At 61.2% G+C, this 115,343-nt stretch carries 104 protein-coding genes (1 of these 104 running past the window's edge); 55 read left to right on the forward strand and 49 right to left on the reverse strand.

Translation table 11 applies throughout. The annotated features are described in order from the left end of the window. Nucleotides 1-69: 69 nt before the first annotated feature. On the reverse strand, nt 70-507 hold the full coding sequence (locus NZ746_11690) for a metalloregulator ArsR/SmtB family transcription factor (GenBank protein ID MCS6818016.1): 438 nt from the start codon (nt 505-507) through the stop codon (nt 70-72). Between the two features lie 464 nt (nt 508-971). On the opposite strand from NZ746_11690, the gene NZ746_11695 reads away from it, so the two are divergent. From NZ746_11695 to NZ746_11705, 3 genes are all read left to right on the forward strand, one after another. Then, on the forward strand, nt 972-1,322 hold the full coding sequence (locus NZ746_11695; GenBank protein ID MCS6818017.1) for a protein tyrosine phosphatase: 351 nt from the start codon (nt 972-974) through the stop codon (nt 1,320-1,322). Next, entirely contained in the window at nt 1,315-2,340 is a 1,026-nt protein-coding gene (locus NZ746_11700) for a glycosyltransferase family 2 protein (GenBank protein MCS6818018.1), read from the forward strand. The genes NZ746_11695 and NZ746_11700 overlap by 8 nt, the downstream gene beginning before the upstream one ends. Nucleotides 2,341-2,444: 104 nt before the next feature. Further along, nucleotides 2,445-3,437 (forward strand): acetyl-CoA carboxylase carboxyltransferase subunit alpha, encoded by a 993-nt coding sequence (locus NZ746_11705; protein MCS6818019.1) that lies wholly within the window; start codon nt 2,445-2,447, stop codon nt 3,435-3,437. A gap of 4 nt (nt 3,438-3,441) precedes the next feature. On the opposite strand, the gene NZ746_11710 is transcribed toward NZ746_11705, so the two are convergent. The 3 genes from NZ746_11710 to NZ746_11720 form a co-directional block, all read right to left on the reverse strand. After that, on the reverse strand, nt 3,442-4,791 hold the full coding sequence (locus NZ746_11710) for a nicotinate phosphoribosyltransferase (protein ID MCS6818020.1): 1,350 nt from the start codon (nt 4,789-4,791) through the stop codon (nt 3,442-3,444). A gap of 430 nt (nt 4,792-5,221) precedes the next feature. Further along, complete coding sequence (locus tag NZ746_11715) at nt 5,222-6,781, reverse strand: M64 family metallo-endopeptidase (protein MCS6818021.1); 1,560 nt, start codon at nt 6,779-6,781, stop codon at nt 5,222-5,224. A 270-nt stretch (nt 6,782-7,051) separates the two neighbouring features. Further along, nucleotides 7,052-8,437: a sigma-54 dependent transcriptional regulator gene (locus tag NZ746_11720; protein MCS6818022.1), complete on the reverse strand. Its 1,386-nt coding sequence runs from the start codon at nt 8,435-8,437 to the stop codon at nt 7,052-7,054. A gap of 158 nt (nt 8,438-8,595) precedes the next feature. On the opposite strand from NZ746_11720, the gene uvrB reads away from it, so the two are divergent. The 10 genes from uvrB to NZ746_11770 all read left to right on the forward strand — a co-directional run bounded on the left by uvrB (nt 8,596) and on the right by NZ746_11770 (nt 22,162). Next, complete coding sequence (uvrB, locus tag NZ746_11725; GenBank protein ID MCS6818023.1) at nt 8,596-10,584, forward strand: excinuclease ABC subunit UvrB; 1,989 nt, start codon at nt 8,596-8,598, stop codon at nt 10,582-10,584. 31 nt (nt 10,585-10,615) lie between these two features. Then, on the forward strand, nt 10,616-11,788 hold the full coding sequence (gene aroC, locus NZ746_11730; GenBank protein ID MCS6818024.1) for a chorismate synthase: 1,173 nt from the start codon (nt 10,616-10,618) through the stop codon (nt 11,786-11,788). A 28-nt stretch (nt 11,789-11,816) separates the two neighbouring features. After that, a complete protein-coding gene (locus NZ746_11735; protein MCS6818025.1) occupies nt 11,817-13,625 on the forward strand; it encodes an ABC transporter ATP-binding protein/permease in 1,809 nt (602 codons plus the stop codon). Next, the gene (locus tag NZ746_11740) at nt 13,622-14,221 is read left to right on the forward strand and encodes a mitochondrial K+-H+ exchange-related family protein (protein ID MCS6818026.1); all 600 of its coding nucleotides are present in this window, start codon (nt 13,622-13,624) and stop codon (nt 14,219-14,221) included. Before NZ746_11735 ends, NZ746_11740 begins: the two co-directional genes overlap by 4 nt. Before the next feature lie 13 nt (nt 14,222-14,234). Beyond that, the gene (gene thiE / locus NZ746_11745; GenBank protein ID MCS6818027.1) at nt 14,235-14,855 is read left to right on the forward strand and encodes a thiamine phosphate synthase; all 621 of its coding nucleotides are present in this window, start codon (nt 14,235-14,237) and stop codon (nt 14,853-14,855) included. An 88-nt stretch (nt 14,856-14,943) separates the two neighbouring features. Continuing rightward, entirely contained in the window at nt 14,944-15,711 is a 768-nt protein-coding gene (locus NZ746_11750) for a LecA/PA-IL family lectin (GenBank protein MCS6818028.1), read from the forward strand. Between the two features lie 72 nt (nt 15,712-15,783). Then, complete coding sequence (gene selA / locus NZ746_11755; GenBank protein ID MCS6818029.1) at nt 15,784-17,199, forward strand: L-seryl-tRNA(Sec) selenium transferase; 1,416 nt, start codon at nt 15,784-15,786, stop codon at nt 17,197-17,199. A 142-nt stretch (nt 17,200-17,341) separates the two neighbouring features. Continuing rightward, nucleotides 17,342-20,206: a TonB-dependent receptor gene (locus tag NZ746_11760; protein ID MCS6818030.1), complete on the forward strand. Its 2,865-nt coding sequence runs from the start codon at nt 17,342-17,344 to the stop codon at nt 20,204-20,206. 25 nt (nt 20,207-20,231) lie between these two features. Beyond that, nucleotides 20,232-21,512: a hypothetical protein gene (locus NZ746_11765; protein ID MCS6818031.1), complete on the forward strand. Its 1,281-nt coding sequence runs from the start codon at nt 20,232-20,234 to the stop codon at nt 21,510-21,512. 23 nt (nt 21,513-21,535) lie between these two features. After that, complete coding sequence (locus NZ746_11770; GenBank protein MCS6818032.1) at nt 21,536-22,162, forward strand: hypothetical protein; 627 nt, start codon at nt 21,536-21,538, stop codon at nt 22,160-22,162. A 151-nt stretch (nt 22,163-22,313) separates the two neighbouring features. On the opposite strand, the gene NZ746_11775 is transcribed toward NZ746_11770, so the two are convergent. From NZ746_11775 to serS, 9 genes are all read right to left on the reverse strand, one after another. Then, nucleotides 22,314-22,727 (reverse strand): hypothetical protein, encoded by a 414-nt coding sequence (locus NZ746_11775; protein ID MCS6818033.1) that lies wholly within the window; start codon nt 22,725-22,727, stop codon nt 22,314-22,316. 144 nt (nt 22,728-22,871) lie between these two features. Beyond that, nucleotides 22,872-23,036 carry a hypothetical protein gene (locus tag NZ746_11780; GenBank protein ID MCS6818034.1) on the reverse strand — a complete coding sequence of 55 codons (165 nt, stop codon included), beginning with the start codon at nt 23,034-23,036 and terminating at the stop codon, nt 22,872-22,874. Then, nucleotides 23,037-23,597, reverse strand: a complete 561-nt coding sequence (locus NZ746_11785; protein MCS6818035.1) for a hypothetical protein — start codon at nt 23,595-23,597, stop codon at nt 23,037-23,039. Between the two features lie 66 nt (nt 23,598-23,663). Further along, the gene (locus tag NZ746_11790; protein ID MCS6818036.1) at nt 23,664-24,593 is read right to left on the reverse strand and encodes a dihydroorotate dehydrogenase; all 930 of its coding nucleotides are present in this window, start codon (nt 24,591-24,593) and stop codon (nt 23,664-23,666) included. Then, nucleotides 24,583-25,407: a dihydroorotate dehydrogenase electron transfer subunit gene (locus NZ746_11795; protein MCS6818037.1), complete on the reverse strand. Its 825-nt coding sequence runs from the start codon at nt 25,405-25,407 to the stop codon at nt 24,583-24,585. The genes NZ746_11790 and NZ746_11795 overlap by 11 nt, the downstream gene beginning before the upstream one ends. Nucleotides 25,408-25,450: 43 nt before the next feature. Then, nucleotides 25,451-26,500 carry a peptidyl-prolyl cis-trans isomerase gene (locus tag NZ746_11800; protein ID MCS6818038.1) on the reverse strand — a complete coding sequence of 350 codons (1,050 nt, stop codon included), beginning with the start codon at nt 26,498-26,500 and terminating at the stop codon, nt 25,451-25,453. 14 nt (nt 26,501-26,514) lie between these two features. After that, nucleotides 26,515-30,135, reverse strand: a complete 3,621-nt coding sequence (gene mfd, locus NZ746_11805) for a transcription-repair coupling factor (GenBank protein MCS6818039.1) — start codon at nt 30,133-30,135, stop codon at nt 26,515-26,517. Nucleotides 30,136-30,141: 6 nt separating this feature from the next. Then, complete coding sequence (gene rfaE2, locus NZ746_11810; protein ID MCS6818040.1) at nt 30,142-30,618, reverse strand: D-glycero-beta-D-manno-heptose 1-phosphate adenylyltransferase; 477 nt, start codon at nt 30,616-30,618, stop codon at nt 30,142-30,144. Between the two features lie 18 nt (nt 30,619-30,636). After that, on the reverse strand, nt 30,637-32,007 hold the full coding sequence (serS, locus tag NZ746_11815) for a serine--tRNA ligase (GenBank protein MCS6818041.1): 1,371 nt from the start codon (nt 32,005-32,007) through the stop codon (nt 30,637-30,639). Nucleotides 32,008-32,136: 129 nt separating this feature from the next. On the opposite strand from serS, the gene galU reads away from it, so the two are divergent. From galU to NZ746_11910, 19 genes are all read left to right on the forward strand, one after another. Then, nucleotides 32,137-33,012, forward strand: coding sequence for a UTP--glucose-1-phosphate uridylyltransferase GalU (gene galU, locus NZ746_11820; protein MCS6818042.1), 876 nt, complete (start codon nt 32,137-32,139; stop codon nt 33,010-33,012). Further along, entirely contained in the window at nt 33,012-33,791 is a 780-nt protein-coding gene (locus NZ746_11825) for a Fic family protein (protein MCS6818043.1), read from the forward strand. Before galU ends, NZ746_11825 begins: the two co-directional genes overlap by 1 nt. A gap of 3 nt (nt 33,792-33,794) precedes the next feature. Next, nucleotides 33,795-35,804, forward strand: a complete 2,010-nt coding sequence (locus NZ746_11830; protein MCS6818044.1) for a ribonuclease catalytic domain-containing protein — start codon at nt 33,795-33,797, stop codon at nt 35,802-35,804. Between the two features lie 21 nt (nt 35,805-35,825). Further along, nucleotides 35,826-36,257 (forward strand): heme-binding protein, encoded by a 432-nt coding sequence (locus tag NZ746_11835; GenBank protein ID MCS6818045.1) that lies wholly within the window; start codon nt 35,826-35,828, stop codon nt 36,255-36,257. A gap of 103 nt (nt 36,258-36,360) precedes the next feature. After that, nucleotides 36,361-37,056, forward strand: coding sequence for a YggS family pyridoxal phosphate-dependent enzyme (locus tag NZ746_11840; GenBank protein MCS6818046.1), 696 nt, complete (start codon nt 36,361-36,363; stop codon nt 37,054-37,056). Beyond that, the gene (locus tag NZ746_11845) at nt 37,053-37,658 is read left to right on the forward strand and encodes a YggT family protein (GenBank protein MCS6818047.1); all 606 of its coding nucleotides are present in this window, start codon (nt 37,053-37,055) and stop codon (nt 37,656-37,658) included. The genes NZ746_11840 and NZ746_11845 overlap by 4 nt, the downstream gene beginning before the upstream one ends. 44 nt (nt 37,659-37,702) lie before the next feature. After that, nucleotides 37,703-37,948, forward strand: a complete 246-nt coding sequence (locus NZ746_11850) for a hypothetical protein (GenBank protein ID MCS6818048.1) — start codon at nt 37,703-37,705, stop codon at nt 37,946-37,948. A 118-nt stretch (nt 37,949-38,066) separates the two neighbouring features. Next, nucleotides 38,067-38,894 (forward strand): menaquinone biosynthesis protein, encoded by an 828-nt coding sequence (locus tag NZ746_11855; protein ID MCS6818049.1) that lies wholly within the window; start codon nt 38,067-38,069, stop codon nt 38,892-38,894. Nucleotides 38,895-38,905: 11 nt separating this feature from the next. Continuing rightward, complete coding sequence (locus NZ746_11860; GenBank protein MCS6818050.1) at nt 38,906-41,089, forward strand: OmpA family protein; 2,184 nt, start codon at nt 38,906-38,908, stop codon at nt 41,087-41,089. Between the two features lie 135 nt (nt 41,090-41,224). Then, nucleotides 41,225-41,830, forward strand: coding sequence for a hypothetical protein (locus NZ746_11865; protein MCS6818051.1), 606 nt, complete (start codon nt 41,225-41,227; stop codon nt 41,828-41,830). Then, a complete protein-coding gene (locus NZ746_11870; GenBank protein MCS6818052.1) occupies nt 41,827-42,516 on the forward strand; it encodes a type II secretion system protein M in 690 nt (229 codons plus the stop codon). Before NZ746_11865 ends, NZ746_11870 begins: the two co-directional genes overlap by 4 nt. Further along, on the forward strand, nt 42,513-43,589 hold the full coding sequence (locus NZ746_11875) for a hypothetical protein (protein MCS6818053.1): 1,077 nt from the start codon (nt 42,513-42,515) through the stop codon (nt 43,587-43,589). The genes NZ746_11870 and NZ746_11875 overlap by 4 nt, the downstream gene beginning before the upstream one ends. Nucleotides 43,590-43,632: 43 nt before the next feature. Next, nucleotides 43,633-44,487 (forward strand): type II secretion system GspH family protein, encoded by an 855-nt coding sequence (locus tag NZ746_11880; protein MCS6818054.1) that lies wholly within the window; start codon nt 43,633-43,635, stop codon nt 44,485-44,487. Between the two features lie 7 nt (nt 44,488-44,494). After that, nucleotides 44,495-45,706, forward strand: a complete 1,212-nt coding sequence (locus NZ746_11885) for a type II secretion system F family protein (GenBank protein MCS6818055.1) — start codon at nt 44,495-44,497, stop codon at nt 45,704-45,706. A 17-nt stretch (nt 45,707-45,723) separates the two neighbouring features. Beyond that, nucleotides 45,724-47,385, forward strand: a complete 1,662-nt coding sequence (locus NZ746_11890) for a GspE/PulE family protein (GenBank protein MCS6818056.1) — start codon at nt 45,724-45,726, stop codon at nt 47,383-47,385. An 82-nt stretch (nt 47,386-47,467) separates the two neighbouring features. Beyond that, a complete protein-coding gene (locus NZ746_11895) occupies nt 47,468-49,837 on the forward strand; it encodes a hypothetical protein (GenBank protein ID MCS6818057.1) in 2,370 nt (789 codons plus the stop codon). Nucleotides 49,838-49,854: 17 nt separating this feature from the next. Further along, nucleotides 49,855-50,334 carry a prepilin-type N-terminal cleavage/methylation domain-containing protein gene (locus tag NZ746_11900; protein ID MCS6818058.1) on the forward strand — a complete coding sequence of 160 codons (480 nt, stop codon included), beginning with the start codon at nt 49,855-49,857 and terminating at the stop codon, nt 50,332-50,334. Beyond that, nucleotides 50,309-50,722 carry a prepilin-type N-terminal cleavage/methylation domain-containing protein gene (locus tag NZ746_11905; protein ID MCS6818059.1) on the forward strand — a complete coding sequence of 138 codons (414 nt, stop codon included), beginning with the start codon at nt 50,309-50,311 and terminating at the stop codon, nt 50,720-50,722. The genes NZ746_11900 and NZ746_11905 overlap by 26 nt, the downstream gene beginning before the upstream one ends. A 9-nt stretch (nt 50,723-50,731) precedes the next feature. After that, nucleotides 50,732-51,847 carry a hypothetical protein gene (locus tag NZ746_11910; protein ID MCS6818060.1) on the forward strand — a complete coding sequence of 372 codons (1,116 nt, stop codon included), beginning with the start codon at nt 50,732-50,734 and terminating at the stop codon, nt 51,845-51,847. On the opposite strand, the gene NZ746_11915 is transcribed toward NZ746_11910, so the two are convergent. Next, a complete protein-coding gene (locus NZ746_11915) occupies nt 51,844-52,842 on the reverse strand; it encodes a hypothetical protein (GenBank protein ID MCS6818061.1) in 999 nt (332 codons plus the stop codon). The two genes, NZ746_11910 and NZ746_11915, sit on opposite strands and share 4 nt — an antisense overlap. A 207-nt stretch (nt 52,843-53,049) precedes the next feature. Between NZ746_11915 and NZ746_11920 the strand changes: the two genes are divergently transcribed. The 6 genes from NZ746_11920 to NZ746_11945 all read left to right on the forward strand — a co-directional run bounded on the left by NZ746_11920 (nt 53,050) and on the right by NZ746_11945 (nt 59,300). Further along, nucleotides 53,050-54,444 (forward strand): UDP-glucose/GDP-mannose dehydrogenase family protein, encoded by a 1,395-nt coding sequence (locus NZ746_11920; GenBank protein MCS6818062.1) that lies wholly within the window; start codon nt 53,050-53,052, stop codon nt 54,442-54,444. Nucleotides 54,445-54,463: 19 nt separating this feature from the next. Then, a complete protein-coding gene (locus NZ746_11925) occupies nt 54,464-55,264 on the forward strand; it encodes a cyclase family protein (GenBank protein ID MCS6818063.1) in 801 nt (266 codons plus the stop codon). 2 nt (nt 55,265-55,266) lie between these two features. After that, a complete protein-coding gene (locus tag NZ746_11930) occupies nt 55,267-56,463 on the forward strand; it encodes a glycosyltransferase (GenBank protein MCS6818064.1) in 1,197 nt (398 codons plus the stop codon). A gap of 91 nt (nt 56,464-56,554) precedes the next feature. Then, nucleotides 56,555-57,148 (forward strand): tyrosine-protein phosphatase, encoded by a 594-nt coding sequence (locus tag NZ746_11935; GenBank protein MCS6818065.1) that lies wholly within the window; start codon nt 56,555-56,557, stop codon nt 57,146-57,148. Further along, on the forward strand, nt 57,145-57,975 hold the full coding sequence (locus NZ746_11940; GenBank protein ID MCS6818066.1) for a hypothetical protein: 831 nt from the start codon (nt 57,145-57,147) through the stop codon (nt 57,973-57,975). The genes NZ746_11935 and NZ746_11940 overlap by 4 nt, the downstream gene beginning before the upstream one ends. A 20-nt stretch (nt 57,976-57,995) precedes the next feature. Further along, nucleotides 57,996-59,300, forward strand: coding sequence for a hypothetical protein (locus tag NZ746_11945; GenBank protein MCS6818067.1), 1,305 nt, complete (start codon nt 57,996-57,998; stop codon nt 59,298-59,300). Between the two features lie 79 nt (nt 59,301-59,379). Here the strand turns inward: NZ746_11945 and NZ746_11950 are convergent, their stop codons facing one another. The 12 genes from NZ746_11950 to rpsO form a co-directional block, all read right to left on the reverse strand. Then, nucleotides 59,380-59,730 carry a DUF1992 domain-containing protein gene (locus tag NZ746_11950; protein MCS6818068.1) on the reverse strand — a complete coding sequence of 117 codons (351 nt, stop codon included), beginning with the start codon at nt 59,728-59,730 and terminating at the stop codon, nt 59,380-59,382. Nucleotides 59,731-59,735: 5 nt separating this feature from the next. Then, nucleotides 59,736-61,046: a hypothetical protein gene (locus tag NZ746_11955; GenBank protein ID MCS6818069.1), complete on the reverse strand. Its 1,311-nt coding sequence runs from the start codon at nt 61,044-61,046 to the stop codon at nt 59,736-59,738. A 238-nt stretch (nt 61,047-61,284) separates the two neighbouring features. After that, entirely contained in the window at nt 61,285-62,655 is a 1,371-nt protein-coding gene (locus NZ746_11960; protein MCS6818070.1) for an FAD-dependent oxidoreductase, read from the reverse strand. Between the two features lie 146 nt (nt 62,656-62,801). Beyond that, entirely contained in the window at nt 62,802-63,770 is a 969-nt protein-coding gene (locus NZ746_11965) for an MBL fold metallo-hydrolase (protein ID MCS6818071.1), read from the reverse strand. Nucleotides 63,771-63,797: 27 nt separating this feature from the next. Beyond that, complete coding sequence (locus NZ746_11970) at nt 63,798-65,090, reverse strand: heterodisulfide reductase-related iron-sulfur binding cluster (protein MCS6818072.1); 1,293 nt, start codon at nt 65,088-65,090, stop codon at nt 63,798-63,800. A gap of 7 nt (nt 65,091-65,097) precedes the next feature. Next, nucleotides 65,098-66,429 (reverse strand): FAD-binding oxidoreductase, encoded by a 1,332-nt coding sequence (locus NZ746_11975; GenBank protein ID MCS6818073.1) that lies wholly within the window; start codon nt 66,427-66,429, stop codon nt 65,098-65,100. Between the two features lie 6 nt (nt 66,430-66,435). Next, complete coding sequence (locus NZ746_11980) at nt 66,436-67,830, reverse strand: FAD-binding protein (GenBank protein ID MCS6818074.1); 1,395 nt, start codon at nt 67,828-67,830, stop codon at nt 66,436-66,438. A gap of 103 nt (nt 67,831-67,933) precedes the next feature. Continuing rightward, the gene (locus NZ746_11985; protein MCS6818075.1) at nt 67,934-68,953 is read right to left on the reverse strand and encodes an aspartate carbamoyltransferase catalytic subunit; all 1,020 of its coding nucleotides are present in this window, start codon (nt 68,951-68,953) and stop codon (nt 67,934-67,936) included. Beyond that, nucleotides 68,943-69,503 (reverse strand): bifunctional pyr operon transcriptional regulator/uracil phosphoribosyltransferase PyrR, encoded by a 561-nt coding sequence (pyrR, locus tag NZ746_11990; GenBank protein MCS6818076.1) that lies wholly within the window; start codon nt 69,501-69,503, stop codon nt 68,943-68,945. The genes NZ746_11985 and pyrR overlap by 11 nt, the downstream gene beginning before the upstream one ends. 5 nt (nt 69,504-69,508) lie before the next feature. Then, nucleotides 69,509-70,345, reverse strand: a complete 837-nt coding sequence (locus tag NZ746_11995; GenBank protein MCS6818077.1) for a DUF3108 domain-containing protein — start codon at nt 70,343-70,345, stop codon at nt 69,509-69,511. A gap of 27 nt (nt 70,346-70,372) precedes the next feature. Beyond that, nucleotides 70,373-72,532 (reverse strand): polyribonucleotide nucleotidyltransferase, encoded by a 2,160-nt coding sequence (gene pnp / locus NZ746_12000; GenBank protein ID MCS6818078.1) that lies wholly within the window; start codon nt 72,530-72,532, stop codon nt 70,373-70,375. Nucleotides 72,533-72,762: 230 nt separating this feature from the next. After that, the gene (gene rpsO / locus NZ746_12005; GenBank protein MCS6818079.1) at nt 72,763-73,032 is read right to left on the reverse strand and encodes a 30S ribosomal protein S15; all 270 of its coding nucleotides are present in this window, start codon (nt 73,030-73,032) and stop codon (nt 72,763-72,765) included. A 161-nt stretch (nt 73,033-73,193) separates the two neighbouring features. On the opposite strand from rpsO, the gene NZ746_12010 reads away from it, so the two are divergent. The 5 genes from NZ746_12010 to selB all read left to right on the forward strand — a co-directional run bounded on the left by NZ746_12010 (nt 73,194) and on the right by selB (nt 79,831). After that, on the forward strand, nt 73,194-74,990 hold the full coding sequence (locus NZ746_12010) for a peptide ABC transporter substrate-binding protein (GenBank protein ID MCS6818080.1): 1,797 nt from the start codon (nt 73,194-73,196) through the stop codon (nt 74,988-74,990). 4 nt (nt 74,991-74,994) lie between these two features. After that, on the forward strand, nt 74,995-75,927 hold the full coding sequence (locus NZ746_12015) for an ABC transporter permease (protein MCS6818081.1): 933 nt from the start codon (nt 74,995-74,997) through the stop codon (nt 75,925-75,927). Next, nucleotides 75,924-76,874, forward strand: a complete 951-nt coding sequence (locus NZ746_12020) for an ABC transporter permease (GenBank protein MCS6818082.1) — start codon at nt 75,924-75,926, stop codon at nt 76,872-76,874. The genes NZ746_12015 and NZ746_12020 overlap by 4 nt, the downstream gene beginning before the upstream one ends. Nucleotides 76,875-77,001: 127 nt before the next feature. Further along, a complete protein-coding gene (locus NZ746_12025; GenBank protein MCS6818083.1) occupies nt 77,002-77,865 on the forward strand; it encodes a hypothetical protein in 864 nt (287 codons plus the stop codon). 49 nt (nt 77,866-77,914) lie between these two features. After that, a complete protein-coding gene (gene selB / locus NZ746_12030) occupies nt 77,915-79,831 on the forward strand; it encodes a selenocysteine-specific translation elongation factor (protein ID MCS6818084.1) in 1,917 nt (638 codons plus the stop codon). Nucleotides 79,832-79,837: 6 nt separating this feature from the next. On the opposite strand, the gene NZ746_12035 is transcribed toward selB, so the two are convergent. The 12 genes from NZ746_12035 to NZ746_12090 all read right to left on the reverse strand — a co-directional run bounded on the left by NZ746_12035 (nt 79,838) and on the right by NZ746_12090 (nt 89,095). Then, nucleotides 79,838-80,596: a lysophospholipid acyltransferase family protein gene (locus NZ746_12035; GenBank protein MCS6818085.1), complete on the reverse strand. Its 759-nt coding sequence runs from the start codon at nt 80,594-80,596 to the stop codon at nt 79,838-79,840. A gap of 24 nt (nt 80,597-80,620) precedes the next feature. Beyond that, a complete protein-coding gene (locus NZ746_12040) occupies nt 80,621-80,836 on the reverse strand; it encodes a hypothetical protein (protein ID MCS6818086.1) in 216 nt (71 codons plus the stop codon). Nucleotides 80,837-81,168: 332 nt separating this feature from the next. Next, nucleotides 81,169-82,167: an electron transfer flavoprotein subunit alpha/FixB family protein gene (locus NZ746_12045; protein ID MCS6818087.1), complete on the reverse strand. Its 999-nt coding sequence runs from the start codon at nt 82,165-82,167 to the stop codon at nt 81,169-81,171. 22 nt (nt 82,168-82,189) lie between these two features. Beyond that, nucleotides 82,190-82,969: an electron transfer flavoprotein subunit beta/FixA family protein gene (locus NZ746_12050; GenBank protein ID MCS6818088.1), complete on the reverse strand. Its 780-nt coding sequence runs from the start codon at nt 82,967-82,969 to the stop codon at nt 82,190-82,192. Between the two features lie 4 nt (nt 82,970-82,973). Continuing rightward, nucleotides 82,974-84,215, reverse strand: coding sequence for a beta-ketoacyl-ACP synthase II (fabF, locus tag NZ746_12055; GenBank protein ID MCS6818089.1), 1,242 nt, complete (start codon nt 84,213-84,215; stop codon nt 82,974-82,976). Between the two features lie 57 nt (nt 84,216-84,272). Then, nucleotides 84,273-84,515 (reverse strand): acyl carrier protein, encoded by a 243-nt coding sequence (locus tag NZ746_12060; protein ID MCS6818090.1) that lies wholly within the window; start codon nt 84,513-84,515, stop codon nt 84,273-84,275. 73 nt (nt 84,516-84,588) lie between these two features. After that, nucleotides 84,589-85,332 carry a 3-oxoacyl-[acyl-carrier-protein] reductase gene (fabG, locus tag NZ746_12065; GenBank protein MCS6818091.1) on the reverse strand — a complete coding sequence of 248 codons (744 nt, stop codon included), beginning with the start codon at nt 85,330-85,332 and terminating at the stop codon, nt 84,589-84,591. Continuing rightward, nucleotides 85,329-86,264 carry an ACP S-malonyltransferase gene (fabD, locus tag NZ746_12070; protein ID MCS6818092.1) on the reverse strand — a complete coding sequence of 312 codons (936 nt, stop codon included), beginning with the start codon at nt 86,262-86,264 and terminating at the stop codon, nt 85,329-85,331. The genes fabG and fabD overlap by 4 nt, the downstream gene beginning before the upstream one ends. 12 nt (nt 86,265-86,276) lie before the next feature. Beyond that, entirely contained in the window at nt 86,277-87,254 is a 978-nt protein-coding gene (locus NZ746_12075; GenBank protein ID MCS6818093.1) for a ketoacyl-ACP synthase III, read from the reverse strand. Between the two features lie 61 nt (nt 87,255-87,315). Continuing rightward, nucleotides 87,316-88,344, reverse strand: coding sequence for a phosphate acyltransferase PlsX (plsX, locus tag NZ746_12080; GenBank protein MCS6818094.1), 1,029 nt, complete (start codon nt 88,342-88,344; stop codon nt 87,316-87,318). A 1-nt stretch (nt 88,345) separates the two neighbouring features. Next, nucleotides 88,346-88,525, reverse strand: coding sequence for a 50S ribosomal protein L32 (gene rpmF, locus NZ746_12085; protein MCS6818095.1), 180 nt, complete (start codon nt 88,523-88,525; stop codon nt 88,346-88,348). 42 nt (nt 88,526-88,567) lie between these two features. Beyond that, nucleotides 88,568-89,095 (reverse strand): DUF177 domain-containing protein, encoded by a 528-nt coding sequence (locus NZ746_12090; protein MCS6818096.1) that lies wholly within the window; start codon nt 89,093-89,095, stop codon nt 88,568-88,570. Between the two features lie 187 nt (nt 89,096-89,282). Between NZ746_12090 and NZ746_12095 the strand changes: the two genes are divergently transcribed. Further along, nucleotides 89,283-90,566, forward strand: a complete 1,284-nt coding sequence (locus tag NZ746_12095; GenBank protein MCS6818097.1) for a dihydroorotase — start codon at nt 89,283-89,285, stop codon at nt 90,564-90,566. Nucleotides 90,567-90,579: 13 nt separating this feature from the next. Here the strand turns inward: NZ746_12095 and NZ746_12100 are convergent, their stop codons facing one another. Continuing rightward, nucleotides 90,580-91,140 (reverse strand): sigma-70 family RNA polymerase sigma factor, encoded by a 561-nt coding sequence (locus NZ746_12100; protein ID MCS6818098.1) that lies wholly within the window; start codon nt 91,138-91,140, stop codon nt 90,580-90,582. Between the two features lie 631 nt (nt 91,141-91,771). Here NZ746_12100 and groES point away from each other — a divergent pair. Together groES and groL are read left to right on the forward strand one after the other, a co-directional pair. Continuing rightward, nucleotides 91,772-92,095 carry a co-chaperone GroES gene (gene groES / locus NZ746_12105; protein MCS6818099.1) on the forward strand — a complete coding sequence of 108 codons (324 nt, stop codon included), beginning with the start codon at nt 91,772-91,774 and terminating at the stop codon, nt 92,093-92,095. A gap of 29 nt (nt 92,096-92,124) precedes the next feature. Continuing rightward, nucleotides 92,125-93,747 carry a chaperonin GroEL gene (gene groL, locus NZ746_12110; GenBank protein MCS6818100.1) on the forward strand — a complete coding sequence of 541 codons (1,623 nt, stop codon included), beginning with the start codon at nt 92,125-92,127 and terminating at the stop codon, nt 93,745-93,747. 74 nt (nt 93,748-93,821) lie between these two features. Here the strand turns inward: groL and NZ746_12115 are convergent, their stop codons facing one another. Beyond that, complete coding sequence (locus NZ746_12115) at nt 93,822-95,936, reverse strand: acetate--CoA ligase family protein (protein ID MCS6818101.1); 2,115 nt, start codon at nt 95,934-95,936, stop codon at nt 93,822-93,824. Between the two features lie 52 nt (nt 95,937-95,988). Between NZ746_12115 and NZ746_12120 the strand changes: the two genes are divergently transcribed. From NZ746_12120 to NZ746_12145, 6 genes are read left to right on the forward strand one after another with little or no spacing between them, the layout of a single operon-like run. After that, entirely contained in the window at nt 95,989-98,574 is a 2,586-nt protein-coding gene (locus NZ746_12120; GenBank protein MCS6818102.1) for a response regulator, read from the forward strand. A 3-nt stretch (nt 98,575-98,577) separates the two neighbouring features. Further along, a complete protein-coding gene (locus tag NZ746_12125; protein MCS6818103.1) occupies nt 98,578-99,753 on the forward strand; it encodes a hypothetical protein in 1,176 nt (391 codons plus the stop codon). A 25-nt stretch (nt 99,754-99,778) separates the two neighbouring features. After that, nucleotides 99,779-100,891: an o-succinylbenzoate synthase gene (menC, locus tag NZ746_12130; protein ID MCS6818104.1), complete on the forward strand. Its 1,113-nt coding sequence runs from the start codon at nt 99,779-99,781 to the stop codon at nt 100,889-100,891. Continuing rightward, nucleotides 100,888-103,518: a hypothetical protein gene (locus tag NZ746_12135; GenBank protein ID MCS6818105.1), complete on the forward strand. Its 2,631-nt coding sequence runs from the start codon at nt 100,888-100,890 to the stop codon at nt 103,516-103,518. Before menC ends, NZ746_12135 begins: the two co-directional genes overlap by 4 nt. 9 nt (nt 103,519-103,527) lie before the next feature. Then, on the forward strand, nt 103,528-103,989 hold the full coding sequence (locus NZ746_12140; GenBank protein ID MCS6818106.1) for an NUDIX hydrolase: 462 nt from the start codon (nt 103,528-103,530) through the stop codon (nt 103,987-103,989). A 25-nt stretch (nt 103,990-104,014) separates the two neighbouring features. Beyond that, a complete protein-coding gene (locus NZ746_12145; GenBank protein ID MCS6818107.1) occupies nt 104,015-104,953 on the forward strand; it encodes an ABC transporter ATP-binding protein in 939 nt (312 codons plus the stop codon). A 3-nt stretch (nt 104,954-104,956) separates the two neighbouring features. On the opposite strand, the gene NZ746_12150 is transcribed toward NZ746_12145, so the two are convergent. The 8 genes from NZ746_12150 to NZ746_12185 all read right to left on the reverse strand — a co-directional run bounded on the left by NZ746_12150 (nt 104,957) and on the right by NZ746_12185 (nt 112,119). Beyond that, nucleotides 104,957-105,211: a hypothetical protein gene (locus NZ746_12150; protein ID MCS6818108.1), complete on the reverse strand. Its 255-nt coding sequence runs from the start codon at nt 105,209-105,211 to the stop codon at nt 104,957-104,959. 88 nt (nt 105,212-105,299) lie between these two features. Continuing rightward, the gene (gene rimI / locus NZ746_12155; protein MCS6818109.1) at nt 105,300-105,782 is read right to left on the reverse strand and encodes a ribosomal protein S18-alanine N-acetyltransferase; all 483 of its coding nucleotides are present in this window, start codon (nt 105,780-105,782) and stop codon (nt 105,300-105,302) included. A 106-nt stretch (nt 105,783-105,888) separates the two neighbouring features. Next, nucleotides 105,889-106,932 (reverse strand): tRNA preQ1(34) S-adenosylmethionine ribosyltransferase-isomerase QueA, encoded by a 1,044-nt coding sequence (queA, locus tag NZ746_12160; GenBank protein ID MCS6818110.1) that lies wholly within the window; start codon nt 106,930-106,932, stop codon nt 105,889-105,891. Nucleotides 106,933-106,978: 46 nt separating this feature from the next. Next, nucleotides 106,979-107,797: a class I SAM-dependent methyltransferase gene (locus NZ746_12165; protein ID MCS6818111.1), complete on the reverse strand. Its 819-nt coding sequence runs from the start codon at nt 107,795-107,797 to the stop codon at nt 106,979-106,981. A gap of 24 nt (nt 107,798-107,821) precedes the next feature. Continuing rightward, on the reverse strand, nt 107,822-109,006 hold the full coding sequence (locus NZ746_12170; GenBank protein MCS6818112.1) for a hypothetical protein: 1,185 nt from the start codon (nt 109,004-109,006) through the stop codon (nt 107,822-107,824). 79 nt (nt 109,007-109,085) lie between these two features. Then, a complete protein-coding gene (locus NZ746_12175; protein ID MCS6818113.1) occupies nt 109,086-109,922 on the reverse strand; it encodes a CPBP family intramembrane metalloprotease in 837 nt (278 codons plus the stop codon). A gap of 116 nt (nt 109,923-110,038) precedes the next feature. Further along, nucleotides 110,039-110,698 carry an isoprenylcysteine carboxylmethyltransferase family protein gene (locus NZ746_12180; GenBank protein MCS6818114.1) on the reverse strand — a complete coding sequence of 220 codons (660 nt, stop codon included), beginning with the start codon at nt 110,696-110,698 and terminating at the stop codon, nt 110,039-110,041. A gap of 62 nt (nt 110,699-110,760) precedes the next feature. Further along, nucleotides 110,761-112,119 carry an ATP-binding protein gene (locus tag NZ746_12185; protein MCS6818115.1) on the reverse strand — a complete coding sequence of 453 codons (1,359 nt, stop codon included), beginning with the start codon at nt 112,117-112,119 and terminating at the stop codon, nt 110,761-110,763. Between the two features lie 275 nt (nt 112,120-112,394). Between NZ746_12185 and NZ746_12190 the strand changes: the two genes are divergently transcribed. The 3 genes from NZ746_12190 (at nt 112,395) to NZ746_12200 (ending at nt 115,190) form a co-directional block, all read left to right on the forward strand. Continuing rightward, the gene (locus NZ746_12190) at nt 112,395-113,582 is read left to right on the forward strand and encodes an acetyl-CoA C-acetyltransferase (GenBank protein ID MCS6818116.1); all 1,188 of its coding nucleotides are present in this window, start codon (nt 112,395-112,397) and stop codon (nt 113,580-113,582) included. Nucleotides 113,583-113,625: 43 nt separating this feature from the next. Beyond that, complete coding sequence (locus NZ746_12195) at nt 113,626-114,627, forward strand: L-threonylcarbamoyladenylate synthase (protein ID MCS6818117.1); 1,002 nt, start codon at nt 113,626-113,628, stop codon at nt 114,625-114,627. 113 nt (nt 114,628-114,740) lie between these two features. Continuing rightward, on the forward strand, nt 114,741-115,190 hold the full coding sequence (locus NZ746_12200; protein ID MCS6818118.1) for a DUF2062 domain-containing protein: 450 nt from the start codon (nt 114,741-114,743) through the stop codon (nt 115,188-115,190). Nucleotides 115,191-115,251: 61 nt separating this feature from the next. Here the strand turns inward: NZ746_12200 and NZ746_12205 are convergent, their stop codons facing one another. Then, a protein-coding gene (locus NZ746_12205) for an aminotransferase class V-fold PLP-dependent enzyme (protein MCS6818119.1) crosses the window boundary here: on the reverse strand, nt 115,252-115,343 show its 3' portion. 1,177 nt of this gene lie beyond the right edge of the window; the window shows 92 of its 1,269 coding nt (coding positions 1,178-1,269); the start codon falls outside the window, past its right edge — the gene reads right to left on this strand; the stop codon is at nt 115,252-115,254.

Below are 115,343 nucleotides of genomic sequence, written 5' to 3' on the forward strand. Positions count from 1 at the left end.
CAAGTCCATGCCCACGCGTAATTCAGCTCGGATTTTCTCAATCGGCTCTTGACCAGTCATAGCGTTTGCTCATCGGCTCACCGATGCCACTTCGGCCTTCGCCTTCTGGCGCACTCTCTTGGCCGCCCTGCCCGGCAACAATCTCTCCTTTTGTATCCCGACGAGGCATTTGCCACGGATGCGAAGGCGCAGGCGCTTCTTCAGCTCCCTTTCATCCCTTGCCGAAAGGCCTCTTGGAATTGAGGCGACGGCGTCAAAGAGAGCGCGCGTGAACGGCTCATCGGCGTCGGGCAGCGAGTAATAGACCCATCGGCCCTCCCTCCGCTCGGTGAGCAGTCCCGCCTGCTTCAATACCCTCAAATGCTTGGAGACGTTGTACTGGGGGATCTCCAGGGAATCGACCAATTCGCAGACGCAGAGACCGCTCTTGGCAATCATCAGTAGGTGCATGATACGGAGCCGCGTCTCATCGCCCAGAGCTTTAAGGATTTCGGCGTACTCCTTCATCGCTCGGATGTTCATATGCGCTGTGAAGCATATATTTCGCCTTCCGCGCTGTCAATGACTTCAACGGCTCGTTCGGCGAGGTCGGCTCGGAGCATCGGGACCCTCGCGCGCGCATCCCAGAATCCCGACTTGTTTTGAATGATGCGCTTCGGATCAGCGGGAGTGGCACGGTCATCCTTTGGGGCCGCGGTCCGGTTCAGTTGAACCTCGAAGAAGAGGCATCGCTTCTCATGACGTTGGATGGCGCGGTTCGCCGATGTGTAGTGGTCAATGAGCGATCTCAAATCTCGCGGTACGCCATGATGTCGGCATCGAGCGCGCGCCGCGCGACCTCGTATCGTTCGTATACGAGCAGTTTCTCGCGCTGTCCCATTAGTGTTGCGCACGGGCGCATGAGGATATCGCATCCTGGGATGTGCGTTGGCGGTCGTCGTGGGGTTGGATATAATCGAGTCTTCAAAGCCATGAAGCGGCGGGTGCTCTTCATCTGCACGGCGAATCAACATCGCTCGCCGACAGCCGAAGCGCTATTGGCGCGGAGTCAACGATATGAAGCGCGTTCGGCGGGAGTGTCGCCGCTGGCCACGCGTCCGGTGACGCGCGATCTCGTGGAGTGGGCCGATCTCATCTTCGTGATGGATGAGCGATATGATCGTCATCGGACGCAACTGCTCGAACTCTTCCCCGATGTCGAGGGGCTCGCCGAGAAAATCATCGTGCTGAACATTCCGGACATTTACGAGCGGGATTCGCCGGAGCTGATCGCCCTTCTGCGGCAAAGACTGCAGCACTGGTTGCCGGATTTAGATGTCTGATCGCCCTTATCCCGATGTGAGCATTGTTATCCCGACGTGGAACGGGCGCCATTTGCTCGAACAGTTTCTTCCTTCGGTTGTGGAGGCGGCATACGCCTATCAGCGAGAGATGGAGGCGCGCGTCGAAATCGTGATCGTTGATGATGGGAGCGAGGATGGGACGCCGGAATGGGTGAAGGCGAATGCCCCACCGTGTGTCGAAGTCCTCGTGAAGTGCGGGCCGGAGGGATTTGCACCGACGGCGAATGTGGGATTTCGTCGGGCGCGGTTCCCGGTGATTTTTCTTCTCAACAATGATGTGGCCGTAGAGCGGGATGTGCTCTTTTACCTCGTGCCACATTTCTCTGATCCCGACGTCTTCGCGGTGACGTGTCGAGCGTTGGATCCGCGCACGCGAAGGCTCGCGAGCGGGGGGAAGCTCGGCCGCTTTCGTCGGGGATTCTGGCGGGTTCATGAGGATTACGATGTCACGCCGGAAGGCGAGCGTGGGGCTGCCGGTTGTTCGGCGGAACCGTTCGAGACGTGGCTTTCGCTTTTGGCGAGCGGCGGATTCTCGGCCTTCGATGCGGAGAAAGTGCATGAGCTTGGGGGATTCGATGAGCGGTTGCGGCCGTTCTACTGGGAGGACGTGGATTTGAGCCTGCGGGCATGGCGGCGCGGGTGGCAGATCAGATATGAACCGCGCGCCGTTGTATATCATGAAGCGAGTCGAACGATCGGGCCGCGCTTCTCGCGGTCTTTCATTCGACGGGCGAGCGAGCGGAATCGGTTGCTCGTCCATTGGAAGAACTTGGATGAGTGGGATTGGTGGTTGGAGCATGCGATGGTCGTCACCTTGCTCACGCTGACGATCCCGCTGCGATGGGATTGGGCTTTTGGAGCGGCGCTCGTGGGGGCGCTTCGGGAATTGCCAGGGGTATGGCGAGATCGGCGTCGGGAGCAGAGCGCGCGGCGATGGCGCGGGCGGGAGCTAGAGCGCCTCTTTCGCATGTTCGATCGCTCGATCCGCAGCAGCTAGGCATTTGTGGGATTCTTACAGTACAATACATGACCGCTGATTGAAAGCTCGCATCCCGCGGTAGGGAGGTGGCTCGGGCACCGCCGTTACTTTGGAGGGGCGAGATGGAGGAGAGGGAGCAACTCAAGCAGGAATTGGCCGAGCTGGAGAGCCGATTGGAGGAACTATCGCAGCGGGCGACGACACGAGGAGAGCAAGAGGAGCTGGTGGCGCTCAAGCAACGAGTCGAACGATTGCGCGAGCAGTTCGCGCGCCCGGTGACGGCGATGGATCGGGTGAAACTGGCGCGCCATCCCGATCGTCCATACACACTCGATTTCGTCTCATGGATCTTTGAGGACTTCATCGAGATTCACGGTGATCGGCGTTTCGCCGATGATCCGGCGATCGTTTGCGGCTTGGCGCGATTTCACGGGGAGCCGGTGCTGGTGGTCGGCCATCAGAAAGGGCATGATTTCAAGCAACGGCAGCTTCGCAACTTTGGGATGCCGAAGCCGGAGGGGTATCGCAAGGCCCTTCGAGCGATGAAGCTGGCTGAGAAGTTCCATCGTCCGATCTTCTCCTTCGTAGATACGCCGGGCGCGTATCCTGGAGTGGACGCCGAGGAGCGCGGGCAAGCCGAAGCGATCGCGTACAATCTTCGCGAGATGGCGCGCCTGCGCGTTCCGATTATTGTGACGATCACGGGGGAGGGGGGATCGGGCGGTGCTCTGGCCATCGCCGTTGGAGACGTCATTCTCATGCTGGAGAACGCGATCTACTCGGTGATCTCCCCCGAAGGATGCGCCGCCATCCTTTGGAAGGATGCGAGCAAGGCCGATCGCGCGGCCGAAGCGCTCAAGCTCACCGCGCCGGACCTGCTTGAGCTTGGAGTCATTGATCGGATCGTGCCCGAGCCGCCCGGGGGCGCGCACACGGATCCGCGTCAGATGGCGGAGATCCTCGATCGGTTTCTCATGGAAGCATTGGCCGAGGTGCGAGATCTGCCCATCGAGGAACTTGTGGCCCGTCGGTATCAGAAATTCCGCGTCATGGGGCAGTACATGGAGGCGAGCGAGGAGCAACTGCGTGCTCTGCTCAGCGGAAGTTCGGGATGAAAGCTCACACGCCCTGAAGCTCCGCGATGACCTGCTGTCGCAAGTCTTCGAGGCGTTCGCTCCAAGAGACTGGATATTCCGCCGCTTCTCTCAAACGGCGGTACGCTTCCGGCAATCGGCGCACATTTTCCAGCGTACGCTCTCGGATCTCCGAGAGGGAAGGCAAAGACGCGACAAGGCGACCTCCGCGCATGACCTCCTCAAGCAGCGGAAAAGCGTCGGGAGGCGGAGGTTCATCGGCCAAAGCGATCACGTCGGAGAGGAAACGGCCCTCAGCGTCCGTTCTCCTCCATACCTGTTTACGGCCCGGATAGGTCGCTTTCTCCGTGCTCAGTTTGATCTTGTAGATGATGCGTCCATCTACCTCTTCTTCCACCAGCTTGTAGACACCGCCCAGAGTCGGGGCATCGTAGGAAGTGGAGAGCTGCGTGCCAACGCCGAAGATGTCGATGGGCGCTTCCTGCTCAAGGAGATCGGCGATTTTGTACTCGTCGAGATCGCCGCTAGCGATGATCTTAGTCTCGGTCATCCCGGCCTCATCTAGGATAGCGCGCACCTGCTTGCTGAGCGTCGCCAGATCTCCACTATCCAATCGCACGCCGCGGACGACCGAGCCAAGGGCGGTCGCCTTACGCGCTCCCTGAAGCGTATCGTAGGTGTCAATGAGGAGAATCGTCGTCTCTGGAAAGACGCGGAGATAAGCGCGAAATGCGTCCAGTTCGTCCGGAAAGGCCATGTTCCAGGAATGAGCGGCGGTCCCGTAAATGGGAATTCCAAAGAGATAGCCGGCCTCCACATTAGAAGTTCCGATGCAACCCCCGATGTAGGCCGCGCGCGCCGCATAGAGCGCAGCCTCCATGCCGTGCGCGCGGCGCGCGCCGAACTCAATGATGGCCCGCCCTTGGGCGGCGTCCACGATGCGGGCCGCTTTGCTCGCGATGGCGCTCTCGAAGTTGAGGTAGGCGAGCACGTAAGTCTCCAAGATCTGGGCCTCGATGATCGGCGCTGTGATTCGCAAGATCGGTTCGTTCGGGAAGAAGATGGTCCCTTCAGGCATGGCCCAGACATCGCCACGAAATCGAAATTCGCTCAGGTAATCGAAGAAGGCATCCGAGACCCGCCGGAAGACCGGCAAGCGGCGGAGGAATTCGAGCTCGCGGGGGGAGAACCGCAGCTCCAGCAAATACTCGATGACCTGCGCGAGTCCCGCAGCGACCAAATAACTCCGATTCGGCGGCATCCATCGCACGAACACCTCGAACGTGGCGGGATGGTTCATCTGATTCTCGAAATAGGCCGCCGCCATCGTCAGCTCATACAGGTCGGTCGCCAGCGCGTAGGATCGTTCTCGCATTCGGAATCCCTCACCGGAGTTTCGCCAGAGAAATGTAGCCCAGCCCCTTAATCACGTCAATTCGAGCGCGCCATCTACCCCCCGTCCGTGTCATGCACGAGGGATCGAAAATCGAACGTTAACGCGACGCCGGTAGATGCGACCGATGGTTTCATCGCGCGGCGGGGGACCGTAGGCCATACCCTCCGATGGGGGGGAACTATTCGGTGGTGATTTTTCGACGATTTCGAAGTGTATCGCCCGATGGTCGCTCTCTGGATTCGGCTGAAGGATCATTTTGGCCTCTTGCATCCGTCTTTCGTTCGTCTGCTCAGTCATGAATTGGCACATCACGGCGGGGCAGAAGAGGCATCTTCTCCGACGCAGGTCAGATGAAGAGGGGCGATGGGGAGGATGGCTTCCATCGCCCCGGGGGATGGGGGCTGCATAGTCAGCGCGTGAGCGTCCAACTCACGCGGGAAGAGAGAAGCCCTAGTGGATCTCGACGGACGAAGGGGGTCCGATCGGTGACAACCACCGTGATCGTATGCTGACCCGGAGAGAGGGTTGCCGTGGGAAGGGAGAAGCTCGCTTCGTGGTGGTCGAGCGGGAGGCCATCCATGAACCATTCGATATGCAGCGTCCCTGGCGAAGGTTCCGGGGGAACCACGCGAAAGAGCAGCGTATCGGCCATGGTCTCGTGAATTGAAAGCAAAGAGCCGGGCGGAGGGAGGGCGGCTTCGATCGGACGAATGTAGAAGTAGAGACGTCGGACATGCTGTTCCATGCAAATGGGGCAGAACGGTTGACCAAGCGTCCGCATCTTGCAGGTCGGGGATGGGCGAAAGACTCCGCGCGAGGCACCCAGTCCTCCTTCAAAGAGTCCAACGTTCATGCTCGATTCGGACGAGGATCGCGCATCCTCGATCCAGTAATCCCATTTCCCGACTCGCCGAAGGCCCTCACGGGTGTGTTCAAGCGTGACGTTCACTTTCGTCGGTTCGCGCAAAGGCGGAGCCGAAGGACCGTCGTTCTCATCAGCGAGGAAGGCGAAGCTATGTCCCAGTTCGTGCACTAGCAGCTCCGGTCCCAGTGCGTGCGTCGTGACGACCGAGATGTTCTTCAAGGGCCCAGAGGAGCCACCGAAATCTCGTTCGTTCACGAGGACGACAATGAGATCGGCTTCGGGCACCAAAGCGGCCGCGCGATAGATCTTGTACTCGCTTTCTACGGGAGCATAAACGGCACTCGGCACGCCCCCGAAGTCGAACGTCATATCCAGGGCTGTATCGCGATAGAGTCCGAGGCTCGGCCGATCGATGCCGGAGTCTCGGGAGATCACATTGACCTTGTGAATGTTGATGGCGTGGCGATAGGCCGCATACGGTTGAGTCTCGAGCAGATGGGCAGCGAATGCGCGAACGTCTCGGTCGAACTTCTCCATCTCCGTCGCTTGGTAGCCATCGCCCAAAAACACGATGTCCAGACGATTGCTCGAGGGCCCCGTGCGAATCACCGTCTGCGCCGTATAATTCGGTCGCGCGCTGGTCGCTTCAAGTGCTTCTGTAGAAACCTCCAGAGGGAGAACGATCGTCGGCAAGTCGTCTCCCGAGATGCGAAGTCGAGTAGCCTTTTCCGCATACGGCACCCGGAGTGGGAAGATCGTCTCCGGCAGGAGAAGCGTCTGCCCGTCAATATTTCCTTCTTCGCTGAGGCGATCCACATGGATGGGGCGCGGATCGTCAAATTCGCTGACGAAAAGGACTTGTCCGTCTTCAGCTTCCACAGTGAACCGGAAAGTTCCCGGCAAGTGAGATGGGGACGCCTGCGGGAGAGCCGATGCGGGGTGAATCTGGCTCTCGATGAGTTGAAATCGTGTGCCGTCATAATGCACCCAAAGGGTTTGCATCATTGGCCTGGGCGATGGCGGATGGGGATTCGCGGTTTCCGGAATGGGCCACAAGATGCACTTGAGACCGATGGCGAGCATCGCGATCTTTTTCACTGCCATCTCGCATCCTCCGCCGAGGGGAGAAAAGCAATCGACGTGCCAAGACGCTTCGTCTGAAGCGACGAGCGCTTTATTTCATCGCAGCGGGATCAACTCTTCCCTCACCAAAGGATTCCTCAAAAGGTGGGCCTGAACACAAGGGCGGGCTTCATGATGGACGCTCGATCCCAAACGTTTCACGCCTCCTCGGATGGTTTCATGGATGAAACGCTTCGTTCATTGCGGGGCGTCGCGGGGAAGGAGATGACCCATTGTGCACGAAGTCGTCCATTACGGGGAAGTGTCCTCGGGCGAATTCGACGAAGAGACGAATCGTTTCGCGAGCCCGTATTTCTTCATCTTCCGCCAAAGAGTGACGCGGCTGATACCGAGATCGCGAGCCGTGCGTTCGAGGTGGCCTTCGTTGCGCTCGATCGCCTGAAGGATGAGATCGCGCTCGACCTGATGGAGGATGGTCTCGGCTTCTCGCTCTTCTGAGGGCGCGGTGGAGATCCGCACATGGGCAGGGAGATCAGCGATGGTAATCCACTGACCGGTGGTGAGGGCGACGGCTTGTTCGATGATATGACGCAGTTCGCGTACATTGCCAGGGAAGGCGTAGTGCATCAGTGCGGACATGGCCGCTTCGCTGAAGCCCAGGATGACCTTTTGCTCTCGTTGGCAGAATTGGCGGAGGAAGTGATGCGCCAGTAAGGGGATGTCCTCGCGTCGGGCGCGCAGCGGTGGGAGGTGGATGGTGACGACGTTAAGCCGGTAGTAGAGGTCTTCGCGGAATTCGCCGCGCCGGAGGGCATCGTGTAAGTCTCGATTGGTCGCCGCGATGATCCGCACGTCCACGGGGATCTCGCGATTCTCCCCGAGACGGCGGATGGTCTTGTTTTCGAGCACGCGCAGGAGCTTGGCTTGGATCGAGAGCGGGACCGAGCCAATCTCATCGAGGAAGAACGTCCCTCCGGAAGCCTCTTCGATCAAGCCCCTCCGATTCGCAACGGCTCCGGTGAACGCGCCTTTGACATGTCCGAAGAGTTCGCTCTCCAAGAGTTGTTCCGGCAGGGCTGCGCAGTTGACCGAGATGAATGGGCGCGAGGCACGTCGGCTCAAGAGGTGGATCGCGCGAGCGATCACGTCCTTGCCCGTTCCGGTCTCACCGGTGAGCAAAACGGTGGCGTCGCTTGGAGCGACGCGCCGCACTTTCTCCAGAACCTGAAGGAACGGCGAACTTTGACCGACGAGATTCTCGATCCCGAAGTGGTGGAGCAACTCTTCTCGCAGCCATCGGTTCTCGCGTTGCAAGCGCTTTCGCTCCAGGATGTGCGCGACGCGCAGGCGGAGCTCATCTATGGGGAATGGCTTGGTGATATAATCGCAAGCGCCGAGCTTCATGGCTTGCACGGCCGTCTCAATCGTCCCGTAGGCGGTCATCATAAGGACTTCCGTGTCCGGGGAGATCTCCTTGATGGCGCGCAGCAGGTCCATGCCCGAGAGGGGGGTCATCATGAGGTCGGTGATGACCAGATCGAAGACCTCCTCGCGCGCTCGTTCTAAAGCTTCCGAGACGTTAGCGGCCGTTTGGATCTCGTACTCCTCATCAGCAAGCGCCTGCTGGACGAACGTTCGCACAGTCGCTTCGTCGTCCACAATCAGGATCTTGAACATCGCTCTTGCCACTCCTTGAGGCGCCGCGCATGACGCCCACGAAGGGTGGAATTATAGAGGAGCGCGAGCGGGAGAGGAAAGGGCAAGAGGGTGAACGCGCGAGGTCTTTTCCCGCTAGAGGGATCGGACTATAATTCAGCTTTTGGTGAGGGCGCGTTATGAAGTTCACGTTGGTCTCCGACTATCAACCGCGCGGCGATCAACCCGAGGCGATCGAAGCCCTGGTGAGAGGGGTGCGCGAGGGGAAGCGATTTCAAGTCCTCATGGGCATCACGGGCTCGGGCAAGACCTTCTCGATCTCCAAGGTCATCGAGCGCGTGAATCGGCCTGTGCTCGTGATGGCGCACAATAAGACGCTTGCCGCGCAGCTCTATCAAGAGTTCAAGAAGTTCTTCCCCCACAATGCCGTGGAGTACTTCGTGAGCTATTACGACTACTATCAGCCGGAGGCGTACATCCCAGCGACCGACACGTACATCGAGAAGGAAGCCATCATCAACGAGGACATTGATCGGTTGCGGATGTCGGCCACGCGCGCGCTCTTCGAGCGGCGGGACGTCATCATCGTGGCGAGCGTCTCGTGCATCTACGGTCTCGGGGATCCGAACGAGTACTACGGGATGCTGTTCTGGGTGCATCGGGGACAGATGCTCTCGCGTGCGGAGTTGCTGCGGCGATTGGTCGAGTTGCAGTACGAGCGGACTGAGGACGAGCTGCGACGGGGCATGTTTCGGGTGCGAGGGGATATCGTGGAGGTCTATCCGGTGGATCGCGATCTGGCCCTTCGGATCGAGTTGTGGGGGGACGAAGTGGAGGCGATCGCGACGATTGATCCTCTCTTCGGGGAGGTGATCGAGCGCGTGGATCGCGTGGCGCTGTATCCGAAGACGCACTTCGTCACGCGCCAGGAGGTGTTGCGTCGAGCCATTCGCTCGATTCGGGAGGAATTGGAGTGGTGGTGGCCGCAACTGGAAGCCAAGGGGAAGCGGCTCGAGGCGCAGCGAATTCGGGAGCGAACGCTCTACGATCTGGAGATGTTGGAGCAGTTCGGATATTGCCGCGGGATTGAGAATTATTCCCGGCATCTGACGGGACGGCGACCGGGCGAACCTCCACCGACGTTGCTCGATTATCTCCCCAAGGACGCGCTCGTCATCGTGGACGAGAGCCATCAGACGATCCCGCAGATTCGTGGCATGTACCATGGGGATCGTTCTCGGAAGGAGACGCTGGTCGAATATGGGTTTCGATTGCCGAGCGCGCTCGACAATCGGCCCCTGATGTTCGAGGAATGGGAGGCGCGCGTTGGACAGGTTATCTTCGTCTCGGCGACGCCGGGCGATTACGAGCTGGAGAAAGCGGGTGGGGAAGTCGTGGAGCAGGTCGTGCGTCCGACGGGCTTGCTCGATCCGGAAGTGGAGGTGCGCCCGGTGCGCGGACAGGTGGATGATCTGCTTGACGAGATTCGGCAGCGAGTGGCGCGGGGCGAGCGCGTGCTGGTGACGACACTCACCAAACGGATGGCGGAGGACCTGTGCGCGTATTATGCGGAGTTAGGCGTGCGCGTCCGGTATCTCCACTCGGAGATCGACACGCTGGAGCGGGTTAAGATCCTGCGCGATCTCCGGCGTGGGGATTTCGATGTGCTGATCGGCGTGAATCTCCTGCGCGAGGGGCTCGATTTGCCAGAGGTCTCACTGGTCGCCATCCTCGATGCCGACAAGGAGGGATTCTTACGTTCGACGCGCGCGCTCATCCAAACCATGGGGCGATGCGCGCGGCACGTCAATGCGAAAGCGATTCTCTACGCCGATCGCATCACTGAGTCCATGGCGCAGGCGATCCGCGAGACGGAGCGACGTCGGGCGAAGCAGCAGGAGTACAATCGGCGGCACGGGATCACGCCGCAATCGGTCGTTAAGCCCATCGAGGAGACCCTCGTTAACATCATTGAGGCCGATTACGTGACCGTTCCGTTGGACGAGGACGACGAGGAGGTGATGACGGAGGAGGCTGTGGAGGAGCGCATCCGGCAGTTGGAAGCCGAGATGCGGGAAGCGGCGCGGCAACTGCAGTTCGAGCGAGCGGCCGCGTTGCGCGATCGGATCAAGGCGTTGAAGCGCAAGTTGTTGGAGGTCCCCAGTTGAGCAACTCATCCAGGAGGGGAGGGCGATGGCAATTCGTTTCCTCACGGCGGGGGAGTCGCATGGTCGAGCGCTGGTGGCCATCGTGGAGGGGTTTCCGGCCGGATTGTCTGTGGATGTGGAATTCATCGCGCGGGAGCTGAGGCGGCGACAGGGCGGTTTCGGGCGCGGCGCTCGGCAAAAGATCGAACGAGATCGTGCCGAGATCTTGAGCGGGGTGCGGCATGGACGCACACTCGGGTCGCCCATTGCGCTTTTGATCGAGAATCGGGATTTCGCGAATTGGCAAGAGGTGATGGCGCTCGAACCGCGCGCGTTCGAGGACGAACGGAAGGCACGGAGAGTCGTGCGTCCCCGACCCGGGCACGCGGATTTGGCCGGAGGCTTGAAATACAACACGCACGATTTGCGCGACATCTTAGAGCGGGCGAGCGCCCGCGAAACGGCGGCGCGCGTGGCCGTTGGCGCCTTGGCGAAATTGCTTTTGCGCGAGTTCGGCCTTGAGGTGAGCAGTCACGTCTTGATGGTCGGGGGGGTGCCCGAGCAACCGCGTGAGGACGTTTCGTGGGAAGAGATCCAAGCCATCCCCGAGGATTCGCCCCTGCGATGTGCGGATCCCGAGTTGGAGGCGCACATGATCGCGCGGATCGAAGAAGCGATGCGCGCTGGCGATACGGTGGGCGGCCTCTTCGAGGTCGTCGCTCATGGCGTACCTCCGGGCTTGGGCACGCATACGCAATGGGATCTGCGATTAGATGGGCGCTTGGCGCAAGCCATCATGTCAATTCAGGGGGTGAAGGCCGTCGAGATCGGCCTTGGGGTGATGGCCGCCCGATGGCCCGGCTCGCGCGTCCACGATGAGATCTTCTACGATGCCACCGAACGCCGATTCTACCGGAAGACGAACCGCGCCGGCGGCATCGAGGGGGGGATTAGCAACGGCGAGGAGATCCGCGTGCGCGGTTATTTGAAACCGCTCTCGACCTTGCGGCGGCCGCTCAATAGCGTCAACGTTGTCACGAAAGAGCCAGCCGAGGCCACCTTCGAGCGCTCGGACGTAACGGCCATCACGGCGGCGGGGGTGATCGGAGAAGCGATGGTCGCCATCGTGCTCGCGCAAGCGATGCGCGAGAAGTTCGGCGGCGATTCGCTCGAGGAGATGAAGCAGCAATTCCTCGCGTATCAGGAACAGTTGCGGGCCTATTGAAGTGTTGCGGCAATGGGGGGTATGACGAATGGCTGGCGTGCTTTCCGAGAGCAGGCGTGGGGATTCGGAGAACGTTCGACGGCGGGCGTGGAGGCGTATCCTGGCCGCTTGGAAACGGCATCGGCGGGGGCTCGTCCTGGGCCTCGGATGCATTCTCGTAGGAAACGCCATTGGCATCACGGCCCCGACCGTCGTGCGCCAAGCTGTAGATGATCTGGTGCGGGCGACGACGGCGGAGAAATTCTTTCGCTATGGGCTCCTGGTGATCGCCATTGCATTGGGGCAGGGACTCTTCCTCTTTTGGCAGCGACGGTTGCTCGTCGGAATGTCGCGGGACATCGAGTATGAGCTGCGCAACGAGTTCTTCGCACACTTGGAGCAGATGGGGCCGAAATTCTTCCACGAATACCGGACGGGCGATCTCATGTCGCGAGCGACCAATGATCTGAACGCCGTGCGGATGCTCGTCGGGCCGGCGCTCATGTACTTGGTGAACGCGCTCGTCGTGTTCGCGCTCGCGCTGCCATTGATGATTCGGGTGAGCGGACGGCTGACGGCGCTGGCCTTGCTCTCCCTGCCGTTGGTCTCGATCGCGACGAAACTTTTCGGAGCGCGCATTCACGCCCATTTCGAACGGGTGCAGGAGCAACTGGGGCGCTTGAGCACGCGCGCGCAGGAGAATTTCGCGGGCGTGCGCGTCGTGCGCGCTTATGGACAGGAGGAGGCAGAGCGCCGCGCCTTTCGGGCCCTCAATCGGGAATACGTGCGGCGCAACCTGCGCCTCATTCGGTTGACCGCGCTCTTCTCTCCCACGCTCGCGGCTCTCATCGGGCTCGGATCGGTGGCCGTACTCTGGTATGGCGGCCGGCTCGCCCTCGCGGGAGCGATCAGTGTCGGTCAGTTCGTGGAGTTCAATCTCTATCTGGCGCGGCTCGTTTGGCCGGTGATCGCCATGGGCTGGGTCGTGAACCTCGTCGAACGCGGACTGGCCAGCATGGGCCGCATCGTGGAGGTCTTGGAGCGGGAGCCCGAGAGTCGGGAGGTCGCCGCGCCTCTTCTTCCGAAGGCTGACGACGGATGGATCCCGCAAGGGAAGATCGAGATTCGTCGTCTGACCTTCAGCTATGATGATCAAGCGCCGGTCTTGCGCGATGTCTCGCTGGTGATCGAACCCGGAGAGATGGTGGCCATCGTCGGACGAACGGGATCGGGGAAGACGACCTTGGTGAATGTGCTCACGCGACTCTATGAGCCGCCGCCCGGAACCGTCTTCATTGATGGGCGAGATATCCGGGAGATCCCCCGAGCGCAATTGCGCGCCGCGCTTGGCGTGGTGCCGCAGGAACCGTTCCTCTTCAGCATGAGCGTCGCTGAAAATATCGCGTTCGGCGTCGACTCGGTCAGTGAGTCGGAGATTGCGGAAGCCGCGCGGTGGGCCGGACTTGATGAAGAGATTCGGGGATTTCCCGAGGGATTTCGCACGATCGTGGGCGAGCGCGGGATCATGCTTTCCGGAGGACAACGGCAGCGCGTGGCGATCGCGCGCGCACTCCTTCGGCGGCCGCGCATTCTCATCTTGGACGATGCCCTCTCGGCTGTGGATGCGCATACGGAAGAGCACATCCTCGCGCAGATTCGAGCGCTCATGTCCGGGCGCACGGTGCTCTTCATCTCGCATCGGTTATGGACGGTGCGCGAGGCGGATCGAATCATCGTCCTGGACCGCGGGCGCGTGGTCGAGCAAGGGATGCACGAGGAATTACTCGCCCGGGGTGGCGTCTATGCCGAGTTGTATGAGGAGCAACTTCTGGAGGAGGAACTGGCGGCGAGCGAATGAGGATCCGGCTCGTGATCGGTCCGGGGAATCGGTGGACCTTCCAGGCCGAACCGGAAGGTGAGAGGGAGGCTCGCGCGGAATTCTCCGCTGGCCCCGAGGGAGTCATCACTCGGCTCTGGCAACGGCTCTTGGCCGAGTATCGCCATGCGCGGCGCGCGATCGAGACATCTGAACGGATGGGGTGGATTCAGCGTTGGCTTCGACGACTGGAAGCGCGCATTGATCCGAATGAATCGCTCCTGCGACACATGCGCACGGCAGCGGAAATCGTGCTCCTATATCCGGCATCGCTCTCGGCGACGCTCGTGCAGCGCCGATTCCTGCGCTTCCTTCGGCGTCAATCCCGCGCGCATACGCGGGGGATCGTCCTCAATGCCCTCCTGCTTCCGGTGACGGCGGCGCTGGCGGTCTTGCCGGGACCGAATGTCTTCTTCGCGTGGAATGCCTATCGGCTCATCGCGCATCTGTTGGCGCGACAGGGCGCGCGACGCATCTTGCGCGGAGCTTGCCCGGTGCGCTTGCATTCTGTGGCGGGGGGTGATACCGTCGTAGGCGTGAGTCCGGGCTCGCCGCGAGATCTTCGAGAGCGAAGCTGATGAGGGGGATGTGATGGGGCTTCCGCGCGTATACGCTATCACGGATCGTCGGTTGAGCGGACTCTCGCACGCTGAGCAAGTGCGGCGACTAGCGGCTGGCGGGATTCGTCTCATCCAGTTGCGGGAGAAGGAGGCGTCGCCTCGGGATTTCTATCGCGAGGCGCAGGAGGCCGTCGCCGTCGCCCGAGAGCTTGGCGTCATGCTGCTCATCAATGATCGCGTGGATATTGCCCTGGCCGTTGGGGCTGACGGCGTCCATCTCGGACAAGAGGACCTTCCGCCGGAGAAAGCGCGGAAACTCCTCGGTCCGGATCGCCTCATCGGCTATTCGACGCATTCGTTGGAGCAGGCGCTTCAGGCGGACGCGCTTCCGGTGGATTACATCGCCATCGGTCCGATTTTCCCCACGCGGACGAAGGAGAAGCCGGATCCGGTCGTGGGCGTGGAAATGGTCCGAGCTGTTCGGGCGCGGATTCGGAAACCGCTGGTGGCCATTGGAGGGATCTCACTGGAGACAGCACCACAGGTCATCGCGGCTGGCGCGGACGTTATCGCTGTGATCTCCGATCTCGTCGGCGCGCCGGATCTCACGGCGCGAGCGCGTCAGTATGTCGAAACCCTATCCGCTCTGTAGGGACATGGCGCCGCCATGCCTCTGCTGTTCGGGTCGGTTCGAAGACGCATGCAGTTGCGAACCGGCACGTGCCGAGGGGAGGAAGGAGATGAGGTGCACATTGCTCGTCCTCGTTCTGATCGCGATCGCAGTGGTTGGGATCTCCGCAGCCGAATCTTCACCTGTTCGCTCCACTGCGAGGCTTTCGGTCCAAGATCGCCCGGTCGCCCAAGAACCTCACACCGTGTGGTTGCGCAACGGATCGGTCCTTCGTGGACGCGTCGTTCGATTCGAGAACGGGGAGTTCACCCTCATCCTCTCGGGAACGCAAAGCCGGGCGATTCTCAAAGCCAGCGACGTCGAGCGCATAGACTTCGGGGGAGCAGAAACACCGGTGGAGGCCCCGCGCGCGCAAGAGGGAGCGCCGAGCGCGCGTCCGGCTCAGGAGTTGGCGACTTCAGCGCCGACGCCAGCGGGAGCCGTCGCGCTGCCGCGATATACGGAGCGCACCGTCAAGGTCCCGGCCAATCAAGAGTGGATCGACACCGGGATTGATGTCGTCGAAGGGCAGAAATTGCGACTGGCTGTCAGCGGGCGCATCCGCGTCTCGGCGACACAGGAGGTCGGGCCCGAAGGCATCGAGCGAGAAGATCCGGATCGGTTGATGCCGCATCATCCGAGCGGCGCCGTGATCGCCGTCATCGGGGATGACAATGACGAGTTCCTCTTCATCGGCCCGGCGGCTGAGATCGTCGCGCATCGTCGCGGTCGGCTCTTCCTGACGGTGAACGAGGGGACGCTTCGGGACAATAGTGGTGAGTTCCTCGTGCGCATCCAGGTGGGTGAGCCGCCGCGCGTCGGTGCGAAGAGACAATAGCTCCCGTCAGCGACGGGGATCCTACGAGCGCATATCCGGTCGGGCGAGCGACCCTGCTAGGGAGGATAATCGGTGACAGAAGCGGAGAGCGTCGAACGGTTGCGCGCGATTCCTTCGGTCGAATCCATCTTGCATTGGGGTTCGATCGCGCCGTGGACCGAGCGATTCGGTCGAGCGATCGTCGTGCGCGAAGTGCGCGCCGTCACCGATGAGTTGCGACGAGAGCTTCGCGCCGGGCATCTGGCGCTGACGCCCCAGGACGTGCCGCGCGAGATTGAGCGCCGGTTGCGCGCGCGCCTGGAGGCCTTCGAACGCCCCTCATTGCGACGAGTGATCAATGCCACGGGAGTCGTCCTCCATACGAACCTGGGACGCGCGCCGCTTTCGGCCGCAGCGCTTCAGGCCATCGAGCGCGTCGGGGTGGGATACTCGAATCTCGAGTTCGATCTCGTGCGCGGTGAGCGCGGGCGACGCGAAATGCATTGTCAGGATGTGTTGCGTCACCTGCTTGATGTGGAAGCCGCTCTCGTTGTCAACAACAATGCGGCGGCTGTGCTGCTCGTGCTCAACACACTGGCCGAAGGGGGCGAGGTCATCGTCTCGCGAGGAGAACTGATCGAGATCGGGGGAGCATTTCGCTTGCCGGAGATCATGGCGAAGTCCGGGGCGATTCTTCGCGAGGTTGGGACGACGAACCGCACGCGCTTGGAGGATTACGAGCGCGCCATCACCGAGCGCACACGGCTCATCCTTCGCGCACACTGGAGCAACTTTCGCATCATTGGATTCACGGAGCGACCGTCCCTTCGGGACCTCGTCGCCCTGGCTCATCGGCATGGTCTGCCGTGTTACGAGGATTTGGGGAGTGGATGCCTCGTGGATTTACGACCGTGGGGGATCCCCGACGAACCGACGGTCGCACATTCGTTGGCGGAGGGCGTGGACGTTTGCTCCTTCAGTGGGGACAAATTGCTCGGAGGACCGCAGGCGGGGATCATCGTCGGGCGCGCGGCGATCCTCGAGCGTTTGGCTCGAAATCCGTTGATGCGCGTCGTTCGGCCGGATAAACTCACGCTCGCGGCGTTGGAAGCGACTCTGCGAGCGTATCTGGCCGGACGCCTTGAGGAGATCCCGGTCCTTCGGATGATCGCCCTGACGCCGGAGCAGGTGCGACGTCGCGCTCGGGCCTTCGCAAGCCGACTTCGGCGAATATGCGGTGAAGCGTTTCGCGTTCGATTGAGGGACGGTGTCTCGGTCGCCGGTGGTGGCGCAGCCCCAGAGGTCGGCCTTCGGACGGCGCTCATCGCTCTGCGACATGAACGTCTCCCGGCTCACGAGCTGGAGGCGCGACTTCGTGCGGCCGATCCACCAATCATTGCGCGGATCGAGGAGGAGGAGGTACTCCTCGATCTCCGAACGGTCTCCTCCGAAGAGGAGGAACTCATCCTCCGGGCCTTGAGTCTGGTGGCCACCTCAATGTCGTTGTGAAGTAGGGATTTCCCTCCTCGCGCGAGTTGATCTCACTTCCCCTTCGCCGAAAATTTGCACGGATTTAACGTTCCCCTAACAAGGAGTTGATCCGCATCCGGTATTCTCTCCCTTGCTGATGAAGGCACAAGGAGGCGGATGCATGAAGGGATTGGGACCAATCGCGTTCATCCTTGGGATGCTCATCTCCACAATCCCCACCATGGCTCAAGAAGTCCGCTCCTCGAACGCAAGGGGACAGGGATCCCAGGGAACGATTTTGGGCGTCGTCATAGACCTGCAGACGAACCGGCCATTGCCGGAAGTCCTCGTCCGCGTGGCCGGCCTATCGGTGGAGGTTCGAACGGACGCCGAAGGGAATTTTCGTCTCCTGCTTCCGCCGGGGACATATGAGCTGCGCATTTGGCGCGATGGGTACAGAGAGGAGGTTGTTCCCGCCGTTGAAGTGCGAGCAGGAGATGTGACCTCGATCGACATCGCGTTGAGCCCAGCCGACCTGAAGCTCGGAGAGATTGAAGTCCGGGCGGGGGATGGGGATGCGCGTCTTGCGCTGCTGGAGGAGCGAAAGGCCGCAGCCGTTGTGAGCGACGCCATCAGTGCGGCGGAGATGGTGCGCGATGTGAAATCTGATACGGCTTCGGTGCTCTCCCGCTTGGTCGGTTTGTCCGTAGTGCAGAACAAATACGTTTACGTGCGCGGCTTGGGAGAGCGCTACAGTCAGACGATGCTCGGAGAGGCCATGCTGCCGACGACCGAACCAGATCGTCGGGTCGTTCCCATGGACTTGATCCCAGCCAACTTGCTTCAAGAAGTTCGTGTCTTGAAGTCGTTCACTCCGGATCAACCGGGAGAGTTCTCCGGGGGAGTTGTGAAACTTCGGACCTTGGATTTCCCGCCTTCGGGGACGCTCAAGATCGGGTACTCGATAGGCGGCAACTCCCAGACGAGCTTCAAGCCTTTCGGGACGTATCCCGGAGGACGATGGGATTGGCTCGGCTTTGGTCAAAGCACTCGACGATTGCCAGCCATCATCCCCGATCAAGCGGTGATTCCTGGGCGATTCTCTTCAACGGAGCTACAGGCGTTCGGTCGTGCTTTTCGGAACATCTGGGAACCTCGGCATCATCGAGCAGCCCCCAATCAGGGGATCAACCTCTCCGGAGGAGGGAGCTGGGGGCGGTGGGGCATCGTCGGTGGCCTCAGCTTCAGCAATACTCTCCATACGCAGCGTGAGGATCGCATCTTTTACATCCTCGGTGCCGAAAGGCGTCCCATTCCGCGGAGCATCTTCGCGGACTCGGAGTTCTTGCGACGACATGGGCTGCTCTCGCGCGTGCGAGAGGTGATGCCTGAAGGCCTGGATTTGAATCTCCTGCAGGGGTACACATCCAGCACTCAAACGGCGCGCCTTGGAGGGCTGACTTCTGTCGCCTATCAGCTCACCTCGCAACACAAGCTCATGTTCCGGTCATTCTACGCGCACGATGGCACGGATCAAACGCGCATCTACCAGGGATGGTACGAGAGCCGATTCACCGTCATTCGCAATTACCGATTGCGCTTCACCGAGGAAGAGATCGCCTCGGGGCAACTCGCCGGAGAGCATGTCTTCCCCAGCCTCGGCAACAGCCTTCTCGCATGGCGATGGACCTATTCGCGCGCTCGTTTGGATGAGCCGGATGCGCGCGAGGTCATTTACGAGTTCGATCCGGGGCGACAGCGATTTCGCTTCTTCAGCCAGCTGCAGAGCGGGCTCCGGTTGTTCAACCGGATGAGGGAGAATCTGCGAGAGCCAGCCGTGGATTGGAGCACCTTCTTCTTCGCGCGGGGATTCACGCTCGCGCTCAAAGCGGGGGCTTCCTATAGCAATCGCGATCGCGCGTTTCTCTCCCGCCGATTTCGATTCATCGCTCGGCGGTTGCGGGGGATAGACGTCTTCCTCCCGCCGGAGCAGCTCCTTGCGCCCGAGAATATTCGGCCCGACGGATTCGAGCTATTCGAGGAGACGCGCCCGACGGACGCCTATGCCGCGACGCATGATATCGCCGCCGGATACGTGATGGGTGATCTAACGTTCAAAAGATGGCGCCTCATCCTGGGCGGACGCGTGGAAGATTCCGATCAGCTCGTCCAAACGTTCAATCCCTTCAACCGCACCCTGAATCCGGTCGAGGCGGGGCAAAAGATTCGGGATGTCCTCCCCAGCATGGGCCTCGTGCTCGCGCTCACACCTCAGATGAACGTGCGTTTGGGCTGGAGTCAGACGGTCGCACGTCCGCACTTCCGCGAGTTGAGCCCATACGAATATACGGATGTGACAGGCGGGCCCTCGGCGCGAGGGAATCCCGATCTCCGGCGGACGCGCATTCGGAATTTCGACCTACGGTGGGAGTGGATCCGCCCCCCCGAGGTGTTCGCCGTGAGCTTTTTCCTCAAGCGCATGACCGATCCCATCGAACCGGTGATCGAGCCCTCCAATGAGACGACGATCGTCTCCTTCCGAAATGTGGCCGGGGCACGTAATGCGGGTTTTGAGGTTGAGGTGCGCCGAGGGCTCGGATTCTTGGGACCTTCTTGGCAAAGAGTGGGAGTGTTGGGAAACTACACCTACGTGCGTTCGCGGGTGACAATCGGACGGCAGCAATTGAACGTCCTCACCTCCTTGCGACGTCCGTTGGTTGGACAGTCACAGCATCTCTTCAACGCCGCTCTCGATTATGAGATCCCACGCATAAGCGCGTATGCGCGTCTGCTCGCGCAGTATGTCGGGCAGCGCTTGAGCGAGGTCGGCGCCTATGGGTTGGCCGACATCGTTCAAGATGGGTATCCCACTCTCGATTTCATCTTCGCTAAACAGTTCTTGGGCGAGGCGAAACGGATGGAGATCAAAGTCTCGCTCGAGAATCTGCTCAATCGCACGATCCGATTCCATCAGGGATCGGATCCCTATTGGTTCTATCGCCGAGGCCGGACGATCCAGATCGGCCTCTCGTATCGAATCCGCTGACAATTCCCCACAAAGGAGGAGGCGTATGACACGACGAAGAGAAATCTGGAGGAAGGGCGCAGCCGCTGGACTGGCCGTCCTCTGGTTCACGGTCGCCCTTCCCATCGCGGCTCAACAAAGAGAGCAGGTGATCGTGCAAGGCGACATCACATCCAATCGCACGTGGACCCCGGATAAGGAGTACATCCTGAGCGGAGCTGTCTTCGTGCGCGCGGGCGCGACGCTGACGATTCTCCCCGGCACGGTCATCAAAGGCCTAGATCGGAGCTTCCTGGTCATCGATCGCGGGGCGAAACTCATCGCTGAGGGAACGCCCTCGTCTCCCATCGTCTTCACGAGCGCGCAGCCAAGGAGACAGCGCAGCCCTCGGGATTGGGGAGGCGTGTGGATCAATGGCCGCGCCCCCATCAATGCGCCCGGGGGAGAGGAGCAGGGGGAGGCTGGGTTGACAGGCGTGTATGGCGGCAACGATCCCAATGACAGCAGCGGCGTGATCCGCTATGTTCGGATCGAGTTCGCCGGATTCCCCGTCGCTCCCGATCGTGAGCTGAATAACTTCACGCTCGCCGGCGTCGGCGCTGGGACAATTGTGGACCACGTTCACGTCAATCGCGGGGCCGATGATGGGATCGAGTTTTTCGGCGGCACGGTGAATGTGAAGTATGTCCTCGTCACTGGGCCAGGCGATGACGGTTTCGATTGGCAGACGGGATGGACGGGGAAGGCGCAGTTTGTCGTCGTTCAGCAAGATGGGGAAGTAGATCCAGCCGCCGATCGCGGCATCGAGGCGGACAACAACGAGAACGACAACAACCTGCTGCCGCGCTCGAATCCCACGATCTATAACGTCACCCTGGTCGGAGATCCTCGCCCGCAGACAGGCGGTGGCGCGGGCATTGTGCTGCGACGAGGGACAGCGGGAACGCTCCGCAATCTCATCGTCGTCGGGTTCAAGCGCGCGGGACTCGACATCCAGGGAAGCATCAGCCAGACGCTCGCTCAACGTGGGGAGCTGGTGGTCTCTCATGCGATCTTCTTCGAGAACGGGCCGAACTTCGCTTCCGGCGCGACGAGCAGCCTTGTCAGCAACTTCGCGCACATTGTGACCGCTGATCCCAAGCTCCGTGACCCCTTCAATCTCGATGATCCCGATTTCCGACCGGCAGATGATTCTCCCGCTCTCGATCGAGCTCGCGTGGCTTCTCCTCCGAACGATGGGTTCTTCGAGCCAGTGTATTTCCTGGGGGGAGTTAATCCGCAGAACGACTGGACGAAGGCCAAGTGGATCGTGATCGCTCGAGATTGACCTGAAAGGGGAGCGCACGCCGTATGGGAAGGCACCGACAGAGTCACGTACAGCGCGCGCGTTCAATCGAACAAGGAGTGCGCTCCCCACTGATCGTGCGCTTCCTGCGAAGCCGCACGGGCATTGTGTGGGGCATCGGACTCCTTTTGGGCGCATTCGTTGTGCTGTTTGGATCACGTCTCTGGCTTTCATCGAACGCGCGAATCGAAAGCGCCGCCCTTGTGCTCCCCTCCATACCCAGTGAATCGCGTCCCGGAGTTCGAGCGCTCGCCGAGGAGGTCCTTCGCGCTCTCCATCGGCAGGATCGGGCCGCGCTCGAAAGACTCCTCCTCACGAAGGAAGGATTCTGTAATGAGCTTTGGCCCGCGCTACCTCCCACGCCCAATTTGTCTTGCGAGTGGGTCTGGTCCGCGTATGCGCCTCAAAATGCCGAAGGGTTGTATCGTATCCTCCAAGAGCATGGAGGACGAGCATACACGCTCCTTCGGGTGGAACCTCAACGCATCGTCGCCTACGGTGATGTGCGAGTCTATGAGCGCGTGCGCCTGGTCGTGATGGATGAGACCGGACGAGAACGCGCCGTGCGCCTCTTCGGCTCCATTTGCGAAATCCGCGGGACCTTCCGATTATGCAGTTTCATTCTCGATTGAAAGCCCCTCTGGCCATGCGTCCCCAATACATCTTTGCCTCACTCCTTAACCCCGAGCCAGTCCAGTAGGGGGCCCCACCTCGAGCGAAGGGGAGCGGTCCCCATGCCCTCCCCCTCGCTTCATCCATTGAGGGCGCGCGCTCGAGCGAAGATCACGGCGTCGGCTTCACGTCCTGGCTCACGAGATTCTTCAATTCACTCCTCAACCGCTCGATTTCGCGGATCTTCTCTTCGATCCGTTCGAAGAGACTGGCTTGTGCCTTGATCCCTTCGCTGATCAAGAACGCCGCGCTCTCAGAGCGACTCTTGAAGATCCCGGCCTCGACCAACTCGTCAATGCGCCGTAACGATTCGCGATTGACGCGCACCATGAGTGGGAAATCTCTCCCCTGAAGGGCCTTCTCGATCGCTTTAGCGATCGAATCGGGAATCCGCTGTGCGAATTCCCTCACCGATGAGGCGATCTCCTCAAGGGGATCGGGCCGTTCTCCCTCTGTCGCGATCTTCTTCTCGATGGGCTTCCCTTCCTCCTTGCTCTCAATTGTAATTTCCGGCTCCCCTATCATACGACTCCTCCAAAGCACCGATCTCGTCGCGTACGCTGATAGCTTTCACGACTACTGCGCAAGCGCATTACGTCAATCAGGATAGCATGGGAAGGCGCAAGTCGCAAATTGTGCTCAACTCGGGATGCGAGTGGGCAAGACGGTTCAAGAGAACGGATACATGAGCCACCCGATCGCTAAGGCGATACCGAGGAAGGCGAAGAAGGCCTTCACGGCGTAGTGGAGTTGTTCGCGTGGCTCCTCTTTGGTGACGATCGCGAAGACCGTTGAAACGCATAGCGCGAAGAGGACCATGGCCAGCAGATGCATCTACTTCTTCCTCCCCACAGCGATATCGAAGGCATCGAGGACGACGAGGTAATTCAGGAGGCCAGCGACGAGCAAGAAGGTGTTCCCGTACTCGTAGGTCGGGACCTCGGGGTTCGCATCGAATCCCGCTCTGAGGAAGGCGCAAAGCACATAGAGGCCACCGATGCCAGCATTAGCGATGACTGGGAAGATGGAGAGCGGCTCTTCGGGATTGAACGTATAGAGCTTGCCACCGAACAGAAAGAGACCAGCGGCGAACATCCCGAGGATCGCCACGCACAGCAGCATGGCGCGGATCCATCGGCCGAGGACCGCGTGTCCAGCCCCTGGAATCACGAAAGCAACAGCGCAGGCGAGCGTCGCTTTGAGAGCGAGATGCGGGGACCAAGCTTTGACCTCTGGCAAGGAAGCAGGCGAGGCCGGAGGATTGGAGAGCGCAGGAGTCGCAAGCGAGTCGGTCGGAGGATCAGCCTCTTGAGCGTTGGTCACCGAATATTCTCCGCGCTCTTCAGAAGGGGGTATGAGCGATGGGTCAACCGACGAACGCGTTGCGTCTTCCATGTTCCCATCAATCCTGTCTCAGCGTGTTGCACACAAGATGGATTCTAGGCAGGGGCTCCGAGTGTGTCAAGCAAGGCGCTCGTCCATCCGGAGCGAGCCGATGAGCGAGCGAATTGCGGTGATTCGCTGTTGCTGGCAGAACTGCTGAAGACCTTCGATGACCTTGATTGAGACGAGCGGATCGTAATAGTTCGCCGTCCCGATTTGCACGGCCGTTGCGCCGGCGATGAGGAACTCCAAGGCATCCTCAGGGGTCGCAATCCCGCCGATGCCGATGACGGGGATGCGGACGGCGCGAACAATTTGATAGACCATGCGCACAGCGATCGGTTTGATAGCGGGGCCGGAGAGACCACCCATTCCCATCGCCAGTCGAGGGCGGCGCGTGTAGATATCCACCGAGAGGCCGAGGATCGTGTTGATCGCAGAGATGGCATCGGCCCCAGCCGATTCCACTGCGCACGCCACCCGAACGATGTCGCCGGCATTGGGCGAGAGCTTCACGATGATCGGGCGACGGGCGATCCGTTTGCACGCTTCCGTCAGACGAGCGGCCTCATCCGGATCGTTGCCGAACTCCATGCCGCCCGCTTTTACGTTCGGGCAAGAGATGTTCAACTCATATGCGGCGATCCCTTCGGCGTCGTCGAGGATGCGGATGACTTCGAGATACTCCTCGAAGCAGGAGCCGAAGACGTTGGCGATGATGTGCGTCTGGAATTGGCGCAAGAGAGGGAGTTTCTCGGCGACGAAGGCGCGAACGCCGATGTTCTGTAGGCCGATGGAATTGAGCATACCGCCGTGTGTCTCAACGATTCGGGGCGGAGGATTCCCTTCCAGCGGTTCAAGTGAGAGCCCTTTGGTGCAGATTCCGCCCAACCGCCCGAGATCGAACCATTGAGCGAATTCTATCCCATAGCCGAAGGTGCCGCTGGCGGTGAGGACCGGATTCTTGAAACGCAGTCCGGCGATTTCGACCGAGAGATCACAACTCATCCCAGATGACCTCCTCCGCTCGGAAGACCGGACCTTCGATGCAAGCGCGGCGATAGTGAGGCGCGCGATCCGAGGCGAATTGCGTCTTGACGGCGCAGCCCAGACAAACGCCGAATCCGCAGGCCATGCGGGCTTCGAGCGAAACGTAAGCTGGCAGCTCCCACCGTGCGGCGATCTCAGCCACGCGTCGCAACATTGGCGTGGGGCCGCACGCGTAGAGGACGGCGCGGCGCGGACGCGCGCGCTCCAAATCAGCCTCAAGAGCTTCGGTCACCAGTCCCCGGACTCCTTGCGAGCCATCTTCCGTGGCCAGCGTGATCGCTTCTGGCTTCAACACGCGCGCGAAGTCCTCCAGGAAAGGGAAAGGGATCCCTGGCTCGACCGTTGGTTCGCCGTGGAAGAGTCGAATCGGCCTTTTGTCACGCGCCAAGGCTTCGGCCAAAAGATAGAGGGCCGGGAGGCCGATCCCACCCGAGACGAGGATCGCTTCGGCTTCCGGATTCTCGCCCGTGGGGAAGCCGTTACCCAATGGGCCCAACATCTCCAGCTCATCACCCGGACGTTGGCGACTGAGCAGCGCGGTCCCGCGTCCGAGGACTTTGTAGAGGAATTCCAGGTGCACGCCCTCGGCGTGCTCCTCCATGCGATAGATGACGAGCGGGCGCCTCCAGATCGGCTCCCACTGATCGCGCGCGCGCATCATGACGAACTGACCAGGGCGCGCTGCGAAGGCTTCCGAGAGATGAACCCGCAAACGCCAATAGGTAGGCGTCTCCGGCGCATTACTGAGGATGCGAACGCGATGATCTCTCATCATGGCTCGAGCGGTGGTCCTATGAGTTGAAGCGGGAGCGAGTTCATTGAGGCTTCTTCGGATTCGCCGTCGTCGTCTCAGCGGCCGCGTATTGCTCGCGGTAAGCGGGAGCGATCCAGATGTAAGCATCGCGACGGAGCGTCTCGATATACTCGCGAATGGCCCCCTCGGCGCGTTGTTGTGCCAGGCGCATTTGGATCTGGCGTTTCAGTTCGGCATCGAGCGGGCGAACGCGCGCCTCCTGCCGTTCGGTCACCTTCAAGAGTTGGAAGCCATCGGGCAGCTCAATGGGAGGCGAGACATCGCCTACTTTCAGTCCCTCAATAGCCTTGGCTTGGGCATCGCCCAAAGTGCGCCGGGGACCAAGCGTGAACGTCCCGATGTCACCCTTATTGCGAGCCGAAGGACGCGCGGAATACTGAACGGCGAGATCCCCGAAGTCGGCTCCCGCTTTCAACTTCTCTTGAATCTCGCGCACGATCGCGAGCGCCTGCTCGCGCGAGCGGCCCTGCGTGCTGATGAAGATCTCGCTCAGGCGAACGGTCTCCGGTTCCGTGAACTCCTCGCGATGCTGTTGATAGTACTGTTCGACATCGCGATCGAAGATGTTTTGGAAGATGCGGCTGTAGACCTCGCGAGCGAGGACAGCTTCGCGAAGGAAGCGCAGGCGAAGCGTCTGTCGAACTTGATCGGGATCGAGACCGGCTTCCGCCAAACGCTTCTCCACTTCGGCCGGTGGGATACCTTGCTGTCGGCCCCAGTTGAGGAGGAATTCGTTGATCTGCGTCTCGACGGTGATGCCGAGTTCGTTGGCGCGCTGGACGAGGAGCTGATTGTCGATCAACTGTTGCAGAAGGGTCTTGGAAGCCTCGCGATACGCGCGCTCCAACTCTTCTCCTCTGAGGCCCTGCTGCTCCAATTCCTGTCGCAGCTCGGCTTGCGCGCGGCGCAATGCCGAGAGGGTAATGATGTCGCTGTTGATGCGCGCGACGATCTCATCCACGAGGACCGGTTCGTCCTGGCCTCGAGGGAGAGGAGGAGCGAGGAACCAAAGGAGGAATCCGAGGAGACCGGCTATCCCGTATCGTTTCATGTGCTCGCGTCCGCTCAGTGTTTTCGCTCCCCCTTCGTTGTGTCGGCGCTTGCGGCGCTTCCTTCTCGCTGCGATGGGGAATTGTACGTCGCCTCCTGCAGCTGGAGCAAGTCGTCGCGAAGCTGAAGGAGGAGCGTTCGTTCATCGGGCGCTGAGAGGTCATACCGCAGCGTGCCCTCAGGGGTGAATTCCGCCGAAGGATGCGCGGCGAGGAAAGTCCGACAGCATTCCGGGCTCAAGCGATCGGGATCGGCGAACTGGATGAGAATGCGTGAGCCTTCGCGCTCGATGGCGCGCACGCGCAGCGAGAGGGCCGCGTTTCGAATCGAGCCAAGGAGCAGGAGGCGTTCGACCTCAGGAGGTAGCGGCCCATATCGGTCCACTAGCTCCTCGCGCAACTCGGCGAGTTTCGCTTCAGTGCGAGCGGCCGCCAGGCGCTTGTAGACGTGCAAGCGCTGACTCATATCGGCGATATAGGTCTCCGGGATGCGGATAGGGAGGCGGAGGTTGATCTGCGGGACGATCTCCTCCTCGATCTTCTCGCCGCGCAGCTCGCGGATCGCGCGTTCGAGAAGCTGACAGTACAGCTCGAAGCCGAGCGCATTGAGATGTCCCGACTGCTCGGGCCCGAGCAAATTCCCGGCACCGCGCAATTCGAGATCGAGAGCCGCGAGGCGAAAGCCCGAGCCCAGGTCGGAGAATTCCTTGAGGGCGGCCAATCGCCGACGCGCGACCGAGCTGAGCGTGGCCTCCGGAGGGATAAGCAAATACGCATAGGCGAGGCGATTGGACCGACCGACGCGCCCACGCAGTTGGTAGAGGTCGGCCAAGCCGAAGCGCTCGGCCATGTTGATCAAGATCGTGTTCGCTTGCGGGATGTCAATGCCGTTCTCGATGATCGTCGTCGTGACGAGGACATCCAGCTCCTGGCGGACGAAGCGCAAGACCGTGCGCTCCAATTCGCGCTCCGAGAGCCGACCGTGCGCGACGCCGACGCGCGCATGGGGGACGAGTTGGCGGATGAGATGCGCGATCTCGTGGATCGTCTCAATGTCGTTGTGGACGAAGAAGACCTGCCCGCCGCGTTGCAATTCGCGCTCGATGGCGCTGCGAATGATCGCCGAAGAGAAGGGGACGATCGCGGTCTGCACAGCCAACCGATCCGGCGGAGGGGTCTGAATGACGGAGAGATCGCGCAGTCCGGTGAGCGCCATGTAGAGCGTGCGAGGGATCGGCGTCGCTGTGAGCGTGAGCACATCCACGCGGCGTCGCAGTTGTTTCAGTTGCTCCTTATGTCGGACGCCGAACCGTTGCTCTTCATCAATGATCACCAGGCCGAGGTCGCGGAAGCGCACATCGCGGCCGAGCAGACGATGGGTCCCGATGACGATATCCACCGTTCCCTCCTCCAGGCCTCGGAGCGTGCGCGCGATCTCGGCACGGGAGCAGAATCGGGAGAGCTGCGCGATGGTGATGGGGAACGCGGCGAAGCGGCGCGTGAACGTGCGGTAGTGCTGCTCGACCAAGACCGTCGTGGGAGCGAGCACGGCCACTTGCTTGCCGTCCATGACGGCCTTGAAAGCCGCGCGCATAGCGACTTCCGTCTTGCCGAATCCGACGTCCCCGCATAGGAGCCGATCCATCGGGACCGGACGTTCCATGTCGCGCTTGATCTCTTCGAGCGCGCGGGCCTGATCGGGGGTCAGTTCATACTCGAAGCTGGCCTCGAACTCGGCCTGCCAAGGGGTATCGGGACTGAAGGCGTGTCCGGGGATGAGCTTGCGCTCGGCATAGAGCTTGAGCAACTCTTCGGCCAGATCTCGCATGGCGCGCACTGCGCGCGCTTTCGTACGAAGCCAGGTCGTTCCACCCAACCGATCCAGGCGTGGTGGTCCTCCGTCAGCGCCCACGTATTTCTGCACCAGGTCCAATCGCTCCACCGGCACGTAGAGTCGCGCGTCGTCGGCATAGCGAAGCAGCAAGAAATCGTGCGGCGTGCCCTCGGGCGTCCTCAATTGGACGAGCCCCTCGAATTGTCCGATCCCATGGTCCACGTGCACGAGATAATCGCCCGGCTTGAGGTCCTTGAAATCTGAGAGGAAGGCTGCCGAAGGCCGCTCCCGACTCGGCGATGGCCTCGCGGCTTCTGGCTCTTCGCGAAGCAGGTCATGTTGGCTGAAGACGGAGACTCCGAGCGCAGGCAAATGGAATCCCGAGCGCAGATGCCCGACGAGAATGAAAAGAGGCCATCGCGGAAGATGATCGCCGGGGGCGATCGCCGGACCGCTCGTTGAAGGGAACATGTCCACCGGTACGTCATGTTCGGTGAAGAGCTTGAGGAAGTGTTCGGCGAGCGATTTCGATCGCGCGATGAGGAACGTGAGCGCGCCGGGCTGCGGCGTCAGGACCTTCGTCCATTCGATCGTGGGCGTGCGCGCGCCTCTCTCGCTCACCGCGCGGAATTCGATCACAGGAGGAAGCCCGTCTTCCGCCTCCGTGAGGAGCGGCGAGCGTCCGAGCGGATGCAGCTCGATGCGCTGTCGTGCGGTCAAACGCGCGGTCAACTCCATCGGCGTGAGGAAGTAGTGCTCGGGCGGGAGGACAATGCGCCCGTTCTCTCTGGCCGCGTCGTAATGCTCCATCATCGCTTGCCAAAGCTGTTCGACGTAGGTGGGCATTCTCACTGCGTCGTCCACGAGGAAGAAGGCCGAGGGGAGCCACTCGAAGAGCGTGTGCGTCAGCGGACGCGTCAAAGGAATGAGGAATTCCCAGCCTGGGGGCAGATCTCCCGTTTGCGCTGCAATCTGCACGCGCTTACGATCATGCGCAAACTGCGGCTCGGCCCATTCGCGCGCCAGTCGCTCATTCCACCGCTGTAGCTCTTCACGCGAGACGGCGAATTCTCGGAGAGGGATGATGCGCGTGTGGTCGAGCGAGGCGATCGAGCGTTGGGATTCCGGATCGAAAGCGCGAAGCGAAGCGACCTCGTCGCCGAAGAATTCGATGCGTACGGGCGTGGACTCCGACGGCGAGTAGACGTCAAGGATACCGCCGCGCCAACTGAATTGGCCCGGCTCTCGTACCGGGTCCTCGCGCACATAACCCGCTGTCAGCAGCGCGGAGACGAGCGTTTCGGGGGCGATCTCCTCGCCGGGGGCGAGTCGCAGATCGAGGCGTCGAAGATCCTCGGGCGGGAACGTTCGCATCATGAGCGCCTTCGCCTCCACGAGGACGATCGCCGCCTCTCCTTGCGCGAGCATCGTGAGCGCATGAGCGCGCTGTTGCAGTACGGCCGGATGTGGGGAGAGTCCATCAAAAGGTGAGACGTCGAGAGCCGGAAGCAGCACTACGGTCGAAGACGCGTCCTCGCTGAGCACCGACAGGAAGAGACGCACTTCTTCGCCGAGGGCCTGAAGGTCTTCTTCCATCCCGACGAAGACGAGTGGGCGCGCATCTCCCGAGAGGAACCATCGAAGTGCTGCCAAGAAGAAGGCCTTCGCTCCCGAAGCGTGCACGTCAGAAACGGCGAGAACCGGCTCTCCGCGAGCGATCCCTTCTCGCAGAGCGCGCAGAGCGGGATCGGCTCGCAGCCGTCGTCGGAGTTCGTCCCGAGCGTTCTCCTCGTAGCGGCCCATGTGCGCTCAGGAGAGCATGGTGCGAATGCGCTCGATCAATCTCGTCGTGGAATAGCCCTCGTGATACGGCAACGAGAGGACGCGTCCGCCAGCCGCTTCGACTTCCTCGCGGCCGACGATCTCTTCCAAGCGCCAATCGCCGCCTTTGACGAGGACATCGGGCAAGAGAGCGGCGATGAGGGCGCGCGGCGTGAGGTCATCGAAGATAGTGACGTAATCCACGGCTTCCAGAGCGGCGAGCATCTCCGCGCGCTCTCGTTCGGGGAAGATGGGACGGCCTGGGCCTTTCAAGGCGCGAACGGAGGCGTCGCTGTTGATTGCGACGATGAGGACGTCGCCGAGCGCTTTCGCTTGCTGCAGGAACCGGATGTGGCCAGGATGCAGCAGGTCAAAGCAACCGTTGGTGAAGACGACGCGCCGGCCTTCGCGCCGCAGGCGCTCGCGCTCGCGTTCGAGAGCCGGTGGGTCGAGGATCTCCCCCATAGCGAATCTCCGGGCTCATCAGGTCCGACGTGGTTCGAGGACTTCCAAGCCATCCAGATATGGTTGCAAAGCGCGGGGGATGAGCACCGAGCCATCCTTTTGCTGGTGATTCTCCAGCAGAGCGAGCCAAGTCCGCCCAACGGCCAGGCCCGAGCCGTTGAGCGTGTGGACGAACTCAGGGCGCGCTCCCGGATGGCGGCGGAAGCGGATGTTCGCCCGCCGGGCTTGGAACGCTTCGCAATTGGAGCAGGAGGAGATTTCGCGATAGCGCTGTTGGCTGGGAAGCCACACCTCGATATCGTAGGTCTTGGCCGAGGCGAAACCGAGATCACCGGTCGAGAGGACGACGACGCGATAGGGCAACTCCAGCTTCTGCAAGATGCGTTCGGCATCGCGCGTGAGGGCCTCGAGCTCTTCGTAGGAGGACTCGGGCGTGGTGATCTTAACCAACTCGACCTTGTCGAATTGGTGTTGACGGATGAGGCCACGGACGTCGCGCCCATAACTGCCCGCCTCGCTTCGGAAGCACGGCGTGTAGGCCGTTAAGGCAATAGGCAGGGCCTCGCCATCGAGGATCTCGTCGCGATAGAGATTCACCAGAGGCACTTCGGCCGTCGGCACTAACCACAGCCCATTGTCGAACACCTCGCGCACGCGAATGCGGAACTCTTCGCTTTCGGAAGCGCTCGTCTCAGAGAGGCGTTCGACGAGCGAGCGATCTACCGTCCAGAAGAGATCGCCCGCGAATTTCGGGAGTTGCCCCGTGCCCACGAGTGCCTCGGTCTTGACTAAGAACGGGAGCCAAACCTCTCGATATCCATGCTCGCGCGTGTGGACATCGAGCATGAAGTTGATCAAGGCGCGCTCCAATCGAGCGCCTAGGTCCGTGAGGACGGCGAAGCGGGCTCCCGTGATCTTAGCCGCGCGCTCTAGATCCAGGATGCCCAACCGCGTGGCCAGCTCGACATGATCTTTGGGCTCGAAGTCGAACGCGCGCGGGTGTCCCCAACGCCGAATTTCGAGGTTGGCCGTTTCGTCGGGACCAATCGGAACGGAATCATGAGGCAGATTAGGAAGGCTGAGCAAGAGCGCCTCTAGCTCCGCATCGAGTCGAGCGATCTCTGCGTCCAAATGTTTAATCGCCTCGCCGATCTCGCGCACATGTTGACGAAGGGCTTCGGCCCGCTCTCGCTCTCCAGCGCGCATCAGGCGTCCGATCTCCTCGCTCGTGCGATTGCGCTCAGCGCGCAAGGCATCAGCCCGAGCGATCTTCTCGCGCCGTTCGGCATCCAAGCGCTCGAAATCGTGCAAGGCGACCGTAACCCCTCGCCGCGCGAGTTTCTCTCTCACCAGTTCCAAATTCTCTCGGACGAAGCGAATGTCGAGCATTGCACCTTCCTCGGCAACGTGTTACAAATTAGCATAGCTCGACGGGAGCAGCAAATACGGAGAATCGCCATGCTTTGCGCTTAGCAGGGGTGTTGTTCGTCGCGCAGACGGTGGAATTGAGGAGGAGGGATGACGAGGAGGGGGAGAATTCGGAAGGCTGTATTTCCAGCCGCCGGACTCGGGACGCGCTTTTTGCCCGCGACCAAAGCGCAGCCCAAGGAGATGCTGCCGCTGGTGGATAAACCGCTCATTCAATATGCTGTCGAGGAGGCGATTCAGAGCGGGATCGAGCAAATGATCATCGTGACCGGGCGCGGCAAGAACGCCATCGAGGATCATTTCGACATCGCCTTCGAATTGGAGCAGACACTCGAAGAGCGAGGGAGGCATGATCAGGCGGAGGAGATTCGGCGAATCGCGGAGATGACGCGTTTCGCCTACGTGCGACAAAAGAAGGCGTTGGGGTTGGGACATGCGATCTTGGTCGCGCGCGACCTCGTGGATGATGAACCATTCGCCGTCCTGTTGGGCGACGATGTGATTGATGCCCAGACGCCGTGCGTGAAGCAACTGATGGCCGTCTTCGAGCGGTATGCGGCGCCGGTGATCGCCCTTTTGCGGATCGAGGGACCGGAGATCTCCCGCTTCGGCGTTGTGCGAGGCGAACCCATTGGGCCTCGCCTTTATCGGCTTCTGGACATGGTGGAGAAACCCCGGCCCGAGGAAGCGCCTTCCAACCTGGCTATCGTGGGACGGTACATTCTGACGCCCGATATTTTCGAGGAGCTGGAGAGGACGCCACCGGGCGCTGGCGGGGAGATTCAACTCACCGATGCCTTGCGGGCCTTGTTACGACGGCGGCCTGTTTACGGCTACGAGTTCGAGGGCAAGCGTTACGATGCGGGGGACAAATTGGGCTTTCTGATCGCCACGGTTGAGCTGGCGCTCAAACGGGAAGACATCGGGGAAGCGTTTCGAGAATATCTGAGGAGGTTGCCACTCTGATGTTTCGGCTGCCGCAACGACGGCTTCCGGCTTGGGCCCAAGAGGTGGAGGAGGCGCGCGCAGCTTACGATGCGCTCGCACCGCTATCGGCGGAACGGTTGGGAGAGCTGGCTGGATGGCTTCTGTTGGAACAGGTCACTCACGAGATGCGCCTGGACGGGTATCGGTTGGAGCGCGAGCGCTTGCGGGAGCTTCTCCTCGAAGGGAAGATGGCAGAGACTCCTGAGGAGCAGCTTGCGCTCGGCTTCGCGGCTGCCATTCGGCGACTGAGCGCGCACGTCGCCACCGGACTGGAGGAAGGACGCCCGGTCGAGCTGACGCTGGAGTTGCTTCTGGACCTGGCGCGCTTGAGCCTCGGGCGTGCCGAAGGCGCGAAGGAGCTTCTGCGCCATCGGCGCGTGAATCCTCTGTATCCGGAACATGATCCCTGCTCGCCTGAGGAGCTACCGCATCTGTTGCGATTGGCCCTAGAATGGTTCACCGCCGAGAGCTTCGCCGAATTGAATCCCATTGAGCAAGCGGCCTTGGTGCATGTTCGGCTCTTCGACCTCCAACCGTTCGAACGGGCCTCGCAGCGCGTGGCGCGTTTGGCGGCGAACCTCTACACGTTGCGCGCGGGGCTGCCGCCCATCCTCATCCCGGTGGAGGCGACCGCGGCCTACTACGAAGCGTTGCTCTCCGGGCTGCGGATGGCGACCGAACCACTTGTGGAGTTGTTTGCGCGCTTGGTGGCCGGAACACTGCGCACGCTCCGACAGCTCGCTTTGGAGAGCGCGTGAGCGATGGATGGGCGTCGAATCGAAGAGTGCGAGGGGCGGATCGTCGAATTCCTCGACGAGGAGATGCCTCAACTGGGGCTCGTCCTCAAGGCTGGAAAGGAGCGCGTGCACCTTCTGGATGAGCGAGGGCGGGAGAGCTCTGTGTCGGTGGCGCGGGTGTATCTCGTGCACACAGTGAAGCCCATCGAGCGGGGGGAATTCCCACAGCAGCTCGAGACCTTACGGGCGCAGATCGAAGCTCGGCGTCGAGAGGTTGATCTCGATCTCCTATGGGAGGGGGTACGGGGAGAAGAGCGGGAATATACGCTCGCGGAATTGACCGAGCACTATTTCGGCACGGCCTCCGCGATTGAGCAAGCCGCGATGATGCGCGCACTCGTCGAGGATCGCCTTTATTTTCGGCGGCGCGGGGTGCGTTTCATCCCCCGTTCGCCGGAGCAGTTGGAACAAATCCGTCATCAGGAAGCGCAGCGGCAGCAACGCGCGCAGCTCAAAGAGCGGGTAATCAGTTGGTTTCGCTTCGTGCTCACCTCCACGGAGCCGGTGGAAGTGCCCGAGGAATGGACGGGGATACTGGAGCGCGTGGAAGACTTCCTCCTGCGCCGGCAGATGAACGATGTGGCTCGATGGCTCGTGGAAGTGGATGAGGAGCGAACAGCGCGCGATATCGCCTATGAGGTGTTGGTGAAGACGGGACGATTGGAGGCGATGGCCGATCCCTTCCTCATCCTCGCAGGGTTGGACGTGACCTTTCGGACGCGGGCCATCGAAGCCGCTGATCGGTTGATCCCATTCGCCGGAGCTTCGGATCGCGTGGACTTCACGTCGGCATGGACGGTCTCGATTGATGACGAAGAAACCGAGGAGATTGACGACGCCCTCAGTCTGGAGCCAGCGGCCGAGGGATGGCGCCTGGGGATCCACATCGCTGATGTGGCGCACTACGTGCGCAAGGGGGATGCGCTCGATGAAGAGGCAGCGCGGCGCGGAGTGACGGCTTACCTGCCGACGCAGCGCGTGTTGATGTTCCCTGAGCGACTCTCCTGTGATCTGGCGAGCTTGCGACAAGGGGAATTGCGACCGACGCTCAGTCTCGTGCTCAGCGTGGACGAGGAGGGGAGCGTGCGCGAAACGACGCTCGTCCCTGGCATGATCCGCGTCCGATGGCGGCTCAGTTATGAGGGAGCGGACCGGTTGATCGCCGAGGATGAGGGGGAGATGGGCGAGTATTTGCGGCAGCTCTTGCGATGGGCGCGGCAGTGGGCCGACGAGCGGTTTCAGCGGGGCGCTCTTTGGCTGCGGCGTCCCGAGATGAAGGTGCGCGTGCGCGATGGTCAAATTCATGTCAAGCGGCTCGATCCGGGAACGCCCAGCCGTTTCCTGGTGAGCGAGCTGATGGTCTTGATGAATCACGTCGCGGCCGAACACGCGGCCCGTGAGGGCATCCCGATCATCTTTCGGGCGCAGGATCCACCGGCGCATCCCCTCGATGACGAATTGCGCGCGCAATTGCGCGCGGCCTACGATCCCGTTCGCATTGAACAGGTCGTTCGAGGGCTTCAGCGTTCTCGCCTCTCGCTCTCCCCGCAACCGCATGCGGGGCTCGGCCTGAGCGCTTATACCCAGCTGACCTCCCCTATTCGACGCTTCGCCGATCTGGTCGTGCAGCGGCAGATTCGGGCGGCTCTGGTCGGCGAACCCTATCCTTACGAGCGGGAGGAGTTGTTGGAAGTTTTGGCGACAGCGGAGACGGTCGAGCGCGAAATGCGCGCGTTGGAGCAGCGAGCGCAACGCTACTGGCTGCTGGAATATCTCCGGCAGCTTCCGGAAGAGGCGGAGTTAGAAGCTCTCGTCATCAAACGCGTCCGCGAGGGGTATGAGGTCGAATTGACGGAGTGGCTCGTGCGAGCGCTCCTGCGCGCGAACGCGGAGCTGGCTCCCGGGACGCCTCTGCGCGTGAAGCGCGAGCATTGTGATCCGAAATCTGGCCTCTTGCGGGTGCGGATGGTTTGAGTCGTGTGAGGAGGAGGACCGATGATCACGGTTCCGAAACTGACGCTCGAGGATGCCAAGATCATCCTAGAAGGCGCCGAACGCAAGGCGCGCGAGATCGGCGTGCCGATGGACATCGCCGTCGTGGACGATGGGGGGAATCTGCTCGCCTTCTATCGCATGGATGGGGCGAAGATCACCAGCATTGATATCGCCATCAATAAAGCGTTCACGGCGGCGGGAGCGCGCAAGGCGACGCACGAATATGCGGAGATCGCGCAGCCGGGGGGACCGGCCTTTGGCATCCACGTCAGCAACCAAGGTCGGTTCATGATCTTCGGCGGTGGCCTGCCGATCTTCGTGGATGGACAGATCGTCGGCGGCGTCGGCTGCAGCTCGGGAACGCCGGAGCAAGATCGGTTGGTCGCACAAGCCGGCATCGAGGCGTTCTTGGCTTCCCTCGAACGAGGATAACGCTGAGCCTCTCCGTGGAGTCGCGAAGCGCTCGGCGCGCCGAGAGGGCGGGAGAGGGGAAGTTTGCTCTCAGCGCAGCGCGTTTGATATACTGCCCGAAGTGATGTCGGAAGAGATTGCCGAACGCGTCGCGCTCGTGCGCGAGCGGATTCGCCGCGCTGCTGAACGCGCGGGGCGCTCGTCCGAAGAGATCACGCTCGTGGCGGTGACAAAAGGCGTGGAGGTGGAGCGCATTCGCGCAGCGATCGCCGCCGGGCTCACTCATTTTGGCGAGAATCGCGTTCAGGAAGCGGAGCGGAAGATCACCGAAATCCATGCCCCGATCGTCTGGCATTTGGTCGGACATCTGCAATCGAATAAGGCGAGGCGGGCCGTTCAACTCTTCCACGCGATCCATTCGCTCGATAGTCTTCGGTTGGCCGAACGGCTCGATCGCATCGCCGGCGAGTTGGGGCGTACGATCCCTGTCTTGCTGCAGGTGGATCTGGCGGGGGAGCCAACGAAGTTCGGCATCCCCGTGGATCAGCTCATCGAGGTGGCGCGCGGATGTCGTCCTCTGCGGCATCTCAGCGTCCGGGGATTAATGGCCATCCCCCCATACTTTGAGGATCCCGAGCGCGTGCGTCCCTATTTTCGCCGATTGGCCGAATGCTTGCGGGAACTGAACGCGCGGGAGATCTTCGAGCCGCCGCTCCGAGATCTCTCGATGGGCATGAGCCACGATTTCGAAGTCGCCATCGAGGAAGGAGCGACCATGGTCCGCATCGGACGCGCGATCTTCGGAGAACGTCAGCCATGAACGTCGTGGGATTCGTCTTCGAAGCGATCCGGGGATTCCTATGGGTGGTGTTCGCGCTCGCAGTGGGATTGGTCGTGGCGCGAATGGTCGTGGACGGATTGCGCTTGAATCCTTTCGGGTGGTTCCCCTACGTGATCCGACGGTGGAGCGAGCCGTTACTCATGCCCTTGCGGCGCAATCCGCTGGCGTTCACTTCGCGATACGATCTGGCGCCCATCCTCTTCCTCATTCTGGCGATCCTCGTGCTCGCCTTCGGCCTGCATTTCGTGAGCGATGTGCATCGCGCCGTGATTGGGTTCTGGATCGCCGCGCGGTTCTTCGCGCAAGGCGAGCTCGGTCCTGGCGCGCGGCATCTCATCGGGCACGTGCTTTTGCTCGCGCTCTCGGTGGCGATGATCTGCGTCATCTTCGGCGTCGTCTTCTCTTGGATCGGCGTGTATCGCGGGCGACTTGTGCGCTTCATTTGGTGGGGGTTCGAGCGGATCACGACTCCGCTGCGACGGGTGGTGCCTCCACTGGGGATGTTCGATCTGACGCCGCTTGCGGCGTATTTCATCCTCCTGATCCTCTCGTGGATCGTGCAGGTCACGTTCTTCGGATAGCGCGAACGCACATCTGGCCCTTGCGTTCGGCGAGAGGATGACAAATGTCGCATCGTCCCATCAACGTGCGGACCTATGCGGGGTATCGGGGAGAGCAGCGCCCAACGGCGTTTGAGCGCGATGGGCGATGGGTCTTGGTGGAGGAGATCATTGAGGAAGTGGTGGAGCTGAGCGAAGGGCGAGTCTGGAGGCGGTTTCGGGTTCGCGCCGAAGGAGGCCTTCTTCTCACTCTGCGGCGCGATGAGCGACTCGGCGCATGGTTCTTGGAGGAAGAGCGCAAGGAACGCTGAGCGCGATGCGTCTCCTCGATGGTGTCCCATGGTTCACGCCGTGCTTGCGAAATAGCAGCGATTCCCGTAGTATAGCGGGCGGGATGTCGAATTCGAGCGACAGAGGGAACGTGCGGCGGTGACGGAGCGGACGGAGAAGCCGGTGATCGCGGCCTCGACCTACTTGAATTCAGCACCTTTGTGCTACAGCTTCCTTCACGGGTCTCTTCGTGAGGCCGTTCTCTTTCTCCCTCACGCGGCGCCTTCGACCTGCAGCGAGCTATTGCGGGATGGTCAGGTGGATGCGGCCCTGATCCCCGTCATCGAGTATCAGCGGATCGAAAATGCAGCGGTCGTTCCTGGAGTCGCCGTCGTCTCCCCGCATGAGGTGCGGAGCGTTTTCCTCGCGTCGCGCGTGCCGATGGAGCGCGTGCGGCGCGTCGCGCTGGACATCTCCTCGCGAACTGGTGCCACTCTGACGCGCATTTTTTTCGAGCACTTTTTGGATCGTCGCGTGCAGTACATTCCCTGGCCGCCCGATGTGGACGCTATGCTCGCGGTCGCCGATGCTGCCCTTCTGATTGGAGATCCGGCCCTTCAGGTGCGCTATCATCGTTCGGACCTTCGCTTCTACGACTACGCGCGGCTGTGGCGGGAATACACGGGGAAGCCGTTAGTCTTCGCTTTTTGGGCTGTGCGAGAGGATCGTTGGAGGCATGGAGCGGTCGTGGACTTCCAGCAAGCGAGGGAGGAAGGGCTGCGACATCGGGATCAGATCATCGCGCGATATGCGGAGACGCTGCGCCTGCCGCTGGAGTTCCTTCGGCTGTATTTGGAGGAATCGGTCACGTACGACCTGGATGAGGAGGGAATCGCCAGCCTCGCGCTGTTTTACGATCTCGCGCATCGCGTGGGAGTGGTGAGTGACGTGAAGCCGTTGCGATTTCTCTCAGTGCGAAGCGGATGAGGAGGGGTGCCGTGAGGCGACGCTCGCTGTTGTGGCTCGTCGTTATCCTTTGGTGTGGCGTGCGCTCGATCGCAGGACAGCAGGCACCAGCACCCTCGCCCATGACCTCGACATTCGTCGGCGGATCGAGCACGGGATTATTTGGGACGTGGAGCGCGCGCACATTGCGTCGGGGCGAATGGACCTGGGGCGTCTTCTGGAACAACTTCGATCGGGACCCTGGGGACATTGATGTCAACCAGATCCCCGTGAATTTCACGTTGGGGTTGACGGATCGGATCGAGGTCTTCGGCACGATTGATTTCTTTCAGCAGGTGACGACGCGTCAGCCGTTCCTGCTGAGTGGCAGCGGATTCAATCTCGGGCGCCTGCGCTTCGGAGGGCCAGGAGCTGATCCCATTCGCGCCTTCGGTCCACCGCGAGGCGGGCGAGATGGAACGGCCTTCTTCCCGGGGACGAGTGCGCCGGGCGGAGGCATTCTTCCCGCCCTTGGGGCTTTGGCCTTTCGATATCCAGGATTCGGGCCGTTCGATCGGCCGAGCTATTACAACGACTTTCCTTTCTTCCCCTTCACTGATGAGAGCGGCCCGCGCATGTCCTCAAACGGATTGGGGAATTTCACGCTGGGGATGAAGGTGGGGCTCTCCGATCCCGATCGGCGCTTCGCGTGGAGCGCCGCAGCGCTGCTTCGGTTGCCATCGGCTCGCCATTATTCTGCGCTCGCTCATGGCCGCGGCGCAGGAGTCGTGGACGGGGGGGTGGCGCTGATCTTCAGCGAGACCTTTTGGGGGGAGCGCCTGCGTCTGCATCAAAACCTCGGATACATCGCCACGGGCAGCGTGCATCGAGGGGGGGTGAAGATCCTCGATCGCCGCGATGAGCTGCTGCTCAATGCCGGATTAGAGCTAGGGCTTCATCACTCGGTGATCTACACGGCCGAGCTGAACTCGAAGGTCTTCGTCGGAGGCGGGACGCCGAACCTGAATCCCGTGAATCCATTGGATCTACTCCTTGGCGCGCGGTTTCTGTTCAGCGAAGGGCGGATTCAACTCGGCGGCGGATGGCGCATGTTCCTGACAAACGCCGATCGGCGCGCCTTCTTCTCCGAAGATCCGATCTTGGTCACCGTGAATAAGGACGATGCCAATGGCTTTGTCATCACGTTGAGTCTTGGACGTCGCAAGGCGCGCCCGACGCCTCCGCCGCCGAATCGGCCTCCGGTCATCACGGCATTGGAAGCGGACAAGGAGCAGGTGACCGATGGCGAGCCCATCCAATTCACGGCCCGCGCGTATGATCCTGATGGCGACTTCCTCATCTACACCTGGGAGACGACAGCCGGACGCATCAGGGGCACCGGCCCAAGCGTCACCCTCGAAACCAGAGGCGTGAATCCGAACATCGGTGCGCCTCCCGTTCGCGTGACGGTAACGGTCACCGTGGACGATGGCCGCGGCGGATCGGATACGGCTAGTAAGACGGTCACGGTCTTGGCGCCCACTCCGCCACCTCCACCGCCTCCACCACCTCCGCCGAACCGTCCGCCGCGCATCGAAGCAATCGAGATCACCGTCGTAGGCACGCCTCAAATCGCCGGGCAGTTCACCGATGGCGATCTGCTCGCCATTCGCGCCGTGGCGACGGATCCGGACGGCGATCCGCTCTCCTACAGTTGGTCGTCCTCGCTTGGCGTGATCGAAGGGACGGGACCTGAGGTGCGGCTCAATACGACGGGCTTCACGGCGGGGCCGGGCGCGCCGCCGGTCTCGGTCACGATCGCGCTGCGAGTGGAGGATGGACGCGGGGGGACCGATTCCGATTCACGCACGATCCTCGTGCATTCGCTTCCGCGTCCGACGCCTATTCGGGCGGGCGAACTCTTCTTCCCACAGAATACGGCTCGGATCACCAACGAGCATAAGGCAGCGCTAGACGACGTCGCGGATCGGTTGCTCCGAGACCCGCGCGCGCGTTTGGTGATCATGGCCTATGCCGATCGTAGCGAAGTGCGAAACGTGGCGCGACGCCGAGCCGAGAACGCGCGGGCATATCTGGTCACGAGTCGGGGCATTGATCCCGCGCGCATCATCATTCGGGTCATTGGCGCTGCGCGGCCCCATCCGAGTGGGGAGCGCCGGATGAACCGCCGTCTGGAGTTGTGGATTGTGCCGGAAGGGGCTGAGATGCCTCGGTGATCCCCGAGGCGATCGCCCCTTCCATCGGACGATTCGCAAGGTCTTCTTCCCGAAAGGGAGAGAAATTTTGGAACTCTCTCCCGATGGAGGCGTCCCTTCTAATGGCCTGGCGAAAGTGGTATCATACAGGAGATGATGCGCGTGTGGATCAATTTGGCCAGCGAACCCTTCCGCAATCGCCGCGCCTGGATTGTGGGAGTTGGCCTTTTGGTGGGCGTATGCGTAGGGGGAAGCCTGCTGCTTGCGGCGCGAGCCCGGAATGTCGCGCAGCAGGCGGAAGCTCTGACGGAATTGGTCGAGCAGCAGGAGGGGGAGATTCGACGCCTCCGACAGCAAATCCCCCCGCCGGTTGCCCCGGAGCAACTCTCTCCTCTGGAACGTGAAGCTTGGCGCGCGGCCGCCGCGCTGATCGAGCGACGCGTCTTCCCCTGGTCCCGCCTTTTGCAAGACATCGAGCGAAGTCTCGGCGCAGATGCCCGTGTGACGACGATTCGCGTCGCCTCCGAGGAGACGGCTTCGGTGGATGTCCTGAATCCCGGGCGCGCCCCAGTTCGAGTCGCGCTCACGCTGATCGGCCGACGACTTGACGACGTGCTGCAGGTGATGGAACGGTTGCGCGCTTCCGGTCGCTTTCGGGACTTCCGGCCTAGAAAACAGAGCCCTTTGGAAGGAACCGAGGAAGTCGAATACGAGCTGGAGGTGACTTATTTCCCTGAGCCTCGCCACGGAGGGGGAGGATGAGCGCCGCGACCTTCGTGTTTCGAAATGGGCGCCTCTGGCGAGCGAAGCGGCTGGGCGCCATCGAAGGGTTCCTTTTGTTAGGCGCTCTGGCAGCGATAGCGACCGTTGGGGCCTTCTTCTGGTCCCTGGAACGTCACCAACAGCGGGTGGCGGAGTTGGAGCGACGATTCCGCGAAAATCAGGAGATGATCGCCTTGCTGCGACAACGCGTGGCCGCCGCACAAGCCGGTTCCCGAACAGAGGCGCCGACGCCTGAGGCGGTCCGCCGAAGCCTCCATCGCTTCGAACACACGTATCTCCCAGATTCGGATACCGGTCTCTCGCGAGTGCTCACCGAGGTCAATCGCATCGCACAGGAGAGCGGTGTCCTTCTCTCTTCGGACATCATGTTCAATCCGATGGAGGAGGCCGAATTTCGAGCGGGAACGGGCACGGCGGCACGGATGGGCGGACGCGGCTTTTATCCCGGACTGCGCCTGTCCTTCACCGTGAGCGGTGAATATGCGAGCATGCGCCGCTTTCTGGCGGCGCTCGAACGCAGTCCGCTTTTGCTGATCGTGGAGTCCTTGGCGTTGAAGAGTGTGGAGGAGCGCGCCACGGCGCGTCCGGCGGCAGCGTCCGGGGGCTCTGTCTCTTTGGAGATCACCATATCCGCCTATTTCCGGCGATCAGGAGGGGAATCGTGAAGAACGTGGACAAGAAGCGACTCGCGATCTTGAGCGCATTGCTTGTGATCTTAGCCGTCGTCTGGCTTCGAGACGTTGGATCCGATCCGGAAGGGACGGCGTTGCATCGGCCGAACCAGACCGTTTCAGCCGGCGGCAACCGGGTCGCGCGTTCATCGGCGCCGACCCCTGGCGGGAGCGCTCTGGCAGAGGAAGGCTTCCGACCACTCCCGCTCTTCGCGCTTGAAGAGCAGACACGACGCACGGCAGTGGAAGTCGGTCGCAACATCTTCGTGTACTACGTGCCTCCGACGCCAGTCTCGCCGAAAGAGCCCGCAGGACCGCCGCCTACGATTCGCGTGACCTCGCTCTCACCAGAATCGGTGTACGCGCGCACGGGGGATTTCGTCCTCTACGTGCGGGGGGAGTCTTTCCCCGAAGACGCCCGCATCGTCGTCAATGGGCGAGAACAACCGACTGAGCGTGTCAGCCCGATGGAGTTGAAGACGACCATCGGACGTCAATGGATCAGCGCGCCGGGGAAGCTGACGATCCTCGTGCGCAACGATCGCGGGGAGTTCTCCGCGCCCATGACGCTCGCCGTTTTAGAACCTCCGGCGCCCGAGTACAAGTACGTGGGCCGCATTGCTGATCTCGTGTTTCTGGCCAGTGGCGAGGATCGCTATGCTGTGCGCGTTGGTCAGCTTGTGGATCAACGACAAGGGAATCGTTGGCGCGTCGTCACTGCCTCGGACACGCACGTGACGATCCAAGACGTCCTTCTCGGCGTGACCCATCGCGTGGAGATGGAGACGACGCAAACGGCGGCGACAACGCCGGCACCTTCGCCGATGACGCCGTTTGAACGTCGGCGCTTTATTCAAGAACGCCTCCGCCAGCAAATGGAAGAGATGAGTCCTGAAGAAGAGGAGCCGCCCCCCGATCAAGTCCCGCCCGAGGAGCAGGAGTTATTGCAGAAGCAGCAGCCGCCACCTCAAGGCCCGTGGGGGCAGCCGATGACGCCCCAACAGATTCGCCAGCAGCTCCAGCAACAGCTTCAGCAATTGAGGAACCGGCCGAATCGAAATTGGTAGCATCATGATCCGCTCGCCTCGGCCGCGTATGGGAGGCAACCGAATGCGCGCGAGCGCATCCGCTCGCGGATACGCATTGTTGGCGCTGATCGCCGCGATGACCGTGATGGCAATCCTCATCGCCGGATATGTGCCGCATCTGGTGCGGCAGATGCAGCGCGAGCGCGAGGAGGAGATGCTCTTTCGCGGTCAGCAGATCGTCGAGGCCATCGCGCAATACGTCCAGATGACCGGTCGGTATCCCTCTTCCTTGGAGGAGCTAGTGCGTGGCTTCGTCATCCAAACGCCACGAGGGATGCGCCGCGTGCGCTTCCTTCGCCCTTCGGCCCTCATTGATCCGATGACCAACGAAGAATGGAAGGTCGTACGACCCGGCGATCCCGTGTTGCGGCGATTCGTAGAGGCCTACCTGGAGACCGTCGGGCAATCGGCCAATCCCATGCTCCTGCAGTTCCTGCAACCGGGCGCGGTGATCATGCTACCCGGGCGTCCGCGCTCGGTGCCGACGCAACCGGTGCGGCCGGGGCGTCGCACGAGGATGCCAACGCCGAGAACCGTTGCGCCCGATGCCACGGAGGGACTCGCGGAGAGTACGTTGACTTCACCCTCTGCTGTTCAGGAGGGAGGTGGTGCCGGGCCCATCCTCGGCGTCGTGAGCAAGAGTGAAAAGAAGAGTGTGCGCGTCTACTATGGCTTGGATCGCTATAGCGATTGGCCCTTCGTCTTCATCCCTGTTCTCCCGGTCGCCGTGGGAGAAGCGCGCGTTCGCGCCGTCATGAATCCGGTGATGTTCCCGAGCGATCCCTTGGCGCGCCTGCTGCAGGGCGGCGTCGTCGGTCCGCGCCGCGTGGTCCCGCAGCAGAGGCCCACGATCCAACCGGAAGCTCTTCGGAGGTGAGCACGGCATGGCCGAGTACGTGTTTCGCGTGGGCACTCCTTCGGGAGAGATCGTCCTTCGCAAGGTGGAAGCCTTGAGCCCGGAGGAGGCTCGACAGCGCCTCGAGCGCGAGGGATATCGCGTCTTCACCCTCGCGCAGCGCAGTAGGCCGACCTGGAGCTGGCGCTTCTCGTTCCGACGCATCAAGCTGGAGGATTTCCTGCACTTCAATCAGCAACTGGCAGCGCTCATCCGCGCTGGATTGCCGATTCTACACGCCATCAGCATGCTGGCCCGGCGGCAGAGCCATCCCGCTTTGCAAAGCGTGCTGCGCGACATCGAAGATCGCATTCGCGAAGGCACGCCGCTGTCGCAAGCTTTCGCATCGCGGAGCGACGTCTTCCCTCGCTTATATATCGCTGCGATCCTAGCCGGCGAACGATCGGGGAATCTCGATGAAATGCTCTCGCGCTACATCGCCTATACGAAGCAGATGGTCGCCCTCAAGCGACGCGTGCGCGCAGCGACGGCCTATCCTATCTTCTTGCTCATCGCGTTGATTCTCTTGGTCGCCGTGATGACCGGATTTGTGATCCCGCGCTTCTCGCTCATCTATGAAGATTTCGGCGGCGAGTTGCCCACGATCACGCGGATCGTCTTGGCCGTCGGCTACGGCGTGCGGGAGAACCTCCTCTGGGGCGTTCCGGCACTTGTCGCTCTGTTCATTGGTTTGGTGCTTTGGCGGAAGACCGAACGTGGACGCGCGACGCTCGATGCCTTGGTCCTGAGGCTACCCATTGTCGGGCCGATTGTGCGCGACCTGGCGGTGGCGCAACTGGCGCGCAGCCTGGCGACGCTCCTGCAAGGGGGGATCACACTCGTTGAATCATTCCGCGTGGCGAGCGAGACGCTCACTAATCGCGTGCTCGCCCGTTCTTCGGGCATCGTCCTCCGACGCATCCAGGAGGGGCAGGCTTTCGCCGATAGCCTGGAGCAAGCCGGATGGCTTCCGCCGCTGGCGATTGACATCGTGCGCGTCGGCGAGCGCGCCGGTAGCCTCAAGGAGATGCTCGATGAGCTGGCCAATTTTTACGATGCCGAGCTGGAGGTGCGCTTCAATCAGGTGACGACGCTCATTCAACCCATTATGCTCGTGCTCATGGCGGGATTGGTGACTTTCGTACTGCTGGCCATGTATCTGCCGCTGTTCACCTTCATCTCGACATTAGGCGCGAGGTGAAGGGGGAGGGAATCGCCATGGCAGAGAACACGAACGCTTACTTTGAAGCGTTGAGCGCGAAGAATGGAACGGCCGTGACAACGGCCACGGATCCGTTCATCGAGGAGCAACGCGCGCGTCGCTTGGCCGAGCGATATCGGCTTCCGTTCCTCGATCTGACGCGCGTGCGCATGGATCAGGAACTGCTTCGGCTCCTGCCCGTCGAGTTGATGGTGCAATATCGGTTCGTGCCCGTGCGCCGAGAGGGAGATGCGCTGCTGGTGGCCGTGGCCGATCCAACGGATCTCGATCGGCTCGATGAGATTCGCCTTCGGTTGAAAGAGAAGGTGCGGTGGGCTGTGGCGACGCCATCGGCCATCGAAGCCGTCCTCACGCGCGGCGATGCCTCGCAGCGCGTCTTGGACGAGACGACCGAGCATCTGCGCGTGGCGCTCGTGAAGGAGACCGAACAAGGGGAGGAAGATCTCGATCTGGATCGCCTGATGGGCGATCGCGAGATGAGTCCTATTGTGAAGCTCGTGGATTCAGTCATCCTCACGGCCTTGGAGCGACGCGCGAGCGACATCCATATCGAGACGCAGGCGTCCGAAGTCGTGATCAAGTACCGGATTGACGGCGTGCTCTATCCGGCAGGGCCGCCCATTGACATCCAGCACCATCAGACGATCATCTCGCGCATCAAGGTCATGTCGGAGCTGGACATCGCCGAGCGGCGTATTCCGCAGGACGGCCGATTCCGCGTGCGCGTGCGCGGCCGCACGATCGACTTCCGCGTCTCGATCATGCCGACCATTCACGGCGAGGACGCCGTGATCCGAATCCTCGATAAGGAGCAACTCAGCGAGAAATTCCGCGATCTGCGCTTGGATGTGCTCGGATTTGATGCCGAGACGCTGCGGAAGTTCCGCCATTTCATCCGCGAGCCATACGGAATGATCCTCGTCACCGGCCCGACCGGCTCGGGCAAGACGACGACCCTCTATGCCGCGATCAATGAGATCCGAACCGGTGAGGAGAAGATCATCACGATCGAGGATCCGGTCGAATATCAACTGAAGGGGGTGACGCAAATTCAGGTCAACGAGAAGAAGGGGCTCACCTTCGCTCGCGGCCTGCGCTCGATCTTGCGTCACGATCCCGATAAGATCATGGTCGGCGAGATCCGCGATCCGGAGACGGCGCAGATCGCCATCCAATCGGCGCTCACGGGACATCTCGTCTTCACGACCGTGCACGCGAACAACGTCATTGACGTGATCGGACGATTTCTGAACATGGGCGTGGAACCCTACAATTTCGTCAGCGCGCTCAACTGCGTGCTCGCGCAGCGGCTCGTGCGCGTTCTCTGCCCGCAGTGCAAGCGCCCGTATACGCCGAGCGATCAGGAGCTACTCGATTCCGGGCTGCCGCCGGAGCGCTATCGGGCCTATACGTTCTACGAGGCCATCGGGTGCGAGCATTGCAACTGGACCGGATACCGCGGGCGCACGGCCATTCATGAGCTGTTGGACATGACCGATAACATTCGCGAGCTGATCATCGCGCGGCGTCCAGGCTCAGAGATTCGACGCGCGGCCCAGGCCGAAGGGCTGCGCACGTTGCGCGAATCGGCCGTTCAAAAGGTGCTCGAAGGCATCACGACGCTGCGCGAGATCAATCGCGTGACGTTCGTAGAGTGAGCGGTCGAAGATGGGCCGAAGCGCGAAGAGGGATCTTCGTGCTGGATCGGCGCAAGAAGTTTCAGTGCGGAGGGAAAACGTTATGAAGCGGCGATCGCTGTTAGTGAAACGCGTGGGGACGTTCGCCCTGCTCCTGGCGACCCTTTGGAGCACGCCCGCTCCCGCATGGGCGGGGTCCAAGGGGAAGAAGTACTTCCAAGAGGGGCAAAAATTGGAAGCGGCGGGGAAGTTCGATCAGGCGGCGGAACAGTACCTGCTGGCGCTCTCGGAAGCGAACCGGCCCGAGTATCACATCGCCTATCGCCGCGCGGCGCTTCAGGCGTCGCTCATCTTGACGCGGCGCGGTCGCGAATTGATGGAGGCCGGGCAATATGAGGACGCCTATCACGCCTTCCGCCGCGCCTACCAGTTCGATCAAACCAACGAATTGGCGCGCGAGCTGGCGCGCCGTGCGTTGGAACTGGCGCAGAAGGAGGGGAAGGACGTCTCCGTGCCCACGAATTCGACGTTCGGATCGCCTGGACCTCCCGAGCTACAGGCCGGGCGCGCACGACCCGAGCTTCCGCCCGAGCCGCCGCAGGAAGAAGCGCGACAGGACGTCATCTTTCGAGACGATTTGAGGGCGATCATCGCACAGCTTGGCCGCCAGCTCGGCTTGAACGTGCTCTTCGATCAAAGCGTGCCCGAGGGACGACGCGTCTCGATCGAGTTGCGAAACGTCACCAAAGCGCAAGCGCTGGATGCCATCCTCCTCAGCCATGGGCTCTTCTTCCAGCCCATCAGTGACAATACGATCATCGTGGCCCTCGATCAACCGGCTAATCGCAATCGCTTGCAGCAGACGAGCGTGCAAACCTTTTATCTGAGGCATGCCGATCCCGTACAGGTGCAGCAACAGTTGGCGCCCATGGCCGGTCAATTGCGCGCGCAGATCGTGCTCAATCAAGATTTGCGAGCCTTGATCGTACGCGCGACGCCGGAGAACCTCAAGCTCTTCCAAGAGATCATCGAGAGCATCGACAAGGAGAAGCCCGAGGTGATGATTGACATCAGCATCTACGAGGTCGCGCGCAACGATCTCATCGAGATCGGGAACCAGTTGCTCTACGATGGTTTCTTCACCACCGCGCCACAGGGACCGATTCGTCCGGGCACGTTGAACCTCCTCGGGGTGACGATGGGGCAGATCATCACCGAGCAGCGGTTGGCGCTCGCCATCCCCACGAGCATCATCCGCTTCCTGCAAACGCGCGGTCGGAGCAACTTGATTGATAGTATTCAAGTGCATGCTCTGGATGGGCAGCAGGTGACGGCGAACATTGGTCGCCAGATTCCCATTCAAACGGCTTCGATCCCAACCTCGTTCGTGAATGTCGCCCCGACGCAGCCGGGGCAACAACCGGGTGGGCAACTGCCGGGATTTCCTGGCAACATCTTCGGCTTCGGCTATCCGCAAATCGAATATCGGCCCGTCGGGCTGAACGTGACGATCACGCCCACGGTCTATAGCGACGAATATGTGAAGCTGGAGATGGAGGTGGAAACGTCGGGGTACAATGAAGGGCCGACGAGCCTGACGCCCGTCTTCACGACGCGGAAGTTGAAGAGCGTGGCGACTGTCCGGACCGGCCAAGCGGCGATGATGGCCGCTGTCGCGCAGAAACGCGATGAGCAGGGGCGCACGACCATCCCCTTCCTCGGCTTCTTGCCCGTGATCGGGCGATTCTTCAGCATTCCCAAGCAAACAGGCAACACGACGGACATCCTCATCACGGTGACGCCCCATATCCTGCGGGCGGCTTCGATCGAGGAGCGAGATCGGCTGGCACGGTTGGCTGGGACGCTGCAGAGTCAAGGCGCGAGCTTGACGATCGAGCGCTTCCTGGAGCAAACGCGGATGTCGCAGATGGGCGCGTCCCCTCATGGCGTCGCCCGAGCCGTGAGTCCGGAGGAGAAAAAAGCACCCGAATCCACGGCGACGCCGCCATCGCGGACCGAAGCTCCCAGTGTCACTCCGGCTCCTGGGGCGTTGGAAGGGGAACCAATCCAGCTCTCGCTGCAGATGAGCACGGCCACGCCGCGAGCGGGCGAGTGGGTGCAAATCGCGCTCTTCATCAATGGCAGAGAGGAGATTCGCGAAGCGACGGTAGCGCTCACCTACAATCCGCAGATGCTGCGCTTGGTCAATGTGGCCGATGGAGGGGCGCTCACAAGTAGCGAGGCTCCAGCCGAAGTCCGCACGCAGCACGATCCCAGTGGAAAGATCATACTCACCGTGCGAGCGACCGGTTCGGCACGCCCCGCACGAGGACGTCTGGCCGTTCTCCTCTTCGACGTCTTGCAGGGTGGCAGCTCGCAGCTTGAGGTGGACGCCACCGCGACGCGATTCGTCACAGCCGACGGTCGAACCGTGGGAGGCAAGGCCGTGCCGCTGACGGTCGCCGTCAGATGATTCCGGAGAGACGTTGTATGCGAGAGGGAGGACGTCGGCACGCTCAGGGGTTCACCCTCTTGGAGCTGATCCTCACGATCGCCATCCTGAGCATCTTCACGGCAGCAGCCATCCCGATTGCGCGCAATGCCGTTCAGCGGCAGCGCGAGGTCGAATTGCGTCGGGCGCTTCGCGAGCTGCGTACGGCCATTGATCGCTACAAGCGCGCGTATGACGCTGGGCTCATCAGCCGATTGGAGACCCAGGCCGAGACCGAGGGGTATCCCCCCAATCTCGAAGTGCTCGTCAATGGCGTGCAACTGGCCGGAAGTCCGGATCGGAAGATACGGTTCCTGCGGCGTATCCCTGTGGATCCGATGACCGGTCGCGCCGAATGGGGGTTGCGCTCGACGCAAGATGAACCGAACGCTCGTTCTTGGGGCGGGCAGAATGTGTTCGATGTTTATTCGCTCAGCGACGGAGTTGCGCTGGATGGGACGCGATATCGCGATTGGTGAGGCTCGCACTCCGCGAGGCTTCACCTTGCTGGAAGTGATCATCGTCCTGACGGTCGTGGCGATCTTAGTCTCCGTCGCTATTCCCGCCTACCAACGAGTGATCTTGCGCGCGCGCGAAGCCGTGCTCAAGCAAAACCTGCATTTGCTGCGGAGCCAGATCGAAGAGTTCGCCGCCGACTACGGCCGATATCCGGAGTCCCTGCAGGAGTTGGTTGAGAAGGGATACTTGCGCGAGTTGCCGTTGGATCCCATCACGGGATCGCGCGAGACGTGGGTTCCGGTCCCGGAGGATCAGCCACTTTCGGTCGAGGGAAAGGTGGGGATCCGGGATGTTAAGAGCGGAGCCGAAGGGCTCTCATCCGAGGGGACACCTTATAGCGAATGGTGAGCGAGCACGATGATGCGTAGAGTCTTCTCCGCACTCCCCGACCGCATGCGCATGTTCTTCATGGCGCCTGTGTTGCCGCCGACGGCGTTGGCCCTTCGATCGCGCGAGATCGTCGTCGTGGAGGTGCGACAGCGGCGCGGGCGCCTCTTCGTTCGTCGCGCTGCCGTCGAGCCCTTGGGAGAGGGAGTGCTCGAACCCGCCTTCGAGGGGAAGAATGTACGTGCGAGGGAGCCGTTGCTTCGTGCACTGGAGCGCGCGAGGGAAAAAGCGGGAGTGCGCTATGCGCGACGATGGGCGGTGACGTTGCCCTCGGCGACGTGCCGGGTCTTCTTGTTGGAGCTTGAGGACGCGCCGAAAGCGAAAGACGAGCTGGCCTCCATGATCGCATGGAAGATCGAACGTCTCGTTGGAATCTCAGCCTCCGAGTTGACGATCGCGGTTCAACGATTTCCCCTCCGACGTCAGAGGGCGTCGTCGAACGCTTCCTCTTCCGAGCGGGAAGTCGTCGCGCAAGGCGAGCGATTCCTGGCCGTCGCTGCTCGCACGGATGTGCTCAGCGCTTATGAAGAGCTCCTCGTGGAGGCGGGACTCCATCCCGGATTCATCGTCCCGAACAATTTAGCTGAGAGCGGTTGGATGGCAACGCTCCCATCGGATGAAGATGCGGTGCTCATCTCCGTGGAGGGGGACTGGCTGACGCTCTTTTTCACGCGACGTCGAGAGCCCCTGGCCGTGCGCGCCATTCATTGTGAGCCGGGAGCAATGCTCGACGAGATCCACCGTACGCTCGTCTACTATCAGGATCGGTTGAGCCGCTTGGAGAGAGAGTTGAAATCCCCATCTGTCGAGAGCACATCTTCAGAGGCGGCACCCTCGTCACCAGTCATAGAGAGGAGCGCGCGGCTTCGCACGATCGTTGTCGTCCATCACAATGAAGAAATGGGAGGGACGCCCTCATCGCTCGCCCGAGAGATCGAAAGTCTATGCGCGGCCCTCTTCTCCACGGAGGCGGCCCCCACGGTGTATTGCTTGAACGAGCACGCTCTCGAACAGGAGTCGAACTGGCGTCTCTCTCAGTTGGCGGCTCCTCTGGGGATAATCGCGTCCTCTCGAATGCGGGGCTAGAGGAGGCGGCCGTAGGAATACACGAGGCGGAAGCCCAGCTCTCGCACGCGCTCCTCTACTTCTGGTCGCGCTCGACGGCAGAAGCACACGGGGAAGACCTCGCCCTTCAGATGCTCCCGCGCGCGTTCCACCAGTTGGGCGAATCGTTCGACCTCGCGCACCGTCAGGTTGTATTTGGCTTCGCCCACAATCCAAATCACCACATCGGGCCGTCGCGGATCGTGCGCTCGCCCGAAGATGTTGATCTCCTCCATCTCATCGTTCCATTTCTTCCACGTCCGCTCCAACGGCTCAACGTCCCACCCCAGCTCTCGCTTGAGCACATCGTGAAGCACAATGTACGCCATGTCTTCCAGATCCGCACCCAATGTCTCGCTGATGGCGCCGAGCTGTTGGGCCAATTGCCGCATGGTCCTTTGCATACGCACTTGTTCCTCGAGCATTTGCTGCTGCGTCTCCACCACTTGAGCGACGATTTGCTCAAGGCGCTCGAGTCGCTTGATCGCCTCGGCATGGGAAGCCGCGAGCGCTCGTAGTTCTTCTTGCGTGCGTGCCTGGGCCTCAATCAACTGCGCGACGATCTCCTCTAGCCGTGCAGTTCGTTCCTCCAATCGTCCAACGCGCTCCTCCGTTCGCGCTTGAGCCTCAGCGAGCTGTGCGACGGCCTCTTCCAATCGTCCGACACGTTCCTCCGTTCGCGCTTGGGCCTCAGCGAGCTGTGCGACAGCCTCTTCCAATCGCCCGACACGTTCCTCCGTTCGCGCTTGGGCCTCGGCCAATTGGGCGACCACTCTTTGCAGGTTCCTCAGGGCAGTAGCTATCTCTTGGACGACGCCATGAAGTGCGCGCAGGTCTTCCCGAAGAGCGATCTCCGCTTGTCGCTCCGCCATTCGCTCGAAGACCTCCATCAAGGCGTCGGCCACCGATTTCTCAAACGCCCGCTCGAGCCGAGCGCGAATCTCTCTGCGTTCTTCGGGGGTCAGCCCATTCGGCATGTCCTCCTCCCCGTGCGATTCGCGAAGAGGTATTCTACCATGAGGAGGAGAGATGGGAGAAGGAGCCCATTGCTTCGACAAAAACGCGTTGCTGTACGCCGCGCGTCGAAGAAGTGGGAGGGAAAGGTTTTGACGGAGAATCGGGCGAGTGCTATAGTAGTCAACCTTTGATCCTGCGTTCGGTCCGATAGAGTCATGGGGGAGAAGATGCACGTCTGTGTGATCGGGACAGGATATGTGGGATTGGTCACGGCCGCTTGTCTGAGTCACATTGGGCATACCGTCGTGGGCGTGGACGTGGATCGGCGAAAGATCGCGAGATTGCGCGAAGGTCTCTCGCCCATTTACGAACCCGGTTTAGAACGTCTCTTGCGCGTTCAAATGGATGTGGGAGGACTCGCGTTCTCGGAAGATGCCGAGTCGGCGATCGCGAAGGCCGACGCGATTTTGATCGCCGTTGGTACCCCCCCGCGTGTAGATGGACACGTGGATCTCCGCCACATTGAGGCCGTCTTGCAGACGCTCAAACGCGCGCTTGAGCGCGTGGCCGACCGCGCGACGCGCCTCATTGTGAGTAAGTCGACAGTCCCTGTCGGAACAGCCCGATGGATGGCTGAATGGTTTCGGACCTCATCGTTCACGGGCCAGGTGCTCGTGGTCAGCAATCCGGAATTTTTGCGAGAGGGGAATGCATTGCACGATTGCCTGTACCCGGATCGGATCATCGTCGGCGCAGAGGATGCGAGAGCGGTTCCCTTGGTGCGACAGCTCTATCGCCCGATCCTGGAGCAAACGTTCCCAACGCCGGATTATATTCCCCCTCGTCCGGAGGGACTGCGGCGTGTGCCGCTCCTGTGGATGGATTGGAATAGTGCCGAGATGGCCAAGTACGCCTCGAATGCGTTCCTCGCTCTCAAGATCAGTTTCGCCAACGAGATCGCCAATATCTGCGAGCGCGTCGGTGCCGACGTGGCGCGCGTCATGGAAGCTGTGGGGCTCGATCATCGCATCGGCCCGCATTATTTGCGGGCGGGAATCGGATGGGGCGGCAGTTGTCTTGGAAAGGATCTCATGGCCCTGATTCGATCGGCGGAGCAGGTCGGCTATGATCCGGCTTTGCTCCGCGCTGTGCAAACGACCAATGCCTATCAACGTCGCGTTGTAATTGAGAAGCTCCGCGCCGTGCTTGGGTCTCTGAAGGGGCGCACGATCGGGCTATTGGGATTGGCCTTTAAACCAAACACGGATGATATTCGCGATGCTCCGAGCATGACGATCGCGCGGGTGTTGCAAGACGAAGGCGCGCGGGTCAAGGTCTATGACCCGGTTGCCATGGAGAACGCGAAAGCGGAGCATCCCGATCTCGCGCTCTCATATGCGACTGATCCGATAGACCTCGCGCGTGAGTGCGATGCCCTTGTTCTCGTCACCGAATGGGAGGAGTTTCGTCAGCTCGATCTCGCTGCGCTTCGACGCGTCATGCGAGGCGATGTTCTTTTGGACGGGCGCAACCTCTTCGATCCCGAGCGCGCGCGTCGGGCGGGATTCACTTATCTGGGGATGGGGCGTGCTCTCTCCATCGCTCGCGCGCACAGCGAATGAGTCGGGAGGGAACCGTTCTATGAGGAAGAGGACGTTCGCCGCCGCTCTCCTGACGCTCGCCGCTACAGTTGCGGCCGCGCCGTTTGTTGCGGCGCAAGGTCGCGTGGAGCGTGTGCTGGCCGGACGCGGACGCGTCGTGGATTTGACGCACCGCCTGAATCCGACGATCCCCTACTGGCCAGGCGAGCAGTATCGGCCTTTCGAGTTCCGCACCATCGCGACGTTGGAACGCGATGGCGTCTTCTCTGGCTTCTTCGCCATGCCCGAACACATGGGGACGCATGTGGATGCTCCCAATCACTTCGTGGCCGGTCGGGCATCGGTGGACCAACTTCGTCCGGAACAGTTGATCGCTCCGGCTGTCGTCATTGACGTGCGGGAGAAGGTCGCCCGCGATCCCGATTATCAGCTCACGGTCGAGGACATTCGGCGATGGGAGCGGCGCTATGGACGAATCCCTCGCGGAGCTGTTGTGTTCATGCGCACAGGATGGGATGCGCGGTGGGAGAATCCGGAGGCGTATCGAAATCGAGATGCTCAAGGGGTGATGCATTTCCCTGGGTTCTCGCCGGAGGCGGCGGAATTCCTCGTTCGCGAACGGCGGATTCACGGCATCGGCATTGACACGCTCAGCGTGGATTTCGGGCCCTCGAAGGACTTTCGCGTGCATCACATCATGCACGGAGCGGGGAAGTATCATCTGGAGAACGTCGCGCGATTGGGTCTACTGCCTCCTCGTGGAGCGATCATCATCATCGGCGTGCTTCCGATCGAGGGAGGATCCGGCGGACCGGCGCGCGTCTTCGCGCTCTTGCCCTGACGATGTTCTGGCCCGTGGTGGCGCTGGCAGCCGTGCAGAGCTGGGGATCCCTGTGGGTCGGGATTCGATATTGGAACTATGTGCGGGAGCACTTGAACGCAGATCCGCCGCCCTATTACCCCCCGGCTGCTGTGATCGTTCCGTGTCGCGGCGTGGATCCCGAGCTTCGCGAGAACGTGCGCGCGCTCCGGCAGCAGGAGTATCCCGAATACGAAGTGATCTTCGTCCTCGAATCGCATGCTGATCCGGCCTACGCCGTCATCCGAGAGGTCATCGAGCGGGAGCCGGGAGCGCCGGTCACGATCCTCGAAGCTGGGCGGGCGCGCGACTGCGGCCAGAAGGTGCACAACTTGCTCGTTGCCCTGGAGCATCTCGAAACGCGCTCAAGCGGAACGAAGCCCGAAGTCTATGTCTTCACCGACAGCGATGCGCTGCGCGATCGCTACTGGTTGCGGCATCTGATCGCCCCGCTGCGTGCGCTCGAGCTGGGGGCGACGACCGGGTACCGATGGTACATCCCAACAGGGAGCCTGGCCTCGCTCTTGCGCTCGCTCTGGAATGCGCCGATCGTGACGGCTCTCGGCCCTCATCCTCGCAATTTCGCTTGGGGGGGATCAATGGCGCTACGACGCGAGACGGCTGATCGCATTCGCTTGCGCGAATATTGGCGGGGAAGCGTCTCAGACGATTATCGGCTGACGGAAGCCCTTCGACGCGCTGGCGGATCGGTGGTCTTCGTCCCGCAATGCTTACTCCCGTCATTGAGCGAATGTTCACTGCGCGACGTGTTGGAATTCACTACGCGTCAGATCATCATCACGCGCCGATATGCTTTCCATCTCTGGGCGTTTCTTATGCTGGGCACGAGTCTTTTCCTGACCGCCTTCTTCTGGTCAGGCGCTCGTGCCATCGCTCAGTTCGCTTCAAAGGGAGAGGCGACTGAACCAGTGCTCGCTTTCCTCGCCATCTATGTTCCAGGTGTTCTAAAGGCAATGGTGCGCACGTATGCTATCGAGCGCATCCTCACTGCTTATCGCGAGCAATTGCGTCCGTACCGCGCGGCACATTGGTTCCTTTATCCATTGGCGAGCATGCTCTTCTTCTACAATTGCCTGATTGCTGCCTTCTCGCGCCGCATTTCGTGGCGCGGCATTCGCTACGAATTGCGCGCTCCGGATCACACCATCGTTCTCTCGTGAGGACGCGAAAGCACGCGCGACGATTCGCGGGGCGAGGGGATGGGTTGGAGGAAGGCGGATTTTGTGCTATGTTTTCCGCCGAGCTTTGACTTTGAGGCGACGACGTCAACGGGGAGTGCGGATGAAGGCGCGCGTGAGACAACTTTGGTGGATTTTTCTCCTCTTCGCTGCACTCCCATGGGCCTGGCCGCAAGAGAGAGCGGCTCTCCCTGGACTGCCGCGCTTCGCGCGGGTCGCTGACGGCCTTTATCGTTCGGGGCAACCGAGCGAGACGGGATTTCAGTATCTCGCCCAACTGGGGGTGAGGACGGTGATTGACCTACGCGGACCGGGCGAGCGCGCCGCGCGCGAGCGAGCGCTCGTGGAATCGCTTGGCATGCACTATGTGAACATCCCCTTGAGCGGATGGCGGCCCCCTCGGGATGAGGCCGTTCTCCACGTCCTGATGCTTCTCGCCGATCCTGCTGCTCGTCCCGTCCTCGTCCACTGTCGTCGTGGAGCCGATCGCACGGGCGTCATTATTGCGCTCTATCGCATCCTCTACGAGGGTTGGGATCCCGAGCGCGCCTATCGCGAGATGCGCGCCTTCGGCTTCCGATGGTATTTGCGGGGAATGAAGCGATATGTGTGGGAGGCGCCGGAACGATTGCGAACTTTGATGGCCGTGCGAACCCTTCACCCATGACGATCAGCATCGCCATGACGGTGGTCCTTCCTCATGCGCCGATCCTGATCGGCGCCGTGGGCGGCGAACTGGTGCGTCAGGCCGCTCCCTTGGTGAAGGCGATCGAGTCCCTGGCGCGCGCGATCGCGCATGTGAATCCGGAGACGGTCGTCCTCGCTACCCCTCATGCTCCTGTCGCGTTCCACGCCTTCGGCATCCACCTCGGGGACGTCTTGCGTGGCTCGTTCGCTCATCATGGGCTTCCGTCACTCATCCTTCAGTTCGAGAACGATCTGGCGCTCGTGGACGAGATCATCAGCGAGGTCCTCGATCATCGGATGCAGGTCTTCGAGATCCCTGAGGGAGCGCCCCTCGATCATGGAGCGCTTGTGCCCCTCTATTTCCTTCGCGAAGCGAGATGGCAGGGCCGCCTCGTGGTCCTGGGCAGCTCTTATCTCCCCGATCGCGACCATATCAGCTACGGACGATGCGTTGAACGTGCGGTGCGCGCGCTCGGACGTCGCGCTGTCTTCATTGCCAGTGCGAACCTGAGCCATCGCTTGAGCAAGACGACTCCCTATGGCTATCACCCTCGCGCCGCCGATTTCGACCGCGAGATCGTCTCCTCCTTGGAATGCGGAGATCTCGCTCGGCTCTCTCAAATCGAGCCCGAGCTGCGCGATCTCGCCGTCGAATGCGGCCATCGTCCGATCTTGATCGCGGTCGGAGCGGTTGCAGAGACTCCATTTCAGCACCGCGTCCTCGCCTATGCCCATCCCTTTGGCGTCGGCCACGTGGTCGCCGTCCTTGCCGATCACCGCCAGGGAGAGTCTGCGTTCGCGAGATGAATGACAATCGGGAGCTGAAGATGCGACGAAGATCGGTTGGGATCACCCTGTCGCTTATTGCGGGACTTGCGGCGCTCGGACTCCCGTCGAAGGAAGAGCCGCGCGCGGCGAAACGTCAAGAACCGACGCTCGAGTTAGCCCACCTTTCGGTGAACGATCATGAGGACATCGTGTACACGACTCCCGAAGGCATCTTCTTGAAGAGCGGCCCGCGTCCGCTTCGGCTTGTAGCAGTCGGTGAAGAGGCGCCGATGACACGTGGCGCTCGTTTCCGAGCGTTCGGTCCCCTGCGGATCAATCGGCGGGGAACTGTGGTGTTTCACGCTACCGTAGACGGGGGTGAGATTTCAAGCGGACTCTTCGTCGTCCGAGCCCGCGCGCGCGCTCGTCCCCTCGTGCTCGCTGGGCAACCGGCACCGCAGACGCGTGGGTACTTCTCCGCCTTTGAGCGGTTGGAACTCACGGATCGCATCCGCGTATTCGGCCTCCTGCCGGTCCCGGAGACGGAAGTCGTCGTCTTCCGAGCCCTCGTCCGTGAGGGAGAACGAACGCGAAGCGGGCTTTTCTTCGTTCTCCTCGCGGGAGGAGATGTGGGTGCTCTCGTCCTTCAAGGACAACCCATCGGCGTTCGTCGGGGACGCTATCGCGCATTCGGCGATTTCTCCACGCTCTCCATTGACGCTTTTCCGTTGGGGACCGTGCGCATCGCCTTTATCGCAGAGTTAGAGGGAGACGAGGCGTCAGAGGGAATCTTCCTGATGACGCTCTTTCCCCAGCTCAGCGAATTCGCCCGACCGATCGCCCTTTCTGGAGAGGATGCTCCGGGAGGCCCAGGCCTTGGACGTTTCGACCAATTTCGCTCCGTCTCGTTGAACCGAAACGAGCTGGCTTTCGTCGCGACTCTGACCGGCGAGCGCGCTAGCGAGGGAATTTTCCAAGCGATCACTGTCGGTCCCCTCGTCTTCTTCCAGTCGAAAGTCATGCAAGGAGGCAACGTTCCTTTCGGTCCAGGGCGCTTCGAGCGCTTCGGCGAGTTGAGCAGCAATAACCAGGAGCAACTCGTCTTTCGCGCGACAGTCGTCGGGAGGGACGCGCCCGAAGGGCTCTACCTGGTCAGCTTGGGACCGTTGACCATCACCACGACGGTCGCCGAGATCGGCGATCGGGCTCCTGAGCGAGATGGCCGAATTGCACGGATCGGCGAGTTCGTCTTACTCGAAAATGGCAAGACTTACTTCCAAGCCTCGCTCACTGATGGGGATGCGCGTGAGGCCATCTATATCGGCTCAGCGCGGCGCATCTTCCCAACAGGAATTCAGCGCTGAAACCGGCCACGATAGAAGGATGACGCTCCTCACGTCGCCGCTCATCGAAGAATCGCACTAGGGATCGAACAAGAGCGGCTCATGGGAGCCACTCATTCGATGGCGTAGTCTTCATCATCACATTGATCTGCAAGACGAGCCAGCGGATCTCGCGGGCGAGGCGCGCCTTCTCAGTCAAATCTTTCGCGCGAGCGAATTCTCGCCGCAGCTCGGTCAACTCGCGGTGCAGCGAGAGTTCGAGGGGAGCGAGCCCGGCGTTCTTCAAGACCTTGTTCGCCAATCGCCGTTCGGGCGGCTCCAGAGGATCGCAAGAGAGGTCTAAGGGTCGCCCTTTGAGTGAGAGGTTATCAAGGGCTCCTTGTTCGATCGCCTCCGCGATCTTTCTCTCGGCGATGAGTCGAAGAACGTCTATCCCTTCAGCCTCCATCATCGATCCTAGTGCTGGCTGACAATCTCCCCGGCCTTCACTTCACCAGAGCGTTCAATTCGAAGCGGCTTCAGAGAAGCTAACGAGCGATCCCCCCCGAGTCGTTTTCTCAATGACGATTCGCGCACAATTTGAGAAGATACGGTCTTCCCGAAAGCGAATGTCGCTCGAATATTGGCATTCATGAAGACGGGCAGGCCCGTGAACGGCTCATCTCGTCGTGGGCGCCCCCACGTCTGGCCGTTATCGGCCGAAAAATATGTGCGAAGAAATTGTGCGGGACTTCGATCAAAAGCCAATGCGATCCCCGTTTGCTCAATCGGGTCGGAAGGGAACTGAAGTCCAACGTAGACGACACCAGATTCAATGGTCACGGGGGGATCAATGGGAAGGTCTATGACTTCGCCGATCATCTCGATCGTCCGAGGAATCGGGAGCATTTTATCGAATAGGACCGTGGCTTGATTCAAAGGAGGCGGTGCTGCGTCGAATCGGTCGCTCTCGCCAGCGAGCACGAGTACGCGGATGGATTTACCACTTGGGTCGGGAAGATCGCGGAAGCGAAAGAAGGGATGACTGATGGCGACGAGCCGCGCTGGATAGCGGCTAGGGCGGAACCGGTTAAGGATAATCCCGCCTGATGGTCCGGCGAAAAATTGGGCCGAGAGCAACCCATCATCAACTTGGTGCGATTCTAGCCCTGTAAAAGAGGCTTGTCCTGTTCCGAGCGAAGCCAAGTTTTCGATGGTCACGGTATATTCGGCTGCCGAGCCCGCGTAGTGCTGAATGCCGATCACGAGCTTTCGCGCGAACCCATCGTTGGGCAGCGGCTCCCCGTCTCGGATTCGCACGCCCTTCGGTTGCAGGTACAGGACGATGGCGTAGTGTGGCTGATCGCGCCGGGGCCAGGATTCCGGACGTTGATCCGTCGCCATCTGGACGTCGCTCATAGCCTTGAAGCCGTCGACGAAGAACGTTCGATCATCTACGAGCATGCCGATCCAGAAGTCAAGATCGATCGCCTGTTGGGCTTGTTGCCCTGAGGTCGCCGGTCTCCAATCAGCTGTGATCCGGAGAGGGATCGGTCCATCTCCCGGAGCCGCTGCGCCAAGTGCATCGGGATCGGCGACGACCCAATCGTGGATGTCACCGACCTCAATGTCGAATTGGCTGAAGAACGTCTCCAACTGCTCGCTGCGGCTTCCCTTATCGCCACGCGCGACGCGCCCTCGGAAGACGACCTTCTCACCCGGGCGCGGGAAAGGAACGACCTGCGCCGTCAACGGGGTATCATTCGGTTCCTCTTCCGGAACGACCATGCCCTCCTGATCTTGAGAGTGCGTAGGAGGAGCGAAATCCCGTGCCGACGGCCTCGTCGGAGGCATCAGGTCGAGGATCAACGGGACGAGAACGAAGGAGCAAGCGAGAACCCTTTGGTGTCTTCTCATCGAAATTACCTCGCGTGCCGATCTCTCATCCAACACCGCCTTATGTGTAGCATCGTGCCTAAGCGCCGTCAAGGACGCTGAGGAAAAACTCGGGCTCGGCGCTCGTCCCTCATCCGACGGCGGCTGTGGACTCGATCGCGCGAAGCATCTCCTCGTCCGTCGCGAACTTGAACCATTCGAGACCGCGCCGCTCGGCCTCACGCCGTTCCACGTCTTCCAGACGTTGGACATCGGGATACTCGACGAAGCGCACGCCGCGCGCGCGAAGGTGCGTTCGGAAGGCCTCGAGGCGTTCGGCGAGATCTTCCACTGATTCGATGGGAAGGCGCTCCACGTAATGCAGGAGCGCTTCGGCTCCTCGCTCGCCATCTTGCTTAGCCTTCCCGACCAAGCCGTCGGACGCTTTTCGCGACCATCCGGCGACGAAGAGGCCTTCGAGGACCGCGCCTTTCTCGGGGTCGTATACCTGATAGGCCTCATCGCCCGGATGATGCGGGTCCGGATGCGGATTGGTCACGTATTCCGTCCCTCGAACGGGCAAGCCGAAGCCCTCATCCACTGTGTCGCCGACGGCGAAGATGACGGTATCGCACGGGATGTCCCAGAACGTTCCCAAGCCTTTGGCGACGATCGAATGATCGCGACGCACCAACTCTGTGTCCTCGACGCGCAGGGCGATCGGACGGCCTTCGGGGCCGAGAACGATCTCCTTCGGCGCGCACAGGAATCGAAAGCGGAATCGCGTGGGACTCGGGCCCTCTTCCGGCGGAGCGTCTACGTATTTCGTCAGCTCGCGATACAGCTCTTCGACATTCTCGCCGAGCGCTTCCAGGCGCGCTCGAATGCGCTCCAACTCCTGACGCAGATCCTCCACATCGAGGTTGGCCGCAATGGCCTTGAACTCCTTATCCGTGTAGGCACGTTGGCCGGGCCCGCGGCGAGCGACGGCGATGACTTCTTCCACCTTGCGCGCGTGCACGAGATAATGCGCGATGTCCACCATCACGTTGCCGATGCCGATGATCGCCACGCGTTGGCCGATGAGGAAAGTGCGCTGACTGAAAGGAGGGAGATTGTTGTAGTGGTAGACGAGATCCTTGGCATGATAGACGCCCGGCGCCTGTTCGCCGGGAATCCCGAGGAACTTCGTCCCCTGAGCGCCCGTAGTGATCAAAACGGCCGCAGGTCGCAACAGCTCGCGCACTTCGTCCAGGGTGATGTCCCCATTCTTCCCCACGCGAACGTGCCCGAAGTAATGAACACGAGGATGGGCGAGAATGCGCCGGAATTGCTTCCGAATCCCTTCTTTCATCCGGTGCTTCGTGAAATAGATGCCATATTCGGCGAGTCCGCCCGGCTTGATATCTCGATTCAAAAGGACAATATGATGGCCGGCTTCAACGAGCTTTCCCGCCGCATAGATTCCCGCCGGGCCCGCGCCGATGATAGCGATCAGTCGAGAAGTCATTGGCGTCGTCATCGTTCTCACCTCCTTGGATGTCTCTGAAGCGAAAACCTGGGGAGCGATCGGTGAAGAGACAGGCATCGCGTTGTGGTTCTCTCCGCATATGCACCGAATTCGCTCGCTACCGCAACTCCGATTCTAGGGGGGGAGGGACGTGGACGTCAACTCCCCGTGGGGATGGACCATGAAGCCCAGCGGTAGAATTCGATCCCATCGCGCCGCTCGCACTGAACCGCGCCTTCGGCGAGGGCGAAGTCCAAATGCGCGATCGTTTCCGAGAGCGCGAGAAATCGTTGATCGGCGCGGGCGTCGGGAAACAGACGCAAGGACAGTTCCCACGGCGTTAACGCTTGTGTGCCGAGAGCCGCACGCATGGCCTCTTGTCGCTGCCGGACATGACGATGGATGTCGCGCCAGTAGGTCTCGAAATCGTCGACCTCCTCCCCGTGGCCGGTGACGACGAGCGTCGGGGCCAAGTCTCGCAATTGATCCACGCTCATGAGAAAACGGCGAAGGGAGGGGAAGCGTCGGTGTCCATCCCGAGGATCGGGATTCAACACGGGATTCGGCGTGATGTGCTTCAAGACCGTATCTCCAGCAATAAGGATACGCCGACTTGGGGAGAAGAGGCCAATATGGCCAGGCGTATGTCCGGGGGTGTGCACGACGCGCCAGGATTCGCGCTCGAACGGGAGTTCGTCCCCATCCTCCAAAAGCGCGACTTCTGAAATCGGAGCGATCAATTCCCGAAGCTTCCAACGCAGGACTTCGAATTGAGCGATGACCTCTTCCGGAACGCCGAGTTCGGCGAGCAGATGGCGATACGCCGCATAGTCGAAAGTAGGACGCAGGCGCTCGACCTCCCAAGGATGAGCATAGACAGTGGCCCCTGAGAGCGCTTGCAACCGCGCTGCTTGTCCCGCGTGATCCTCGTGCGAGTGGGTGAGGACGATCCGGCGAATTTGTTCCAGCGAGAAGCCACAAGCTCTCACTTGTTCGCGTAAGGCCGCGAAGGCCTCATCGGTTCGCGGACCAGAATCCACGAGCGTGATCGGATCTTCCGCAAGCAGGGTGACGTTGACCGGACCGACGGGGAATGGCGTCGGGATGCGCAGCCGATGGATCTTCATCCTGTCCCTCCCGCCAAGGGCCCTCCTTCATTCATACGTGAGCGCCAAAAGCTCGATCGGATGCATGACGCGAATCGGAAGGCCAGCGCGTCGCACGCCACGACGAAGATACATGAGGCAGCCGGCATTGCCCGTGAGCAACACGTCGGCACCCGTTCGGCGAAGATGTTCGAGCTTCCGTTGAAGCAGTCGCTCGGCGAGTTCGGGATGGCGCAGGTTGTAGATTCCGGCGCTCCCGCAGCACATCTCCGATTCGACCAATGGGACGAAAGTGATGCCGGGGATGCGTCGAATCACTTCAAGCGGCGCCGTCGTGACGCGCTGTGCGTGATACAGGTGGCACGGGGCATCGTAGGTGACCGTGAGCTTCATCGGACGCGGTCCTGGGCGCAATCCGATCTCGACGAGATACTCCGAGATGTCGCGCACGCGCGCGGCGAAGGCTCGAGCGCGTGCGGCATATTCGGGATCCTCCGCGAGGAGTTCTCCATATTCTTTGAGCATGGCGCCGCAGCCTGCAACATTGACGACGATAGCTTCGACGGTATGGCGTTCGAAGAGGCGAATGTTCCTTCGCGCCAAGGCGCGCGCCGTCTCGATTTCTCCAGCATGGGCGTGCAGAGCGCCACAGCATACCTGATCCGGCGGATCCTCGACAGCACAACCATGCGCGATCAGGACGTCTTTCGTCGCGCGGTTCGTCCATTCGAACAGCTCCCGGGCGACGCATCCCGCGAAGAAGGCGACGCGCCGCTTTGCATCCCGCGGCAAGGGGGACGGGGATGCTCGCCGTTGGTTCGATGGCGAGAGAGCGGCATCGTCTTCGGAGGACGTCGCCATCAGCAATTCCAGAGCGAGCTGTAGACGGGTCGGAAGGAATTCTCGTTCGAGAAGCTTCCGCATCGAGGCTCGGCGACGCAGCCATCGCGCCGGTGCGAGGAACCACTTCAAGCGTCTCGGCGACGTGAAGATGTGATTCAAGAGGAACCGCATGCTTCGCTCTCCGATGGTCACTCGTTGGCGCGCGAGATCGGCACGCATCGCTTCCAGTATTCGCCCATAGTGCACGCCCGAGGGGCATACCGTCTCGCACGCGCGGCAGCCGAGGCACAGGTCTATGTGGCGAGTGAGCGCTTCGGAGGTCATCGGCAGGCGTCCTTCAGCCGCCGCTCGCATGAGATAGAGGCGCCCGCGCGGCGAATCGTTCTCATCGCCGAGCTGTAAATACGTCGGGCATGCGCTCACGCAGAGCCCGCAATGAATGCACGCGAGCAATTTCTCTGCCTCGCGATCCAGAGCGCGCACAACAGCCGTCATCATTATCTCCTCATAAGCCCGCGACGAATCGGCCGGGGCTCAAAATGCGCTTCGGATCGAACGCGCGCTTGAGCGCTTGCATGAGCGGTAGGCTCGACCCTACGTCGCCCCATACGTCCACGTGCCGCTTCAGCTTCGGCGGCGCGTGTTCGACGATCACTTGTCCCCGGCGAGTCGCCCATGTCGTTCGTAAATCGGTGATCGAGTGCCCCACTTGGGGCAGGTCAGCCTCGCTCTCAATCCCCAGCTTCCCTCCAATATGAACGATGCCCGTTCCCGGCTGCGCAAGGAGATATGGCAAATCGAGCCACTCGCTTAGCGCGCGTTCGCTCGTGTGCAGAGCTTCGACCGTGTGTGCGGGAAGCACGCTGAGCCGGAGCCGAAGGTCCGTCGGAATGAGTCGGTGAAGTCGGCTGAGCTTCTCCCATGTCGCGCGACTCGCTTCGTTCTCGAGTTCAATGAGCTCCAATGAGAGCGAGTGTGCGAGCGCTTTCGCACGCTCGACCTGATAGGCAACCGCCGGAGCCGTCTCCAGAAATCGCACGAGCAACGCTTTCTGCCCATGCCCCAACGGAGACATCGCTGCCTCGTTGGCCAGCAGCAAAGCGGCTGGGAGCAATTCCGATTGCAAGATCTCCCGCGCGCCGGACGCGAGCGTTTCCCAAGCCGCATCGAGGAAGAGAAGCGTCGCTTCGGCTTCGGGAAGCGGGCGGAGTTTGAAATTCACGCGGGTGATGATGCCCAACGTCCCAAAGCTGCCGACGAAGAGTTTGTTGAGATCGTATCCGGTGACATTTTTGACGACGCGTCCGCCTGCGCGGATGCGCGTTCCGTCTGCTTGTGCGACTTCCAGGCCGATGATCGCGTCGCGCGGTCGTCCGTAGCCATGGCGCAGAGGACCGAAGTCATCAGCTGCCGCGATGCCTCCCACGGTCGCGCGATCCGCATCGGGAGGATCGAAGGGCAACCATTGCCGGTATGGAAGGGCCACTCGATTGAACGTTTCCAACGGGCATCCGGCTTCGAGACTCGCCGTGAGATCGGCTGGTTCATACTCCAGGATGCGATTCATGCGGCGCGTCGAGAGCAAGATATCCACGCGTTCCGGAAGATTGCCGAACGAGAGCCGCCGGCCCGATCCCATCGGCACGACCGCCAGGTCCTGCGCATGCGCCAAGCGTAGGACGGCCGCGACCTCCTCGCTCGTCTCCGGGAGGACGACAAACGATGGACGCCGATCATCAATGGCGTAGGCCTCGGGGGCCGGGCACAGAATGTTCGCCTCCCCCACGATGGAGATCAACGCTCGCTCTACCTCGTTCGCTTTTTGAAGCGTCGTCATGGACCTTCAAAACGCGCGGCAGCGTCGCACGGGAAGGACCTTTCCGGGATTGCAAAGCCCTTCCGGGTCGAACACGGCGCGCACGCGCGCCATCGCCTCCAGGTCGTCCTCAGTGAAGACGAGAGGCATGTAGGCGATCTTGTCCAATCCGACGCCATGTTCGCCCGTGAGGGAACCGCCGACGCGAACGCAGAGTTCCATGATCTCGCGGCAGGCTTCCTTCACTCGCTGTACCTCATCGGGATTTCGCCCATCGAAGCAAATGTTGGGATGCAGATTCCCATCGCCTGCGTGAAAGACGTTCGCCATGCGGAGACCATATCGCGCCGCGATGCGGTAAATCTCGGGTAGGACTTCGGGGAGTTTACTGCGTGGAATCACCGCGTCCTGCACCATGAGGTCAGGACTGATCCGCCCGAGCGCGCCGAACGCCCCCTTGCGGCCGGCCCATAAGCGGGCTCGTTCGCCCTCATCGCGCGCGACGAGGATCTGACGCGCACCGTTTGCGCGACAGATCTCGAAAATGCGCCCAGCGTCGTATTCGACGCTCGCCGCTAGCCCATCCACCTCGATGAGCAACACGGCCGCTGCGTCCGTTGGCAAGCCGGCCGCATAGACGGAAGCTTCGACGGCTTCGATCGTGGCGCGATCCATCATCTCCAAGGCCGAGGGCAAAATCCCAGCGGCGATGATCGCCGAGACGGCGCGGCTGGCGTCTTCCACGCTCAAGAAGTCGGCGAGCAGGGTCTTCACCGCTTGCGGTCGTCGCGTGAGACGAACGGTGATCTTCGTCGCGATCCCAAACGTCCCTTCGGAGCCGATGAAGAGGCCGAGCAGGTCATATCCTATGGCGTCCGTCCCATGACCGCCGAGCGTCACGATCTCTCCATCAGGCAAGACGACGTCGAGCCCCAGGATGTGATGTACGGTCATGCCATACTTCAAGCAGTGCGGACCGCCGGCATTCTCCGCGACGTTTCCACCCAACGTACAGGCCATCTGACTGGAAGGATCCGGGGCGTAGAAATATCCGGCGTCGGCCACCGCGCGCGTGAGCATCAGGTTGATCACTCCGGGCTCCACGACCGCGAGCTGGTTCTCGTAATCGATCTCCAGAATGCGATTCATCCGAGCGAGTTCGAGGATTACGCCTCCTTCGACCGCGACGGCTCCGCCACTCAGTCCCGTGCCTGCTCCCCGCGCCAAGAAGGGAACGCGATGCCGCCACAGCACCTTGACGACGTTGGCGACCTCTTCCGCTGATTCCGGGAAGACGACGGCCGAAGGGAGGTGTTTATGAATGCTCAACCCGTCGCATTCATACACGAGGAGCTGTTCGGGATCGGTGATGACATCCTCGCTCCCCACGATCTCCTTCAGTTCGGCAATCCACGAGGCCATACGAGGCATTCCCCTCTCCCCACCGGGAGATGTCGTTCTCGAAGCGCGAAGCACTCAGCATAGCGTAGGAGGCGGAAGCTCGCCAAGCCCATGCCTCCATCGCTCACGCGGACGTTCCGCCCATGAGGAGATAGAGGACGGCCATGCGCACAGCGACACCATTGGCGACTTGATCGAGAATGAGCGAATGCGGACCATCGGCGACGTCGGAGGCGATCTCGATCCCGCGATTCATTGGTCCCGGATGTAAGACGAGGACATCCTCTTTCGCCAATCGCAATCGCTCGCGCGTCAGGCCGAACCGAAGGGCATATTCCTTCAGGGAGGGGAAGAAGCACTCCTTCTGCCGTTCGAGTTGGATGCGAAGCGCCATGACGACGTCAGCGCCTTCGAGCGCTTCTTCGAGCTTCGGCGTGACATACAGGCCATCGGGAACCAATTGCTCGTAATGCGGCGGCACGAGCGTCTGCGGGCCGCTCACCCACACGCTCGCTCCGAGCTTCGTCAGCAGATAGATGTTCGAGCGAGCGACGCGACTGTGCAAGAGATCGCCGACGATGGCGACTTTCAATCCCGCGATCCGTCCCTTCCGTTCGCGGATCGTGAAGGCATCCAGGAGGGCTTGCGTGGGATGCTCGTGCGCGCCATCGCCCGCATTGATGACGGGGATGGGAAGATGGCGCGCGAGTTGATGCGGGACGCCCGCCATCGAGTGGCGCACGACCAGCGCATCAATAGCCATCGCCTCCAGCGTCCGCACCGTATCGAGCAGCGTCTCTCCTTTCATCAGGCTGCTCGTCGTCGTGGCGATACTGACCGTATCCGCCGAGAGGCGTTTGGCCGCCAATTCGAAACTCGTGCGCGTGCGCGTCGAGGGCTCGAAGAAGAGGTTCACCACCGTCTTCCCGCGCAGCGTAGGGACTTTTTTGATCTCCCGCTCGGAGACTTCCTTGAACGCCTCAGCGGTATCCAAAATCAGGAGGATCTCTTCGGGATCGAGATCGCGAATTCCGAGCAGGTCTTTCCGCTTGAGATGCGCTCGCGGATGCGAGGGGGAAAGCCCAGTGCGCTCGGACAGCTCGCGCGACGCTTCTTGCCGCTCTCCCTCCAAATCAGGCATCATCGAATGATTCCCTCTCCAACAGAAGGACTCGGTCCTCTCCATCCACTTCGCGGAGCATGACTTTGATGATCTCGTTCCGCTCGGTCGGGATCACGCGCCCCACGAAATCCGCCTGAATGGGCAGCTCGCGATGGCCGCGATCCACGAGCACAGCCAGCCGCACGCGATCCGGTCGTCCGTAGTCCATGAGGTGATCGAGTGCTGCGCGAATCGTTCGCCCCGTGTAAAGCACGTCGTCCACGAGAATGATCACGCGACCGGTGATGTCGCGCGGCAGCTCGCTCGTCTTCACGACGGGATTCGGCGCGATGCGACTCAGGTCATCTCGATAGAAAGTGATGTCCAAGGTGCCGACCGGGAGATCGCGGGCATATCGTTGCCGCAAGATCTCCGCCAAGCGGCGAGCGAGCGGCACGCCCCGCGTGCGAATGCCCACGAGCATCAGCTTGTCGGTCGCGGGCTCAGACGCCGCGATCTCTGCGGCCAATTGCTCGAGCGCTCGCTCGATCTCGTCCGCCGTCATCAACAGCGCTTTCTCTCGCGCGCTCATCGGGCTTACTCCAAAGAGGAGAGAATTGCCGGCGATCCCGTGCTCGACTCTTGGCTCACAGTAGCACCCGCCGCTATCTCGATCAGCTCGACTCGGATCTCCCCGAGCCTTTCCTCGGCCGTGATCATCAACGGCACGCGTCGCTCATCAGCGGAGAGCCAGAGGCGCAGATGAGAGGTCTCGGTCGCTTTCCCCCCAACGGCCTCCACGCGTAATGCGATTTCAAGCGCCTCGAAGCGCCCGAGGCGCGTCTGGATCGAGGTGCGGGAGCCGACGTCCGCGTGAACGAGAAGACGCCTTCTCTCGCTCAGAAGGGAGAACTGATGACGGCTTCCCGGCCGAAGCGGGAGCGTGCGCAGATGATAGAGGAAGGCGACGACATCCCGCGTCTGCGGGGAAATCGGGATCGTTCGACCAGTGCTCAGGCGCGCGACTCCGCGCCGATGATCGAGCGTGATCGTGAGGTCCGTGCGCCGGTCTCCATCTCGCCGCGCGTGTTCTACTCGGTAGGGGAGCCACGTCTCCGGATCCACATAGGAGGTCCATTGTTCATCGAGCGATTTGAGGAGCGCGCGCACAGGGCCGACCGTGGAGGCGCGCAATTCGAGATGCACACCCGGACGGTCGAAGAAGCGCCCGCGCGCCTTCACCGCCAGCGTCATCTCTCCCGCGACCAGATACTGCGCCCATGAGATTGTATACGTCAGGCGTTCCCCGATGGGGAAGGGAAGTCCACCTGAAGGAGCGAAAGAACGTCCGGGCGTCACGAGCCCCCCCGAAAGGAGGAGCGCACCCATCACAAGGACCAGTCCCCTCGCCCCCCTCTGTATGTGCGGTCTCATGCGCTCACTCCGGCGGAATCGCGCCTTTCACCGACGAGGCCGACGGGAGCGCTCTTCCGTTCGGGGCCGCTCTTCCACGCGCTTGCGCGTGGAGCGATCCTGCTCTAGAAGCAGTGCCTTGCGGCTCAGCCGAATGCGCCCCATGCCATCGTTGGCGATACACTTGACCTTGATGATGTCCCCCTCCTTGAGCACCTCGCGAACATCCCGCACGCGATGCGGAGCGATCTCCGAGATGTGTAAGAGCGCTTCCGTCCCCGGGACGATCTCGACGAAGGCGCCGAATTCGGTCAAGCGGGAGACGCGACCGACATAGGTCTTGCCCACCTCGATCTCCATCGTGAGATCGCGAATGAGCTGCATGGCCTGATCGGCCGCTTCCTTGTTCGTCGAGGCGATGTGTACGCGCCCATCGTCGAGGATGTCGATCTTGCACCCGGTCTTGTCGACGATGCTGCGGATGACCTTCCCCCCAGGGCCGATCACGTCGCGCACCTTCTCGGGCGGGATCTGCATAGTGAAGATACGCGGCGCGTAGGGGCTGATGTCCGAGCGCGGTCGAGCGATCGTCTGCTCCATCTTGTCCAGAATCACCAGGCGCGCTTCCTTCGCTTGCTCGAGCGCCTGCGAGAGGATCTCAGCATCCACGCCCTTGATCTTGATGTCCATCTGCAGGGCTGTGATCCCCTCGCGCGTGCCGGCGACTTTGAAGTCCATGTCCCCGTAGTGATCCTCGGCCCCCGCGATGTCGGTCAGGATCGCGTACTTATCCTCCTCCATGACCAGGCCCATGGCGATCCCAGCGACGTGCGCTTTGATCGGTACGCCGGCGTCCATGAGGGAGAGGCTCCCGCCGCAAACGGTCGCCATGGAAGAGGACCCGTTGGACTCGGTGATCTCGGAGACGACGCGAATGATATAGGGCCAGGCGTCCTCCGATGGCAGGACTGGTTCCAACGCCCGATGAGCCAGCGCGCCGTGGCCGATCTCACGTCGGCTCGGTGCCCCTAAGCGCGCCACCTCGCCCACGCAGAACGGCGGGAAGTTGTAGTTGAGCATGAACCGCCGCTCAATCTCTCCGAACTCCAAGCTGTCCAGATACTGGATGTCCTCTCGGGTGCCGAGCGTCGTCGTCACCAGAGCCTGCGTCTCCCCGCGCGTGAAGAGCGCACTGCCATGCGTGCGCGGCAGTAATCCCACCTCGCATTCGATGGGACGAATCTCCGTGAACCGACGCCCGTCGGGGCGACGCCGATGGATGAGGATGTCCTCGCGGAAGAAGCGCTCGCGCAGGAACTCGAAGGCACGCGCTGTCATCTCGCGCTGTTCTTCGGGCGTTGCTTCCAAGATCCGCTGCCGGAGACGCATCAAGGCATCCTGGCTCTCCCGCTTCGTCTTGTTGGTGACATCGAGCGCCTGACGCAGCTCCGCGCCCCAGGTCGCCTCCACCGCACGCACGACCTCGGCGTCGAGCACCGGTGGGACGACCTCGCGCTTGCGGATGCCCAGTTTCTCGCCGAGCGCTTTCTGCCACGCGCACAGCTTCTTGATCTCCGAGTGAGCGAAGACGAGCGCTTCGACGATGACCTCTTCGGGGACTTCCTTCGCGCCGCACTCCACCATCACGAGAGCATCTTCCGTCCCCGCAACGACAAGGTTCAACCGCGACTGTCGCGTCTGCTCATAGGTGGGGTTCAAGACATAGTGGTTGTCGATCAAGCCGACGCGAACGCCGCCGACCGGCTCGAAGAAGGGGATGTCCGAGAAGTAGAGCGCGGCCGAGGCCCCCGTGATCCCCAAGATGTCGGGATCATAGTCCGTATCAGCGGAGACGACCAGCGCGATGATTTGCGTCTCGCAGCGATAGCCTTCGGGGAAGAGCGGCCGCAGGGGCCGATCAATCAAACGACTGGTGAGAACCTCTTTCTCCGTCGGTCGCCCCTCGCGGCGATAGTAGTTGCCCGGGATTCGTCCCGCCGCATAGTTGTTCTCGCGGTAATCGACCGTGAGGGGGAGGAAATCCACTCCTTCGCGCGGTTCCTTCTCAGCTACCGCTGTCACGAGCACGATCGTCTCCCCCAAACGGATGAGCACGGCCCCATCAGCCTGTCGGGCAATCCGCCCCGTCTCCAGAGTGATTCGTTTTCCGCCGATCTCAATGGAATCGCTCAAAACCATCGTCTTCATCCTCTGCACTTCGGGTGAAAAATATCGAGTCAGCTCCCGACCGCCCTCCTGAGGAGGGCGAGGAACTTACTCCTGGCCAAGTTTGTATTGGGAAAGCCACGCTGACTCTTGAGGCGAAGAAGCCGCCGATAGGGACTTCCCGCGATCCGAAGGATCGCATGATCTTCCGGCCCGGATCGCGTCTCCCATCCGCCTCTTGTTGAGCGTGGCCGTACTGTCGTCGCGTCAAGTCACTTTCTCAACCCGAGCCGGTCAATGAGCTGGTAATAGCGCCGACTGTCGGTCCGCTTCAGATACTCCAACAGTCGGCGGCGCTTGCTCACCAGCTTCAATAATCCCCGGCGCGAGTGATAGTCTTTCTTGTGCGTCTTGAAATGCTCAGTCAGTTGCGCGATCCGATACGTCAGGATCGCCACTTGCACCTCTGGCGATCCTGTGTCGTTCTCGTGCACGCGAAACTTCTCGATCAACTCCCGTTTGACGTCCTTCGTCAAAGCCACGGGCGATACCGCCTCCCTCGCACTCAAGTTTTTCTGCCTCTTCAAGTTAGAAAAGACTAGCACAGAATGGACGGGAAGTAAAGCGGCCGCGTGCCCGAAAGTCCAAGGCCTTGCGCCCGCGTGTTGGGCATGGTAAGGTCTATCGCTCCTTTGCTCAGACAATGAGGCGGATTGGGTATATCGGCATTGGACTCCTGTTGTTCAGCTCGTGCGCGCGTCCGACTGCGTACTTTGGGAAGATCGAGCCTCCGAGTGAGGCCATCCTCCGCGTGGGGAACGGCGCTGATCCTGCATCGCTCGATCCGCATCGAGCGCCCGGCAGCGTCGAGGAGCAGATTTTGATCAATCTCTTCGAAGGCCTGACCGAGTACGATCCGGTGACATTGGATCCGATCCCTGCCGTCGCCGAGGCCTGGGAGGTGAACGAGCGAGCCACGCGCTTCCGTTTCCGTTTGCGCCGCTCGGCCCGTTGGAGCAACGGGCGTCCGGTGACGGCATGGGATTTCGTCTACTCTTGGCGCCGCGCCCTGGCTCCGGAAACGGCCTCACCGAATGCGTACTTGCTGTACTACATCAGGAACGCCGAGGCCTATAATACGGGAAAAGTGAAAGTGCGCGATCGGCGAACGGGACGATTTCTCACCGATGCCCTTGGGCGCGAACTGATGCTCGCGCCGGAAGAGCTGGAGCGCATTCGGCGCGGAGATGTACCTCCCGAGGCGCGACATCTTCATGAATTGCGCCGTCGTTTGAGCGCTCACTCTTGGGAGGCGGTGACCTTGAGCGCGGCGGATGTCGGCGTACGCGCGCTCGATGACGTCACGCTCGAAGTGGAGATGGAGGCATCGACGGCCTTCTTTCTCAAGCTCACAGCTATCGGAGTCTACCGACCGGTCCCCCGAGAAGTGGTCGAGCGCTACGGACGCGCGTGGACGCGCCCCGAGCATATCGTGAGCAATGGCCCTTTTCGGCTCGTGGAGTTCACGCCGGGGCGGCGCGTCGTCCTGGAGAAGAATCCGCTCTATTGGGACGCTGCACGCGTGCGACTCCAACGCGCGATCTTCTATCCGTATGACGAAGCGACGACGCTTTTGAATCTCTACAAGGCGGGCGAGCTGGATGTGTTGGTGAGCGGGTTGCTGCCTCCATACGCGCTTCGGCGACTGCGTCAGAAGCAGGATTATGTCTCCGGCCCATACCTGCTCAGTTACTTCCTTTTGGTGAATGTGCGCCGTTCCCCATTGAGCGATCGGCGCGTGCGGCGGGCCTTAGCGCTCGCCATTGATCGAGAGCGTCTCTGTCGGCGATTGCTCGCGGCAGGACAGCAACCATCGGGCACTTTCACCCCCTCGGATTTCCAAGGCGCGTATCCGCGCCCATCGGGGATCGGCTATGATCCGGAGCGCGCACGGCAGCTTCTAGCGGCCGCGGGATACCCTGAGGGACGCGGTCTTCGCTTTCGATTCCTCTACAACACGGGCGCGCTACACGCCCAGATTGCCGAGGCTCTGCAAGCTGATTGGCGACGCATCTTCCCCTTCATTCGCGTCGAGCTGGTCAATCAGGAGTGGCAGGTCTACTTGAATACCGTGCGGCTTGGAGAGTTCGATATCGCGCGACGGAGTTTCTCAGCCGATTTCAGCGATCCGACGAGTTTCCTCGATTCTATGCTCTCGACGAGTCCGAACAACCCGACCGGTTGGGCGAATCCCGAGTACGATCGGCTCGTCCAACAGGCGAATGCGGAACCTGACGTCCGTCAGCGAATGGCGCTGCTAGCCCGCGCTGAAGAAGTGTTGCTTGACGACCTGCCGATCATTCCGATCTACAGTTCGGTCACCAGCTTCCTTCTGAAGCCCTATGTTCGCGGATGGTACGCTAATGTTCTCGATCGGCATCCACTGAAATTCGTCGCTATTGAGCGCGGGGAGATCGCGCTCGGCCTCTCAGGGCGATAGGGCGATGGGGAGGTATATCCTCAAACGCATCTTTTGGGCCCTTCCGCTACTCTGGCTCATCCTCACGCTCACGTTCTTCTTGGTGCGGTGGGCGCCCGGGAAGCCATTTCGTCGGGAGCGCGCTGTGCCGGTGGAGATCGAAGCGCATCTGGATCGTCACTATGGCTTGGACAAGCCTTGGTACGTCCAGTATGCGAACTACATGCGCGGGCTCATACGGTTGGATTTCGGGCCTTCCTATCGCTATCCCGATGCGACAGTGGGCGAGATCATGCGCCAAGGGCTTCGCGTCTCGGTGCCCATTGGATTGGCGGCATATGCGCTGGCCCTTAGCCTCGGCTTGCCATTAGGCATTCTGGCGGCCCTCCGCCCCCAATCGGCAGGAGTGCGCGCGTTGATGGGCCTGGCCGTCTTAGGCGTGGTGACGCCGAATTTCGTGCTTGGACCTCTTTTGGTCCTTCTCTTCAGTTTGACGCTCTACTGGCTCCCGCCGGCGGGATGGGGCGAAGGGCGACATCTCGTGCTGCCCGTGGTGACGCTCTCGGCTGCTTACGTCGCCTATATCGCGCGCTTGACGCAAAGCGGTGTGCAGCAAGCGCTCGCCCAAGACTACATCCGAACGGCTCATGCCAAAGGCATTCCTCCGCGTACGATCCTGCTGCGGCATGCATTGCGTCCAGCGCTTCTGCCTGTCCTTTCATTCACCGGTCCATCGCTGGCATTTCTTTTGGCGGGGACCGTCGTCATCGAGAGGATCTTCGCCATCCCCGGCCTCGGCCATTTCTTCGTTCAAGCGGCCTTCAATCGCGATTACACGCTGATCTTGGGGATCGTCTCCTTCACGGCGATCGCCCTGATCGTCCTCAATCTGCTCGTGGACATTGCGATCGCCCTTTTGGATCCGCGCGTCGCTGTCGGGAGAGGAGGGGAGGCGTGAACAGCGTGCGATCGGAAGGCGAGAAATCATCGGGGATGCAGATGTGGCGACTTTTCCGAGAACGTCCTTCGGCGCTCTTGGCTGCCGGGTTCCTCGGCCTTGTGGGCATCGCCGTCTTGATCGGCCCGATGTGGCTCACATACGGCTACGATCAAACGGATTTGGAGCTTGGGCTCTCACCGCCGAGTTGGGCGAACGGACATTACCTGGGGACGGACATCTTGGGGCGCGATCTGTTGGCTCGCCTTCTTCATGGCGGGCGCCTCTCTCTGCTGGTGGCCCTCGTCGCGACGGCGATCTCGACGACCATTGGCGTGGTCTACGGCGCCATCTCCGGATATTTCGGCGGGCGCGTGGACGAAGTGATGATGCGCGTCGTGGATGTCTTGTTTTCGCTCCCGTATCTGTTCTTGGTGCTCGTGCTGATGGCATTGTTCGCCGATCCAGAGGTCGTGGATCCGGTGATCTATCTCCTTCGGCTCCGTCCGGATGGAGCGATCGCCGAGTGGCTTCGAGGGCCGGGCGTCCGCTTGGTGTTGCTCTTTGCCGCCTTGGGGGCGGTCTCATGGCTGACGTTGGCGCGCATCGTGCGCGGACATGTCCTGGCGCTTAAGAACGAGCCTTTCATCGAAGCAGCGCGCGCGGCGGGCGCAGGAACAGGGACGATCCTCATTCGGCATCTCCTTCCGAACGCGAGCGGGCCGATCGTCGCATATACCGTGCTCACCATCCCCTCGGTCATGTTGCAAGAGGCCTTCATCAGCTTCCTCGGGTTGGGGCTTCAAGCACCGCAGGCGAGTTGGGGAGCGCTCGTCTACGAGGGCGTGCAAGCGATGAGCGTCGCACCATGGCTGCTTGTCTTCCCAGCGGGGATCATGGTGCTCACCCTCGTCTGCTTCTACATCGTCGGCGAAGCCTTACGCGAAGCCTATGAGAAGCGTCCCTGAAGGCATTGTTGTCGTCTCGCCATGGCGCTCCTCTTTCGCGAAACCGGCCAGAAATATGGGGCGCGGCCGCTTGACCATGTACGAACGGCGAGCGAGCCTGTAGAATTGAAACGTGTGAGGTGATGCGATGATGAAGAAGGGAGTGCGAAATCGGGTGATGCTGAAGGCCATTGTCCTCACGGCGCTCCTCTTTAGCGTTCTCTCCGTTGCGCGCGGGACGCCGTCGCCGATTCCAGCCCAGCAGACTATAGACGGCGTCCCCGTCGAGGAGATCATCCGAAAGTTCGCCGCCAACGAGAGCCGATTGCGCCAGGAGTTCAAGAACTTCGTCTTCCGGCAGGACATCACCATCCAGACGCTCGGCCCGCGCGGACTCGTGACCGGAGAGTTTCGGCGCGTCTCCGAGATCATTGTGAACGATCGTGGCGAGCGCGAGGAACGCATCCTCTATTTCCCCGTCCCCACGCTTCGCGAGATCGTCATCACGCAATACGATTTCGCCGACTTCGCCGGGATTCAGCCTTTCGCGCTCGGCCTGGAAGACCTGCCCAAGTACACCGTCACCTATCTCGGGCGGGAACGCATTGATGAGATCGACACCTATGTCTTCGAGGTTCGCCCCCGGCGTCCGCCCGACCCGAAGAAGATGCACGAGCGTTATTTCCAGGGGCGCATTTGGGTGGATACGGTGGACCTGATGATCGTGAAGGTGCAAGGGAAGGGCTTGCCCGAAGATCGGGAGAACAAGTTCCCGCGCTTTGAGACGTATCGCGAGAACATCGAAGACAAGCTCTGGTTCCCAACCTACACGTATGCGGACGATGTCTTGGATTTCCCAGGACGATCCGTCCGCGTCCGCATGGTGATTCGCTATACGAACTATCGGCGGTTCAGCGGCAAAATCGAGATCGGGGATATCGAACCCGAGCCTGAGGGAAAAGAGAAGACGGAGAAGCCCGCCGGGAAGCCACCTGAGAGAAAGCCTGAATAGGCATGCCTCGCATTTTGATCCCGCGTGACGCTTTCAGGAAGAGAAGACAATGCGGCATATCATTGTCGGCACGGCCGGACATATTGATCATGGCAAGACAGCCCTGGTGAAGGCCCTGACGGGGATTGATACAGATCGGCTGAAGGAGGAGAAGGAGCGGGGGATCACGATCGACATCGGCTTCGCCTTTTTGACCCTTGGGCAGACGCGCTTGGGCTTTGTGGACGTTCCCGGACATGAGCGCTTCATCAAGAACATGCTCGCTGGTGCTCACGGGATTGATCTCGTGCTGCTCGTCGTAGCGGCCGACGAATCCGTGATGCCGCAGACGCGCGAGCATTTCGACATCTGCCGTCTCCTGCGCGTGAAGTCGGGATTGGTCGCGATCACCAAAGTGGATCTGGTGGACGAGGAGATGCTGGAGGTGGTGGAGGCGGAAGTGCGCGATCTGGTGGCCGGATCCTTTCTGGACGGGGCGCCGATCGTGCGCGTGAGCGCGCGCACCGGAGAGGGGATCGAAGAACTGAAAGCGGCGCTCGCCGGGATCGCAGCGACAGTGGCCGAGAAGCGACGCGATGCCGTCCCGCGCTTACCCATTGATCGCGTCTTCACTGTGCGAGGGTTCGGGACGGTCGTGACGGGGACTCTGATCGCCGGTCAATTCGCCATCGGCGACGAAGTGGATATTCTCCCCTCGCAGCGCCGCGCGACAATTCGCGGCCTTCAGGTGCATGGGCAGTCGGTATCGGTGGCCGTTGCTGGGGAGCGGACGGCGATGAATCTGCAAGGAGTCGCCGTCGAGGACCTCGAGCGCGGTCAGGTTGTCGTGTCGAGCCGTCGGTTCGTTCCCACATCTCGCATAGACGCCCGCTTGGAGCTTTTGCCAACAGCGCCGCAAGCGGTGCAAACGCGCACACGCCTGCGATTGCACGTCGGGACGGCAGAAATCCTGTCTCGCGTCGTGTTGCTCGATCGAACGGAATTGCGTCCGGGGGAGTCGGGACTCGTGCAATTTCGATTGGAGTCGCCGACGTTCGTCTTGCCGGGCGATCGCTTCATCGTCCGGCGATATTCGCCCCCATTGACCATCGGCGGGGGAGAAGTCCTAGATGCTTTGCCGGAGAAGCACCGCGCCTTTCGTCTCGGAGCAGGGGATCGAGAGGCGGTCGTCGCTGCGCTCCTCCAGGTCGAAGCGGCGGACGCGCGGGAACGGCTCGCGCTCTGGGTGGAGGGGGCCGGAAAACGCGGGATGAGTTATCCGGAACTCGTCGCGCGCACGGACTTGTTGGATTCGCATCTTCAAGACGCCCTGCGCGCGCACTGCATGGCGGGACGACTCATTGAGCTTGCGAGCACTCCTCGGTATTTCCTCGCTCGCGCCGCGTATGAGGAAGTGAAGGCGACATTACAGCGTGCGCTCGCGGCGTTTCATCAAGAGTACCCCCTGAATCCAGGGATGCCACATCGCGATGTGCGCGCCTTACTCCTGCGCGATGTCCCCGAATTCGCTGCCACGGAGCTCTTGGCTCGACTCGGCCAAGAGCCCGAATTCCACGTCGAACGAGAGTGGGTGCGATTGGCAACGCATGCGATCCGACTCTCGGAAGAGGAGGCGGAGATCGAGCGGACGCTCCTCGAAATCTTTCGAGAAGCGAAATGGCAGCCTCCGACTTTGGAAGAGGTGATCCAGCGACGGCAGCTCGATCCTGAGAAAGCGCGAAAGCTCTATCAACTCCTGCTTCACCGTGGGGCGCTCGTGCGAGTAGGCGAACATACGTTCGCCGCCGAGGCACTGCAAGAATTGATCGAGCGTGTGCGCCAGCAGAAGTCCGTTAGCACGATGCTCGATGTCGGGACCTTCAAAGCGCTCACGGGGGTCTCGCGAAAATACGCCATCCCGCTCTTGGAATACCTCGATCGTCAGCACGTGACGCGCCGCGTAGGCGACGCGCGCATCATCTTGTGAGAGTGATCACCGCTGAAACCATCGGTCGCCGCGTTCGCGCAACGCATCGAGTGTGGCTTGAAGCTCCGCGTGCTTTTGCTGTAGGAGAGCATCATCGGCATCCGCAGGAACCGTGATCGGCGGGCCCAGCAGCACGACCGCGCGCGTGAATGGCTTAGGGACTTGAAAGCGGTCCCAGCTCGGCAGCTCCCAGAATGCTTCGGCCGAGATGTGAAACGGCAAGATCGCTTGCCCCGTGAGCTTAGCGAGCATCACGGCGCCCTTTTTGGCGACGTAGACCGGCCCGCGTGGCCCATCTATCGTGAAGGCGACGTCGAGCCCGCGATGCAGACACGCCGCCATGACCAAGAGAGCGCGGTTCCCACCACGCGTAGAGGATCCGCGCGCGGCCCCGTATCCGAATCGCTGGATGAAGCGGGCGATGTATTCTCCGTCGAAGCTCTGGCTCGTCATAACGACGATGCCGCGATGCCGCCAGAACCATGTCGCCAGGAAGATGCGATTGTGCCAGAACGCGTAGATGATCCGTTTCCCCGCGCGCCGAATCTCCTCGTGATAGTGTCCATCTACGACCGTCCATCGGATGGTCCGCCCGAACGCTGCAATCCACCAATAGCCGAGCCAACCGAGCGCTCGTATGCTCCACCGCTCCCAGAAGGAGTAAGACGAGAGATCGGCGAACTCATACACGCGACGACGTAGCTGGACGTCGTCGAGGGAACGCAAATGGGGATTGAGGAGAAGGCGAGGATGCTCGCCACTCATCGGCCGATCCCTCTCGCCGAGAGATCATCGAGACGCCGCCTCTTGGGCCTCCAGGTCTCGAATCCGCTCTTCGATCCCTTGCAGCTCTCGTTCGAGCTTCTCCTTGAGCCGCTTCAGGTATTCGATCTTCTCTCGGCGCGTGTAGAAGCGGCGACCGAAGAACCACACGTCCTCGATGTCTCTCCAGTCAATGTAAAAGCCGAAGCCGAAGGGGAAAACTCCCCACGCGCATCCTCTCATCTTGACCACCTCCTCTCATCCGTGCTTTCAAAGCAATTATATCACAGCGGCGCGCCGAACCGTTCGAACTGAAAGGGGGATGAATTCGCCCCCAGCGAGGTCGCTGAAACGAATCGGCGGTTGTGGATGACCGTCGCGACGGCGGAGTGATTGTGAGGATCTATGCGAACAGCAGAAGGGGAGAGAGCCGTCGGGTTGAAGGTCGAGCCCCGTTCGCCCGAGCGACCGAGGTCCTTCCCCGTCGAGGTGAATCGGGAGAGATCACCTCATGAACGGGCCAACGTCCCGTGGGGGATGTCCTTCGCCGCCTCTGCTATGTCTGGCTCTTCACGTCAAATGGATTGTTCCTTGAGCTGTTCGAGCGCCTTGATGAGAGCGGGGACGATTTCGAAGAGATCTCCGACGATCCCGTAGTCGGCAATGTCGAAGATCGGGGCTTCCGGGTCCTTATTGATGGCGACGATGGTGCGAGAACCTTTCATCCCCACGACGTGTTGAATCGCTCCGGAGATGCCAATGGCGAGATATAACTTTGGGGAAACGGTCTGGCCGGAGCTGCCGATCTGCCGATCCATAGGTAGCCATCCGCTGTCGCACACAGGGCGAGAGGCCCCGATCTCCGCATCGAGAACTTCAGCGAGCTTCCGGATCAAGGCGAGATGTTCCTCGCTTTTGATCCCACGTCCGATAGCGACGATGCGCTCAGCCGAGCTGAGGTCCACAGCCTGCTTCGCTTCGCGAAACCGTTCCAGCGGACGCACCCGGATCGTCACCTGACTGAGGTCCACCGCGAGTGCGCGAATGGGAGCAGGTGTCGCCGCTGCTTCCACTTCATCGGCGCGAAAAGCGCCAGCTTGGAATGTGACCAAATACGGCGGATCGTCGGCGAAGCGCACTTCGGCATTGAGCTTCCCCTGGAAGATCGGTCGCGTGTAGATGACCGTTCCGTTCTCAACGCGGTATCCGATGCAGTCGCTCACGAGCGCCTTGCCGAGGGCCGCGGCCAATTTCGGCGCGAAATCGCGCGCCTGATAGGTGTGACTCATGAAGACGAAGTCCGGCGCCTCCTGACGAAGCACCGGCACGAGTGCAGCCGTGTATCCATCGGGCGTATATTCGGCCAAGCGCTCGTCTTCGATGACGAGGACTTCCCGCAGCATCTTCGAGGCCAGCTCATTGGCCAGCGTCGCGACCCCTTGTCCGAGCAGAACAGCCGATACCGTTCCGTTCACTTGCGCGGCCAGACGTTGTCCGGCCACGAGCGCTTCCCACGTCCCTTTGTCGAGCTTTCCCTCACGGTGTTCAGCGATGACAAGAATCGAAGAGCCCATCGCGTTCGCTCCTTGTGGAGGCTCACAAGACCTTCGCTTCGTAGCGTAATTTCTCGATGAGCTGGGCGGCGACCTCTTCCGGCGAGCCCTCGAGGAACTCCGTGCGCTTCACCTTCGTGGGGAAGAAGACGCGCACCAGCTCCTGTTTGTTGCGCAGCTCATCGGCCGCGAGGCCGAGATCGGCGAGCGTCAGGCGGCGAATCTCCTTCTTCTTCGCGCCCATGATGCCTTTGAGCGTCGCGTAACGCGGTTGATTGATCCCGGATTGAATCGTCAAGAGCGCCGGCAGGGGGAGTTCGACCCATTGGAACCATCCCGCCTCCAATTCCCGCTTCACCTTCACGCGCCCGTCGAGCATCTCGATCTGCATGACGATCGTCGCGTGCGGCAGCCCGAGCAGCTCAGCGAGCAAGACGCCCGTTTGCGCGTAGCCATAGTCGTCCGACTGCAGCCCCGTGAGGATGAGATCGAACGATTCGCGGCGCAGCGCTTCGGCCAGCACGCGGGCCGCGTTGAACGCGTCCAGTCCTTCGAAGGCCTGATCTACAAGATGCAGCGCCCGGTCCGCGCCCTTGGCGAGCGCTTCTCGAATGAGCTGCTCTACGCGCGCCGGTCCGAGCGAGCAAACGACGACTTCCCCTCCGAACCGCTCCTTCAACCGCAGGGCCTCTTCGAGCGCATACGTGTCCGGTTCGTTGGCCTCCCAGCTCAAGTCCGCTTCCCTGATCCAAGTCCCGGCCTCATTGAGGCGCAGGGCGAGATCGCGTTTGGGGACTTGCTTCATGCAAACGATGATCCGCATACGCTCATTCCTCGTAGCGTTTGAAGAGAAGGGCGGCATTGGTGCCGCCGAAGCCGAAGGAGTTCGAGAGGGCATATCGGATTTCGGCTCGACGCGCCCGGTTCGGGACGTAATCGAGATCGCATTCGGGATCGGGATTCTCGTAGTTGATCGTCGGGGGAAGAGTCTGGTGGTAAATGGCCAATACGGTGATGCCCGCCTCCAATCCCCCGGCAGCGCCGAGCAGGTGCCCTGTCATGGATTTCGTCGAGCTGACGGCGAGCCGATACGCATGTTCGCCGAAGACGCGCTTGATCGCATAGGTCTCCAGCTTGTCATTGTAATAGGTCGAGGTCCCATGCGCGTTGATGTAGTCCACTTGATCGGGCGCGATGCCGGCGTCCCGCAGCGCGTACTGCATGACGCGGATGGCGCCGTTGGCGTCCTCCGGTGGCTGGGTGATGTGGTAGGCATCGGCGGACATCCCATAACCGACGATCTCCGCGTAGATCCGCGCCCCTCGCGCCTGCGCGTGTTCGAGGGCTTCCAAGACGAGAATCCCCGCGCCCTCGCCGATGACGAACCCATCGCGATCGCGGTCGAAGGGACGGCTGGCACGCTGCGGTTCCTCGTTACGGGTCGAGAGCGCGCGCATGGCGGCGAAACCACCCACGCCCATCGGCGTGACGGCTGCTTCCGCCCCGCCGCAGATCATGACGTCAGCATCCCCCCGCTCGATGATCTTGAATGCATCGCCGATGGCGTGCGCTCCCGCCGAGCAGGCTGTGCACGTGGCGCTGTTGGGCCCGCGTGCGCCAAACCGAATTGAAACCTGACCAGCCGCGAGATTCGCGATCGCCGCCGGAATGAAGAAGGGGGAGATCTTCCCCGGTCCGCCTTCCAAAAACTTCTGGTGCTCGCGTTCGATCACCGAGAAGCCTCCGATCCCCGAACCGATGTACACGCCGACGCGCTCGGCGTTCTCCGGCGTGATCTTCAATCCGGCATCGTCCACGGCCTCTTGAGCCGCGGCGATGGCGAAGTGAATGAACGGGTCCATCTTCTTGACATCCTTCTTCTCGATGTACTTCAGCGGATCGAAGTTCTTCACCTCCGCCGCGAAGCGAACGGGGAATCCGGAGGCGTCGAAGTGCGTGATGTAATCCACACCGCTACGCCCTTCGATCAGCCCGCGCCATGTCTCTTCGGTCGTATTGCCGAGGCCGCAGATCAAACCGATTCCCGTCACTACGACTCGTCGCTTCACGTTTCCCTCCCGTTGTCTCCTCTTCCGCTCGCCCACGCGCGAGCGGAAGAGGCCTCCTCATTTCTTGTGCTTCTCGATGTACTCAATAGCATCCCGGACGCTGACGATCTTCTCCGCGTCCTCGTCCGGAATCTCGATGCCGAACTCCTCCTCAAAGCGCATGACCAGTTCCACCGTATCGAGCGAGTCCGCTCCCAAGTCATCGACAAAGCGCGCGTTCGGCGTGACCTCGGACTCGTCCACCCCCAATTCGTCCACGATGATTTGCTTCACCTTTTCCTCAATCGTTGGATCCGCCATACGTCGTCCCTCCTTGTCCAATGGTTGAAGCGTAATTTTACGCCGCCTGTGCCAAGCGATCAACGGAGCGGCATCACATGTAGAGCCCTCCATTGATGTTGAGGACGTGGCCGGTGATGTAACCGGCCTCCTCCGACGCGAGGAAGACGACACCAGCCGCCACATCCGCGCCGGTGCCCATTCGTTGAAGGGGGATGAGAGCGAGCATCTGTCGGCGCACATCTTCGTTCAAGACGCGCGTCATATCCGTATCAATGAATCCCGGCGCGATAGCATTGACCGTGACGTTGCGAGAGGCGACCTCGCGCGCGAGCGCTTTCGTGAATCCGATAATCCCTGCCTTTGAGGCCGCGTAGTTGGAGACGCCCGCGTTCCCCATCTGCCCCATGACCGAGGTGATGTTGATGATCCGGCCATAGCGTGCCCGCAGCATCGTCGGCAGAACGGCCTGACAGCAAAGGAAGACGCTCGTCAGATTCGTGTGCAAGACCAAGTCCCAATCTTCGCGCTTCATGCGCAGCAGGAGGGCGTCGCGCGTGATGCCCGCGTTGTTCACCAGGATGTCAATGCGCCCCCATTCGTCGAGCACGCGCGCGACGGCCGCTTTCACCTGCTCGGCCTCGGTCACGTCCGTTGGAAGAGCTAGCGCGCGTTGCCCTCGTTGGCGAATTTCCTCAGCGACGGCCTCCAGTTTCTCGCGCGTTCGCGCCAAGAGCGCCACATCGGCGCCATGTTCGGCCAACGCGAGAGCACAATCGCGACCAATGCCTCGCGAAGCTCCCGTCACGATGGCGACGCGTCCCTCCAAGCGAATCATGCTCGTAACTCCTTAAGCGTCTCTTCGAGCGAATCGGGATCCTCGACGGCGAGCGTCCGGACCGAGCGATCGATCTGTCGAATGAGGCCCGAGAGCACGCGCCCAGGGCCAACCTCAATGAACGTCGTGACCCCTTCGGCCAACAATCGCCGGACCGACTCCTCCCATCGCACTGGACGCGAGACCTGACGGCGCAATCCTTCACGAGCGGCCTCCCCCGAGGTGACGATCGCTGCCTCCACATTGTTCACAAGCGGAATCTTCAGATCGGCAAAAGCTACGCGAGCGAGATCTGCAGCCAAGCGCTCTTCGGCCGGTTGCATGAGGGCGCAGTGAAACGGCGCGCTCACCGGAAGGAGGACGACGCGTCGCGCTCCGCGCTCTCGGGCCAGCGCGATAGCTCGTTCGACAGCCTCCTTGTGGCCGGCGATCACGATCTGCTGCGGCGAATTGAAATTGGCTGGAGCGCAGACCTGCCCCTCGGCCGCTTCTCGGCAGACCTGCTCGACGACCTCCACCGAAGCGCCGAGGATCGCCGCCATCGCCCCCTGTCCGATGGGAACGGCCTCTTGCATATATTGGCCGCGCCGCCGCACTAGCCCGACAGCATCTTCGAAAGCGAGGGAATCAGCGGCCACGAGCGCCGTATATTCACCCAGGCTATGTCCGGCGACGAAGTCAGGGCGCACGCCCGCTTGCTCCAGGACGCGATAGCACGCCACCGAGGTGGTCAAGATCGCCGGCTGCGTGTTTTCCGTTCGCTTCAACTCCTCCTCGTCGCCTTCGAAGCACAACCGACTGATGGGGAATCCAAGCGCAGCATCAGCGCGCTCGAAAACCTCCCGCGCGGACGCATACGCTTCGGCCATCCGGTGGCCCATCCCGCTATATTGCGAACCTTGACCGGGAAAGACGCAGGCAATCCGACTCATACGACAGCCCCCTCACCACCGAAGAACGGCCGCGCCGAAGGTGACGCCCGCGCCAAAGCTCGCCATCATGAGCAGATCGCCCGGCTTCACCCGGCCCGCGCGCACGCACTCGTCGAGCGCGATGGGGATGGAGGCCGAAGAGGTATTCCCCACGCGATGAATGTTCGAGTAGACCTTCTCCGCAGGCAATCCCAAGCGCTCGGCCACCGCTTCGGTGATCCGCTGGTTTGCTTGGTGCGGGATGAAGAGATCAATGTCATTGGGCGACATGCGCAGGTCATCGAGCACTTGCCGAGAGATCTCCTCCATGCTGCGCACGGCGACCTTGAAAAGCTCGTTCCCTCGCATCTTGATGTAGTGCAGGCGATTGGTCACGGTCTCGATAGAGGCCGGATAGCGCGTCCCTCCGCCAGGCGTATACAGGTAGTCCACGTAATCACCATCGCTTTGAATCCGCGCGGCCAGCAGCCCCCGCCCATCCTCCACCGGTTGGACGATCGCCGCGCCAGCTCCATCTCCGAAGATGACGCACGTCGAGCGATCCGTATAATCCACATATCGGGTGAGCAGCTCCGCACCGATGAGCAGGATCGTGCGCGCGCGTCCCGCCTTGATCATCCCCTCGGCGAGCGTCAGGCCATAAATGAAGCCCGAGCAGGCGGCGGCGAGGTCAAAGGCCGCCGCCCGCTTCGCGCCCAAAAGCGACTGGATGATGCACGCCGTCGCCGGCAAGGTCATGTCCGGGCAGACCGTCGCGCAGATGATGATGTCGAGGTCTTTGGCCTCTACGCCCGCCATCTCCATGGCATGACGCGCCGCGCGCGCGGCCAGCGTCGACGTGTATTCGTCCGGACGCGCCTTGCGCCGCTCCTTGATCCCCGTGCGCGTGGAGATCCACTCATCGGAGGTATCTACCATCTTCTCCAAGTCGGCGTTAGTGATGACCTCCTCCGGGAGCGCATGCCCAGTTCCCGTGATCCCTGCGTTCACCGTCTTCATGATCCTCCCCCTCGGATGAACATCCATGACCGACAACGTCTCCGTCAAAAGCTCACGACTTGGCTTCGATGCGTTCGCCGTCGGCCTCTTGCACTCTCGCGATTTCTCGTTCGATTTGCTCAGGAGCGCGACGCTCGACCAACTCCTTCGCGATGCGAATCGCATTCTTGATGGCCCGACTATCGGAGCGACCGTGACAGATGAGGCATACCTGTCGAACGCCCAGAAGCGGTGCCCCACCGGATTCGAAATAATCGAAGCGTCGGCGAAAACGCTCGAACGCCTGACGCGCCAACCACGCTCCGAGCCGTGTCCGAAACGTGCGCCGCAATTCCTGTTGCAGCGCCGCGCGGAGCAGGTCGAAGACGCCTTCGCTTGTCTTCAAAATGACGTTGCCCGTGAATCCATCGCAGACGATGACGTCCACATCCCCCATGTAGATGTGCTGTCCCTCGACATTCCCGACGAAGTGAAGGCCCGAGCGCTCCAATTGCTTATAGGCTTCGCGCGTCAATTCATTTCCTTTGGCCTCTTCCTCGCCGATGGAAACCAAACCGATCCGTGGGGACGCGATGCCCAGGATCAAGCGGGCATAAATGTCCCCCATGATGGCGAACTGCACCAGATGCGAGGGACGGCATTCGGCATTCGCCCCGACGTCGATGAGAACAGCCCTTTTTCCGGCGAATGTCGGCAGGACGGCGGCCAGCGCCGGACGATCAATCGAGCCGAGCGTCTTCAAGATCATTTTCGCCGCCGCCATGATCGCTCCCGTGTTGCCCGCGCTCACGAACGCGTGCGCATATCCCTCATGAACGAGTCGCAACCCCACATGAATTGTCGAGTCGCGCTTCTTTCGAATAGCTTGGGCCACCGGTTCGTCGGGCGTGATCACCTCGGAGGCATTCACGATCTCGATGCGCGCGTCCGCACCTTGCCGCCGCACCCGTTCGCGAAGCGCGGCTTCCGGCCCCACAAGCACGATCGTCAGATCCTGCTCTCGCGCCGCGCACACGGCCCCTTCCACCTCGGGCTCCGGCGCACGATCGCTCCCCATGGCATCGAGCGCGATGCGCAACATATCACTCTTTCACGGGAATGACCTCGCGCCCGTTATAATACCCGCAGCGAGGACACACGCGGTGCGGCAGCACCGGTTCTCGACACTGCGAGCACGTGGTGAGGTTCGGAGGGGTCAGGGCATCGTGCGCCCGCCGTTTCCCCCGACGCGATTTCGAGTGACGACGCTTCGGATTTGGCATCGTCGTAGACCTCCCGAAAGAATTCCCGCTGTGCGGCCGTCCTCAGGAATCTTCCATCCGCCGCTTCAGTTCCCAAAGGGCCGCCCAACGGACATCCACTGGCGGCGCACAGCGACAAACCTCGTGATTCAGATCCGCTCCGCACTGCGGACACAGTCCGCGACAGTTCTCTCGGCAGAGCAGACGAAACGGAAGGGCCAGGCGAATCTGCTCCCGCACGAGGGCATCAATATCAATCAGCTCGTTCTGGTAGAAGCCAAATCGGAGATCGCGTTCGGTCAACTGAACCTCCTCTTCCGGCGTGAGTACAGCCAGCGGGGCGTAGAGGACGTCAAAATCCGGAGTCACCGTGAATCGAAACGCCCTCAAACACCGATCGCATTGCGCCTCGACTTCCGCTTCGATCCGTCCCTCAATGCGGATCTCCAGACCAAGCCGCTGGAGTCGAAAGCGCACACGCGGCGGGGCGCAGAGCGCAATCTCCGTATCCTCCAGTTCCAATTCTCCGGCCGCGTATTCGTGCTCGACACACAGCTCGTCGTGTTCAAGCTGTGCCAGATCCACGTACATGTTCGAAAGCCCCGAATTATACTCGCCCCTTTTCTCGTGTCAATGCACCGGCGTCCACCTGCAGGTCTGCCCCTTGCTTGTGACCGCTCCGGCGACGGCCTTTAGGTTACCAGAAAAGGCGGAGAAGTTCAACCGGAAAGCGCGAATGTCTTGACCGAGGCATCGGTTCCCCCTATCATTTCTGCCGATGCGGGTGCTGATCAAGTCTGGGATCATTGTGGATCCCTCCGAGCGCTTGGAGATGAAAGGGGATCTCCTCATCGAAGATGGAATCATCCGGGAGATCGCCCCAGAAATCTCAGTCCCCGACGCACAGGTCCTCGACGCGAGCGGATGCATCGTCGCCCCGGGATTCATTGATCTTCACGTCCATTTGCGCGAGCCCGGTCGCGAGGACGTCGAGACCATTGAGACCGGCACGCAAGCGGCTGCAGCAGGAGGCTTCACCGCCGTCTGCGCGATGCCCAACACGCAGCCAGTCAACGATAATCGGGCCGTGACGCGCTTCATCCTCGAGCGAGCCCGTGAGGTCGGTGCCGTGCGCGTCTATCCCATTGGTGCTATCACACAGGGATCAAAGGGAGAAACTCTGGCCGAGATCGGCGAGATGCGGGAAGCCGGCATCGTCGCCATCAGCGACGATGGCCAACCCGTCATGAATGCTCAGATCCTACGTCGGGCCATGGAGTACGCTCGGCAGTTGGATATCCCCGTCATTGATCACTGCGAGGACAAGCATCTCTCAGCCGGAGGCGTCATGAACGAGGGGTTGTGGTCCCTACGCCTTGGGTTGAAGGGGATTCCCGCCGCGGCCGAAGAGGTGCACGTGGCGCGAGATATCATCTTGGCCGAGCTGACGGGCGCTCATGTACATCTGGCCCATTTGAGCACCGCCTTCTCCATCGAGTTGGTGCGCCAAGCGAAACGTCGCGGCGTCCGAATCAGTTGCGAAGTCACGCCCCATCACTTCACCCTCACGGAAGAAGCGGTCTGCACCTACAATACCAACGCCAAGATGAATCCCCCCTTACGAACGGAGCGAGATGTCCAAGCGATCCATGAGGCCCTCGCCGATGGAACCATTGACGCCATTGCGACGGATCATGCCCCGCATCATCCCGATGAAAAAGCCCTCGAATTCGAGCGCGCCCCCTTCGGCGTCGTGGGGCTGGAGACGGCCGTCAGCCTCGCACTTGACCGCCTCGTCCATCGGGGCATCATCGGATGGATGCGCTTGGTGGAGCTCTTCTCGACAAATCCTGCCCGTATCATGAACCTCCCCGGGGGGACATTGAGGTCAGGCGCCACCGCCGATATCACCATCTTGGATCCGACGCGCCCGTTCATCGTCCGGGCTGAACAGTTTCGCTCGAAGGGCCGCAATACACCCTTTGAGGGATGGCATCTCACCGGGACCATACGGGCAACCTTGGTCGCTGGTCGGGTGGTCTACCACGCGGACTTCCCATGAGCCGATCGCGCATTTAACGCCGCCGCTTCAAAAGCCGTCGGAGTCGCAGCCGCGCCTTGTGAAGCTGAGATTTCGTCGTCCCGACAGTGACCCCCAGCATTTGGGCGATCTCCTCGTGCCCGTAGCCTTCAATATCGTGCAGCACCAAGATCGTCCGATAGCCGATGGGTAAGGCCATTAGCGCGCGCTCCAATGCAATACGGTCTACGATCTGAGACATCCCTTCATCGGCTCGGCGAGTCTCCAGGAGAGCCTTCACCTCGGTATCCTCCATCGGCTCGTAGCTCGGTCGTCGCCTCCGAAGATGCATCAGGACGAGGTTCGTCGTCAGCCGGTGCAACCACGTCGTGAAGGCTGCATCTCCTCGGAAACTCCCGATCTTTCGATAGAGGTGGAGGAAGACTTCCTGGGTCAAATCCTCCGCATCAGTAACGTTGCCAACAAGTCGCAGGCACAACGAATACACTCGCCGGTGGTACATTCGATAAATTCGCTCGAACGCTTCCATCTTCCCCTGGGCTGAAGCTCGAGCCAATTCCAAATCTGACATAACCTGAGCCGCCGCCGTTGCCATATCCCTTCGCCCTCCTAAATAGATTCTCTTGCTTGAAGGTGGGGACCTCCATCGGAGGTCCCCGGAGGAGGTTTATGAAGAAGCTCGACGCTGTACGCGTCGGCACGCAGCGTCCTCAAATGAGAGACGCCCTACGGGATCGGACATTGTCCGGATCCCAACAGCGCGGCCAACGCCAGCAGAGCCAAAAGGAGCGTTGCTAAGTCAAGTTGTCCGAATTGGGTCCGCATAGTCTTTGCCTCCTTTCCTTAGAAAGTGTCACGAGCCCATTGGGCCTCATCATCGTGTCACTCCTGGGATGGGGCATGAGCCGCTTCCCAGAAGCTGCAAAGCAGCGAGCAACGCTAGAAGTAGCGTCGCCAGATCGAGCTGTCCATTCTCTCCTCTCATGCGCTCTCCTCCTTCGTTTCATTTTTTCAAACTGCACCCATAGTATATCATACTTTCTCAGAAAGTCAAGATGTAAAATTTAATCAAGCCATAGTAAATTATATTTAACAAACCTTGACACGGGAATCGAGCTTATACGAGGGATGACGATGGGCGCATCTTGACAGTAAGACACGCAGATTATATAATCTCAACTGAATCAAGTTTGAAAGGTGCGAAAACTTTAATGCAGGAGGTGGGTATGGCTTTGAATATTCGTCCCTTGCACGATCGTGTGGTGGTGAAACGGTTGGAAGAGGAGGAGCAAGTCCGCGGAGGGATTATCATCCCGGACACGGCGAAGGAGAAGCCCCAGCAAGGGGAAGTCGTCGCTGTTGGGAATGGGAAGATTCTAGAGAATGGCACGAAGATTCCCCTTGATGTGAAGGTCGGAGATCGGGTGCTTTTCGGCAAATATGCCGGGACCGAAGTTCGAATTGATGACGAGGAGTACCTGATCATGCGCGAGGATGAGATCCTCGCGGTGATCGAAACGGCCTCGAAGGCCAAGTCGGCCAGCAAATGAAAAACTTTTGAGGAGGAGGTGAATGGGATATGGCGGCGAAGATGATCGTCACGGGTGAAGAGTCGCGACAAGCTATTCTTCGCGGGGTCAACAAATTGGCGGACGCCGTGAAGGTGACGCTTGGCCCGAAGGGTCGCAATGTCGTTCTGGAGAAGAAGTTTGGTTCTCCGGTCATCACCAAGGACGGGGTGACCGTGGCGAAGGAGATTGAGTTGGAGGACAAGCTGGAGAACATGGGCGCGCAGATGGTGCGGGAGGTCGCGTCGAAGACCTCGGATGTGGCGGGTGATGGGACGACGACGGCGACATTGCTAGCGCAGGCAATCTTCCGCGAAGGAGTGAAGATGGTGGCGGCGGGAGCGAATCCGATGGCGCTCAAGCGGGGAATCGATAAGGCGGTCGAACGGGTCGTGGAGGAGATCAAGCGGATGGCCAGGCCTGTCAAAGGCGACATGATCGCGCATGTCGGGACGATCTCAGCCAATGGCGATACGATGATCGGGAATTTGATTGCCGAGGCGATGAAGAAAGTTGGCAAGGACGGCGTGATCACGGTCGAGGAGTCCAAGACGATGCAAACGGAGCTGGAGGTCGTCGAAGGCATGCAGTTTGACCGCGGGTATTTGTCGCCGTATTTCGTGACGGATCCCGAGCGCATGGAGTGCGTGCTGGAGGACGCGTACATTCTCATCCACGAGAAGAAGATCAGCTCGATGAAGGACCTGCTTCCGCTTTTGGAGCAGATCGCCAAAAGCGGCAAGCCGTTGCTCATCATCGCTGAGGATGTTGAGGGCGAGGCGTTAGCGACGCTCGTGGTGAACAAGCTGCGCGGGACGCTACAAGTGTGTGCGGTGAAAGCGCCCGGGTTTGGCGATCGGCGCAAGGCCATGCTTCAGGACATTGCGATCCTGACTGGGGGCAAGGCGATCACTGAAGACCTTGGCATCAAGCTGGAAAACGTCCGCTTGGAGGACCTCGGTCGGGCCAAGAAGATCGTCGTGGACAAGGATAACACGACGATTGTCGAAGGCGCGGGCAAGCCCTCGGAGATCGAGGCGCGCGTCCGTCAGATTCGAGCCCAGATCGAGGAGACGACTTCGGATTACGATCGCGAGAAGCTCCAGGAACGACTGGCCAAACTCGTCGGTGGGGTAGCGGTGATCAAGGTCGGCGCTGCGACGGAGACGGAGCTGAAGGAGAAGAAGGCGCGCGTGGAAGATGCCATGCACGCGACGAAGGCGGCTGTTGAGGAGGGAATCGTTCCTGGCGGTGGCGTGGCGTACATCCGCGCCCTGCGCGCTCTGGAGGACTTCAAGCTCGATGATCCGGACGAGAATGCGGGCGTGAACATCTTGCGTCGGGCGTTGGAGGAGCCGCTGCGCTGGATCGCGCAAAACGCCGGGTGGGAAGGTTCCATCGTCGTTGAGCGCGTGAAGTCGGCTAAGGATGAGAACTTCGGCTTCAACGCGCAAACGGAGCAGTTCGAGGACTTGGTGAAGGCTGGGGTCATTGATCCGGCGATGGTCTCCCGCATCGCCCTGCAGAATGCGGCGTCCATTGCCGGCTTGCTTCTGACGACTGAGGCGCTCGTCTCCGAGATCCCGGAGAAGAAGAAGGAGCGGGCTCCGGCTCCGGCCGAGATGGAGTACTGAGGCGGAAGGGCTAACGGGGGCGGGGCTCTCAGGAGAAGAGCCCTGTCCCCGTTTTTTCGTTGTGGGCCAGGATCCTATTTCAGCCGGATGCGAGCATCCACAGCCTTGCTGGCCCCTGGGACGGAGGACGCGAGGAAGGGATTCACGTCTAGTTCCGCGATCTCGGGAAAGTCCCCGGCTAATTGCGAGAGGCGCATCAGGGCTTCTTCCAGTGCGAGGAAATCCACGGGGGATTCCCCTCTGGTCCCTTTAAGGATGGGGAAACTGCGAATCGAGCGGATCATCTCACGGGCATCGCGATCGGTAATCGGCCAGACGCGGAAGACGACATCGGCCAAAGATTCCACGTAGATGCCTCCGAGTCCGAACATGATCAGCGGCCCGAACTGGGGATCTTGGAGGACGCCCAGGATGACCTCGCGACCGCCGCGGATCATCTCTTGGACGAGCACTCCATAAAGCGCCTCGTTCAACCCATGGCGCTCGACGCGTTCCATGAGTGTTTGGAAGCTACGAATGAGCTCCTCGTCCGTGCGCACGTCCACGATGACGCCACCGATCTCCGACTTGTGCGTCAGGGTGCGGGCGAGGACTTTCAGAACGACCGGGTATCCGATCTCGTGAGCGGCGGTCAGCGCATCTTTCAGCGTGCGCGCAAAGCCGAAGCGGCAGACGGGCACGCCGTAGGCGTCCAAGACAGTGAGCGCTTCGGCGGAGTTCAACTCCGTTCGTCCTTCTCGGCGAACGGTTGCGAAGATATGCTCGACGATCTCCCGTCCGACCTCGAAGGTGCGGATCTCTCCGTCCTCCCGATCGCGACGCTCTCGGTACGCGACTAAGGCTGAGAGCGCGCGGGCGGCGGATTCCGGGAACTGATAGATGGGGAAGGTGCGGCTCGGACGTTGGTGCATCTGGCGGAAGAAGTCCTCCGGCGCCATGAAGACGCCGAGCACCGGTTTCTCATGTTGGGCCGTGACGTCGGCGATTGCGTCGGCGATTTCGTGTGGATTCACCATGATCGGGGGGACGAAGATGACGATCGCGGCGTCCACGTTCTCGTCCGCGAGCAGGAGATCGAGGGCGAAGCGATAGGTCGTCGCATCGGCGCTCGCGATGAGATCAACGGGGTTCTCGACCGTGCATTCTTCGGGCAAGCGCGCGCGCAATTGCGCACGGGTGCGTGGCGCCAGCTCGGCGATCTTCAAGCCGAAGTTGACGCATGCGTCCGTCGCCATGATGGCCGGGCCCCCGGCATTGGTGAGGATGGCCACGCGGTTCCCGCTCGGGATCGGGCAATGGACGAAGGCCATCGCCAGGTCGAACAGATCTTCGATCGAGAGCGCGCGCAGTACCCCACATTGTTCAAGCAACGCCTCGGTCGCGATGTCGAGCCCAGCGAGAGCCCCGGTATGGGAAGAAGCCGCGCGCGCGCCAGCGGCCGTACGTCCCGCTTTCACGGCGATGATCGGTTTCTTCTTCGTCACGCGTCGTGCCAGTTGCGTGAACTTTCGGGGATTTCCGAAGGACTCCAAGTACATGAGGATGACGTCCGTGTGGGGGTCGTCCTCCCAATACTCGAGTAGGTCATTGCCGGAGACATCGGCCTTATTGCCCATCGAGACGAACATAGAGAAGCCGAGACCAAGACGTTCCGCCACATTCAGGATAGCTGCCCCGAGGGCACCCGATTGCGACGTGAATCCGATGCGTCCAGGCAGAGGACGCGTCGGCGCAAAAGTCGCGTTCAATCGCACGGTCGGATCTGTGTTGATGATCCCCATGCAGTTTGGACCGATCATGCGCATGCCATACTGTCGGATCTTCTCGACGAGCTTCTGCTCGCGTTCGAACCCTATGGGACCGGTCTCTTTGAAACCGGCCGTGATGACGACCAAGCCGCGCACGCCCTTCCGCCCACATTCCTCTACGACCCGAAGGACCTCCTCTTTCGGGACGACGATGATCGCCAAGTCCACCGGATCCGGGATGTCGAGAACGCTGGGGAAGCATTTGATGGAGTGAATGACCTCGGCGTGGGGGTTCACGGGAAAGACCTTGCCGTTGAACTCGTACTCGACAATATTGTGGAGGATCTCCCATCCGATGGATCCCTTCTTTCGGGAAGCGCCGATGACGGCGATGGAGCGCGGCTTGAAGATCGGATCGAGCGGATGTCGCTTTTCCGTCATAGCCGAGGATAATCGTATCCGAAGGGACGAGTCATGAGCAAGCGAGGGGGGATTGCCTGCACCTGGGGGCGTTGATACAATTCCCCCTGTGTCGGGAATGGAGAAGCTCGGCGAGAGCGTAGATTATCGCTATTATCTCGACCTCCTTCGTCGAGGCAAGTGGACGATTCTGGCATCGGCCCTGCTGTGTCTTGGTCTCGCCTTCCTCTCGGGATTTTTGCGGACGCCGCTCTATCAAGCGCAGGCAACGGTATCGGTCGAACTTCCTCCGGCGCCGGTTGACCCTACGCAAGCTCTGATGGCCCCACAGTACAATAGCTACTTCGACTACGAGTACTACTTTCAGACGCAGCTTCGCATTCTCTCCGGCAATACGCTAGCGCTGCGCGCCGCCGATGCGCTCGCGCGGTTGCCGCAGTATCAAGGGCGGCGGCGAGAGGAGCTAGCGGCGGAGCTTCAAGCTTCGGTCACGCCACGCCAGGTGGAGAACACGCGGATCATCGCCATCGCCGTGACGCGTGAATCGCCGGAGGAGGCGGCCTTGTGGGCGAACACAATCGCTGAAACATACATTGAGGCCAATCTCGAGGAGCGGAAGAAGAGCTTTCAGGAGACGATCGCCGCCTTGAAAGCTCTGCTCGAGCGAGCGGAAGCGAACCAGGCGCAAGTGATCGAGCGATTGCAACAGGTCGCTTGGGAGTTCGGCCTTGTCCCGACCGAGGCGACCGGAGGGAAAGTCGATACCAGTGCCCTAGAGGCGGCGACGCGGATTCTCTCAGAGGCGCAGCGGGAGCGACAGCAAGCTGAAGCGCGATATCAGCAGGCCTTGGCGGCGCGGGAGACTCCTCAACGTATCGCCGCTTTGCTCTCCGGTCCGAACGAACTCAGCGGACTTCTGGAGCGAAAGGCAGCACTAGAGCGGGAGCTGCGCGAATTGGAGCGAAGAGGATTCCTGGAACGGAACCCGCGCGTCGTTCAGCTCCGCGCGCAGTTGAGCGCGTTAGAGGAGCAGATCGCGCGAGCGACTGATGCCGCTTTGGAAGCACTCCGAAACGAGTTGGAGGTAGCCCGTCAAAAAGAGGCAGAGGCCCGACGCGCGCGCGATCTCGAGCAACGGCGCGTGCAAAGTGCCAGCACCGACCCACGGTTCCTCGATCAAATCCTACAGCAAGCGATCACTTCGGAAATCGCGCGTGAGCTGAAGCAGACGTTGAACCGCGTCGAGTTAGGGGGACAGCTCCTTCGCAATAACATCGCCCTCGTGGATCGCGCCATACCGCCGCGAGTCCCGCTCAATCGTCAAAGCCCGCGCGTCTTGCTGTTGGGGCTGCTCGGCGGACTCGTGCTCGGCGTGGGGATTGTGCTCGCCAAGGACTTCATGGATCCCACGATTCGAGATTCGGAGGAGATCGAGCGGCTTCTGGAACGGCCCGTGCTCGGAGAGATCCCCCATTCCGCCCGCACGGAGGAATTCGCTTGGCGCGAGGCCTTTCATGAGTTATGGACGAATCTCAAGCTTTTCCATCGCGGGCTCTCAGCGCCTGCGATTTTGATCACCAGCTCGGCGATGGAGGAGGGCAAGACGGCGGTCGCGTGCGAATTGGCGCGAACGGCAGCGGCGCTTGGCGCGCGCACGGTCCTTGTGGATTTGGACCTGCGTCGTCCGGATGTGCATCGTCGGTTCCCCGGACTCAAGCGTCGGGGACCCCAGCTTGGGGCCGTCTTGATCGTTGATGATGAGCCGGCGATGCGGCAGCTTCTCGCAGAAGGACTTGTGCTCCTTCAGCGTCGCGGGATCGGAAATGGATGGACGCTCGGCCCGCTTTTGATGGCGAAAGATGGAGAGGAAGCGCTGGCGAAAGTTCGCGACAATGAGGTCGCGGTTGCCATCGTGGACATCAAGTTGCCGGGGATGGATGGCACCGAGCTGCTGGAACGCATCAAGGGATTGAGCCCGCAGACGGAAGTCGTGATGATCACGGGACACGCGTGCTTGGAGACGGCCATCGAGGCCGTTCGTCAGGGGGCTGCCGATTATCTCACAAAGCCATTCGACATAGATGCCTTACGGGAAGCGGTCGAACGCGCGTTGCAGAAGCGCGTGCGACGAACTTTTCCGCCTTCGCCTCCGGAGGACAATGGGATCGTAGCTTATCTGACGGGCGAAGCCGAACTATCGGCGCTTATCTGCGAGACCGATGTGCCGAACCTGTATGTCATCCCTGTCGGTCGTCCTCCGCAAAACCCGTTCCTATTGCTCGATCGGACGATCTTGCAAGAGTTGGTCCGGGGACTTAAGGCGCAATTCGAGTGGATCGTCATTGATTCCCCACCGCTCACCGCGGTGAGCGATCCTATGGTGATCGCCTCCGTCGTGGATGGGGTCCTTTTCGTCGTTCGGTTCAATCACACGGATCGAAAGGTCGTACGGCGAGCCATGCAGCGGCTCACGCGGGCGGGCGTCCACATCTGGGGCGTGATCTTCAACGCCATTCGCCCAGAGGAGAGCCGATACGAGCGCTACTATTCCCGCTACGAGTATCATCCGCGCGAAGAAGGGGAATTGAGGAAGCCAGCGTGGCGTCAAGGGGTGGAGAGGATCTGGGCCGTTCGGCGAAAATGGCGCGCAGGGGGGTGAGAGATGAGTGCTTCCATCGTGACGGCATTACTCAGCAGCATTTTCGCATCGGTGGTCGTTCTCTCGACCGTCGTGATTCGACCTTCAGAGACGAGGCCGCCACTTGGGCCTCAAGGCGATCTGCAGCCCGTTCTCGCAGAGGATGAATGTTGCGGGGGGATCTCGCAAGGCGAATTCGCGCTTCAATTGGCGTGGGCCTTAGGTCTGGCCGAGCCACCCGAGGGGTGGACAGCCGCACGGGCGGCGCGCGAGTTGGAACGCTTGGGGCATCGTCCCGAAGGAGGATGGCGGCTTGCGGCCCCCTTGCGCGAAGACGATCTGATGCAAATGCTTCGCGGGACGCGCTTCGCTCAGCATCCGGCGGCGCAATCGGGGCAAGGGGCTGTCACACGCGCGCGCGTGCGCGCGATCTTTCGCGACGGGATGCCCGTCACTCAAGGACGATTCGCGCAAATGCTCGCGCGCGCACTGGCGCCCGATCGGCTCTTCACGGTCGAAGAAGCGGTCGCTTGGCTGCGCGCGCGAGGGCTTGCGCCGGCCGAAGGATGGGAGCCCGACGAATGGATGAGCGAGCGCAAGATGTGGGATGTCCTCTCGCGAGCGGGTTGGCCGGTCTCCTCCATCGTGCGAGTGATGCCGGAGATCGGCGAGCTTCCGGTTGATCACGCGCGCGCACACGCGCTCCTTTTCGAGCGGCGCGATCTGCCGACGCAGGCGATGCTCGCCATGCTCTTGGTGAAAATCTCCGGACTCGCTGCTCCTGCCCAAGGATGGACGTTAGCGGCGGCGCTCGCCGAGTTGGAGCGGTGGAATGCGCGCCCGGAGTATGGATGGACTCCATTGGCCCCCGTTTGCGAAGCCGATCTCGTGCGACTCTTGCGGCGCGCGGGCATCATCATAGAGCCTGTGAATCGGTGCCGCGCCGTCACGGCCGTGGAGGTCGAAGGGGAGGCTTCAGTTCTCGATTTCATGCGCGCGCTGAGCCCAGTGCCCCAGAGGCTGCGCGTGATCGAGGGTCCGATCTTTCGACCGCTCTCGGCGACTTCGTTGATCGTCCCATTGGCGCCGAGCACATTGGCGGGAAATGTTCCCGCACCGGCGACGCCTGTTCCACCGGAGATCGTCGGCCCGGCGATTCCCAGCGTCTATTCCGTCTCGCGGCCGAGGGCGGGATTTTAGACGGCGCTCTCTTTGAGAGGCGAAGATGAGGATTCAGCGCGTCGAGCTTCGGGAGATCCGCATGCGACTTCGCGCTCCGTTCGAGACGAGTTTCGGGCGCACCGACTGGCGGCGTATCTTGCTCGTTCGCATCTTCGATACCGAAGGAGAGCAAGGGTGGGGCGAGTGCACGGCTTCCGAAGAGCCATTTTACAATCACGAATTCGTGGATGGCGCGTGGTTGGTGATGCGCGATTTTCTCATCCCAATGTTGCTGAGACGCGAGTTCGCAACGGTTGACGAAGTTCCCGCGTTCTTCCGCGCCGTTCGCGGGCATAATATGGCCAAGGGGGCATTGGAGGCCGCGTGTTGGGACCTACAAGCGCGACGAGAAGGAAAACCGCTGTGGCAACTCCTCGGCGGCACGCGCGCGGAGATCGAATGCGGCGTCTCCATTGGCATTCAGCCTTCGCTCTCGGATTTGGTGAAAGCGGTTGAACGAGAGCTAGCGGCTGGCTATCGGCGGATCAAGGTGAAGATCAAACCGGGCCTGGAGCGAGAGATCGTGGGAGCTGTGCGCGCGGCTTTCCCCGATATCCCGCTTATGGCGGATGCCAATGCGGCCTACACGCTCGAGAACGCGGAGGTGCTCCGCGCGCTCGATGACTTCAACCTGATGATGCTCGAGCAGCCGCTGGCTCACGATGATCTCTTGGACCATGCGGAGCTGCAGCGGCGGATGCGCACTCCCATCTGCTTGGACGAATCGATCACGAGTGCCGAGAAAGCCCGGAAGGCGCTGGCGATCGGGGCATGTCGGATCATCAACGTCAAGCTCGGGCGCGTTGGGGGGTATACCGAAGCGCGACGCCTGCACGATCTCTGCTCCGCGCAGGGCATACCTCTCTGGTGCGGCGGGATGTTGGAGTCGGGCGTCGGGCGAGCGCACAACATTGCGCTCTCGACTTTGGAAGGTTTTTCTCTGCCGGGCGATGTCTCGGCGAGCCGGCGCTATTGGGAGCAGGACATTATCGAACCTGAGGTCGAAGTCACGCCGCGAGGGACGATTCGAGCGCCAATGGAAGCCGGGATCGGTTTCGCAGTGAACGAACGACTCATCGAACGATGGACCGTGCGCCGGGAGGTGATCGCGTCATGAAGGGGGATTCGCGTCAGAGGGTGCTTGGCCTTCTTCTGGTCTTCATCGCAGGAATGCCGTGGCGTTGGAGCGTCCGCGGTGAGCGAACTGAAGAGCTGTGGCTCCTGACGGATCGCGCGGTGTTGGTGAGCGATGATCGTGGGCAGACATGGAAGGGGGTATCTCTAGGGAACGGTCGACGGCGCCTTCATGCGCTGCGCAAGCGAGCGAGCGAGGGAGCATGGGTTGCAACTAGCGACGGGCTCTTCCGCATCGCCATGGTGGGCCGACGCGCTGAACGGTTGCTGTGGGAGGAAACGTTCTCCATAGCGGAGAGTCAAGGACGCCTTTTCGCCGGGACTCGGCGAGGGCTCTTGGTGAGCGATGACGGAGGGCGGCGCTGGCAACGCATCTCGGCTTTGCCCGATGGGCTCGTTCCCATAGCGATTGAGGTAGCACCGTCACATCCCGAGGTGATCTACATCGGGACGGTGCGACACGGCGTGTATCGCAGCGACGATGGAGGGAGAAGCTGGAAGTCGGCGAGCGTGGGGCTGCCTCCAGCCATCGGCGCGGCACCGTATACTCCCGTGCGGCAATTGGTCGTCCATCCGAGCGATTCGCGCACCGCGTATCTCGGGAGCGAAGCGCACGGCGTCTACAAGACGACCGATGGGGGAGAGACATGGCATCCTGTGAACGTGGGCTTGTCCTGGCGGTCCGCCTATCCCACGTTGCCACCGCTTCTCGCCATCAACCCAGAAGATCCCGAAATCGTCTACGCGCTTATCCGGCGCCGCCTCGATTCAGCGCGCGTCGAGAACGCTCTTTATAAGAGCGCGACCGGAGGCCAATTCTGGCGCGAACTCACTGGGCTCTCGGCGCACCACATCTTCCGCGGGCTGACCATTGATCCTCGACAACCGCGTCGGTTGCTGCTGACGCATACTGAGGGCGTCATCGAAGTCTTTGACCATCCCGCGTGGGACGTCTTCTTCAAGACCCCTGCGCCGGAGATCCGCGCGCTCGATGTTTCGCGCGCCACTGCCTCAAGGAGCTTGGTCGAGATCGTCGGCCAGATCTCAGTCATGACGGCCGATCGTGAAGTCTTTCATGAATTCGATCTGGATCGCCGGAGCCTTCAGTTCACCCCCGTTTTCGACACGAGGCGACGGTTTCTCGGCTACGACGTCTCTTTCGTCCCCTTGGCCTTTATCCTTGAGGGGGAGCGGGTTCGGATTGAGGACGAGGGATTTCTCGAGCGATCGCTACCCTTCGCCTTCTCTTTTTACGGTCAGACCTTCACAAGCGTCTTCCTCAATGCCAATGGGAACCTGACCTTCGGGAGTCCCGATCCCGATCCGACGCCAACCGAATTGGAGTTCGTGACGAAGCAGCCGCGGATTGCTCCACTTTGGCTGGATCTCGCCCCTTCTAGGGGCACCGTTCTCATCTGGGAGGAGTTCGACCGCGTCGTTATCACATGGCGCGATGTGCCGGAAGTACCAGAAGTGGAGATCGCCGAGGCGCTCCTTCCACGAAACACGTTCCAAGTGGCGCTCTTTCGCGATGGACGAATTCTGTTCAGCTACAACGGCGTCGAGTCGGTGAGAGGGCTTGTGGGGATTTCGTCGGGCAATCGCCAAGCATTCTGGCGCGTGAAGTTCACCGCGGACATCTCGGCGGATCCTCTGCGGCCGACGTCCTTTCGTCCACCATGGCGTCAGGGCGACCTGCCGATCGGCGAGCTGTTCCGCGCGGGACTCCTGCTCCGAGAGGTCGCGCGGCGCTTCTTCACCCGGCATCCCGATGCGTTCGATCTCTTGATCATCTATGGAGCGAGCACCTTCGAACGTTTGACGATCACCGGACGCGTCGTCCAAAGAGGAGCCTTCACGCTTCCCGTCGCCGCGTGGGTGAAGAATGAGATCGAGGGGCTTGGGCTCCCCATCTTCGACGACGCAGCGACGTTCGGCAGTGCGGGCCGATTGCGACTGGTTGTGAATATGGACCTGCTGCGATCCTATCCGGCGGATCCGTTGGAGGAATTTCTCGGCACGAAATCGGCCATGGACATCCTCGCCCAGATGGTCGGACATGCCTGGGGAGCATATGTGCGCTTCGATGACGGCGGCGTGTCCAGCGATGCTCTGCTTGCTGGAACGGAGAGGTTCACCTGGAGTTTCTTCCTCGACACGGATGCGTCGGAACTGGACGGGCATGATTGGGAGATCCTTTCGGGGAACCGCTTCCGCTCCGTGGCGGCGAACGAGCGATACAGCCCCCTCGATCAATACCTGATGGGGCTTCGCCCGCCGGAGGAGGTCCCTCCCTTCTTCTTGATCGAGAACCCGACGGAGACGGAAGGACGCACGCGGGGAAGCCCGCCCGAACTCGAAGTGGTCGTAAGGGGTTCGGCCCGCACGATCACGCTCACCGATATTCTGCGGGTTGAAGGCCCGCGACGGCCGGCCTATGTGGAAGCGCCGAAGGTCTTTCGCGCGGCGTTCATCCTCATCGTCCCAGAGGGATTTCCGGTGACGGCCATTGATTTGAACAAAGTCGAGCTTTTTCGTCGCACCTTCGAACTGTTCTTCAAGCAGGCGACCGAGGGACGGGGACGCCTTGAGACGGAAGTGATCTTTTGAGGAAAGGGCGTGAGGACGCTTCGTCAAGTCTCGGCCGGAGGGGTCGTCTATCGCTGGACCCAGTCGCGTCCGGAAGTCATCCTGATCGCGCGGGACCATGGGAAGGTCTGGTGCTTACCTAAGGGATTGGTGGAACGCGGAGAGGGGGTGCAAGAGGCAGCACTTCGCGAAGTGCGAGAGGAAACCGGTGTGCGCGGCGAGATCGTCGGGAAGCTGGGTCAGATCAATTATTGGTACGTCGGTCGAGAGGGGGAAGAACCCGTTCGGTTCTTCAAGACGGTCCATTTCTATCTCATGCGGTATCTCGAAGGGGATGTGCAGCGGCATGATTGGGAAGTGGAAGATGCGCGATGGTTTCCTCTGGAAGAAGCCATTGCGCGCGCCACATACAAAGGCGAGCGAGAGATTCTGGAGAAAGCCCGACGGATGATCATGGAGCGCCCTCCCGTCGCCGTGCGGTCATCGAAGTGACCTCGTGCCTCTTGAGGACAGCGAGATGACGGAACCTATTCTTGTCGTCGAGCACCTCACACATCAGTACGGAGCGCGCATTGCCTTAGACGATGTGACGCTGCAGGTATGTGAGGGGGAGATCTTCGCCTTGCTCGGACCCAACGGTGGGGGGAAGACGACGCTCTTTCGAATCCTGGCGACTCTGATGAGACCGACCTCGGGGTGCGTCCGCCTATTCGGGGACGACGCCCTGGCGCACCCGGAGCGCGTGCGACGGCACTTGGGCATCGTCTTCCAATCGCCGAGCGTGGATGGGAAGCTCACGGTGCGAGAGAACCTGCGCCACCAGGGACATCTCTACGACCTTTGGGGGGCGAACTTGCGCCGGCGGATCGAGGCGTTGCTCGAACGTTTCGATCTTCGGGATCGGGCGGATGAACCTGTGGAGCGGCTCTCGGGAGGGTTGCGACGCCGCGTGGAGATCGCGAAGGCGCTTCTGCATGAACCCCCACTTTTGCTTCTGGATGAGCCGACGGCTGGGCTCGATGTGCGCGCGCGTCTGGAGCTGTGGTCGTATCTGCGGACCCTTCGCGAGCAGCGATCGCTCACTATCGTCTTCACGACGCATTATCTGGAGGAGGGGGAGCAGTGCGATCGGGTAGCCATTTTGGATCGGGGACGGTTGGTGGCGCTTGAGGATCCGGAGACCTTGAAGGCGGAGATCGGGGGCGATGTGATCTTCGTCGAGGGGCGCGAACTCGAATCTTTGTGCGCGGAGATTCGGGCCCGATGGGGGATCGAAGCGACGCTCGTGGATGGCAAGCTTTGTTTTCGTCACGAGCGCGGACATGAATTCCTCGCGCGCTTGGTTGAGGCGTTTCCCGGACGCATCGTCTCGCTCATGGTGCGGCGGCCAACCTTGGAAGATGTCTTCATCCATCGAACGGGCCATCGGTTCGAAGAGGGCGCGCACTTGCGGTGAGTGTCATCGCTCTCGGCGCAGGGCCTCGACCGGATCCAAACGAGCGGCTCGGAGAGCTGGAATGAGCTCGGCGATCAGACCCACGCCACTGAGGATCAGCAGCGTCGCGGCGAGCATCGGAAGCGACAGCCCGAGCTGAATATCTCCCTGACCCGATGGATCCTCAAACAGTGGGCCGAGAAGCGGCAGCGTGCCGATCCCGCGAATGAGCGCGACGGCCACGAGCGCGCCGAACATTCCATCGCTGAAGACGATCATCAACCCTTCAAGGGTGAACTGCCTGAGGATATATCGGTGCCATGCTCGAATCGTTTTGCGAATGACGCTTGTAGGAGGGTCTAAAGGATCACATCCATTCGTCGTAGAGGGAAACGGGAAGCGGTTTCGTCATCAGAAGCGCGTCCTCCCCATTGGTGTAGTAGCGCGGCAGCCGTTGGGTGACCGTGTAGCCCAACTTCTTGTACAAGGCTTGGGCGGCATAATTGTCCGCACGGACTTCCAATCGAGCGATCGTCGCCCCATGCTCGCAAAAGGCGTCCTCGATGGCTTCCATGAGTAAACGTCCGAAGCCACGCCGTCGCCACTGCGGATCGACACCGAGCGCGATCACGTGACCGACGCCACCGGACTCGATGCTCCCGATGACGAAGCCGACCATGCGCCCATCGGGCAATTCGGTCTTTCGCGCGATGACCAGGGGATTGGTCAGGAGATAGTGAAGCGTGTCACGATCATACGCCTCTCCATCAGCAAAACAGCGTTGATCGAGCTCCCAACACTGATCGAGATCGCGAATCGTCATCGGTCGAATGGAGACCTCGCACACCATCTCGTCTCTCCCTTCCGGCCCATCCGCGCGATCGGACGAAGATCTTCGCGTGGCCGTTCCACCACGCGGAGACAATCATACGCTTCGGATCGAGATGGAGCAAGCATCAACGAATGAACATAGCGTCGCCGTAGCTGTAGAATCGGTAGCGCATGGCGACGGCATGCTCATAGGCACGCAGGACATTCTCGCGGCCGGCAAAAGCGCACACGAGCATGAGCAAGGTCGAGCGCGGCAGATGGAAATTCGTCACCAAGCCATCCACGACCTTGAAGCGATAACCCGGGTAGATGAACAACTCCGTCCACCCGGCTCCCGCGCGTACGAAACCTTCCGAATCGGCAGCGGATTCCAACGCTCGGACACTTGTCGTTCCCACGGCGATGACTGGGCGTCCGCTCCGTCGCGCTTCATTGATGGCTTCGGCCGTCTCCGGAGGGATGAAGAACTCTTCGCCCTCCATGCGATGCTTTTCGATTTCTTCCACGCGCACTGGCTTGAACGTCCCGTAGCCAACATGAAGCGTCAGCTCGACGATCTGAACGCCGCGCTCCCGAAGGGCCGCGAAGACGCGCTCCGTGAAGTGGAATCCCGCCGTTGGTGCGGCGACCGATCCACGATGTTTCGCGTAGATGGTTTGGTAGCGGAGCAGATCCCGCGCGAACGAGGTCGGATCCGATCGTTTGATGTATGGGGGCAGCGGCGCGACACCAATGCGGTCAATCCACGCGTCCAACTCCTGCTCGGGGCAGAGGAATTCGAGGAGGCGCTTCCCCTCCGCTTCAACAGCGAGGATACGCGCTTCCAAGCGACCTTCGTCGAACACCAACTCGGTCCCCGGTCGGGCGACGCGCCCCGGCTTGATCAAGGCTTCCCACCGCGTCTTCTCACGTCGTCTCAGGAGCAGCACCTCGACATGGCCCGTGAAGCCCTTTCGCTTTCCGAAAAGGCGCGCCGGGAAGACGCGCGTGTTGTTCAGGACCAGGACGCTCCCTGGGGCGACTTCCTCCGGGAACTGATAGAAGTATCTGTCCCAATAGGCTCCCGTCCTCCGATCCAGGACGAGCAGGCGCGAGTGATCGCGCTCCGGAAGCGGCTCCTGCGCGATCAGCTCTTCGGGCAAGGTGTAATCGAACTCCGAGAGTTTCATAGGCACTCCTTTGGCGAAAAGTGCTCGCTTTTTGAGACCACCGATCTCATCCCTTTCGACCGAGGGCGAGCGTCGCCTTGACGGAGAAATTAAATTCGGCACGATGCCGCTCGCGCTCAATGATCCGCGCCATCTGGCGCTGAACGCGTTGGCGTGTGATCGCGTCAGGTAGGAAGGTGAGCCACTGCGGGAGGAAGTAATCCTCGATGAGCGGCGACTCAAAGAAATCCGTGGCCGTCTCGAACAGGAACTCCTCGCGCTCGACGAAACAATGCGGATAGCGAAGCCCACAACGAGCGAAGATCTCCTGAACCTCCGTCACTGTCGGCCATCGTGTGCTGAGCGCTTCGACGTGCGCCGCATATTCATCGAGCCCACAACGATGGAGCGCTTCCCAGAGGATCGAGTAGCACTCGTCGAAGCTGCCTCGCGTGATCAACTTCAGAGCAACTGTCGCTTGATATTCGGCGACGCGCGCCATTTCGGACACCATCGGCGCGATGTATGGGGGAGGAAGCAGCGTAGCATCGCCGATGACCAATCCGTAAGACTCCGCCTCAAGCCCGAGGTTCGTGGGATCTTTCTCCAGGAACGTGAGGTTCTGCAGTCGCTTGATCGCCGCCTTCGCGCGCGCGATCTCCACCATGATGGCGTTGCGCTCGGTCGCGACGACTTCTCCCCTCATCCCGATCCGAGATGCTAAATCGAGCGCCAAGCCTCCCGTTCCACTGTTGACTTCGAGTATCGTCCCTTTCGTCGGAAGGGGGACGTGCTTCTCGACCATCTCATCGAAGGGCTCGCGCCAGATCGGGGCGATGTACACATCATACCGATACGCGAGTTCCCTCGGCGATCGGTTCATCATACGGCTCCCGAAGCTGAAATGGAATCAGATCATGCGTCCGTAGGAGAAGACCAGGCGTAATCCCAGCTTACGCGCATGCTCCTGCACTTCCGGACGAGCGCGCCGGCAGAAGCAGACGGGGAAGATCTCACCAATGAGATGCTTCCTGGCTCGTTCCACCAGCTTCGCGAACCGCTCGACCTCGCGGATCGTGAGGTTGTATTTGGCTTCGCCCACGATCCAGATCACTCGGCCCGGACGCGCCGGATCCGTCGCCCGGCCGAAGACGTTGATCTCCTCCACCCGATCGTTCCACCGCTGCCATGTACGCTCCAAGGGCCCTACGTCCCATCCGAACTCGCGCTTCAGGACGTCGTGCAAGACAATATAAGCAAGGTCTTCGAGGTCTGCTCCGAGTGTCTCGCTCAATCCTCCGACTTGCTTGGCCAGATGCCGCAGTTCCTTTTGCATACGGGCTTGCTCTTCGGCAAGCGCTTTCATCGCTTCCCGCAACTCAGCCTGTCCCCGCGCCAATTCCGCCGTGAGCTCTTCCAGCCGTCCTACGCGTTCTTCGGTGCGTGCTTGAGCCTCAGCCAACTGTTGAACGATGGCTTCCAATCGCCCCATCCGTTCTTCCGCCCGCGCTTGCGCTTGAGCTAACTCCTGTACAATGGCCTCCAATCGTCCCACGCGCTCTTCGGTGCGGGCTTGAGCTTGGGCGAGTTGCTTGACGATGGCCTCCAATCGGGCGACCCGCTCTTCAGTTCGGACTTGAGCTTGGGCGAGCTGCTCGATGGCGGTCTCCAATCGTCCCACGCGCTCTTCGGTGCGGGCTTGAGCTTGAGCGAGTTGCTCGACGATGGCCTCCAATCGGGCGACCCGCTCCTCGGTGCGGGCTTGAGCTTGGGCGAGCTGCTCGATGATACCCACGAGCTGCTCCGCTGCGTGAGCCAATCGTTCGATGACGATCTCCGACTGCTCCACGCGTCCTTCCGTTCGAGCTTGCGCCTCGGTCAATTGAGCGAGAACGCCCTGGGTTCGCTCAAGAAGTGTAATGACTCCCTCGACGGCTTCGCGCAGAGCGTGAAGTGATTCAGAGAGCGCTCGCTCCGCTTCCCGTGCGATGAGCCGTTCGATCGTATCAATCAACATCTCGGCCGCGGCTGTCCCCATCGCTTCTTCGAGACGCTTTCGCAACTCTTCGCGTTCTTCTGGCCTCAGGGTCCCCATCCGTCTCCTCCTCTTTGGGGGATTTTATCATGTCGTGTTCGGGCTCGCCATCATGCCCACGCAGCAGAAGAATGGAGAGTCACTCGTTAAAAGCATATCCGCTCAAGATCAGGAAGGCCCCGATGGCATTGTAAATCAGGTGCGTGACCACGCATGGCAACAGTTGTCCCGTGTAGGCTCGAATCAGCGTGATGACGAAGCTGAGCACGGTCACGGCGACCAAGATGAGCGTGCTGGCGCTATACTGTGGATAATGCACGACAGCGAACAGAATCGTAACGAACGCGATGGCGCGCGGACGTCCCAGGCGAACCTGGAGCGCCGGGTAAAGGACGCCACGATAAACCAATTCCTCCACAAGGGGAGCCGTCCCCACGGCCAGAAGAGCGATGACCACGCGCACATGGGGTGAGATTTGCAGCAGGCGATCGAAGGCCGTCTCCCGCGAAGGCAATAGCAGCGAGAGCGCGAAAATGAATCCATAGAGACCTCCGACCGTCAGCACGACGTGACGAAAGCGAAATCGTGGATGCCAGCCCCAACCGAGCGTCCGGAGGAAGGGTCGGCGTCGCCCTTGGGTGACGACAACCCAGCCGATCAATAGCGTGAGCAGATGAGCGAAGAAGAGCATGGAGACTTGGACGAGCGTTCCTTCCGGGCCATGCAGGCGGTCCAAGTCCGCTGGCGAATAGCCGCGCGCCGTCGCCCAGAAGAAGACCCCGAGGGCCGGAAGGAGCGTGATCGCGAAGATGAAGAAGATCCAGAGCGCGAGTGCGGCTGCGAGTCCCCAGGGGAGAGGTTCCGAGGGGGAATGAGGCGGTTGCGCCTCACGCTGCAGGCAGATCGGGCAAAGCGTTTCCGCCTCGGCCTGAGCGAGAGGCCGTCCACAAAGAGCGCAAACCCGTGCCTCCATCATCTTCGTGAACGAAGCTAAATCTTAGACGGGAAGGCCTGCAGCTTCAAGAAGACGGCGCTTCGGGCCAGCATCCACGAGCCCGCAAGCCGATCCCTTAGGGGGCTTGGCAAGAGGGATCAGTAAATTCGCGGGATGAGGCGTGCCGTTCGGCGTTTGTATGCGGCATATTCTGGGAACGTACTTTCCAGGATCTGCTCTTCATACCGCATGCGCATGAGTTGGGCGAAAAGGAAGAGGACAAATAGCAACAGCGCGAACCCGGAGAATGCCTGCAAGATCAAGCCGAATCCGGCGAGGATCTCGCCGAGATACATCGGATGCCGGACAATGCCGTAAGGACCGCACGTAACGAGTCTCCGCGCCTCGGGGAAGATACTGAAGGAGCGTCCGAGCGCGAGGAGGGCCGCGATGGTGATGGCGCTGCCGGAAACCATCAAGATCGTGGCGCCCATCGTTTGGAGCAGCGTCGGCTCGGTATTCGGGAAAACCGCGATGAACGTCAGGAGGAAAGAACCGAACAAAGCCATCAGGCGAGGTCGCACACCTGCGCTCTTCCGGATCGGTTGCGGGCGCGAGATGAAGAGCACGGTGATGAGCAGCAAGAAGAAGATGACCGAGAGGTGATAAGCGATCTGCGCGAGCGCGGTCGCTCGAGCGAGCGCTCCAGCATCGCTCGGCGGAAGAGGGAAGAGATTCGGGAGCTTCAATAGGCGCGCCAGCGCGACCGTGAGGAAGAAGGTCGCCGGGAGTATCCGCGTGATCAACAGGATCCGCACCCCCTCGTCCAAAGGGCCAAGGGGCGCCACGCGCGTGGGCATCGAGGAGGTTGGAGGCGAGCTCATAGTGGGAGAAAGATCGTCACAGTCGTCCCTTTGCCCGGGCTGTTTTGAACGGTGATCTCCCCGTTGTGCGCTTCGATGATACGGCGCGCCGAAGCCAGTCCGAGACCAGTTCCGAAAGGCTTCGTCGTGAAAAATGGGTCGAAAAGCCTCTCCATATTGCCGGAAGCGATACCTACACCGGAATCGCGGATGGCGATGCGCACGAATCGTTGGTGTGAACGGTGGGGAATCTCACCGAGATCGGTAGTGACGACGAGCTCCCCCGCTTCGGGCATCGCTTGCACCGCGTTGAGCAGGAGGTTCCACAGGACTTCCTTGATCAAGTCGGGATCGACGGAGCACAACGTGACGGACGGGGAGAATTCCTTACGGATGCGGATGCGCGGATTAAACTGCGGGTCTTTCTGAAGCAGATCGAGCGCTTGCTCGATCACATCATGAATAGGGGTGAGGACGGGCTCCGGATCCGGCATGCGCGCGTAGGTCAGGACCTGTCGAGTGAAATCGTTCAAGCGCTGCGCTTCCGAAGAGATGAGCCGCAAGAGCTCGCGCTCGTTCTCGTCGGCGTGGGGGCGGAGTTGCAACAACAGTTCTGCTGCGTTAGCGATCGCGCCCAAGGGATTTCGAATCTCATGGGCGAGGATCGCGGTCATCTGGCCGATGTTCGAAAGCTGGTGCGCTTGCATCAGCTTCCGTTCCGTTATCATGAGCCGTCCCCTGAGCTTCTCCACTTCGCGCGTCAACTCCTGAATGCGCGCTTCGTAGGCCTCTTCTTTTTTATGGGCATCGGTCTTGTCGAAGAAAGCCGTCACGACGCCGATGATCTCGCCCGCATAGCCGCGCAGAGGCGCTGCCCACCCGATTAGCAGCCGTCGTTCGCCTTCGGGCGTCAGAGCGCGCAGATCCTCAACGAGGACGGGCGCACCGCTTTTGACGGCCCGCAAGGAGGGGAACCATTCGGTAGGATAGATGCCGATGTCCGGGTGGTAGAAGCCATAGAAGTCCGTGCAGTTGAAAAGCGTCGAACGCGGCTCCAACCGTCGGCCGAGCAATTCTTGTAAAGCGCGGTTCATTGAACGAATCCTCCCCGACGGCCATTCGGCGATCCAAACGGGAATGGGAAAATCACTCATGAGGGCGTCCAGACCACTGAGCAACAACTCGTTCGCCTGATAATGGACATGCGAGCGATCTGTGGGCTGCTCCCCCTCTTTCTGTGTTTCTGAATCCGAACGGTGTTGGAGCAATTCCTCCTTGAAGAACGATCTCCCAGCAAGGAGAAGGAAGGGCACCAGTGCCCAGAGGCCCTGACCCGCGTTCCCCAGCAAGAGACACCCCTCTTGTGCGATGCTCATCCCCCATCCTCCCCACTGTAAGCTCCGCGGCTCTCAACGGCTATTTGGCCCTATTTTCTCCTTCCCGTCAATGCGGCGAATGCCGTATTTTCGATAAGGCGAGCATCCGATGGTAAAGCTCACGCGCGTTGTGGGGACGTCTCGATAGGCTTACTCGACGAAGGGCCAGAGCTGAGCTAAGATTGAGGGGGTTTTCCCGTAGCCCTTGCGCGTTGGGAGCGCGCAAGAGAAAACTCGGCCTTTTCGCACATGCGGAAGGGAGGAAGGAAGGACTTATGGGAAATCAACGACGTGATGTGGTCATCGTCGGAGCAGCGCGCACACCGATCGGCTCGTTTCTGGGAGCGCTCAGCGGGCTATCGGCGCCAAGGCTCGGAGCCGTAGCCATTCGCGAAGCGTTGCATCGCGCCAGCGTGGCGCCAGACCTGGTGGACGAAGTCATCATGGGGAATGTGCTTCAGGCAGGTGTTGGGCAAGCGCCTGCGCGACAGGCCGCGCTCTTCGCTGGATTGCCAACCAAGGTCGAGTGTCTGACGATTAACAAGGTCTGCGGATCCGGGTTGAAAGCCGTGATGCTCGCTGAACAAGCGATCGCTCTTGGTGATGCGGAGATCATCGTCGCCGGGGGAATGGAGAGCATGAGTAATGCCCCGTATCTTTTGGAGCGCGCGCGCACGGGCTATCGGCTCGGACATGGAGAGATCGTGGACAGCATGATCAAGGACGGGCTTTGGGACGTCTACAATGACTTCCACATGGGAAACGCCGGAGAGTTATGTGCGCGTCGGCTCAATATCTCCCGCGAGGAGCAAGATGAGTATGCCGCCGAGAGTTATCGGCGCGCATTGCGGGCTCAGGAGCAAGGACTCTTGGCCGAAGAGATCGTACCCATCGAAGTCCCACAGGCGAAGGGGGGGACAGTCTTGGTGACGGAGGACGAAGAGCCCAAGCGCGCGAACTTCGAGAAGATGAAGACGCTCAAGCCCGCGTTTGAGCCGGAGGGGACGATCACTCCCGCCAATGCTTCGAAGATCAACGATGGTGCGGCAGCCGTCGTCCTCATGTCGTACGAGCGAGCAAACGCCATGGGCGTGACCCCACTGGCGCGCATCGTAACGGCGGTCGCTGCGGCGCGTCAGCCAGAGGAGTTCACAGTCGCTCCGGTGGATGCGATTCAGAAGGTCTTGAAGAGGGCGGGGCTCTCGCTCTCGGATATTGATTTGTTCGAGATCAACGAGGCGTTCGCAGTGGTGGCGTTGGCGGCGATCCGGCTGTTGGAGCTGGATCCGAAGAAGGTGAACGTCAACGGAGGGGCGGTCGCCTTCGGCCATCCGATTGGCGCTAGCGGCGCGCGATTGCTCACGACGCTTCTCTACGAGATGAAGCGGCGCCAGGCCCGTCGGGGCTTGGTCACGCTCTGCATCGGAGGAGGAGAAGCCGTCGCCATGGTCGTGGAGCGGTAACCATTCCGTGGTGTGCGACGAGCGGTGTGACCTTCAGACGGAAATCGTGCGCGTCACGCCCGATGCGCCGGAACCGGAGGCCATTGCGCGGGCAGCGGCCGTGTTGCGACGTGGGGGGCTTGTGGCCTTCCCGACGGAGACGGTTTACGGGCTTGGAGCGGATGCGTTGAATCCTCGGGCGGTCGCGCGCATCTTCGCCGTCAAGGGGCGTCCGGCCGATAATCCGCTCATCGTGCACATCGCGTGGAAGGAGCAGCTTCATGAGGTCGCGCGTGCGATCCCAGAGTCCGCATGGCACTTGGCTGAGCGTTTCTGGCCCGGCCCGCTGACGCTCGTCCTACCGCGGCAGGAGCAGGTGCCCTTGGAGACGACGGGAGGATTGGAGACGGTCGCCGTGCGCATGCCTGATAGCGCGATCGCGCTCGCACTCATTCGCGCTTTGGGACGTCCGATCGCCGCACCGAGCGCAAATCTCTCTGGGCGTCCGAGCCCGACGGCCGCCGAGCACGTCTATGAGGACTTGCATGGGCGCATCGAGCTGATCCTCGACGGCGGCCCGACGCGGATCGGCGTCGAATCAACAGTCTTGGACCTGACGACGATTCCGCCGACCATTCTTCGTCCGGGAGGGGTATCCCCTGAACAGCTTCGACCAATCCTCGGCGAGGTTCGGTTGGGCGCCGAAGCCACGGAAGCACGACGCTCGCCCGGCACACGGTATCGGCATTATCGTCCGCGTGCCGAAGTGATCCTTATCGAGCGGTGGGAGGAAGCGAAACATCGGCCGCTTGTTGAGCGATTGGCCGCGAGCGTGCGTCGTCTCGGATACATCGGACGCGATCGCGGGCTCTCGTTCGGAGATGTCGAGGTCCGGCTCGTGGAACTGCCGCCCGACCCACAAGAGTACGCGCGGCGGTTGTTCGCGATCTTTCGCGAGATGGACCAATGCGGGACGGAGCTGATCATCGTCGAGGGAATTGAAGAGACGGATTTGGGCCTCGCCGTAATGGATCGGCTCCGTCGCGCGGCCTCACGCGTTCTGTAGAAAGCAAGCCAACGACCAATCCGTTCGATGCTTCTAATGGGCGTTTGGGGCCTCGATGGTCTCAAGTCGCTGCGAGATCCAGGCGAATCAGGTGAGGAGGATTTGGCGAGGTCATGTGGAAGAAGGTGCTCCGCTTCGTCCGTCGTGCGCTTCGGAGTCGAGCCTCCCCTCGGGAGATCGCCGGAGGCTTAGCGCTCGGTCTGGTCATTAACTTCACACCGACGCTGGGCTTTCAAATTCCTCTCGCGATCTCGCTCTCGACGCTCTTTCGCGTCAATTCGCTGGCGGCGCTTGCGGGAATTCAGATCACGAACCCGCTGACGGCGCCGTTCGTCTATACGATGACCTATCGCGTTGGGACGTGGCTCCTCGGTCAGCGCAATCACCGTTTTGAGTGGCGGGAGCTGGACGCTATGGATCTGATACGGGCGGGAGCAGCGCTTTGGGCCGGGGGATTAGTCGTGGGCGGGGCGTTCGCTCTGCTGGCCTACTTTGCCGTGCTCTGGTTCCTCACCCGATGGCGCACGCGACGCGCGCTGCAGGAGAGCGGGAGCATTGGATGAACCCTGTGTCGCGCCTTCTCCCTCCTGCGGGATCGTGCAAAGGCGTCCTTGTTCAGGATCTTCACCTCAGCGCGCGAGAGAGCACGCGGAAGAATGTTGCGATCTCCGCCGGTTGCGTGAAGATATGCGTGGAGATGCGAAGACGCGGCCCTC

The sequence above is a fragment of the Blastocatellia bacterium genome (assembly GCA_025055075.1).
Taxonomy (GTDB): domain Bacteria; phylum Acidobacteriota; class Blastocatellia; order HR10; family HR10; genus HR10.

What these genes read in the sequence shown, in the direction of transcription:
- NZ746_11905 (MCS6818059.1), top strand. Translation starts at nt 50,309, where the DNA reads ATGGGACGCGATATCGCGATTGGTGAGGCTCGCACTCCGCGAGGCTTC.
- NZ746_12170 (MCS6818112.1), bottom strand. Translation starts at nt 109,006, where the DNA reads ATGGGGACCCTGAGGCCAGAAGAACGCGAAGAGTTGCGAAAGCGTCTC.
- NZ746_11920 (MCS6818062.1), top strand. Translation starts at nt 53,050, where the DNA reads ATGCACGTCTGTGTGATCGGGACAGGATATGTGGGATTGGTCACGGCC.
- NZ746_11710 (MCS6818020.1), bottom strand. Translation starts at nt 4,791, where the DNA reads ATGCGAGAACGATCCTACGCGCTGGCGACCGACCTGTATGAGCTGACG.
- NZ746_11840 (MCS6818046.1), top strand. Translation starts at nt 36,361, where the DNA reads ATGTCGGAAGAGATTGCCGAACGCGTCGCGCTCGTGCGCGAGCGGATT.
- NZ746_12145 (MCS6818107.1), top strand. Translation starts at nt 104,015, where the DNA reads ATGACGGAACCTATTCTTGTCGTCGAGCACCTCACACATCAGTACGGA.
- NZ746_11770 (MCS6818032.1), top strand. Translation starts at nt 21,536, where the DNA reads ATGGGAAGGCACCGACAGAGTCACGTACAGCGCGCGCGTTCAATCGAA.
- NZ746_11695 (MCS6818017.1), top strand. Translation starts at nt 972, where the DNA reads ATGAAGCGGCGGGTGCTCTTCATCTGCACGGCGAATCAACATCGCTCG.
- NZ746_12135 (MCS6818105.1), top strand. Translation starts at nt 100,888, where the DNA reads ATGAAGGGGGATTCGCGTCAGAGGGTGCTTGGCCTTCTTCTGGTCTTC.
- NZ746_11940 (MCS6818066.1), top strand. Translation starts at nt 57,145, where the DNA reads ATGACGATCAGCATCGCCATGACGGTGGTCCTTCCTCATGCGCCGATC.
- pnp (MCS6818078.1), bottom strand. Translation starts at nt 72,532, where the DNA reads ATGAAGACGATGGTTTTGAGCGATTCCATTGAGATCGGCGGAAAACGA.
- NZ746_11750 (MCS6818028.1), top strand. Translation starts at nt 14,944, where the DNA reads ATGAGGTGCACATTGCTCGTCCTCGTTCTGATCGCGATCGCAGTGGTT.
- NZ746_11960 (MCS6818070.1), bottom strand. Translation starts at nt 62,655, where the DNA reads ATGACGACGCCAATGACTTCTCGACTGATCGCTATCATCGGCGCGGGC.
- NZ746_12095 (MCS6818097.1), top strand. Translation starts at nt 89,283, where the DNA reads ATGCGGGTGCTGATCAAGTCTGGGATCATTGTGGATCCCTCCGAGCGC.
- NZ746_12190 (MCS6818116.1), top strand. Translation starts at nt 112,395, where the DNA reads ATGGGAAATCAACGACGTGATGTGGTCATCGTCGGAGCAGCGCGCACA.
- NZ746_11885 (MCS6818055.1), top strand. Translation starts at nt 44,495, where the DNA reads ATGGCCGAGTACGTGTTTCGCGTGGGCACTCCTTCGGGAGAGATCGTC.
- groL (MCS6818100.1), top strand. Translation starts at nt 92,125, where the DNA reads ATGGCGGCGAAGATGATCGTCACGGGTGAAGAGTCGCGACAAGCTATT.
- uvrB (MCS6818023.1), top strand. Translation starts at nt 8,596, where the DNA reads ATGAAGTTCACGTTGGTCTCCGACTATCAACCGCGCGGCGATCAACCC.
- NZ746_12050 (MCS6818088.1), bottom strand. Translation starts at nt 82,969, where the DNA reads ATGCGGATCATCGTTTGCATGAAGCAAGTCCCCAAACGCGATCTCGCC.
- serS (MCS6818041.1), bottom strand. Translation starts at nt 32,007, where the DNA reads ATGCTCGACATTCGCTTCGTCCGAGAGAATTTGGAACTGGTGAGAGAG.
- NZ746_11775 (MCS6818033.1), bottom strand. Translation starts at nt 22,727, where the DNA reads ATGATAGGGGAGCCGGAAATTACAATTGAGAGCAAGGAGGAAGGGAAG.
- NZ746_12185 (MCS6818115.1), bottom strand. Translation starts at nt 112,119, where the DNA reads ATGAGCATCGCACAAGAGGGGTGTCTCTTGCTGGGGAACGCGGGTCAG.
- NZ746_11985 (MCS6818075.1), bottom strand. Translation starts at nt 68,953, where the DNA reads ATGATGCCTGATTTGGAGGGAGAGCGGCAAGAAGCGTCGCGCGAGCTG.
- NZ746_11835 (MCS6818045.1), top strand. Translation starts at nt 35,826, where the DNA reads ATGATCACGGTTCCGAAACTGACGCTCGAGGATGCCAAGATCATCCTA.
- NZ746_11735 (MCS6818025.1), top strand. Translation starts at nt 11,817, where the DNA reads ATGGCTGGCGTGCTTTCCGAGAGCAGGCGTGGGGATTCGGAGAACGTT.
- NZ746_11760 (MCS6818030.1), top strand. Translation starts at nt 17,342, where the DNA reads ATGAAGGGATTGGGACCAATCGCGTTCATCCTTGGGATGCTCATCTCC.
- rimI (MCS6818109.1), bottom strand. Translation starts at nt 105,782, where the DNA reads ATGGTGTGCGAGGTCTCCATTCGACCGATGACGATTCGCGATCTCGAT.
- fabD (MCS6818092.1), bottom strand. Translation starts at nt 86,264, where the DNA reads ATGAGTCGGATTGCCTGCGTCTTTCCCGGTCAAGGTTCGCAATATAGC.
- NZ746_11715 (MCS6818021.1), bottom strand. Translation starts at nt 6,781, where the DNA reads ATGGCAGTGAAAAAGATCGCGATGCTCGCCATCGGTCTCAAGTGCATC.
- NZ746_12125 (MCS6818103.1), top strand. Translation starts at nt 98,578, where the DNA reads ATGAGTGCTTCCATCGTGACGGCATTACTCAGCAGCATTTTCGCATCG.
- NZ746_11910 (MCS6818060.1), top strand. Translation starts at nt 50,732, where the DNA reads ATGATGCGTAGAGTCTTCTCCGCACTCCCCGACCGCATGCGCATGTTC.
- NZ746_12045 (MCS6818087.1), bottom strand. Translation starts at nt 82,167, where the DNA reads ATGGGCTCTTCGATTCTTGTCATCGCTGAACACCGTGAGGGAAAGCTC.
- NZ746_12040 (MCS6818086.1), bottom strand. Translation starts at nt 80,836, where the DNA reads ATGAGAGGATGCGCGTGGGGAGTTTTCCCCTTCGGCTTCGGCTTTTAC.
- NZ746_11880 (MCS6818054.1), top strand. Translation starts at nt 43,633, where the DNA reads ATGCGCGCGAGCGCATCCGCTCGCGGATACGCATTGTTGGCGCTGATC.
- NZ746_12200 (MCS6818118.1), top strand. Translation starts at nt 114,741, where the DNA reads ATGTGGAAGAAGGTGCTCCGCTTCGTCCGTCGTGCGCTTCGGAGTCGA.
- NZ746_11740 (MCS6818026.1), top strand. Translation starts at nt 13,622, where the DNA reads ATGAGGATCCGGCTCGTGATCGGTCCGGGGAATCGGTGGACCTTCCAG.
- rpmF (MCS6818095.1), bottom strand. Translation starts at nt 88,525, where the DNA reads ATGCCAAATCCGAAGCGTCGTCACTCGAAATCGCGTCGGGGGAAACGG.
- NZ746_12010 (MCS6818080.1), top strand. Translation starts at nt 73,194, where the DNA reads ATGAGGCGGATTGGGTATATCGGCATTGGACTCCTGTTGTTCAGCTCG.
- NZ746_11950 (MCS6818068.1), bottom strand. Translation starts at nt 59,730, where the DNA reads ATGATGGAGGCTGAAGGGATAGACGTTCTTCGACTCATCGCCGAGAGA.
- queA (MCS6818110.1), bottom strand. Translation starts at nt 106,932, where the DNA reads ATGAAACTCTCGGAGTTCGATTACACCTTGCCCGAAGAGCTGATCGCG.
- NZ746_11780 (MCS6818034.1), bottom strand. Translation starts at nt 23,036, where the DNA reads ATGCATCTGCTGGCCATGGTCCTCTTCGCGCTATGCGTTTCAACGGTC.
- NZ746_12090 (MCS6818096.1), bottom strand. Translation starts at nt 89,095, where the DNA reads ATGTACGTGGATCTGGCACAGCTTGAACACGACGAGCTGTGTGTCGAG.
- NZ746_12035 (MCS6818085.1), bottom strand. Translation starts at nt 80,596, where the DNA reads ATGAGTGGCGAGCATCCTCGCCTTCTCCTCAATCCCCATTTGCGTTCC.
- NZ746_12175 (MCS6818113.1), bottom strand. Translation starts at nt 109,922, where the DNA reads ATGATGGAGGCACGGGTTTGCGCTCTTTGTGGACGGCCTCTCGCTCAG.
- selB (MCS6818084.1), top strand. Translation starts at nt 77,915, where the DNA reads ATGCGGCATATCATTGTCGGCACGGCCGGACATATTGATCATGGCAAG.
- NZ746_11945 (MCS6818067.1), top strand. Translation starts at nt 57,996, where the DNA reads ATGCGACGAAGATCGGTTGGGATCACCCTGTCGCTTATTGCGGGACTT.
- NZ746_11720 (MCS6818022.1), bottom strand. Translation starts at nt 8,437, where the DNA reads ATGTTCAAGATCCTGATTGTGGACGACGAAGCGACTGTGCGAACGTTC.
- mfd (MCS6818039.1), bottom strand. Translation starts at nt 30,135, where the DNA reads ATGGGCCGCTACGAGGAGAACGCTCGGGACGAACTCCGACGACGGCTG.
- NZ746_11795 (MCS6818037.1), bottom strand. Translation starts at nt 25,407, where the DNA reads ATGAGAGATCATCGCGTTCGCATCCTCAGTAATGCGCCGGAGACGCCT.
- NZ746_11845 (MCS6818047.1), top strand. Translation starts at nt 37,053, where the DNA reads ATGAACGTCGTGGGATTCGTCTTCGAAGCGATCCGGGGATTCCTATGG.
- NZ746_12015 (MCS6818081.1), top strand. Translation starts at nt 74,995, where the DNA reads ATGGGGAGGTATATCCTCAAACGCATCTTTTGGGCCCTTCCGCTACTC.
- NZ746_11970 (MCS6818072.1), bottom strand. Translation starts at nt 65,090, where the DNA reads ATGATGACGGCTGTTGTGCGCGCTCTGGATCGCGAGGCAGAGAAATTG.
- groES (MCS6818099.1), top strand. Translation starts at nt 91,772, where the DNA reads ATGGCTTTGAATATTCGTCCCTTGCACGATCGTGTGGTGGTGAAACGG.
- NZ746_11975 (MCS6818073.1), bottom strand. Translation starts at nt 66,429, where the DNA reads ATGACGACGCTTCAAAAAGCGAACGAGGTAGAGCGAGCGTTGATCTCC.
- NZ746_11690 (MCS6818016.1), bottom strand. Translation starts at nt 507, where the DNA reads ATGAAGGAGTACGCCGAAATCCTTAAAGCTCTGGGCGATGAGACGCGG.
- NZ746_11930 (MCS6818064.1), top strand. Translation starts at nt 55,267, where the DNA reads ATGTTCTGGCCCGTGGTGGCGCTGGCAGCCGTGCAGAGCTGGGGATCC.
- thiE (MCS6818027.1), top strand. Translation starts at nt 14,235, where the DNA reads ATGGGGCTTCCGCGCGTATACGCTATCACGGATCGTCGGTTGAGCGGA.
- NZ746_11830 (MCS6818044.1), top strand. Translation starts at nt 33,795, where the DNA reads ATGGATGGGCGTCGAATCGAAGAGTGCGAGGGGCGGATCGTCGAATTC.
- NZ746_11790 (MCS6818036.1), bottom strand. Translation starts at nt 24,593, where the DNA reads ATGAGTTGTGATCTCTCGGTCGAAATCGCCGGACTGCGTTTCAAGAAT.
- NZ746_11850 (MCS6818048.1), top strand. Translation starts at nt 37,703, where the DNA reads ATGTCGCATCGTCCCATCAACGTGCGGACCTATGCGGGGTATCGGGGA.
- NZ746_11965 (MCS6818071.1), bottom strand. Translation starts at nt 63,770, where the DNA reads ATGAAGATCCATCGGCTGCGCATCCCGACGCCATTCCCCGTCGGTCCG.
- NZ746_12165 (MCS6818111.1), bottom strand. Translation starts at nt 107,797, where the DNA reads ATGATGAACCGATCGCCGAGGGAACTCGCGTATCGGTATGATGTGTAC.
- pyrR (MCS6818076.1), bottom strand. Translation starts at nt 69,503, where the DNA reads ATGAGCGCGCGAGAGAAAGCGCTGTTGATGACGGCGGACGAGATCGAG.
- NZ746_11925 (MCS6818063.1), top strand. Translation starts at nt 54,464, where the DNA reads ATGAGGAAGAGGACGTTCGCCGCCGCTCTCCTGACGCTCGCCGCTACA.
- NZ746_11890 (MCS6818056.1), top strand. Translation starts at nt 45,724, where the DNA reads ATGGCAGAGAACACGAACGCTTACTTTGAAGCGTTGAGCGCGAAGAAT.
- fabG (MCS6818091.1), bottom strand. Translation starts at nt 85,332, where the DNA reads ATGATTCGCTTGGAGGGACGCGTCGCCATCGTGACGGGAGCTTCGCGA.
- NZ746_12060 (MCS6818090.1), bottom strand. Translation starts at nt 84,515, where the DNA reads ATGGCGGATCCAACGATTGAGGAAAAGGTGAAGCAAATCATCGTGGAC.
- NZ746_12100 (MCS6818098.1), bottom strand. Translation starts at nt 91,140, where the DNA reads ATGGCAACGGCGGCGGCTCAGGTTATGTCAGATTTGGAATTGGCTCGA.
- galU (MCS6818042.1), top strand. Translation starts at nt 32,137, where the DNA reads ATGACGAGGAGGGGGAGAATTCGGAAGGCTGTATTTCCAGCCGCCGGA.
- plsX (MCS6818094.1), bottom strand. Translation starts at nt 88,344, where the DNA reads ATGTTGCGCATCGCGCTCGATGCCATGGGGAGCGATCGTGCGCCGGAG.
- NZ746_11915 (MCS6818061.1), bottom strand. Translation starts at nt 52,842, where the DNA reads ATGCCGAATGGGCTGACCCCCGAAGAACGCAGAGAGATTCGCGCTCGG.
- NZ746_11825 (MCS6818043.1), top strand. Translation starts at nt 33,012, where the DNA reads ATGTTTCGGCTGCCGCAACGACGGCTTCCGGCTTGGGCCCAAGAGGTG.
- NZ746_11800 (MCS6818038.1), bottom strand. Translation starts at nt 26,500, where the DNA reads ATGAAACGATACGGGATAGCCGGTCTCCTCGGATTCCTCCTTTGGTTC.
- NZ746_11785 (MCS6818035.1), bottom strand. Translation starts at nt 23,597, where the DNA reads ATGGAAGACGCAACGCGTTCGTCGGTTGACCCATCGCTCATACCCCCT.
- NZ746_11870 (MCS6818052.1), top strand. Translation starts at nt 41,827, where the DNA reads ATGAGCGCCGCGACCTTCGTGTTTCGAAATGGGCGCCTCTGGCGAGCG.
- menC (MCS6818104.1), top strand. Translation starts at nt 99,779, where the DNA reads ATGAGGATTCAGCGCGTCGAGCTTCGGGAGATCCGCATGCGACTTCGC.
- NZ746_12115 (MCS6818101.1), bottom strand. Translation starts at nt 95,936, where the DNA reads ATGACGGAAAAGCGACATCCGCTCGATCCGATCTTCAAGCCGCGCTCC.
- NZ746_11995 (MCS6818077.1), bottom strand. Translation starts at nt 70,345, where the DNA reads ATGAGACCGCACATACAGAGGGGGGCGAGGGGACTGGTCCTTGTGATG.
- NZ746_11705 (MCS6818019.1), top strand. Translation starts at nt 2,445, where the DNA reads ATGGAGGAGAGGGAGCAACTCAAGCAGGAATTGGCCGAGCTGGAGAGC.
- NZ746_11980 (MCS6818074.1), bottom strand. Translation starts at nt 67,830, where the DNA reads ATGGCCTCGTGGATTGCCGAACTGAAGGAGATCGTGGGGAGCGAGGAT.
- rfaE2 (MCS6818040.1), bottom strand. Translation starts at nt 30,618, where the DNA reads ATGGGGGAGATCCTCGACCCACCGGCTCTCGAACGCGAGCGCGAGCGC.
- NZ746_11865 (MCS6818051.1), top strand. Translation starts at nt 41,225, where the DNA reads ATGCGCGTGTGGATCAATTTGGCCAGCGAACCCTTCCGCAATCGCCGC.
- NZ746_11765 (MCS6818031.1), top strand. Translation starts at nt 20,232, where the DNA reads ATGACACGACGAAGAGAAATCTGGAGGAAGGGCGCAGCCGCTGGACTG.
- NZ746_12150 (MCS6818108.1), bottom strand. Translation starts at nt 105,211, where the DNA reads ATGATCGTCTTCAGCGATGGAATGTTCGGCGCGCTCGTGGCCGTCGCG.
- NZ746_11900 (MCS6818058.1), top strand. Translation starts at nt 49,855, where the DNA reads ATGCGAGAGGGAGGACGTCGGCACGCTCAGGGGTTCACCCTCTTGGAG.
- NZ746_11955 (MCS6818069.1), bottom strand. Translation starts at nt 61,046, where the DNA reads ATGGTCGTTCCGGAAGAGGAACCGAATGATACCCCGTTGACGGCGCAG.
- NZ746_12025 (MCS6818083.1), top strand. Translation starts at nt 77,002, where the DNA reads ATGATGAAGAAGGGAGTGCGAAATCGGGTGATGCTGAAGGCCATTGTC.
- NZ746_11895 (MCS6818057.1), top strand. Translation starts at nt 47,468, where the DNA reads ATGAAGCGGCGATCGCTGTTAGTGAAACGCGTGGGGACGTTCGCCCTG.
- NZ746_11700 (MCS6818018.1), top strand. Translation starts at nt 1,315, where the DNA reads ATGTCTGATCGCCCTTATCCCGATGTGAGCATTGTTATCCCGACGTGG.